Origin of the sequence: Ciceribacter lividus (assembly GCF_003337715.1) — a bacterium.
Taxonomy (GTDB): Bacteria; Pseudomonadota; Alphaproteobacteria; order Rhizobiales; family Rhizobiaceae; genus Allorhizobium; species Allorhizobium lividum.
Genome location: NZ_QPIX01000001.1, coordinates 1 through 111963, shown reverse-complemented (window position 1 = coordinate 111963; position 111963 = coordinate 1). Strand labels below are relative to the sequence as shown.

At 63.8% G+C, this 111963-nt stretch carries 109 protein-coding genes, 2 tRNA genes and 2 pseudogenes (1 of these 113 only partly in view); 57 read left to right on the top strand and 56 right to left on the bottom strand.

Going from position 1 to position 111963, the window contains the following annotated elements:
- Both DFR48_RS00565 and DFR48_RS00560 read right to left on the bottom strand, forming a co-directional pair.
- On the bottom strand, positions 1-2823 hold the 5' portion of the coding sequence (locus DFR48_RS00565) for a PAS-domain containing protein (RefSeq protein WP_114361224.1). 819 nt of this gene lie to the left of the window's left edge; the window shows 2823 of its 3642 coding nt (coding positions 1-2823); it begins with the start codon at positions 2821-2823; its stop codon lies beyond the left edge, outside the window.
- Positions 2824-3050: 227 nt separating this feature from the next.
- The gene (locus DFR48_RS00560) at positions 3051-3731 is read right to left on the bottom strand and encodes a helix-turn-helix transcriptional regulator (protein ID WP_114361223.1); all 681 of its coding nucleotides are present in this window, start codon (positions 3729-3731) and stop codon (positions 3051-3053) included.
- A gap of 106 nt (positions 3732-3837) precedes the next feature.
- Here DFR48_RS00560 and DFR48_RS00555 point away from each other — a divergent pair, with 106 nt between their 5' ends.
- The gene (locus tag DFR48_RS00555; protein WP_114361222.1) at positions 3838-4122 is read left to right on the top strand and encodes a hypothetical protein; all 285 of its coding nucleotides are present in this window, start codon (positions 3838-3840) and stop codon (positions 4120-4122) included.
- A 52-nt stretch (positions 4123-4174) separates the two neighbouring features.
- On the opposite strand, the gene DFR48_RS00550 is transcribed toward DFR48_RS00555, so the two are convergent.
- Together DFR48_RS00550 and DFR48_RS00545 are read right to left on the bottom strand one after the other, a co-directional pair.
- A complete protein-coding gene (locus DFR48_RS00550) occupies positions 4175-4747 on the bottom strand; it encodes a cytochrome b/b6 domain-containing protein (RefSeq protein ID WP_114361221.1) in 573 nt (190 codons plus the stop codon).
- On the bottom strand, positions 4747-5022 hold the full coding sequence (locus DFR48_RS00545) for a PepSY domain-containing protein (RefSeq protein ID WP_112688731.1): 276 nt from the start codon (positions 5020-5022) through the stop codon (positions 4747-4749). The genes DFR48_RS00550 and DFR48_RS00545 overlap by 1 nt, the downstream gene beginning before the upstream one ends.
- Before the next feature lie 134 nt (positions 5023-5156).
- Between DFR48_RS00545 and DFR48_RS21850 the strand changes: the two genes are divergently transcribed.
- The 4 genes from DFR48_RS21850 (at position 5157) to DFR48_RS00520 (ending at position 9319) form a co-directional block, all read left to right on the top strand.
- The gene (locus DFR48_RS21850) at positions 5157-5657 is read left to right on the top strand and encodes a PepSY domain-containing protein (protein ID WP_170141760.1); all 501 of its coding nucleotides are present in this window, start codon (positions 5157-5159) and stop codon (positions 5655-5657) included.
- Positions 5657-6322, top strand: a complete 666-nt coding sequence (locus DFR48_RS00530; RefSeq protein ID WP_114361218.1) for a response regulator transcription factor — start codon at positions 5657-5659, stop codon at positions 6320-6322. Before DFR48_RS21850 ends, DFR48_RS00530 begins: the two co-directional genes overlap by 1 nt.
- Entirely contained in the window at positions 6322-7689 is a 1368-nt protein-coding gene (locus DFR48_RS00525) for a sensor histidine kinase (protein WP_245415482.1), read from the top strand. Before DFR48_RS00530 ends, DFR48_RS00525 begins: the two co-directional genes overlap by 1 nt.
- 229 nt (positions 7690-7918) lie before the next feature.
- Positions 7919-9319: a DEAD/DEAH box helicase gene (locus DFR48_RS00520; protein WP_114361216.1), complete on the top strand. Its 1401-nt coding sequence runs from the start codon at positions 7919-7921 to the stop codon at positions 9317-9319.
- 67 nt (positions 9320-9386) lie between these two features.
- On the opposite strand, the gene DFR48_RS00515 is transcribed toward DFR48_RS00520, so the two are convergent.
- Positions 9387-10271, bottom strand: coding sequence for a DMT family transporter (locus tag DFR48_RS00515; protein ID WP_114361215.1), 885 nt, complete (start codon positions 10269-10271; stop codon positions 9387-9389).
- A gap of 345 nt (positions 10272-10616) precedes the next feature.
- Here DFR48_RS00515 and DFR48_RS00510 point away from each other — a divergent pair, with 345 nt between their 5' ends.
- The 3 genes from DFR48_RS00510 to DFR48_RS00500 are packed head-to-tail and all read left to right on the top strand — an operon-like array spanning position 10617 to position 13812.
- Positions 10617-12026, top strand: coding sequence for a circularly permuted type 2 ATP-grasp protein (locus tag DFR48_RS00510; RefSeq protein ID WP_114361214.1), 1410 nt, complete (start codon positions 10617-10619; stop codon positions 12024-12026).
- A gap of 4 nt (positions 12027-12030) precedes the next feature.
- The gene (locus DFR48_RS00505; RefSeq protein ID WP_114361213.1) at positions 12031-12972 is read left to right on the top strand and encodes an alpha-E domain-containing protein; all 942 of its coding nucleotides are present in this window, start codon (positions 12031-12033) and stop codon (positions 12970-12972) included.
- A 21-nt stretch (positions 12973-12993) separates the two neighbouring features.
- Complete coding sequence (locus DFR48_RS00500; RefSeq protein ID WP_114361212.1) at positions 12994-13812, top strand: transglutaminase family protein; 819 nt, start codon at positions 12994-12996, stop codon at positions 13810-13812.
- Here DFR48_RS00500 and DFR48_RS00495 read toward each other — a convergent pair.
- Positions 13778-14668: a LysR family transcriptional regulator gene (locus tag DFR48_RS00495; RefSeq protein WP_245415481.1), complete on the bottom strand. Its 891-nt coding sequence runs from the start codon at positions 14666-14668 to the stop codon at positions 13778-13780. The genes DFR48_RS00500 and DFR48_RS00495 overlap by 35 nt on opposite strands.
- Before the next feature lie 115 nt (positions 14669-14783).
- On the opposite strand from DFR48_RS00495, the gene DFR48_RS00490 reads away from it, so the two are divergent.
- Both DFR48_RS00490 and DFR48_RS00485 read left to right on the top strand, forming a co-directional pair.
- Positions 14784-15752 (top strand): quinone oxidoreductase family protein, encoded by a 969-nt coding sequence (locus tag DFR48_RS00490; protein ID WP_114361210.1) that lies wholly within the window; start codon positions 14784-14786, stop codon positions 15750-15752.
- A 71-nt stretch (positions 15753-15823) separates the two neighbouring features.
- Positions 15824-16294 (top strand): hypothetical protein, encoded by a 471-nt coding sequence (locus tag DFR48_RS00485; protein WP_114361209.1) that lies wholly within the window; start codon positions 15824-15826, stop codon positions 16292-16294.
- 5 nt (positions 16295-16299) lie between these two features.
- On the opposite strand, the gene DFR48_RS00480 is transcribed toward DFR48_RS00485, so the two are convergent.
- Positions 16300-16764 carry a MarR family winged helix-turn-helix transcriptional regulator gene (locus DFR48_RS00480; protein ID WP_245415480.1) on the bottom strand — a complete coding sequence of 155 codons (465 nt, stop codon included), beginning with the start codon at positions 16762-16764 and terminating at the stop codon, positions 16300-16302.
- A gap of 341 nt (positions 16765-17105) precedes the next feature.
- Between DFR48_RS00480 and DFR48_RS00475 the strand changes: the two genes are divergently transcribed.
- The 3 genes and pseudogenes from DFR48_RS00475 to DFR48_RS00465 all read left to right on the top strand — a co-directional run.
- A tRNA-Arg gene (locus DFR48_RS00475) sits at positions 17106-17182 on the top strand.
- A gap of 149 nt (positions 17183-17331) precedes the next feature.
- Positions 17332-17949 carry a hypothetical protein gene (locus DFR48_RS00470; RefSeq protein ID WP_114361208.1) on the top strand — a complete coding sequence of 206 codons (618 nt, stop codon included), beginning with the start codon at positions 17332-17334 and terminating at the stop codon, positions 17947-17949.
- 219 nt (positions 17950-18168) lie between these two features.
- A pseudogene (locus DFR48_RS00465) lies at positions 18169-18341 on the top strand (IS481 family transposase); the annotation flags it as partial.
- Positions 18342-18404: 63 nt separating this feature from the next.
- Here the strand turns inward: DFR48_RS00465 and DFR48_RS00460 are convergent.
- Together DFR48_RS00460 and DFR48_RS00455 are read right to left on the bottom strand one after the other, a co-directional pair.
- Positions 18405-18707 carry a hypothetical protein gene (locus tag DFR48_RS00460; RefSeq protein WP_147273494.1) on the bottom strand — a complete coding sequence of 101 codons (303 nt, stop codon included), beginning with the start codon at positions 18705-18707 and terminating at the stop codon, positions 18405-18407.
- 201 nt (positions 18708-18908) lie between these two features.
- Complete coding sequence (locus tag DFR48_RS00455; RefSeq protein WP_425359220.1) at positions 18909-19598, bottom strand: recombinase family protein; 690 nt, start codon at positions 19596-19598, stop codon at positions 18909-18911.
- A 315-nt stretch (positions 19599-19913) separates the two neighbouring features.
- Between DFR48_RS00455 and DFR48_RS00450 the strand changes: the two genes are divergently transcribed.
- From DFR48_RS00450 to DFR48_RS00435, 4 genes are all read left to right on the top strand, one after another.
- Positions 19914-20609, top strand: coding sequence for a hypothetical protein (locus DFR48_RS00450; RefSeq protein WP_205687899.1), 696 nt, complete (start codon positions 19914-19916; stop codon positions 20607-20609).
- A gap of 146 nt (positions 20610-20755) precedes the next feature.
- Entirely contained in the window at positions 20756-21706 is a 951-nt protein-coding gene (locus DFR48_RS00445; RefSeq protein ID WP_114361206.1) for a trypsin-like serine peptidase, read from the top strand.
- A gap of 228 nt (positions 21707-21934) precedes the next feature.
- Positions 21935-22324 carry a group II truncated hemoglobin gene (locus DFR48_RS00440; protein ID WP_114361205.1) on the top strand — a complete coding sequence of 130 codons (390 nt, stop codon included), beginning with the start codon at positions 21935-21937 and terminating at the stop codon, positions 22322-22324.
- 8 nt (positions 22325-22332) lie between these two features.
- Positions 22333-22695: a DUF423 domain-containing protein gene (locus DFR48_RS00435; protein WP_114361204.1), complete on the top strand. Its 363-nt coding sequence runs from the start codon at positions 22333-22335 to the stop codon at positions 22693-22695.
- A gap of 33 nt (positions 22696-22728) precedes the next feature.
- On the opposite strand, the gene DFR48_RS00430 is transcribed toward DFR48_RS00435, so the two are convergent.
- From DFR48_RS00430 to pobA, 3 genes are all read right to left on the bottom strand, one after another.
- Positions 22729-23013, bottom strand: coding sequence for a hypothetical protein (locus tag DFR48_RS00430; protein WP_114361203.1), 285 nt, complete (start codon positions 23011-23013; stop codon positions 22729-22731).
- Positions 23010-23408, bottom strand: a complete 399-nt coding sequence (locus DFR48_RS00425; protein ID WP_114361202.1) for a DUF2325 domain-containing protein — start codon at positions 23406-23408, stop codon at positions 23010-23012. Before DFR48_RS00425 ends, DFR48_RS00430 begins: the two co-directional genes overlap by 4 nt.
- Before the next feature lie 182 nt (positions 23409-23590).
- Entirely contained in the window at positions 23591-24760 is a 1170-nt protein-coding gene (gene pobA / locus DFR48_RS00420) for a 4-hydroxybenzoate 3-monooxygenase (protein WP_114361201.1), read from the bottom strand.
- Between the two features lie 108 nt (positions 24761-24868).
- Between pobA and DFR48_RS00415 the strand changes: the two genes are divergently transcribed.
- The 8 genes from DFR48_RS00415 (at position 24869) to DFR48_RS00380 (ending at position 37011) form a co-directional block, all read left to right on the top strand.
- Positions 24869-25750 carry a helix-turn-helix domain-containing protein gene (locus DFR48_RS00415; protein ID WP_114361200.1) on the top strand — a complete coding sequence of 294 codons (882 nt, stop codon included), beginning with the start codon at positions 24869-24871 and terminating at the stop codon, positions 25748-25750.
- 116 nt (positions 25751-25866) lie between these two features.
- On the top strand, positions 25867-27228 hold the full coding sequence (locus DFR48_RS00410; protein ID WP_114361199.1) for an NAD(P)-dependent oxidoreductase: 1362 nt from the start codon (positions 25867-25869) through the stop codon (positions 27226-27228).
- 18 nt (positions 27229-27246) lie between these two features.
- Positions 27247-28560, top strand: a complete 1314-nt coding sequence (gene preA / locus DFR48_RS00405) for an NAD-dependent dihydropyrimidine dehydrogenase subunit PreA (protein ID WP_114361198.1) — start codon at positions 27247-27249, stop codon at positions 28558-28560.
- A gap of 331 nt (positions 28561-28891) precedes the next feature.
- Entirely contained in the window at positions 28892-30949 is a 2058-nt protein-coding gene (locus DFR48_RS00400) for a putative bifunctional diguanylate cyclase/phosphodiesterase (RefSeq protein ID WP_114361197.1), read from the top strand.
- 49 nt (positions 30950-30998) lie between these two features.
- The gene (locus DFR48_RS00395) at positions 30999-32261 is read left to right on the top strand and encodes an ABC transporter substrate-binding protein (protein WP_114361196.1); all 1263 of its coding nucleotides are present in this window, start codon (positions 30999-31001) and stop codon (positions 32259-32261) included.
- Positions 32262-32439: 178 nt separating this feature from the next.
- Positions 32440-35127, top strand: coding sequence for a bifunctional diguanylate cyclase/phosphodiesterase (locus DFR48_RS00390; RefSeq protein ID WP_114361195.1), 2688 nt, complete (start codon positions 32440-32442; stop codon positions 35125-35127).
- A 3-nt stretch (positions 35128-35130) separates the two neighbouring features.
- Positions 35131-35967, top strand: coding sequence for an EamA family transporter (locus DFR48_RS00385; protein WP_114361194.1), 837 nt, complete (start codon positions 35131-35133; stop codon positions 35965-35967).
- A 114-nt stretch (positions 35968-36081) separates the two neighbouring features.
- Entirely contained in the window at positions 36082-37011 is a 930-nt protein-coding gene (locus DFR48_RS00380) for a DMT family transporter (RefSeq protein WP_245415479.1), read from the top strand.
- Here DFR48_RS00380 and DFR48_RS00375 read toward each other — a convergent pair whose 3' ends face one another.
- Positions 37012-37659, bottom strand: a complete 648-nt coding sequence (locus DFR48_RS00375; protein ID WP_114361193.1) for a TetR family transcriptional regulator C-terminal domain-containing protein — start codon at positions 37657-37659, stop codon at positions 37012-37014.
- Positions 37660-37950: 291 nt separating this feature from the next.
- Here DFR48_RS00375 and DFR48_RS00370 point away from each other — a divergent pair, with 291 nt between their 5' ends.
- The 3 genes from DFR48_RS00370 to hydA all read left to right on the top strand — a co-directional run bounded on the left by DFR48_RS00370 (position 37951) and on the right by hydA (position 41641).
- Positions 37951-39204 carry a Zn-dependent hydrolase gene (locus DFR48_RS00370; protein WP_114361192.1) on the top strand — a complete coding sequence of 418 codons (1254 nt, stop codon included), beginning with the start codon at positions 37951-37953 and terminating at the stop codon, positions 39202-39204.
- Positions 39205-39358: 154 nt separating this feature from the next.
- Complete coding sequence (locus DFR48_RS00365) at positions 39359-40132, top strand: endo alpha-1,4 polygalactosaminidase (protein ID WP_210205947.1); 774 nt, start codon at positions 39359-39361, stop codon at positions 40130-40132.
- Positions 40133-40186: 54 nt separating this feature from the next.
- Positions 40187-41641 carry a dihydropyrimidinase gene (gene hydA, locus DFR48_RS00360; protein ID WP_114361191.1) on the top strand — a complete coding sequence of 485 codons (1455 nt, stop codon included), beginning with the start codon at positions 40187-40189 and terminating at the stop codon, positions 41639-41641.
- 398 nt (positions 41642-42039) lie between these two features.
- Here hydA and DFR48_RS00355 read toward each other — a convergent pair whose 3' ends face one another.
- Complete coding sequence (locus tag DFR48_RS00355) at positions 42040-42453, bottom strand: cupin domain-containing protein (RefSeq protein ID WP_114361190.1); 414 nt, start codon at positions 42451-42453, stop codon at positions 42040-42042.
- A 124-nt stretch (positions 42454-42577) separates the two neighbouring features.
- Here DFR48_RS00355 and DFR48_RS00350 point away from each other — a divergent pair, with 124 nt between their 5' ends.
- The 8 genes from DFR48_RS00350 to DFR48_RS00315 all read left to right on the top strand — a co-directional run bounded on the left by DFR48_RS00350 (position 42578) and on the right by DFR48_RS00315 (position 52680).
- Positions 42578-43366 (top strand): ABC transporter ATP-binding protein, encoded by a 789-nt coding sequence (locus DFR48_RS00350; RefSeq protein ID WP_114361189.1) that lies wholly within the window; start codon positions 42578-42580, stop codon positions 43364-43366.
- 187 nt (positions 43367-43553) lie between these two features.
- Positions 43554-43937, top strand: a complete 384-nt coding sequence (locus DFR48_RS00345; RefSeq protein ID WP_114361786.1) for an endonuclease domain-containing protein — start codon at positions 43554-43556, stop codon at positions 43935-43937.
- A complete protein-coding gene (locus tag DFR48_RS00340; RefSeq protein ID WP_114361188.1) occupies positions 43934-44818 on the top strand; it encodes an ABC transporter permease in 885 nt (294 codons plus the stop codon). The genes DFR48_RS00345 and DFR48_RS00340 overlap by 4 nt, the downstream gene beginning before the upstream one ends.
- Positions 44815-45684, top strand: a complete 870-nt coding sequence (locus DFR48_RS00335; protein ID WP_114361187.1) for an ABC transporter permease — start codon at positions 44815-44817, stop codon at positions 45682-45684. Before DFR48_RS00340 ends, DFR48_RS00335 begins: the two co-directional genes overlap by 4 nt.
- A 20-nt stretch (positions 45685-45704) precedes the next feature.
- A complete protein-coding gene (locus tag DFR48_RS00330; RefSeq protein ID WP_114361186.1) occupies positions 45705-46697 on the top strand; it encodes an ABC transporter substrate-binding protein in 993 nt (330 codons plus the stop codon).
- Between the two features lie 369 nt (positions 46698-47066).
- A complete protein-coding gene (locus DFR48_RS00325) occupies positions 47067-48254 on the top strand; it encodes an efflux RND transporter periplasmic adaptor subunit (RefSeq protein ID WP_114361185.1) in 1188 nt (395 codons plus the stop codon).
- Between the two features lie 13 nt (positions 48255-48267).
- Positions 48268-51594 (top strand): efflux RND transporter permease subunit, encoded by a 3327-nt coding sequence (locus tag DFR48_RS00320; RefSeq protein WP_114361184.1) that lies wholly within the window; start codon positions 48268-48270, stop codon positions 51592-51594.
- 396 nt (positions 51595-51990) lie between these two features.
- The gene (locus DFR48_RS00315; protein ID WP_170141787.1) at positions 51991-52680 is read left to right on the top strand and encodes a Crp/Fnr family transcriptional regulator; all 690 of its coding nucleotides are present in this window, start codon (positions 51991-51993) and stop codon (positions 52678-52680) included.
- 31 nt (positions 52681-52711) lie between these two features.
- On the opposite strand, the gene ureG is transcribed toward DFR48_RS00315, so the two are convergent.
- The 20 genes from ureG to DFR48_RS00215 form a co-directional block, all read right to left on the bottom strand.
- Positions 52712-53323 carry an urease accessory protein UreG gene (gene ureG, locus DFR48_RS00310; protein WP_114361182.1) on the bottom strand — a complete coding sequence of 204 codons (612 nt, stop codon included), beginning with the start codon at positions 53321-53323 and terminating at the stop codon, positions 52712-52714.
- Entirely contained in the window at positions 53320-53757 is a 438-nt protein-coding gene (locus DFR48_RS00305; RefSeq protein WP_114361181.1) for a DUF3995 domain-containing protein, read from the bottom strand. The genes ureG and DFR48_RS00305 overlap by 4 nt, the downstream gene beginning before the upstream one ends.
- Positions 53754-54425 carry an urease accessory protein UreF gene (locus DFR48_RS00300; RefSeq protein WP_170141759.1) on the bottom strand — a complete coding sequence of 224 codons (672 nt, stop codon included), beginning with the start codon at positions 54423-54425 and terminating at the stop codon, positions 53754-53756. Before DFR48_RS00300 ends, DFR48_RS00305 begins: the two co-directional genes overlap by 4 nt.
- A 6-nt stretch (positions 54426-54431) precedes the next feature.
- Positions 54432-54902: an urease accessory protein UreE gene (ureE, locus tag DFR48_RS00295; RefSeq protein ID WP_114361180.1), complete on the bottom strand. Its 471-nt coding sequence runs from the start codon at positions 54900-54902 to the stop codon at positions 54432-54434.
- Between the two features lie 161 nt (positions 54903-55063).
- A complete protein-coding gene (locus DFR48_RS00290) occupies positions 55064-55600 on the bottom strand; it encodes a peroxiredoxin (RefSeq protein ID WP_114361784.1) in 537 nt (178 codons plus the stop codon).
- Positions 55601-55804: 204 nt separating this feature from the next.
- Complete coding sequence (gene ureC, locus DFR48_RS00285; RefSeq protein WP_114361179.1) at positions 55805-57517, bottom strand: urease subunit alpha; 1713 nt, start codon at positions 57515-57517, stop codon at positions 55805-55807.
- 4 nt (positions 57518-57521) lie between these two features.
- Positions 57522-58151, bottom strand: coding sequence for a Urease operon accessory protein (locus tag DFR48_RS00280; RefSeq protein ID WP_114361783.1), 630 nt, complete (start codon positions 58149-58151; stop codon positions 57522-57524).
- A gap of 25 nt (positions 58152-58176) precedes the next feature.
- A complete protein-coding gene (locus tag DFR48_RS00275; RefSeq protein ID WP_114361178.1) occupies positions 58177-58626 on the bottom strand; it encodes a lysozyme inhibitor LprI family protein in 450 nt (149 codons plus the stop codon).
- A gap of 19 nt (positions 58627-58645) precedes the next feature.
- Complete coding sequence (locus tag DFR48_RS00270) at positions 58646-59071, bottom strand: lysozyme inhibitor LprI family protein (RefSeq protein ID WP_114361177.1); 426 nt, start codon at positions 59069-59071, stop codon at positions 58646-58648.
- Between the two features lie 30 nt (positions 59072-59101).
- Complete coding sequence (locus DFR48_RS00265; protein WP_114361176.1) at positions 59102-59458, bottom strand: GFA family protein; 357 nt, start codon at positions 59456-59458, stop codon at positions 59102-59104.
- Positions 59458-59763 carry an urease subunit beta gene (locus tag DFR48_RS00260; protein WP_114361175.1) on the bottom strand — a complete coding sequence of 102 codons (306 nt, stop codon included), beginning with the start codon at positions 59761-59763 and terminating at the stop codon, positions 59458-59460. The genes DFR48_RS00265 and DFR48_RS00260 overlap by 1 nt, the downstream gene beginning before the upstream one ends.
- Before the next feature lie 19 nt (positions 59764-59782).
- Positions 59783-60085, bottom strand: a complete 303-nt coding sequence (locus DFR48_RS00255; protein WP_112688637.1) for an urease subunit gamma — start codon at positions 60083-60085, stop codon at positions 59783-59785.
- Positions 60086-60111: 26 nt separating this feature from the next.
- The gene (locus DFR48_RS00250; RefSeq protein WP_114361174.1) at positions 60112-60930 is read right to left on the bottom strand and encodes an urease accessory protein UreD; all 819 of its coding nucleotides are present in this window, start codon (positions 60928-60930) and stop codon (positions 60112-60114) included.
- 220 nt (positions 60931-61150) lie between these two features.
- Entirely contained in the window at positions 61151-61852 is a 702-nt protein-coding gene (gene urtE, locus DFR48_RS00245; protein WP_114361173.1) for an urea ABC transporter ATP-binding subunit UrtE, read from the bottom strand.
- Positions 61849-62910, bottom strand: a complete 1062-nt coding sequence (locus tag DFR48_RS00240) for an alpha/beta fold hydrolase (RefSeq protein WP_147273493.1) — start codon at positions 62908-62910, stop codon at positions 61849-61851. The genes urtE and DFR48_RS00240 overlap by 4 nt, the downstream gene beginning before the upstream one ends.
- Positions 62911-62918: 8 nt before the next feature.
- A complete protein-coding gene (gene urtD, locus DFR48_RS00235; protein WP_114361171.1) occupies positions 62919-63671 on the bottom strand; it encodes an urea ABC transporter ATP-binding protein UrtD in 753 nt (250 codons plus the stop codon).
- A gap of 5 nt (positions 63672-63676) precedes the next feature.
- A complete protein-coding gene (gene urtC, locus DFR48_RS00230; protein WP_114361170.1) occupies positions 63677-64849 on the bottom strand; it encodes an urea ABC transporter permease subunit UrtC in 1173 nt (390 codons plus the stop codon).
- The gene (gene urtB / locus DFR48_RS00225) at positions 64846-66450 is read right to left on the bottom strand and encodes an urea ABC transporter permease subunit UrtB (RefSeq protein WP_114361169.1); all 1605 of its coding nucleotides are present in this window, start codon (positions 66448-66450) and stop codon (positions 64846-64848) included. Before urtB ends, urtC begins: the two co-directional genes overlap by 4 nt.
- A gap of 259 nt (positions 66451-66709) precedes the next feature.
- Entirely contained in the window at positions 66710-67999 is a 1290-nt protein-coding gene (gene urtA, locus DFR48_RS00220) for an urea ABC transporter substrate-binding protein (RefSeq protein WP_114361168.1), read from the bottom strand.
- A 584-nt stretch (positions 68000-68583) separates the two neighbouring features.
- The gene (locus DFR48_RS00215) at positions 68584-69216 is read right to left on the bottom strand and encodes a YjbE family putative metal transport protein (protein WP_114361782.1); all 633 of its coding nucleotides are present in this window, start codon (positions 69214-69216) and stop codon (positions 68584-68586) included.
- Between the two features lie 279 nt (positions 69217-69495).
- On the opposite strand from DFR48_RS00215, the gene DFR48_RS00210 reads away from it, so the two are divergent.
- The 3 genes and pseudogenes from DFR48_RS00210 (at position 69496) to DFR48_RS00200 (ending at position 74445) form a co-directional block, all read left to right on the top strand.
- Complete coding sequence (locus tag DFR48_RS00210) at positions 69496-72885, top strand: hybrid sensor histidine kinase/response regulator (protein WP_114361167.1); 3390 nt, start codon at positions 69496-69498, stop codon at positions 72883-72885.
- Positions 72878-73798 carry a response regulator transcription factor gene (locus DFR48_RS00205; RefSeq protein WP_114361166.1) on the top strand — a complete coding sequence of 307 codons (921 nt, stop codon included), beginning with the start codon at positions 72878-72880 and terminating at the stop codon, positions 73796-73798. The genes DFR48_RS00210 and DFR48_RS00205 overlap by 8 nt, the downstream gene beginning before the upstream one ends.
- Before the next feature lie 107 nt (positions 73799-73905).
- A pseudogene (locus DFR48_RS00200) lies at positions 73906-74445 on the top strand (AAA family ATPase).
- 79 nt (positions 74446-74524) lie between these two features.
- Here DFR48_RS00200 and DFR48_RS00195 read toward each other — a convergent pair.
- From DFR48_RS00195 to DFR48_RS00170, 6 genes are all read right to left on the bottom strand, one after another.
- Positions 74525-75640 (bottom strand): branched-chain amino acid ABC transporter substrate-binding protein, encoded by a 1116-nt coding sequence (locus DFR48_RS00195; protein WP_114361165.1) that lies wholly within the window; start codon positions 75638-75640, stop codon positions 74525-74527.
- Positions 75641-75783: 143 nt separating this feature from the next.
- Positions 75784-76137 (bottom strand): DUF6867 family protein, encoded by a 354-nt coding sequence (locus DFR48_RS00190; protein ID WP_114361164.1) that lies wholly within the window; start codon positions 76135-76137, stop codon positions 75784-75786.
- Positions 76138-76158: 21 nt separating this feature from the next.
- Positions 76159-76887: an ABC transporter ATP-binding protein gene (locus DFR48_RS00185; RefSeq protein WP_114361163.1), complete on the bottom strand. Its 729-nt coding sequence runs from the start codon at positions 76885-76887 to the stop codon at positions 76159-76161.
- Positions 76887-77762, bottom strand: a complete 876-nt coding sequence (locus DFR48_RS00180; protein ID WP_114361162.1) for an ABC transporter ATP-binding protein — start codon at positions 77760-77762, stop codon at positions 76887-76889. The genes DFR48_RS00185 and DFR48_RS00180 overlap by 1 nt, the downstream gene beginning before the upstream one ends.
- Positions 77762-79153, bottom strand: a complete 1392-nt coding sequence (gene livM, locus DFR48_RS00175) for a high-affinity branched-chain amino acid ABC transporter permease LivM (protein WP_114361161.1) — start codon at positions 79151-79153, stop codon at positions 77762-77764. The genes DFR48_RS00180 and livM overlap by 1 nt, the downstream gene beginning before the upstream one ends.
- Positions 79154-79157: 4 nt before the next feature.
- Complete coding sequence (locus DFR48_RS00170; RefSeq protein ID WP_114361160.1) at positions 79158-80060, bottom strand: branched-chain amino acid ABC transporter permease; 903 nt, start codon at positions 80058-80060, stop codon at positions 79158-79160.
- 454 nt (positions 80061-80514) lie between these two features.
- On the opposite strand from DFR48_RS00170, the gene cysQ reads away from it, so the two are divergent.
- Positions 80515-81300: a 3'(2'),5'-bisphosphate nucleotidase CysQ gene (gene cysQ, locus DFR48_RS00165; RefSeq protein WP_114361781.1), complete on the top strand. Its 786-nt coding sequence runs from the start codon at positions 80515-80517 to the stop codon at positions 81298-81300.
- Between the two features lie 171 nt (positions 81301-81471).
- The gene (locus DFR48_RS00160; protein ID WP_114361159.1) at positions 81472-82509 is read left to right on the top strand and encodes a DUF2793 domain-containing protein; all 1038 of its coding nucleotides are present in this window, start codon (positions 81472-81474) and stop codon (positions 82507-82509) included.
- On the opposite strand, the gene DFR48_RS00155 is transcribed toward DFR48_RS00160, so the two are convergent.
- Positions 82506-83186: a helix-turn-helix transcriptional regulator gene (locus tag DFR48_RS00155; RefSeq protein WP_170141758.1), complete on the bottom strand. Its 681-nt coding sequence runs from the start codon at positions 83184-83186 to the stop codon at positions 82506-82508. The two genes, DFR48_RS00160 and DFR48_RS00155, sit on opposite strands and share 4 nt — an antisense overlap.
- A gap of 425 nt (positions 83187-83611) precedes the next feature.
- On the opposite strand from DFR48_RS00155, the gene sciP reads away from it, so the two are divergent.
- Together sciP and DFR48_RS00145 are read left to right on the top strand one after the other, a co-directional pair.
- Complete coding sequence (sciP, locus tag DFR48_RS00150; RefSeq protein ID WP_112688600.1) at positions 83612-83887, top strand: CtrA inhibitor SciP; 276 nt, start codon at positions 83612-83614, stop codon at positions 83885-83887.
- Positions 83888-84060: 173 nt separating this feature from the next.
- On the top strand, positions 84061-84342 hold the full coding sequence (locus DFR48_RS00145) for a GNAT family N-acetyltransferase (RefSeq protein WP_114361157.1): 282 nt from the start codon (positions 84061-84063) through the stop codon (positions 84340-84342).
- Between the two features lie 107 nt (positions 84343-84449).
- Here the strand turns inward: DFR48_RS00145 and DFR48_RS00140 are convergent, their stop codons facing one another.
- Positions 84450-84800, bottom strand: a complete 351-nt coding sequence (locus DFR48_RS00140; protein ID WP_112688590.1) for a flagellar export protein FliJ — start codon at positions 84798-84800, stop codon at positions 84450-84452.
- 446 nt (positions 84801-85246) lie between these two features.
- On the opposite strand from DFR48_RS00140, the gene ctrA reads away from it, so the two are divergent.
- Positions 85247-85948, top strand: a complete 702-nt coding sequence (gene ctrA / locus DFR48_RS00135; RefSeq protein WP_099058674.1) for a response regulator transcription factor CtrA — start codon at positions 85247-85249, stop codon at positions 85946-85948.
- 155 nt (positions 85949-86103) lie between these two features.
- Here the strand turns inward: ctrA and DFR48_RS00130 are convergent, their stop codons facing one another.
- A complete protein-coding gene (locus tag DFR48_RS00130) occupies positions 86104-86466 on the bottom strand; it encodes a response regulator (protein ID WP_114361156.1) in 363 nt (120 codons plus the stop codon).
- Positions 86467-86640: 174 nt separating this feature from the next.
- Entirely contained in the window at positions 86641-87291 is a 651-nt protein-coding gene (gene chpT / locus DFR48_RS00125) for a histidine phosphotransferase ChpT (RefSeq protein WP_114361155.1), read from the bottom strand.
- Positions 87292-87480: 189 nt separating this feature from the next.
- Here chpT and DFR48_RS00120 point away from each other — a divergent pair, with 189 nt between their 5' ends.
- Together DFR48_RS00120 and DFR48_RS00115 are read left to right on the top strand one after the other, a co-directional pair.
- Positions 87481-88071, top strand: a complete 591-nt coding sequence (locus DFR48_RS00120) for a DUF1134 domain-containing protein (RefSeq protein ID WP_114361154.1) — start codon at positions 87481-87483, stop codon at positions 88069-88071.
- A 141-nt stretch (positions 88072-88212) separates the two neighbouring features.
- Positions 88213-89403: a coiled-coil domain-containing protein gene (locus DFR48_RS00115; protein ID WP_114361153.1), complete on the top strand. Its 1191-nt coding sequence runs from the start codon at positions 88213-88215 to the stop codon at positions 89401-89403.
- Between the two features lie 7 nt (positions 89404-89410).
- Here the strand turns inward: DFR48_RS00115 and DFR48_RS00110 are convergent, their stop codons facing one another.
- The gene (locus DFR48_RS00110; RefSeq protein WP_114361152.1) at positions 89411-90244 is read right to left on the bottom strand and encodes a TrmH family RNA methyltransferase; all 834 of its coding nucleotides are present in this window, start codon (positions 90242-90244) and stop codon (positions 89411-89413) included.
- 10 nt (positions 90245-90254) lie between these two features.
- Positions 90255-90638 carry a hypothetical protein gene (locus DFR48_RS00105; protein WP_114361151.1) on the bottom strand — a complete coding sequence of 128 codons (384 nt, stop codon included), beginning with the start codon at positions 90636-90638 and terminating at the stop codon, positions 90255-90257.
- Positions 90639-90731: 93 nt separating this feature from the next.
- Here DFR48_RS00105 and DFR48_RS00100 point away from each other — a divergent pair, with 93 nt between their 5' ends.
- From DFR48_RS00100 to rpoH, 5 genes are all read left to right on the top strand, one after another.
- Positions 90732-91757: an RluA family pseudouridine synthase gene (locus DFR48_RS00100; RefSeq protein ID WP_114361150.1), complete on the top strand. Its 1026-nt coding sequence runs from the start codon at positions 90732-90734 to the stop codon at positions 91755-91757.
- A 107-nt stretch (positions 91758-91864) separates the two neighbouring features.
- Positions 91865-92704 carry a helix-turn-helix transcriptional regulator gene (locus tag DFR48_RS00095; RefSeq protein WP_114361149.1) on the top strand — a complete coding sequence of 280 codons (840 nt, stop codon included), beginning with the start codon at positions 91865-91867 and terminating at the stop codon, positions 92702-92704.
- Positions 92705-92815: 111 nt separating this feature from the next.
- Complete coding sequence (locus DFR48_RS21845; RefSeq protein ID WP_170141757.1) at positions 92816-92983, top strand: hypothetical protein; 168 nt, start codon at positions 92816-92818, stop codon at positions 92981-92983.
- A gap of 69 nt (positions 92984-93052) precedes the next feature.
- Entirely contained in the window at positions 93053-93382 is a 330-nt protein-coding gene (locus DFR48_RS00090; protein ID WP_114361148.1) for a DUF1127 domain-containing protein, read from the top strand.
- A gap of 188 nt (positions 93383-93570) precedes the next feature.
- Entirely contained in the window at positions 93571-94473 is a 903-nt protein-coding gene (gene rpoH, locus DFR48_RS00085) for an RNA polymerase sigma factor RpoH (protein WP_114361147.1), read from the top strand.
- A 144-nt stretch (positions 94474-94617) separates the two neighbouring features.
- Here rpoH and DFR48_RS00080 read toward each other — a convergent pair whose 3' ends face one another.
- Together DFR48_RS00080 and DFR48_RS00075 are read right to left on the bottom strand one after the other, a co-directional pair.
- The gene (locus DFR48_RS00080) at positions 94618-96942 is read right to left on the bottom strand and encodes a hypothetical protein (protein ID WP_114361146.1); all 2325 of its coding nucleotides are present in this window, start codon (positions 96940-96942) and stop codon (positions 94618-94620) included.
- A gap of 60 nt (positions 96943-97002) precedes the next feature.
- A complete protein-coding gene (locus tag DFR48_RS00075; RefSeq protein WP_114361145.1) occupies positions 97003-98301 on the bottom strand; it encodes an adenylosuccinate synthase in 1299 nt (432 codons plus the stop codon).
- A gap of 197 nt (positions 98302-98498) precedes the next feature.
- Here DFR48_RS00075 and DFR48_RS00070 point away from each other — a divergent pair, with 197 nt between their 5' ends.
- On the top strand, positions 98499-99392 hold the full coding sequence (locus DFR48_RS00070; protein WP_114361780.1) for a DMT family transporter: 894 nt from the start codon (positions 98499-98501) through the stop codon (positions 99390-99392).
- Between the two features lie 146 nt (positions 99393-99538).
- Here DFR48_RS00070 and DFR48_RS00065 read toward each other — a convergent pair whose 3' ends face one another.
- Together DFR48_RS00065 and ung are read right to left on the bottom strand one after the other, a co-directional pair.
- Complete coding sequence (locus DFR48_RS00065) at positions 99539-100966, bottom strand: aldehyde dehydrogenase family protein (RefSeq protein WP_114361144.1); 1428 nt, start codon at positions 100964-100966, stop codon at positions 99539-99541.
- 90 nt (positions 100967-101056) lie between these two features.
- The gene (ung, locus tag DFR48_RS00060) at positions 101057-101761 is read right to left on the bottom strand and encodes a uracil-DNA glycosylase (protein WP_114361143.1); all 705 of its coding nucleotides are present in this window, start codon (positions 101759-101761) and stop codon (positions 101057-101059) included.
- Between the two features lie 104 nt (positions 101762-101865).
- Here ung and DFR48_RS00055 point away from each other — a divergent pair, with 104 nt between their 5' ends.
- The 3 genes from DFR48_RS00055 (at position 101866) to DFR48_RS00045 (ending at position 104149) form a co-directional block, all read left to right on the top strand.
- Entirely contained in the window at positions 101866-102222 is a 357-nt protein-coding gene (locus DFR48_RS00055) for a hypothetical protein (protein ID WP_114361142.1), read from the top strand.
- Entirely contained in the window at positions 102219-102824 is a 606-nt protein-coding gene (locus tag DFR48_RS00050) for a DedA family protein (RefSeq protein ID WP_114361141.1), read from the top strand. The genes DFR48_RS00055 and DFR48_RS00050 overlap by 4 nt, the downstream gene beginning before the upstream one ends.
- Positions 102825-102958: 134 nt before the next feature.
- Entirely contained in the window at positions 102959-104149 is a 1191-nt protein-coding gene (locus tag DFR48_RS00045; protein ID WP_114361140.1) for a ceramide glucosyltransferase, read from the top strand.
- A 50-nt stretch (positions 104150-104199) separates the two neighbouring features.
- On the opposite strand, the gene DFR48_RS00040 is transcribed toward DFR48_RS00045, so the two are convergent.
- From DFR48_RS00040 to dgcA, 4 genes are all read right to left on the bottom strand, one after another.
- Positions 104200-104595, bottom strand: coding sequence for a VOC family protein (locus DFR48_RS00040; protein ID WP_114361139.1), 396 nt, complete (start codon positions 104593-104595; stop codon positions 104200-104202).
- A 67-nt stretch (positions 104596-104662) separates the two neighbouring features.
- On the bottom strand, positions 104663-105187 hold the full coding sequence (gene hpaR / locus DFR48_RS00035; RefSeq protein WP_114361138.1) for a homoprotocatechuate degradation operon regulator HpaR: 525 nt from the start codon (positions 105185-105187) through the stop codon (positions 104663-104665).
- Between the two features lie 66 nt (positions 105188-105253).
- Complete coding sequence (locus tag DFR48_RS00030; protein ID WP_114361137.1) at positions 105254-106660, bottom strand: pyridoxal phosphate-dependent decarboxylase family protein; 1407 nt, start codon at positions 106658-106660, stop codon at positions 105254-105256.
- A 44-nt stretch (positions 106661-106704) separates the two neighbouring features.
- Positions 106705-107694 (bottom strand): N-acetyl-D-Glu racemase DgcA, encoded by a 990-nt coding sequence (gene dgcA / locus DFR48_RS00025; protein WP_114361136.1) that lies wholly within the window; start codon positions 107692-107694, stop codon positions 106705-106707.
- Between the two features lie 204 nt (positions 107695-107898).
- Here dgcA and mnmA point away from each other — a divergent pair, with 204 nt between their 5' ends.
- Together mnmA and DFR48_RS00015 are read left to right on the top strand one after the other, a co-directional pair.
- Positions 107899-109095, top strand: coding sequence for a tRNA 2-thiouridine(34) synthase MnmA (gene mnmA, locus DFR48_RS00020; protein ID WP_114361779.1), 1197 nt, complete (start codon positions 107899-107901; stop codon positions 109093-109095).
- Between the two features lie 174 nt (positions 109096-109269).
- Positions 109270-109346, top strand: a tRNA-Met gene (locus DFR48_RS00015).
- On the opposite strand, the gene DFR48_RS00010 is transcribed toward DFR48_RS00015, so the two are convergent.
- On the bottom strand, positions 109303-110922 hold the full coding sequence (locus DFR48_RS00010) for a recombinase family protein (protein ID WP_114361778.1): 1620 nt from the start codon (positions 110920-110922) through the stop codon (positions 109303-109305). The two genes, DFR48_RS00015 and DFR48_RS00010, sit on opposite strands and share 44 nt — an antisense overlap.
- Before the next feature lie 152 nt (positions 110923-111074).
- Positions 111075-111395 (bottom strand): hypothetical protein, encoded by a 321-nt coding sequence (locus tag DFR48_RS00005; protein WP_114361135.1) that lies wholly within the window; start codon positions 111393-111395, stop codon positions 111075-111077.
- Between the last annotated feature and the right edge of the window lie 568 nt (positions 111396-111963).

Here is a 111963-nt window from a genome sequence, read left to right as displayed (position 1 = left end):
GCCATCGAAACCCCAGCCGACGAGCTGCTCGGCAAGAATGTTCCGGTTGAGGGCGTTGTCGTCGACGACGAGCACTCGCGCGCCCTCGACATTCGGAGGCAGTGCGCGATGCTGAAGGCGGTTGCCTGCCGTCTTGAACGGCAGTCGGACCGTGAAAACCGAACCTCGCCCGAGTTCGCTGTCGACCTCGATGCTGCCCCCGAAGAGCCCGACGAGGCCGGCGGTGATCGCCAGTCCGAGCCCGGTCCCTTCGTGCCGGCGGGTCGAGGATGCGTCGGCCTGCGAGAACTTCTCGAAAATCGTCCGTCGCTTGTCTTCCGGAATACCGATGCCGGTGTCCTCGATCCTCACCGTCATCATGACCTCGCCGTCGGCGGCGGGCTCGCTGGAAAGGGCGACGAGCACATGCCCCTTCTCGGTGAACTTGATGGCGTTGCCGACCAGATTGGTGACGATCTGCCGGAACCGCCCGGCATCGCCGATGATCAGATGGCGGGCGGCGGCATCTCCTTCCACGACGAGTTCGATGTCCTTTTCTGCTGCCGCGGTAGAAAGCAGCGTCGCCACGTCTTCGACCGCGTCGATCGGATCGAACGCCATCTTGCGCAATTGCATCTGCCCGGCGTCGATCTTCGAGAAATCGAGAATGTCGTTGATGATGGTCAGCAGGGCCTTGCCGGATTTCACGATGATATCGACGAAGGTCTTCTGGCGGGTGTCGAGATTGGAGCCGGCCAGCAGCTCCGCCATGCCGAGCACCCCGTTCATCGGTGTGCGGATTTCATGACTCATGTTGGCCAGGAATTCCGACTTCGCCCGGTCTGCCGCTTCGCTCCGCGCGAGCAGGACCGTGAGCTCATGCTCGCGCTTCTTCATCTCCGTTATGTCCGAATAGACGAGCATCCAGTGTCCGCGGCTGCTCACCGTCGCATCGACCTGGACCCAGGTCCGGCCGTCGGCGAGGAAGACCTCGGAGAAACCCTTCTGCGCCTCGATCTTCTCCTGCCACTTGCCGAGCTGCTCCATCGGATCGGCGCCGAAATCCCCGCGCCTGGCGCAATAGGCGAAGGAGGCATGCCAGCTCTGGCCCGGCTCCACAAGCCGCGCCGGGACATTCAGGATTCGCGCCAGCGCCTCGTTCGACTGCAGGATCACGCCGTCCTCGACGAAGGCGAGGCCCTGCGACATGACCCGTGTTGCATCGTGCATGAACTGGCCGAGCTGTTCGAGCTCGGCCTTGGCTTCGCCGATCTCGCGCTCCCTTTTCCGCATCTCGGTGAGATCGGCGTAGGTCAGCAGAATACGGTCGTCATTGAGGCGCGTGGCGGTGCTCAGCACATATTTTCCGTCGGCATAGGCCATTTCACGGGTCACGGACCCCCGAAGGGCAGCGAAGACGGCAACGCGCTGCTGGTAGCCCTCTTCGAACTCGACCTCGGGCCAACTCCACCCCTTTTTGCGGTTGAGTTCGCAATAGTGGCGAAACGACATGCCTTCGAGCGGCGTGCCCTCGGGCCAGGCCCAGATCGTCGCGCATTGCTCGTTGGCGAATTCGACATTGAGGTCGCGGTCGAGAATTGCCACGCCGACCGGCATGATTCGGAAGACGCTGAGCAGATCATCGTAGAGCTTTTCGGCCCGCGCCTGAGCCTCGGTCAACTCGCGCTCGCGCGCCTTCAGCGCCGACACATCCGTGATCGAGCCGACCAGATAATGTCTTTGGTCCGGCGTGATGATGCGATTGAGTCGGGTGACGATCGAGGCCGGTCGTCCCCCGGGCAGTTCGACGTCGGCGAAGTGATCGATCAGTTCCCCGGTCCGCAGCACCTCGGCATTGTCGTCACGGAACTTCGCGCCGGTGTCGGGAAACATCTGTGTCTCATCGAGACCGTACACGCTTTCCAGCGTGCCCTGATGCATCTCCTCGTAGGCCTTGTTGGCGAAGATGAAGCGATGGTGTTCGTCGCGGATGAACACCGGAACCGACAATTGCTCGATCGTCGAGCGGTAAAGGGCGCTTTCCTGCTCACGCCTGTGCAACGCCGTCACATCTGAATAGGTGACCAGAATCTTGCCGCTTTCCAGATGCTGGGCCACGACCGACAGCACCAGTCCCCGGGTCGTCTCGAACTGTGCAGTACCGCCATGCCCGTCGTTGTTCAGGATCTGTGCGAGCCGACGGGCATAGAAGGTTTCGAAATCCTCCTCCCCGTGCCGGTAGACACCCCGATCATAGTTCCTGCGGACGAAATCCCTGTAGCTCATGCCGATGAGCCGTTGCGGTCGATTGCTCCCGAGCATGGCTGCGAAGGCATCGTTGAAATATTCGATGACGAGCTCGTTGCTGAGCAACAGGACACCGACCGGCAGGAAGCGCAGCAGGCTCTCGACATGACGATCCAGGGAGACCATGCCTTCTTTCGCCTCCGGCGCGGATGCGGACGCCACGACGGCGACCGCCTGGCCCGAGATATCGCTCGCCTCGGCTCCCTCGGCGAAAAGATAGGAGCGGCCGTCTTCGTTCGAGAATCGCTCGATTGTCAGGCGGTACGGCCGTCCGGCGCAGCCCGAGACCAGCACCATCTCTTCCTCCCCGAAGACGATCGCCCGCCGCTCGCGGTCGTCACGTCCACCGGCGTCCGCACGGTCGAAGAGCTCCTGATCGGTCTTGCCCACAAAACTCTCGGGATGGAGGCCGAAAAGTCGCACATAGGCCTCGTTGACGGCGACGTAGCGAAGCTCGCTGTCCTTGATGCATGCGGGATCGGCCAGATCGGAGATCTTGCTGCACGCCCTTTCCAGCAAATCACTCGCATGCGTCATCGCTCATCCCCCGAAGCGAAGATGCCGATCAATGGTAAAGGGTCCGTCACCAGCCCACCCGAACGGCCGGCACGCACATCGGGATGTGTGCTCATTGTCGACCGGGCGGGGAAAGACGAGGAAAAGGGCAAGAGAATCAGGACCGGAGAACGGGTTCAAAACGAAGTGACATCAAAATACGCCGCAAGACTTGCCCCAGCCTGAAAGCCGCGCGACCGGCCGCCCCTTCAACCGGCGACGCCGTCCAGATAGCGCTCGAAACTCCGTTCCTCGTCGGGCGGAAAGGTTTCATCGAGCAGGATTGCACCTTCGAGACGGTCGAGACGAAAATCCCGGAAGCCGTCACGCAGCTCGCACCAGGCCGTCAACAACCAGAGATTTCCGAAGGCGCTGAGGCCGAGCGGCCGGACGACGCGCCGGGTCACCCCTCCGGAGAGACTGTGATAGCCGATCTCGATCTTGCGACGGGCGGAGATCGCCTTTCGGACGAGATCAAAAGAAGTCGGAACTCCCGCATGGCTGCCGCTGCGGAACGCCCGGAGCGGCGCCCGCCGCAACCTCTCGGCATGCTCCTTCGGCAGCGAGGCCTCGAGCTTTTCCAGCGCCTCGCGCGCCGCGCGGCCGAGCGAATCATTGCCGAGCATCTGTACCGCCCGCACGCCGAAGGCGAGCGCCTCCAGTTGCTCGAAGGTGAAGACCAGCGGCGGCGCGTCGAAATCCTCCCGCAGCAGGTAACCGACGCCGGGTTCGCCGTCGATCGGCGCCCCCGATCCGACGAGATGCTCCATGTCGCGGTAGATCGTGCGCCGGGAGACCTCCATCTTCTCGGCGATCTCGGCGGCGGTCATCGCCCGGCCGGTGGCGCGCATCAGCTGGATGATTCGGAAGAGGCGGTCGGCAGGACGCATGAATCGGTACTCGGCTGAGCGATTGTGGCCACAAGGCTGTCAGCAGCACTGTGCTTAAACCTCGCCATCCGGTCAACCGGCCGGCAGTCAAGACAAGGAGCACGACATGGAAAAGGCATACGAACTGGTGGTCTACGACGTCGCGGACCGGGAGAGCGCGATCGCCGCGCGGGAAAGCATCAAGGCGGTTCTCTCCACCTTTCCCGGCTATCTCGGCTGGACGACGCTCGCCGCCGCCGACGGCAGCGCCAAGCTCGCCGACATGGTGACATGGCGCTCGCTCGAAGAGGCGAAATCGGCGGCAAAGAAGTTCGAGAGCGATCCGGCCTTCGCGCCGTTCATGGCGCACGTCGCCGGAATCAATCTGATGGGGCATTTTTCCGAGGTCTGAACTCCGGAAAAGAACATCCGGCGCCAGGCGAAGGCCTGCCGCCGGTCTTCTTTCATTCGGCTCTTTTCCAGCCGGTGATCATGGCGCGCACGAGGTTTTCCTTGTGCTCCAGACTGGCGAGAACGACGCCGCAGATGTGGAGAGCGACCAGCGCGAGCGTCGCATAGACGAACGTCTCGTGCGCTTCCTCGACCCACTCGACGCCCCAGAAGGTGTCGGTGGTCATCATGTAACCGCTCGTGGCAATCCCCGAGATCATCAGGAGAAGAGCCACCACCATCGCGCCGCCGGCCGGATTGTGGCCGATGTAGCGCTTGGCACGCATGCGGGCGGTATCGAGAAGGAACGACAGGACCGTGAGCGGGCTGTAGACGAAGCTCGAAAACCGGGCATGGTGGCTACCGAAGAGCCCCCACAGCACCCTGAACGCGATCAGTCCGGCGATCACGTAACCGGAAATGATGTGGGCCGATTTCCACTCGTCCCCGGTCAGGTACGAAAAGGCGAAGAAGCCGACCAGCGACCAGTGGAACAACCGCACCAGCGGGTCCCAGACTTTCACAACCCCCGGCCGCGATTCGCGGCCGGAAGCGGTGCCGGGCATTTTCCGCACGGCTTCGTTCATCAGTCGGCTCCGGCAGTGCCGGCCTGCTCGCCGGTTTCCGGATTGTAGAGGGCTTCGACCTTTCCGCCCTTGGCGTCGATGCCGTAGACTTCGTAGCAGCCGTTCTCGACCTTGATCTTGCGGACTTCCATGCCTTCGCCGGTCAGCTTCGCCTTCAGGGCGTCCTCGGCCATCCACTTGTCCTTCGCAACGTCGCAGGAGGTGCTTTCTTCCGCGTGAGCGACAGCGCCGAGGGCGGAAAGAGCGAAGATCGAAGCGATAAAGGTCTTTTTCATGGGAACATCCTTTTGCAACCGGCCGCAGCACCATTGCCGCCGACCGTTGATGCGGAACCTAGTCGACCGATGCTGATCGATAACTGACAGAGATTGTCAGTGAAATGTCAGCTTCACGGTGTTACATCGCTCCCATGAGTAAGAGACTTGGAGACTGGCTGTCGCGACTCTCGCTCGCGGGGCTGGTCGTCACGGTTCTGCTGGCGACGACTCCGCATGTGTATGCGGACGACGACGGTCACGATGATGGGCACGAGAGTTCAGACAGCGATTCTGGCGACGGCGGACACGACGACGGCGGCGGTGATGACGGCGGCGGCGACGGCGGTAGTGGTGGTGGTAGTAGCGGCGGCGGTAGCTCGAGCGGCAGAAGCGGCGGCAGCTCCTCGTCCGGTGACCGCGACGACAGCCGCGACCGTATCCAGAAGGCGGTCGCCCTCGGCAAGATGAAGTCTCTGGCGACGCTCCAGAAGATTCTCCGCCAGCGTGTCAGCGGCGACATCGTATCCGTCGAGCTCCTCCGCCGGGGCCGGCGCCCCGTGTACGAGTTCCGCGTGCTGAAACCGAACGGTCGGGTCGTCGAAGTCAATATAGACGCCGCGACCGGCAGTATCCTGCAGATCGAGAATAACTGATGCGTCTCCTGCTTGTCGAAGATGACCGGCTCATCGCCCGGAACGTGATCGCCCATCTGGAGCGCGAAGGTTTCGTCGTGACCCATGAAACCGACGGCGAATGCGGCTGGTTCACCGGCGATTCGGAGGAGTTCGCCGCCGTGGTGCTCGACCTCGGCCTGCCCGGCATGGACGGGCTTTCGGTCCTCAAGCGCTGGCGAAGCGGTGGACGGGCAATGCCCGTCCTGATCCTCACCGCCCGAGGCAACTGGCAGGAGCGTGTCGAAGGCATCGACGCCGGCGCCGACGACTACCTCACCAAGCCCTTCCAGATCCCGGAGCTTCTTGCACGCCTGCGCGCCATCATTCGCCGCAGTTGCGGTCAGTCGACGCCGGTCATGCTCATCGGCAGCATCGAGATCGATCCGAGGACCAAGTCTGTCAAGCGCGACGGACTGCCGGTGAGCCTGACGCCGCTCGAATATCGCTGTCTGGTCCATCTGGCGCACAACCGCCAGCGCAACGTCTCGCAGGCGGAGCTCACCGAACAGCTCTACGCACAGGACTTCGAACGGGAGAGCAATTCGGTCGAAGTGCTGATCGGCCGCCTGCGCCGCAAGCTCGGACGCGAAATCATCGAGACCAGGCGCGGCTACGGCTATCGCATCGCCGGAGATGACGGCTGATGCATTCCATCCGCAGCCGCTTCTTTCTCGTCTCGGTTGCCAGCGTGCTGCTGGCCCTGACGATGGCGAGCCTCGCCTTCATCGAACTCTTCAGGAGCAATCTGGAGCGACGCGTCGATCAGGAACTGACCAACCACATCAACAACATCGCCGGCGCCCTGCGGGTGACCGGGGAAGGCAATCTGGCGCTGCCCAAGACCCCCACCGACCTCCGCTTCCAGATGCCCTATGGCGGGCTCTACTGGCAGGCGGAGGATGACATTCGCAAACAGACGCTACGCTCGCCTTCGCTGTGGGACTACGTGCTGGCCCTTCCGGTCGATGTCCACGAAAGCGGAGAGATCCACAGGTATCACCTGAGGGGGCCGGATGAATCGGATCTCATTGTCCAGGAGCGCAAGGTGATCCTGACGGCACCGGAAGGAGAACGCGAGATCCGGATTGCCGCCGCGATCGACGCCGCGGTGGTCGCGAAGGCCGGCGGCGAGTTCGCCCGCGACATGCTGCCCTACGCGGCAGCGCTCGCAATCTTCCTGATCGCCGCCTCGCTTGCTCAGTTGACTTACGGCCTGCGTCCGATCTCTTCCGTCAGCGAAGGGTTGAACCGTATCCGGGAGCGCAAGGCCGACCGGCTGACGGGCCGGTTTCCGGAGGAGCTTCGCCCCGTCGTCGAAGCGGTCAACCGGCTGCTCGATTCGCAGTCCGATATCCTCACGCGGGCACGCGCCGCCGCCGGTGATCTCGCGCATGGATTGAAGACCCCGCTCACCATTCTCGCAAACGATGCCGAGACCCTGCGTGAAAAGGGTGAAACCGAGCTCGCCCACGAACTCGCCCATATCGCGACCGTCATGCAGGCCCATGTCGACCGCGAACTGACCCGCAGTCGCCTCGCCGTCAATGCGGAGCTGCATCGTTCCGTCTCCGATCTCCGCAACACCGTCCAGACCATCGTGAGAACGTTGAAACGGACACCGCTCGGCGAGCACCTCGACTGGAGAATCTCGATACCGCCGGACGTCGTGCTCGACGTCGACCCGCATGACCTGCACGAACTGATCGGCAACATCCTCGAGAATGCATCGAAATGGAGCCGCAACTGGGTCTCGATCCGTCACGTCGAGACGGGCGGCAAGCTCATGCTCATCGTGGAGGACGACGGTCCCGGGGCCGACGCAGAAGGCATAAGCCTGATGACGGAACGTGGGATTCGGCTCGACACGCAGAAGCCGGGTACGGGCCTCGGACTGGCCATCGTCCGCGATATCGCGACCGCCTACGAGATCGATTTGCGCATCGAAAACCGTGAGGAAGGCGGGCTGCGGGTGACGCTCGGCTTCGGTCCGGCACGCTGCGCCGCAAAATAACTGCTTGACTTTCCTGACCACAGGCCCCACATCCGGTGTGCTTTCACCTTCCGGCCGCCGCGTGAGCGAGCCCAGCGACATCTGAGACGCGAAGAAGGCAAGGCGCAGAGAGAATGCGGCGATCACCATCGCCGATGCGCTGGAAAGTTCTTCCAACTTACAAGTTCCCAAATCACGCGGGGTTCTTGACGCCAATGCCAACCGGTTCGCAAACCCGCGATCCGGACGAATGGTTTTTGGCGCCCCCCGAAAGGCAAATGCTTTGACCACTTTCGACGACCTTGGCTTGTCCAAGAAAATCGTGAAGACCCTCGGCCATCTCGGCTTCGAGACGCCCACCCCCATCCAGGCCCAGGCCATCCCGATCGTCATGGAAGGCCGCGACCTGATCGGCCTCGCCCAGACCGGCACCGGCAAGACGGCCGCCTTCGGCCTGCCGATCATCGAGGCGCTGATGGCGAGCGAAGCTCGTCCCCAGAGCCGCTCCACCCGCGTTCTCATCCTCGCACCGACCCGCGAACTGGTGAACCAGATCGGCGACAACCTGCGCGCCTTCTGCCAGAAGCTTCCGCTCAAGATCATCCAGGTCGTCGGCGGCGCCTCGATCAACAAGCAGCAGTTCCAGCTGGAGCGCGGCACCGACATCCTCGTCGCCACCCCCGGCCGCCTGCTTGACCTGATCAGCCGCGAAGCCGTGACGCTGCGTCACGTCAGCCACCTCGTGCTCGACGAAGCAGACCAGATGCTCGACCTCGGCTTCATCCACGATCTTCGCAAGATCGCCAAGATGGTTCCGACGAAGCGCCAGACGCTCCTGTTCTCGGCCACCATGCCGAAGACGATCGCCGACCTCTCCGCCCAATTCCTCTCGAACCCGGCCAAGGTCGAAGTGACCCCGCCCGGGAAGGCTGCCGACAAGATCGAACAGCACGTCCATTTCGTCGCCGGGCAGAACGCCAAGACCGAGATGCTGAAGAAGATCCTGACGGAAAATCCGGACGGCCGCTCCATCGTCTTCCTGCGCACCAAGCACGGTGCGGAAAAGCTGATGAAGCACCTCGACATCACCGGCTATTCGGTCGCCTCGATCCACGGCAACAAGAGCCAGGGTCAGCGCGAGCGGGCGCTGAAGGGCTTCCGCGACGGCGAGATCAAGACGCTGATCGCCACCGACGTTGCGGCCCGCGGCATCGACATCCCGGCCGTCAGCCATGTCTTCAACTACGATCTTCCGGAAGTCCCGGACGCCTACGTCCACCGCATCGGCCGTACCGCACGTGCCGGCCGCGACGGCATCGCGATCGCGTTTTGTGGTCCGGATGAAGGCCGCCTGCTGCGCGACATCGAAAAGCTGATGGGCGTCGAGATCGCCGTCGCCTCGGGTGAACCGCCGGCGAACCTTTCCCGCCCCGTCCGTCCGCAGCGCCGTGGCGGCGCCGGCGGCGGTGGCAACAACCGCAACCACCAGGGCGGCCAGGGCCGCGGCAAGTCCGAAGGCGGCGCCAAGGCCGACGGTCGCCCCGCCGGCAAGCCGGGCCACCGCAAGGGCGGCAACCGCCCGGGGAACGGCTTCGGCCAGGGCCGTCCCGCGCGCTCCGGCAATGCCGGCGGACGTCGCCGCGAGGCGTGATGCTCCGCTACGAGCAAGAAAAGTTGAATGGCGTGGCTTCGGCCGCGCCATTTTCGTTTGGGCAGGTTCACGCCCCTTTCGGCACGGCCTTGCGGTTGGTGAGGTAGACGCCGGCGACGGCGAGCGCCGTTCCGGTCATCATCCAGACGGTCAATTGTTCACCGAAGGCGATCGCCGCCTCGACGGCGGCAAGCGGCGGGACGAGATAGATGAGCGAGGCGGCTTTCGACACGTCCCCGCGGCGGATCAGGTAGAGGAGCAGCATCACCGCTCCCATGGAAATTCCGAGCACCGCCCAGCCGAGCGTCGCAAAGAGACCGAGACCCCATTCGACCCGCATGTCCTCGATCAGGTAGGCGGCGGGCAGTGTGACGGCGAGCGCGCCGACATATTGCAGCGTGGCGACCGTGCGGATGTCGCCCTCATGCAGGTAGCGCTTCTGGTAGATCGTGCCACCGCTGACGAAGGCCATGCCGATGATGTTGACCACGACCGCAAAGGCGGGAATGGCAGAGGCGTCGACGGCGAAGACCTTCGGCAGCACGGCGATCGCGATGCCGACGAAGCCGAGCAGCAGCCCCAGACGCTGCGACGGGCTGAGCCGTTCGCCGACCAGGCGGGTCGCCGCGATGCCGGTCATCAGCGGCTGCAGTCCGGCGATGATACCCGAGAGCGCTGCCGGGACGCCCTGCCCGATCGCCCACCACAAAGCGCCGAGATAGAGACCGTGAAGAAGAATGCCGGAAACCAGGGCATGGAAGAATGCCTCCGGCCTCTTCGGCCATGCCGCGCCGGTCGAACGGCAGACGATGTAGAAGAGCGCCGCCGCCACGGCATAGCGCAATGCGAGAAATGTCAGCGGATCGGCAAACCGGTCGGCGAACTTCGCGACCACCCAGCCCGTCGACCAGAGAAACACGAAGAGGATGGGCGCAAGGCGGGCAAGTGTCACGGGTCTCTCCGGATCGGGAGATTACGGGTTAGCGGGCGGGAGGGGCAAGCTCAACGGAGTTTTGTTGATCGCTGTCATCAATTCCGCTGATCGGCAGAGATGCCTAAAAGTTACGCACTCGCCAATGCCCAAATTTCAGGCAGCAGAGAGCATATCCAGCCCGCAACCGTTCGTCGCGCCGCCCGCATCCCGGCGCCTGCCCTGAATATTCGCCGAAAAAGCGCAAGCGATGTCGCGCAGCGAAAGGAGAACGACCACCGAAAAAAGTAGGTATTCCCGATTGTGCACGCTTCTTGCATCGTTGAAGATACTGTTGCGGAACGAAGAACGACAAAGGGGGGCGCATTGACGTTCGATGAAATGCTGACCGCGGACAAGGATCCGCGGACGCCGTACCGGACCTACCACGAGTGGTACTCCGGACAGGATCCCGTAAGGCTGGTGGCGAAGTCCAGGGACGCGGAAAACATCTTCCGCAAGACCGGCATCACCTTCGCCGTCTACGGCCACGCCGATTCCTCGGAGAAACTGATCCCCTTCGACATCATTCCGCGCATCATTTCCGGCCGGGAATGGCGCCGTCTCGCCCAGGGCATCGAGCAGCGCGTGCTGGCGCTCAACGCCTTTCTCGACGACATCTACCACAAGCAGGAGATCGTTCGCGCCGGCCGCATTCCCGCCCGGCTCATCGAGCGGAACGAGGCCTTCCTGCCGGAGATGATTGGTTTCCGCCCGCCGGGCGGCGTCTACACCCACATCGTCGGCACCGACATCGTACGCACCGGCGAGGACCAGTTCTACGTGCTGGAGGACAATGCCCGCACGCCCTCCGGCGTCAGCTACATGCTGGAAAACCGGGAAACCATGATGCAGATGTTCCCCGAGCTCTTCCAGCTCAACAAGGTCCGACGCGTCGAGGACTACCCGCACCTGCTGCGCCAGAGCCTCGCCTCGCTCGCCCCGCCCGGATGCAAGGGCAAGCCGCGCGTCGCCGTCCTCACGCCCGGCATCTACAATTCCGCCTATTACGAGCATTCCTTCCTGGCCGACATGATGGGCGTCGAGCTCGTCGAGAGCTCGGACTTGCGCGTCATTGACGGAAAGGTGAAGATGCGCACCACCCGCGGCTACGAGGCGATCGACGTGCTCTATCGCCGCGTCGACGACGATTTCCTCGATCCTTTGACGTTCCGGCCGGACTCCTGCCTCGGGGTTGCGGGGATCATGGACGTCTACCGCGCCGGCAACATCACGATCGCCAACGCGCCCGGCACGGGGATTGCCGACGACAAGGCTATCTATTCCTACATGCCGGAAATCGTCGAATTCTACACCGGCCGCAAGGCGCTTCTCGAAAACGTGCCGACCTGGCGCTGCTCAGAGCCCGACAGCCTGAAATACGTGCTGGAGCACCTCGAGGAACTGGTCGTCAAGGAAGTGCACGGCTCCGGCGGCTACGGTATGCTGGTCGGGCCCGCCGCCTCCAGGAAGGAGCGGGCCGCCTTCGCCGCCAAGCTCAAGGCTCAGCCCTCGAACTACATCGCCCAGCCGACGCTTTCGCTTTCCACGGTACCGATCTTCGTCAACAAGGGCATGGCGCCGCGCCATGTCGACCTGCGGCCCTACGTGCTCGTCTCCGACAAGGTGCAGATCATCCCCGGCGGATTGACCCGCGTCGCCCTCAAGCAGGGATCGCTCGTGGTCAATTCCAGCCAGGGCGGCGGCACCAAGGACACCTGGGTTCTGGAGGACTGACGGAATGCTCGGAAGAACTGCCAACGGCCTTTACTGGATGTTCCGCTACATCGAGCGGGCGGAAAACGTCGCCCGCCTCGTCGATGCCGGCCTCAGGGTTTCGCTCACCCGCAACAGCGCCTCGGACGAGGACTGGGATGCGGTGTTGCACAGCGCCGGCGTGCGCGACGCCTTCGGCGCCGGGCGCGACAAGCTCACCGCGGCCGACGCGATCGATTTCATGCTGCGCGATCCGGCCAATCCCTCGAGCGTCGCCGCCTCGATCGACGCGGCCCGCAACAATGCCCGCATGGTGCGCACGGCGCTCACCCGCGAGACGTGGGAGGCGACCAACGAGTGCTGGATCAGCCTCAGGCAGACGCTTGCCCGCCGGCTGAAACCCGCCGACCTCCCCGAGGCGATCGACGCGATCAAGAACCGGACCGGCCTGATCCGCGGCGCCTTCCACGGGTCGATGCTGAGGAACGAGATCTACAACTTCGCGCGCATCGGCACCTTCATCGAGCGGGCGGACAATACGAGCCGCATCCTCGACGTGAAGTACTACGTGCTGCTGCCGGCGGTGAGCCATGTCGGCTCCTCGCTCGACAACATGCAGTGGGAATCGATCCTGCGCTCGGTCTCGGCCCACCGGTCCTACCGCTGGGTCTACGACGGCGATCACCGCGCCGCCAACATTGCCGACTTCCTGATCCTCAACGTGCAGATGCCGCGTTCACTCGCCTATTCCTACGAGAAGATCACCAGCAATCTCGACTATATCGCCCGCGACTACGGCGAGCGGCTGCCGGCCCACGACACGGCCGAGGACGTGCGCCGGTGCCTGCGCTCGACCTCTGTCGCCGAGATCATGGATCAGGGACTGCACGAGTTCCTCGGCAATTTCATCGCCCGCAACAGCCAGCTCGGGCGGGAGATATCCGACGGATACCGGTTCTACAGCTAATTCGAACGGATGGAACACGCCATGCGGCTGAAGATCACCCACACGACCGAATACCGCTACGACCAGCCGGTCTCTTACTCGCTGCAAAGGCTGCGGCTCACTCCGCAGACCTCGCCCGGCCAGACGGTCCTCTCCTGGCAGGTCGCCGTCGACGGTGCGGCGGTCGAGGTCGGCTACGACGACCACTTCGGCAACCACGTGCAACTGGTCGCCGGAGAGGGCGGCGACAGCCGTCTCCACATCGTCGCCTCGGGAGAGGTCGATACGGAGGACCGCGCCGGTGTCTTCGGGCCGCATGTCGGCGACGCGCCGCTCTGGCTCTTCAATCGCGAGACACCGCGCACCAAGGCTGGCAGACTGGTGCGCGAGCTGGCCCGCGGCCTGCCGGAGGATGATCCGCTCGCCCGCATGCATGCGCTGATGAACGCCATCCACGACAGTGTCAGCTACCAGCCGGGAATGACCGGCACGGAGACGACCGCCGAAGAGGCGCTGAAGGCCGGCCACGGCGTCTGCCAGGACCATGCCCACATCTTCATCGCCGCGGCGCGGGTTCTCGACATCCCCGCCCGCTACATCTCCGGCTATCTGATGATGGACGGACAGGAGGAGCAGACGGCGACCCACGCCTGGGCGGAAGTGCACCTGCCGGGGCTAGGCTGGGTCGGCTTCGATGCCGCAAACCGCGTCTGCCCGGATTCCCGCTACGTGCGGATCGCCTCCGGCCTCTGCTATGCGGACGCCGCGCCGGTCTCCGGCATGCGGATCGGCCCGGCGGGGGAAAACCTCTCGGTCGCCGTCGTCGTCAGGCGCCAGGAGCAGGCCCAGAGCCAGAACTGACGTTCCCGAAGGCGGGATCGGCGCGGACGAGCTCGACAAGCCAGTCGAGAACGGCCCGGATACGCGGCGTGTGGCGCAGATCCTCGTGCACCACGAGCCACAGCTCCCTCGCGGGCGTCTGCAGGCGGCTCGGCAGGCGGACCAGTGACGTGTGCATGCGCGCGACATACTCCGGCAACAGGGCCACACCCGCCCCGGAGGCCGCCGCGGCGGCCTGGCTTGCCGCATCATTGCTGCGCAGGACGAAGGCGCGGCCGCCGAGCCGGGCCTGCAGCCAGGCTTGCTGCGGCAACGGCTCTTCGCCGTCGTCATAGCCGATGAAATCCCACTCCGCCTCCGGCCGATCGTAGGACGCCGCCGCATAGAAGGAGAACCGCATCTCCCCGAGCTTGCGGACCACAAGTCCCGGCGAGGCCGGACGCGAGAGCCGCAGGGCGATGTCGGCATCCAGGCGGTTCAGGTTCGCAAAGGTCTTTTCCCCGATCAGGCTGAGGACGATGCCGGGATGACGCCCGCGAAACGCTGTCACCTCCGGGGCAAGAACGGCGAGGGTCAGCGACGGTGGCGCCGAAATGCGGACCAGGCCACGGACATCCGCGGCGGCGCCGCTTGCCACCCGCGCGACCCTGGCCAGGGCTTCCTCGACGTCGCTGCCGAGTTCGGCAAGCCGCTCGCCCTCAGCCGTCAGATGTATCGAACGCGGCAGCCGGTGAACGAGCCGGACATTCAGGTCCGCCTCGAGAGCGGCGACGCGGCGACCGACGGTCGTGTGGTCGAGCTTCAAGAGATCGGCGGCGCGCGACAGGCTGCCTGCCCGCGCGAGCACCAGGAAAATGCGGTAATCATCCCAGTTCATTTGTGCAAATTTCCACATACAACATGCATATTTCTGCAATATTGCACATTCATCGACTATCTTAAAACAGCTCCGGACCGTGAGGACACAGACCTTCCGCACATAGGAGCAGACGATGAATTTGGTCATGGAATTTGCACAACCCGGCACCCCCGACGTTCTTCGAAACGCCGAACGGCCGGTCATGCCGCCTGCCGCCGGCGAGGTCCGGATCCGTCAGACGATGGCGGGCGTCAACTTCGTCGACATCTATCATCGTTCCGGCCTCTATCCGCTTCCCTTGCCGGCCGTTCCCGGCGTCGAGGCCACCGGCGTCGTTGAGGCGGTGGCGGAAGACGTCACAGACCTGAAGGTCGGCGACCGGGTTGGCTATGCCGGCCTGCCGGCCGGAAGCTACGCCACGGTCCGCACCCTGCCCCGGGGCCGGGTCCTTCGTCTCGGCGACGACCTGCCGGACGAAAAGGTCGCCGGATCGCTGCTGCGGGGCCTGACCGCCCATATGCTGCTCGTCACCGTCGGTCGCGTGAAGGCCGGCGATACCGTGCTCATTCACGCAGCCGCCGGCGGCCTCGGCCTCATCCTCACACGCTGGGCGAAACGGATCGGCGCGCGCACGATCGGCACCGTCGGTTCGCCAGAAAAGGCGGCGCTCGCCCGCCTCCACGGACTGGATCACGCCATACCCTACAGAGAGACCGACTTCGTCGACGAAACGCTGCGTCTCACCGGCGGGCGTGGCGTCGAGTTCGCGATCGACGGCATCGGGGCGGATACGACGGCGAGGACGCTCAAGGTCCTGCGGCCCTTCGGAACGCTCGCCAATGTCGGTCAGGTTGCGGGTCCGGTGCCGGCCATCGAGCCGGCGGCCCTCAACAACCGCTTCTTCACCCGGCCGAGCATCCTCGCGCTGACGCAGGACCGTGAAGCCTACCATGCCGCGGCGCGCGAATGGTTTGCCCTGTTGCGCGACGGCTTTGAGGTCCCCGCCGGCCACACTTACGCGCTTGCCGAGGCCGCGACGGCCCACCGCGACATGGAGGCCGGGCAGACGACCGGCGCCGTGCGTCTCGCGATCCCCGGCTGACGAGGTCAGTCCGGCACCATGCTCACGGCCTAAAATACCACGCGAAACAGGCTTCTCAGGCGGAGAGCAGGGTGTTCGGACGATCGGTTTTCCAGTCGGTGGTGGAACGGCTCGCGGCGGAACGCGCAGTCGAAGACGACGATGATGTGCCGCGCGCCTACCGCGTTTCGGGGCTCTCGTCCGGCTTCGTTCGCGAGGCCGGCGCCGCACCCGGAACGGCCGGCAGGCAGGCCGAAGACCTCTATCGCGACCTGATGGCGGAGGACGGACAGGCGGAGACCGTTGTGCAGCCGGCGGAACCGGCGCCGCCGGAAGAGCCGCCCGTCATGCCGGCGCACCTTGCCCGGCTCTCGCCGCAGGAGATCGCCGAGGATCTGGCGCTTTTAGCGAGCGACACCGCCGCGACGCTTGCCGAAAAGCGGCGCCGGTTTGCCCGCGCCAATCACCCGGACGGCGTTCATGAGGCTTTCCGTGATGCCGCCAACATGCGGATGAAGATCGCCAACCTGCTGATCGACGAGGCGCTTGCCCGGCTCGCCTGAACCTCTCAGTCGCAGAGGCGCTTCAGCAGATCAATAAGCTGGTCCCGCTCTTTCGTGCCGCCGAGCCGCGCGATCAGGCGCTCCTCGTGCGCCGCCCAGATCGGCATCAGTTCCTCCAGATAGTCGCAGCCGGCCCTGGTCGTGTAGAGCGCCTGCACGCGCCGGTCCGTCTCCGACTTCCGGCGTTCGACCAGCCCCTTTCCCTCGAGGCCGTCGACGATCGCGACGAAATTCGCCCGCTGGATGCCGAGCGCTTCGGCGACCTCGCTCTGCTTCAGACCCTGGTTGCCGCTCAAAAGCAGGAGAACGGCAAAGTCCGTCGGGCGCAGGTCCTTGGCGGCGAATGCCTCGTTGAATTGCTGGAAGACGGCCAGTTGCGCCCGGCGCAAACGGTATCCGACCGCGTCTTCCATCATCGAAAAATCGATTGCCGACGATGGATGTGTTTCCCCGGTTTTTGTTTTCGGCATGCTTGCGCCATTCCCCCCACTCCGCTCCGCGGGAGGATGCCGCACGCATTCCCGACGAAGCCTTGCGTCATAGTACAAGAACACCTGAGCGGCACAAGCCTCACCGCCCAAGTGACTAAGAAACAAATATATTCTGAAAAAGTATGTCTTTTTCGCAAATACCTTCGGCCGATCGCAGGACGAAGTGCGACGCCCCCCCTGCCCGCAGCGATCCCGGCGCGGGAGGACAGACGGGCGAAGGCGCGGGGCAAAGACCCGTTCCATTCATTTTCGCGATTGCAGGCGAACCGAGTCTGGGGTATGACCGCTTCGTCAGCGCTTCGGCCGCACAGGCCGACGGAGCACCCGTAGCTCAGCTGGATAGAGTGTTGGATTCCGATTCCAAAGGTCACAGGTTCGAATCCTGTCGGGTGCGCCATTTTTTCCAATTGTCTAGCCCAGAGACATAGGCAACAGTCTGTCCCTAGGACATGGGTGACAGCCTCTGACTGTGGCGCGTCGGCGACCTTTCCGGACAATGAAATCCCGCGGTAGCTATCGAATATCACCCTGTCTCGGGCTGCAACGATGAATGATATGCTCAGTCTCGTCCTCAACTCTGTCAACTTGGACGGCTATGGCAGCTCTCCGGGTTTTGTGGGGTATTTCGAAAAGGCGGCGAAATACAAACCCGGCATGGCGGAAGTCGTTGCCGACTTCTTCTGCGAGTTCTTTGCCGAATGGTTGCATGACGTCGCCATGGTATCGTCGTTGCACATAAATGCCGATCAAGTTGGCCACAGCGGGGACGTTCTGGACGACGAGCGGAATCTGGCTCTCGTGAAATCTCCAATGTCGGCCGGGCTGATCCGAAGGCTGAGCTACAATGACGAATTCGGCCATGACTACGGATCAGCGCTGTATGAAGCTGCGATCGAAGGGATTTGGACGAATTTCAAGGTTTTTCGTATCGGCAAGTATCAGCCGGTGGTCTTCCGTAACCTGCTTATCTGCCGGCTGCTGGTTTACGGCGTGCATGGGCACTGCTTCTTGGTTGTGGAGAAGCTTGGCCTAGCATGTTATCCCACCGACGACGTAGGCTTTGGAGTCGTTGCTCTGGGAGACGATGCAGACATTCCTGCAGCCCGTGAATTCCTGAGAAGAGCAGGTGCGCTCGAAGGCTTCCGCGCTGCCATTGAAAAATAGCCGATGTTGAAGAAGAGCCGAAATGGACGATCGCCACCGGCCCGGGACGTCCAAGGTGATGTCGCCTAGAGAAGGAAGAATCTGGAGTGGTCGAGATGTCGGGAAAAGGGGTGGTTGCAGGCACTTGATCCCAGATTTTGATGGCGCAATTTTCTCACATGAAGGGAGGGATGCACTGCGCGACAGACTCTACACAGGAGCGCCACGACGAATGAGGCGATCCGTCGAGCAATACAGAATAGTCAAGAGAACCTAAGGGCGCCTTCTAAGCGTTACGGGATCGACCAGAAGATAGTCGCCAAATGGAAAGACCGACGTCAACAGCTGACCTGCCGACCGGACCAAAGGAGCCGTGTTCAACGGTTTTGAGCATGGAAGACGAAGCGATCATTCGCAATCGTGTAATTGCAAAGGTCACCGCGCTTAGGGACTAATCCTCTCCCGCCCCTCCCCCCTCACTCACATTTCCCCGGAACCTCGACCCGATAAGTCGTCTTGCCCGGTCCTTCGGGCAGGATGGGCACGAGGTAGACGATGAGGTCGCATTCCTGCGTCCGCACCTGCCATTCGCTCGCTCCGTCCTTGCGCGTGCCGGTGTTGGAGATCGCGCCGACCGGCGCCTGGCGGACGGCGTTCGCCACCTCCGGGCTCGCGAGGATCGTGTTGATCCGCTCGGCGCTGTCGTAAAATCCGGAAAGCGCAGCGGCGGCCGGCGTTGCGAGTGCCGTTGCGATGACGGCGGCGATCATGCGTCTCATGTGTTCCCCCTGACGAAATTCGTGCAAAGCGTCCCATGACGCGCGCAATCCGCGCAAGGCCCGGCCGGCGACCGAGGCGGAAAAAACGGGAGAAAGCCCCAAAAAGGCCGGAGACGGTTCGCGTCAGGGAAGCGAGGCACACGGAGGGCAAGGGATAGCCGTACGGGCGCTCTCGCCTACGATCGCGAGCCGCCCGGCCGGTCAGGCGAGCACCTCGCCCAGCAGGTCCAGCGCACCGCACTCGCCCTTGCGGCGCTTGCGTCCCATCGCCCGGTAGAGCGTGGCACGGCTGACCCCGAGCTCGCGGGCGGCATCGGTGGCCGAGAGTTCGCCGGCCCCGATCGCCTGCATCGCGTCGGCGACGCTGTCGGGCCGAAGTTTCACCGGCCGGCCGATCTGTCGGCCGCGGGCGCGTGCCGCCGACATGCCGGCCTTGGTCCGCTCCGAGATCAGCGTCCGCTCGAATTCCGCAAGCGCCCCCATGATGTGGAAGATCAGGATGCCGCCGGCGGACGCCGTGTTGATCGCCTCGGTGATCGAGTAGAGGCCGATGTTACGACGCCCGAGCTCGCTCACCACCTCGATGAGATGCGAGAGCGACCGCCCCAGCCGGTCGAGCCGCCAGATGACGAGCGTGTCGCCCGGTTTCAGCCGGCGCATGGACTGCACCAGGCCCGGGCGGTTGCGCGAGGCGCCGGAATGGCCCTGGTCGGTGAAGACATGGTCGCATCCGGCCTCCGAGAGCGCCTGCAGCTGCAGGTCTATGTTCTGGTCAGACGTCGATACACGCGCATAGCCTATCCGCATCGTCGAAAGCGCATCCGTTTCTAGGTCGCCCGCCGGCATCGAAGCCTCCGAAAACACCCGGGCCTCGAAGGCGATATGTATCATAAACGTTCCCTTTTGAGCACATCCTTAAGTACAGGTCAACAAGAAAATACATCTATAAGTATACATATCATGACGCCGAGAGGACCGGCGAATTTGTTGCCATCCGTCTCGCATAGATACTACACAATTGAAAAACAAAGACAATTTCGCCATATCGGCGACAACACCCGTCTCCCGCCCGGGAAAGGCTCGCAACCTCAGCAAAATCACGAGTTGCAAACTGGATTTCGGCGATTGCGCAAATAGGAACGCTTTCGAGACGCAGACGGCGCCTTCCGAAGCGCATCGTTCACCCCGAGAAAAAGGATATGGGAAATGCCCAACTATAGCTTGACCCTGAACATCGCACCGGACGACCTGAAGAACATCAAGGCCGCCCAACAGCGCATCACGCTCGCAAAGCCGGTCGGCAGCGGCGACCCGAACGTCATCTGGCTGTCGATCGACCCGTTCCAGTCGACCACGGTCGAATGGACGGAAGACTACTGGGTCTTCGCCTCCACCACCGCGGTCGCCCAGGGGGCGAGCATCACCAAGCTCTCCGAGGTGACGCCCGGCCCCGCACTTGACGCCGGCTACTATCCGTTCACCTCGGCGGCCGTCTTCAACCCCTTCCAGAAGGACGCCTCGATCCCCGGTGGCACCTTTGCCGCCAACAACGACATGCCGAACTCGCAGTACCCCTATCTCACCTTCGGCCTGTCGCAGTCGGCGCTCATCAACAAGAAGCCGGCGGAGCGCAAGCCGATCTCCGCCCAGACGGTGCTCGCCACCCAGCAGATCCAGATGACGCCGTTCACCACCATCTACATCTGGCTGCAGAGCCAGTTCTCCAGCGAGACGATCATCACCAAGATCATCGGCCATACGGCGGTCGCCAAGTTCGGCGGCGGTGTCAATTCCATGACGCTGAAATACGATCCGGACCGCGGCGTCTTCGTCCCCGAAGCCTCGTCGAAGGGCCTGCTCGAGCAGGGGCTCATCGAGCTGCGGACGCCGCTGCTGCTCTGATCGCCCCCGCCCCGGCGGCCGGTTCCATCCGGGCCGGCCGCTGGGCACCCGAGAGGTCACGCTTTCCACGACACCGAAGGTCAAAGGCGCCGTCTCCTCCCTCTGCGAGGAGCGGAACGCCTTGCCGGAAGAGAAAGGCCAAGGTCATGAAACGCATATCCATTCGCTTTGCCGGGGCGAGCCTGGCGGCCACCGCCCTCCTTGTCGTCGCGCCAGCCGCCGCGGCGAACGGGCTGAAGATCGAGAACCTGAAGAACACCGGCGCCGACATGCTCACCGCGGAGGACGTCGAGACCGCCGTTCCCTTGCCTGAGAGGACCGTGAGCCCGGAAGCGCTCGAGGAAATGAAAGAGCGCTTCCGCGAACTGAGCCCCGGCGCCCCGGAGATCGAAAGAAAATCAAACCTCAGGCAGCAGGGCGTGCCGGAGCGGGTCGACAACCCCAATGCCGCCAATCCCTACTGGAGTACGGGGCGGCTCATCTTCCGCAAGGCCGACGGCAATCTCTACGCCTGCACGGCGCAGTTCACCGAGGATTTCAAGGTGGTGCTGACCGCGGCGCATTGCGTCTACGACACCGACGACGCCCACGACTGGAACAGCGACTTCCTCTTCCAGCGTGGCTACACGAACGGCGTCTCCACGCAGGACGTCGGCTGGAAATGCATGTCGCTCTTCACGTCCTATCACACGCCGTCGGAGAACTTCGCCTACGACTACGCCTTCATCCTGACAGATGTCGACGACGGGCGCCCGCCGCTCGCCCTTCGCACCGGCGAGCCCGAGGACGATGCGATCACCGCCGTCGGCTATCCGAACAACTACGACCAGGGGCGCTATCTCTACAAGGTTGACGGCCAGTGGTCGTCGATCTCCGGCGGCATCGTCACCATGAAGGGCAATCCGATGCGCAGCGGCAACAGCGGCGGCGCCTGGTTTGCCAGCTTCAAGGTCGACGGCGGCGTCGATGACAACCTCGTCGTCAGCCTCAACTCGCACCATCTCGAGGGCGTCGACGACGAGGAAAACGGCCCCCTCTTTACCGCCGACACCGAGCGGCTGATGGAGCACGTGCGCCAGGCCAAATGCGACAACTGATCCGGCCACGCCGGATACTCCGACCCGGCGCCACCCCGGGGTCGGCGTCGATCGCCTGCCACCGCCCTCGTCTCCGTGCCGCCGGGCATCCGCAGACGAAGGCAGGCGATCGACGACGTTTACCCTGCGCGCCGGACATGTGCCCGATCGCCGCATGGCCGCCCGCACGGTTGCGCTACCGCTTCAAACCCGCCATGTAGAGCATGGCGGCTCCTTGAGGTTCTATCGGTGACTGAAGACGTAATCACGCTCTACGAAGCGATCGGCGGCGACACCACTGTCCGCGCGCTGGTCCGGCATTTCTACCATCTCATGGACACGCTGCCGGAAGCGGCCCACTGCCGCGCCGTCCACCCGAAGGATCTGAGCGGCAGCGAAGAGAAGTTCTACGAATATCTGACCGGCTATCTCGGTGGCCCGCCCATTTACATGGAGAAGCGCGGCCATCCGATGCTGCGCCGGCGGCACATGTTTGCAGAAATCGGCCCGGTCGAGCGCGACGAATGGCTCCTCTGCTTCCGGCAGGCTCTCGACGAGACCATCGAGAGTGAAATGCTGCGGAACATCATCTGGGATCCGGTCGAACGGCTCGCCCATCACATGCAGAACAAGGAATAGCGATCCGGATGAACCGCATTCGCCCCCTCCTCCTGCTGCTCGCGGGATTGATCGGCGCCGCCGGCGTCGGGCTCGCCGCTGCCGCCACCCATCTCGATTCGGAGGGCCTGCTGCGTCCTGCCTCGATGATGTGCCTCGCCCATGCCCCGGCGCTGCTCGCGCTCTATGCGGGCTACCGGCAGATCCGCACGGCGACCGCCGCCGGGCTGGTGCTCGCCATCGGCACGCTGCTCTTTGCCGGAGATCTCTCGATGAAACAGTTCGCCGGTGCCAGCCTCTTTCCGATGGCCGCCCCGACAGGCGGCATCCTGATGATGCTCGGTTGGCTCATTGCCGGGTTCGGTGCGTTCTTCCGTACGCGGGCGGAATAGGCTTACGCCACCGCCGTCGTCCGCGACGACGGATCAGTTCCGCCGCCGCTTCTCGTTGCGCTTCCAGCGCGGCAGCGGAAACGGGATGACGTTTGCCGCGCCGCGTCCGTTTTCGCCGCCGCTATAGGCGCCGTGCGGCAGGCGGGTGACCGGCCGCTGGTGCAGCCCCGGAATGGCGACCACCTCGGCACCCGCCTCGTTCCTTTCGGCCTGCTCGGCCAGCCGCTCGCCGGGTTCCGTGGCGAGGCCGTCGCCATGTCGTCCGGCGCGTTTCTGGAGACCGATCAGCAGAGCGGGATCGAAACCATCATGGTTCATGAGACATCATTCCTTTCGCTCATCGTCTGGAGCGCTCGCTCCAGGCTGGACTTCGAGCCATTGCGCAGAGGAATGAATGTCTTGCCGAACTTCTTGCAGCCGGTCTTCACCCTCAGACATGCGTCATGGCTGATACAGTCGATCGGGCAGAACACGCAGTCGACCGAGGGGAGCACCGTATCGATGCGCGACACAGCCTCCCGCAAACCGCCGTCATGGTGGATAAGTTCCGCGCCGTAGCTGCTGGCGATCTGGCGAAGATGGGCGACCTGGCAATCGCGCCCACCGACATAGAGAAAGCTGCGCACCTCGCCTGCGGACCGGCCGCCGGCTTCCGGCACGGCGGCCGTCTCGGAGGTGTTTCGAGAGCTGCTCTTCCTGTTCTTCTTCGCCATGCTCGACCTTCTGTCGGTTGCGTTTACCCCGGCAGCGACCGGAATTCAGCCGCTGCGACAAGCAACATACAAAACTTGAGTTTCGCAGTAAAGAATAAACTTGAGCCTTATTCTCATCTTTGTTTTCGAAATGAAGGCGGCGGGGTTTTGCCCCGCCGCCGTTCCTCGCCCTGCCCTCAACCTCAGTAGGGAAGGCCGATATAGTTCTCCGCCATCGCAGTCTGTGCGGCTTGCGAGGAGGAGAGGTAGTCGAGCTCCGCCTCCTGCACCCGGCTTCCGAAGTCGCCGTCCTCGGGAAAGCGATGGAGCAGCATGGTCATCGACCAGGAGAAGCGCTCCGCCTTCCAGATGCGCGACAGTGCCCGGCCGGAATAGGCGTCGAGCCCGGCGGCGTTCCTGTCGGCGTAATATTCCCGAAGCCCCTCGAAAAGGTAGTGAACGTCGGAGGCGGCGAGGTTGAGGCCCTTGGCGCCGGTCGGCGGCACGATGTGGCCGGCGTCGCCGACGAGAAAGAGCCGCCCGAACCGCAGGGGCTCGGCCACGAAGGACCGCAGCGGCGCGATCGACTTTTCGATCGACGGTCCGGTCACCATCGCCTCGGCCACGTCCTGCGGCAGCCGCCGGCGGATTTCGTCCCAGAACGCATCGTCCGACCAGTCCTCCACCTTGTCCGTCAGCGGCACCTGCACATAGTAGCGGCTGCGCGTATGGGAACGCTGCGAACACAGGGCAAAACCGCGCGCATGGTTGGCGTAGATGAGTTCGTGGTGGACGGGCGGAACGTCCGCGAGAAGGCCGAGCCAGCCGAAGGGATAGACCTTCTCGAAGGTGCGGAGGCCCTTTCCCTCGACCGATGCGCGGCAGACCCCGTGAAAGCCGTCGCAGCCGGCGATGTAGTCGCAGTCGATACGGTGCGTGACCCCGTCCTGCTCGTAGGTGACATAGGGTGAGGCACCGTCGAAATCGTGTGGCGTGACGTTGGCGGCATTGTAGATCGTCGTTCCGCCGGTCACGGCACGATGGTCCATCAGATCGCGGGTGAGTTCCGTCTGGCCGTAGACCATGACCGACGTACCGGTCAGGCCTTTCAGGTGAATGCGGTGGCGACGTCCCGCGAAGGAAAGCTCGAAGCCGTCGTGAACGAGACCTTCCTTGTGCATCCGATCGCCGCAGCCGGCACGGTCGAGCAGGTCGACGGCGCCGACCTCCAGTACCCCGGCACGGATACGTCCGAGAATGTAGTCGCGGTCGACGCGGTCGAGGATGATATTGTCTATGCCCGCATTGGCGAGCAATTGGCCGAGCAGCAGCCCGGACGGACCGGAGCCGACGATGACGACTTGAGTGCGCATGGAAATCCTCCCTGATTTCTTGCCAAATGATAAGCGCGCGTCGCTTGCCCACAATGGAAAATTCCGGCAAATACTTGGACGTTTCGAACATCACGCCGGCGGCCCATAATGAATACGCACGTTCCGACCTATGCCCTCTACGGCGAAGACACCGCCGAAATCCCGGAATTTTGGGTTCATGCGGAATCAATCGCCAGCCGAAGCCGCCTCCATGGCTGGGAGATCAAACGGCACCGCCACGCATGCCTTTTTCAAATTTTGCACATCCGCCACGGCAAGGGCGAGGCACTGATCGGAGGTGAATGGTACCCCTTCACGGCACCGACGGCGATCGTTGTGCCGGAGCGGCATGAGCACGGCTTTCGCTTCTCGATCGACGTCGACGGCGCCGTCATCACCCTGATGTCGAAACGGCTTCCCGCCCGGCTGCCGGCACACAAGGGGATCGCGGAATGGCTGTCCCACCCTCGCCTGACGCAGATGCCGGCGGATCATCCGGATACTCCCTACATCGGAGAAACCCTGAACCACATCGAGCGCGAGATCATCCAGGCGGGCGCCAGTCCCTCGCCGCTTCTGGAGGCGATGCTCGTCTCGGCGCTCCTCCTCGTCTTCCGGATGGGCGGAACGACCGAAGCAATCGAGGCCGGCCGGGATCAGGTGCGCTTCGAGCAACTGAACGCCCTCATCAACGACGGCTTTCGCGCGCACCGGCCGGTGACGTTCTATGCACGCGAACTCGGCGTCTCGGTCACCCACCTCAACCGCATCGCGCGCGCAATCGCCGGAAAGCCGGTGAGCCGTCTCATCGCCGAGCGGATCATCTCGGAAGCGAAGCGAGACCTCGTCTTCGCGGGCATCACCATCCAGCAGGTCGCCGACGGCTTGGGTTTCGAGGACCAGGCCTATTTCAGCCGATTCTTCTCCCGCCATGCGGGCCTCTCCCCTGCCCGTTACCGGGACCGCGAACGCGCCCTCCTCGGCGGCTGAAACCCTTGCATCGCCGGCATTGCACGATACGTCGACGAAGAACTTTTACCGTTTGATAAATTTTTTGTCTTGAGTTACCGTCATGGCAATCGCGCCATAAAAAAGAGGGAACTGCGATGCGAAGACTGGAACCGGGCCTGAAGGCCGGGCGGCTCGACGCTGCCGAATATGCGAAGAATTTCTCCGACCTGCACCCGCGCCTGGGCGACCACGAAGCACTGGTTGCCTCCGACCGCTGCTATTTCTGTCACGACGCGCCGTGCATGACGGCCTGTCCCACCTCGATCGACATCCCGATGTTCATCCGTCAGATCGCGACCGGCAATGCGACCGGCGCGGCGAAGACGATCTTCGACCAGAACATCCTCGGCGGCATGTGCGCCCGCGTCTGCCCCACCGAAACGCTCTGCGAAGAGGCCTGCGTGCGCAATACGGCCGAGGAGCGGCCGGTCGAGATCGGACGCCTGCAGCGCTACGCCACCGATCTCGCGATCGATGAGGGCCGCCAGTTCTACAAGCCGGCAGCCACCACCGGCAAAAGCGTCGCCGTCGTCGGCGCCGGTCCGGCAGGCCTCGCCTGCGCCCACCGGCTTGCGATGCACGGCCACCGCGTGACCATCTACGACCACCGCGAGAAGGCTGGCGGCCTCAACGAATACGGTATCGCCGCCTACAAGGCGACCAACGACTTCGCCCAGGCGGAAGTCGATTACGTGCTCTCCATCGGCAATATCGACGTCATCAACGGCGAGATGCTCGGCCGCGACTTCACGCTGGCCGATCTCCAGGCGAAGTACGACGCCGTCTTCCTCGGCACCGGTCTCGGCAACATCAACATGCTCGGCATTCCGGGCGCCGACATCAACGGCGTGGCGGACGCGGTCGAGTTCATCTCCAACCTGCGCGAAGCGACGAACAAGGCCGACGTCCCCGTCGGCCGCGACGTGGTCGTGATCGGCGGCGGCATGACTGCGATCGATGCCGGCGTGCAGGCCAAGGCGCTCGGCGCCGAAAATGTCACGATCTGCTACCGCCGCGGCAAGGAGCACATGAACGCCTCGGAGTTCGAGCAGGATCTCGCCGCGTCGAAGGGCGTCACCATCCGCCACTGGCTGCAGCCGAAGGAAGTCGCCCACCATCACGGGCACGTCTCCGCCATCACCTTCGAATACACCCACGTCGAAAACGGCATGATGAAGGGCACCGGCCACACCGCCGAGATCAAGGCCGATCAGGTCCTGGTGGCGATCGGCCAGAAGCTCGATCCGCTCGGGCTCGACGGGCTGAAGCTCGAGGGCGGCAAGATCGCCATCGATGGCGAGGGCCGCACCTCCGTTCCGGGCGTCTGGGCCGGCGGTGACTGCGCGACCGGCGGCAAGGACCTGACGGTTTCCGCCGTCGCCATGGGCCGCGACGCGGCCGAAAGCATCAACCGGTCTCTCGCCGCCGCTGCGGCGGGCGTCACTGCTGTCGCTTAAAGGATCGGGAGAGGTATCATGGCTGATCTTCGCAACAACTTCGTCGGCATCAAGTCTCCGAATCCGTTCTGGCTGGCTTCCGCACCGCCGACCGACAAGGCCTACAACGTCGAGCGCGCCTTCAAGGCCGGCTGGGGTGGCGTCGTATGGAAGACGCTGGGCTCGGAAGGCCCTCCGGTCGTCAACGTCAACGGCCCGCGCTACGGCGCAATCTGGGGTGCCGACCGCCGCCTGCTCGGCCTCAACAACATCGAACTCATCACCGACCGTCCGCTGCAGGTGAACCTGCAGGAGATGAAGATGGTCAAGAAGAATTGGCCCGACCGCGCACTGATCGCCTCGATCATGGTCCCCTGCGTCGAGGAGGAGTGGAAGGCGATCCTACCGCTCGTGGAAGAGACCGGTGCCGACGGCATCGAGCTCAATTTCGGTTGCCCGCACGGCATGTCCGAGCGCGGCATGGGTGCAGCGGTCGGCCAGGTGCCGGAATATATCGAAATGGTGGTGCGCTGGTGCAAGCAATACACCCGCATGCCGGTGATCACCAAGCTGACACCGAACATCACCGACATCCGCAAGCCCGCGCGCGCCGCAAAGGCCGGCGGTACCGACGCCGTATCGCTGATCAACACCATCAACTCGATCGTGTCGGTCGACCTCGACAGCTTCGCGCCGAACCCGACCGTCGGCGGCAAGGGGACGCACGGCGGCTATTGCGGTCCGGCGGTGAAGCCGATTGCGCTCAACATGGTGGCCGAAATCGCCCGCGATCCGGAGACCTACGGCCTGCCGATCTCCGGCATCGGCGGCGTCACCACCTGGCGCGACGCGGCGGAATTCCTGGCGCTCGGTGCCGGTAACGTGCAGGTCTGCACCGCGGCGATGACCTACGGCTTCAAGATCGTGCAGGAGATGATCACCGGGCTCTCCGACTGGATGGACGCCAAGGGACATCGGACCCTCGACGACATCTGCGGTCGTGCGGTGCCGAACGTCACCGACTGGAAATACCTGAACCTCAACTATATCGCCAAGGCGCATATCGATCAGGACGCCTGCATCAAGTGCGGCCGCTGTCACATCGCCTGCGAGGACACCTCGCACCAAGCGATCACGAACATGGTCGACGGCGTTCGCCACTTCGAAGTCAAGGAAGAGGAATGCGTCGGCTGCAATCTCTGCGTCAACGTCTGTCCGGTCGAGAACTGCATCACCATGGTCGGCCTCGAGCCCGGCACGATCGACCAGCGCACCGGCAAGCCGGTCGATCCGAACTACGCGAACTGGACGACCCATCCGAACAACCCGATGGCGGTGCAGGCGGCGGAATAATCGTCAACGCTTCCCGTCCCTCGGAAATCTGATCGTCTTGCAGGGCCGCGCGAACCGCGGCCCTCTTTTTTCGCGTCGTGACATCGGGCGCGAAGGAGTGCCGCCGCGCGTCTCCCCATATCCGCCGCAAAGCGCATGCGGCCGGGCAAAGCGCCCACTGTTCGAGTTCTCGTCAGCTTTTAGTATGTCTTAAGTAGATCGCCCGTAGAATTGGCGAATTACATGACTTTAGAAAATACGAAATAATTGAACTTTTTATTCTGTTAGAAAACGTCGGATTTTATCCAGGGCTCCTGATCGTCTCAGGCGCGGGAAGAGGAATTCTTTTGGAATGACCAGGGCACCGTCGCTCTCGGTTGAACGCTATATCAGTTCGATCGCACGACTTTACATGAATGCGGCCATCGTCATGACGCTCCTCATCGGCGCGGGCTATGTCACCGTCAAGGTCGCTCTCGATCGCCATGCGCTGCAGCAAAGCGTCAGCTTCGCGACGAGCAGCCAGTTCATCAGCTTTCAGCAGCTCGCCAATCAGACGCGGGCGTTGATGCGGGCATCCGGCGACCGGGATCTGCCGGACAGCCTCTTGCAGCCGATGATCAAGGAGATCCGGCGCAACATCGCCCATATCAGGGCGCTCGGCGGGGAGCTTCGGCAGCTCAATCAGGCTCTCGGCGACAACGCTCTCGAACGGCTGAGGCCGCGGGACACGGAGTACGAGAGGCTCCGCGAGGAACTCAACGAGCGCCTCGAGGACTTTCTGTCGCGTGCCGAACGGGTGACAGGCACGTCGAGCAAAGAGCGCAGGCTGCGCTACAGCTTCTGGGGACCGATCGATTTCGCAACGTCGTCGGACGGTGCACTCATGCAGCAGTTCGGTGATCTGATTTCGAGAGTGCACGATCGGAGCGACATCAGCATCAACAATGCGGCCACGCTCTATACGCTTCTGGCGCTGCTCCTCGAAGCCACCCTCCTTTTCGCGAGCTTCTTCCTCTTCAAGCCGCTGCTGAAGAAACTGAAGCAGGAGCACGGGCAATCGAAGGAATACGAAGCGCAACTCGCGCATCAGGCACATACGGATGCACTGACCGGATTGAACAATCGCGCGGCTTTCCACGAGGAGCTGGAAGAAACGCTTGCCCTCCTGCCGGCAAACGGCGGCGGCTTCTCCCTGCTGCTGCTTGATCTCGACCGCTTCAAGGACATCAACGACAGCTATGGGCACCCGGCCGGCGATGCCGTTCTCTGCCACGTCGCGAAGGCCATAAGGGGAGCGGTCCGCGCGCAGGACGTCGCTGCGCGCCTCGGCGGCGACGAATTTGCCATCCTGGTACACGGCATCACCGACCCCGTCGTCCTTCAGGGCATCGCGGCGAGAATCCTTGAAGGAATTCGTGCCGACGTCTCGGTCGACGGGCATTTGGTGCACGTCTCAGCCAGCATCGGCGGGGCGATTGCCCCGGTGCATGCGGCGAGCAAGCAGGATCTGATCCGCATCGCCGACATTGCCCTTTACGCATCGAAGGGCCTGCGCGGCAAGGCCGTCATCTTCGACGAGGCATCCTGGGCGGAGAGGATGAAGCAGAATCAGCTCATGCTTGAACTCGTGACAGCGCCGGAGCGCGGCGAGTTCGTGGTGCACTACCAGCCGAAAGTGGATCTCGTGTCCGGGACGCCGCTCGGCTTCGAGGCGGTCGTTCGATGGCAACACCCCCAGCGCGGTTTGCTGCCTCCGATACAATTCCTGCCTCTCGTGGAGGGGGCCGGCGTCATGCGCCAGATGACGAGGGCAGTGATCGACGCCACCTGCAAGGACATCCGCAAGTGGAAGGACGCACGGATCGCACCGGGACCGGTCTCGATCAACCTGCCGGAATCGCTGCTCGTCTGCGACGACGGGTTTCAGATGTTTGCCGACGCCATCCAGGCTAACGGCATCTGCTGGAGCGACCTTACCGTCGAAGTCACCGAGAACGTCTTCTTCGACCAGGGTTCGGACCGGATCTACAGGTCCGCCGATCGCTTCCGCGAGCACGGCGCATCGGTCTCGCTCGACGACTTCGGCACGGGCTTTGCCTCGCTCCTGCATCTGCGCGACTTCCCGTTCGACGAGATGAAGATAGACCGCAGTTTTGTCTCCGGCATCGGTCACGACCCGCGTTCGGAACAGATCACCCGTTCCATGCTCGATCTTTCCCGTAGCCTCGGCAAGAACTGCGTCGCCGAAGGCGTGGAGACCGAAGTTCAGCGTACCTTCCTGGCAGCACATGGGTGCTCCGTCGCACAGGGCTATCTGTTCGCCAAACCGATGCCCGTCAACGAGGCGACTTCCTATCTCGAAACGTTCATTACGCGTGTTCCGCTGCGGCGAGAAGCCCGGCGCTGAAAGCGCGGCCATCCAGGCAAAAACAACACACGAGGGAACTGAAAGATACATGACAGAACTACGTAACACGGTGCGAAAGGCCACCCTTTCCCTAGCCCTCCTCGCCGGAGCCGCGTGGCCGGCGCAAACCGCCAAGGCCGACCCGATGACGATCGACGTCGTGCATTTCTGGATATCGCAGAGCGAGAGCAAGGCACTCGACGTATTTCGCACGGCGTGGCGTAAGGACGGCCACGAGTGGATCGACCTTCCTGCTGAAAACAAGGTCGCCGTGCAACGCGTCGTGGCCGAACGCATCGCGTCGAGTTATCCCCCCGCTGTCATGCAGTGGAATGCGAACGAAGGCTCGCGGGAACTGCCGGAAATGGGCATCGCGCTCTCGATCGACAAGGTTGCTGAAGAAGAGAACTGGCGCGAGGTCCTTCCCAAATCCGTGCTTGAGCGAATTTCCTACAAGAAGCATGTCTACTTCGCACCGACCAACATTCATGCGGAAAACTGGCTGTGGACCAGCCGCAAGGCTTTCGCCAAAGCCGGCATCGCCGCGCCCGAGACCTGGGGCGACGTGTTCGAGGCGGCCGACAAGCTGAAGGCGCAGGGCATACTTCCGATCGCGATTGGTGGCGGATCCTGGGAAATCTCCCTGATCTTCAACAATCTCGTGTATTACGCGCTGGGTGCGGAGGGATATGCAAGGGCCCTGCGAGCCGATGCCGCGGTCATGGACGAGCCCGGGATGACGGAAGCCTTACAGATGCTTCGCCGCATCTCGCAGCATGTCGAGCCCGAAGAGACTCGCAAGAGCAAGACGTGGGCCGATGCCTCCGACATGGTCGGCAGCGGCGAGGCCGGCATGCAGTTCATGGGAGACTGGGCGAAGGGAGAATTGTACGCACGCGGGTACGATGCCGAGGCCGACTTCGATTGCAAGCTGGCGCCCGGTACATCCATCGCCTATTTCATGGTCATCGACGCTTTCGCCTTCCCCCTGACCAATCGGGAGGAGACCGCCGCGGCACAGTACGCCTTCGCAAAGATGGTGCTCGATCCCCTCAACCAGTTGGAGTTCAGCAAGCTGAAGGGCTCGCTTCCGGTGCGCATGGACGTGAATCCGGAAGGTCTGGATCGCTGCGGCAAGCTCGGACTCCGGATGATCTCCGAACAGAACAAGGTCGTCAGCGCCCAGTCCATGGCCATGCCATCACAGATGTCGGAAGGCTGGATCAGCGTGCTCGCAGACTTTTTCAACGACGAAAGCATATCGGTAGAGGAGGCACGAAAACGGCTGCGTCGGATCCTGGAACAGAAATAGGCGCTCGTTGCGGCGGCCCGTCGGGCGCCCGTTCGCGCCATCCACCCAAGGTAAGGCGTCCGGGCGTACACAACTCGATTCAGAAATTCTTCAAGGGTTTCCTTTATTCTGCGGACTGCAAGGGGAGAACTGCTCAGCTTTTGTCGCCATTCAATCCGTTTCTTGATCCGTTTCGAATATGAACCCCATCGACGATACACGTCCGAACTGGAAATACTTGCGTTCGGTTCTTCCATATTATTTGCCGGCGATCATCGTCGTTGCCGGGCTCGCGGTGTCGATGATTTATGCGGAAAAGCAGCGCCAGCGTATCGGATTGGACAACCTCCGGGCCGAAGTGACGGAAAATCTCGGTCTCGTCAGGGCGAAGCTCGAAGGCAACATGAGCGGCAACATCCAGCTGCTCAAGGGTTTCGTCGCGGCGCTCGAGACGCAACCGACAATCGACGAGGCGCGGTTCTCGGCCCTTTCTGAGAGAATCCTGAGTGCCAAGTCGCAACTGCGTAATGTGGTTGGCGCGCCCGACCTGAAGGTCGCCTACGTCTACCCTTACGAAGCCAACAAGGCGGTCATCGGCCTCGATTACCGCACCAACCCTGCCCAGCGCGACGGTGCCCTGAAGGCCGCGGACACCGGCAACTTCGTCGTCACCGGACCGATCAATCTCGTCCAGGGTGGACGCGGGCTCGTGGTGCGTTATCCGGTCAAGATCGAGAGGGAGGGCTCCTCTCCCGTGCTGTGGGGCATCGTCTCGGGGGTCGTGGACGTCGAGAAGCTGTTCGCCGACAGCGGCCTATTCGGCAAGCCCACGAACATCGACGTGGCCATTGCAACGACCGAAGGCGGGCGGCTGATCGAGACGTTCTACGGCGACTCCGCGATATTCGCGAAAACGCCGGTCAGCATGCTCATCAATTTCGGCCATGAAAGCTGGAAGATCGCCGCGATCCCGAAAGGCGGCTGGGACCAGCCTCAGGAGGGCATGTGGCTCTCGCGTCTGCTGATGCTGGCGGTGGGCGTCATGATCCTGGCACCCGTTCTCTGGGTCGCGCGCCTTTTGGCGGAACGGCAAAGGAACATTGCCGTGCTGTCCCGCCACCAGGAAGAGCTCCACGCGCTCTCGCACCGGCTCGACATCGCGCTCGAAGCCTCCAAGATCGGGGTATGGGAGCTCGACCTGACGACCGGCGCACTCAACTGGGACGGTCGCATGGCACAACTCTACGGCGTCGAAATATCCGCCTTCGGCAGCACCTACGAAACGTGGAGGAATGCGCTCCATCCCGACGATCTGGAAGAGGCCGAGAGGGTCTTTCGTGGCTGCATCGCCGAAGGCACGGACTACGCGACCGAGTTCCGCATCATCACGCCGTCGGGTCAGGTTCGCCATATCCGCGCACTCGGCACCACGTATCGTGACTCCTTCCTTCACCGCAAGATGGTGGGGGTCAACTGGAACGTGACGGCAGACATCACCCTGCAACAGGAGCTGCGCGAAGCAAAGGCACGCGCGGAGTTGCAGAACCGCGAGCTCGAGCTTGCCCGCCAGCATATGGAGCACAACTCGCTCCACGATGCGCTGACCAGCCTGCCGAACAGGCGTTATCTCGATCAGTATCTCGCCAAGCTGAGTGAGAAGGCGGGAGAAGCGGAACACTTCACGCTGCTTCACATCGATCTCGACCGCTTCAAGGATATCAACGACACGCTCGGACATGCCGCTGGCGACCACATCCTGCGGCAAGCGGCACTTCGGTTGCGCGCAAGCATCCGCGCGGACGATTTTGTCGCCCGCATCGGCGGGGACGAGTTCGTCGTCGTCTGCGCAGGTGTGTTCAACGAGCAGGAACACCTCGATCTCGCCAAGCGGCTCATCGATGCGATCAATCTACCCCTCACCTATGCCGGACACGAATGCCGCATCGGAGCCAGCATCGGGCTCGCGTCGCGTGCCGACTCTGGCATGCAGATCGAACAGTTGCTCGTCAACGCCGACATCGCCCTCTACGAGGCGAAGCGGCATGGCCGCAATCGCGTCGAACGCTACAACGACGACCTGAAGTCGCTGACCATCCATACCAAGAAGACCGCGGACGCCATCCTCCGTTCGCTCGAACAGAACGGCTTCGTCTCTTACTTCCAGCCCCAATTCTGCGCCCATACACTGGAGATCACCGGCGTGGAGGCGCTCGCCCGCTGGGATCACCCCGAGCACGGCATCCTCGGACCCGATACATTCCTGAAGGTCGCCGAGAACCTCAATGTGGTCTCGCAGATCGACGCGACGATCCTCGATCAGGCGCTGTTCCAGCTCGCACGCTGGCGTGCCAACGATCTCGACATCCGCAAGGTGTCGGTCAACATCTCGGCGCAGCGTCTCTTCGACGAAAGCCTGTTCCAGCACCTCGACCGGCTGGAGCTTCTGCCCGGAAGCCTGTCCTTCGAGCTCCTCGAGTCGATCTCCTTCGATGACAAGGGTTCGGCGGTCGTCGAAAGCATCGAGCGGATAAGGCGCCACGGCATCGACATCGAGATCGACGATTTCGGGACCGGCTATGCTTCGATCCTGTCGCTGCTGAAGATTTCTCCGCGTCGCTTGAAGATCGATCGCCAGCTGGTCTATCCGATCATCGAGGCGCCGGCACAGCGCCGCCTGATCAGCTCGATCGTCGAAATCGGCCGCTCGCTCGGCATCGAGATCGTCGCCGAAGGTGTGGAAACGATGGAGCACGCGGCGATCCTCCGCGACCTCGGTTGCCAATCCCTGCAGGGCTATGCCCTCGCCCGTCCGATGGACGGGGCGACCTTCCTGCGCTTTGCGAAGGAACGGGCTTGCGTGGCGGCAGAAAACAACCGATCGGCATAGCCCTTGGCCCTTTCCGTCTTCGCGATCGTTCTCTTCGCAGCCGCGCTGCACGCGACGTGGAACGCGCTCGTCAAGGGCGCCGGAGACAAGCTTTTGACGACGGTGCTCGTCGCAGCCTCCGCCTCGCTGATCGCCGCCGTGGTCCTCCCCTTCCTCCCTCAGCCCGCACCGGCGAGCTGGCCCTTCATCGCCACGTCGACCGTCCTGCAGGTCGGGTATTTCGTGCTGGTCGCCCGTGCCTATCACGCTGCCGACATGAGCCAGACCTATCCGCTGATGCGTGGAACGGCACCCCTGCTGGTGGCCCTCGCGAGCGTTGCCTGGATCGGTGAGCCCCTTTCGGCAAACGGCTGGATCGGCATCGCCGTCATCTGCGCCGGCATCCTCAGCATGATGGGCGGAATTCCCGGACGCGACAGCAGGACGGGCGTCCTGCTCGCCCTCATGAACGCCGTCGTCATCGCCGGCTACACACTGGTGGACGGTGTCGGCGTCCGGCTCTCCGGATCGCCGGCCGCCTACACGCTCTGGCTTTCGCTCCTCACCGGCCCGCCGCTGGTGCTCTGGGCTCTCCTCACCCGCCGCGAGGTCTTCCGGCGCTACACCGCCGGCAACTGGCATCTCGGCCTGATCGGCGGTGTCGGAACGGTATCCTCCTACGGCATCGCGCTCTGGGCGATGACGCTCGCGCCCGTTGCGGTCGTCGCAGCACTCCGGGAGACGTCGATCCTGTTCGGCGCGGCAATTTCGGGTCTCGTGCTCAAGGAACGGGTCGGCGGCACGCGGATTATAGCCGCACTCGTCATCGCCGCCGGCGCGATGATCCTGCGCATGCGCTGACCGGCGTTCGCCAGCCGCCAGGACGAGCCTCGCCCCGAAATCGGTTCTTCCGGCCACCGTCGCACCATGCTACGGCAGTGCCGCGACATCGGTCGCAGTGGGCAAGGAACAATCATGACGAACGAGCGAACGTCCGCAAATAGGCACAATGTCCATGCCACGGGACGGCAGAAGCTGCTGGCCCATCTCGCCATGCTGCTCTTTGCCATGCTGATCGCCTCGTCCTTCTCGATCGGCGGTCTTGCCACCCGTTCCATGCCGCCAATCGCGCTGCAGGCGGTTCGCTATGCGGCAACGGTCGCCGTCATCAGCGTCTTGTGTTTCGGCGTATTCCGCCACCGGTTCCGCGCCCCCTCCGAGCCGGCGCGCTTCCTCGTCCTCGGCCTGCTGATGGCCGTCTACATGGTCACCATGTTCATCGCGCTGCAATTCACCGCGCCAGTGGCGACCGGCGCGGTGTTCACGCTGATGCCGCTCGCGAGCGCCGTCTTTGCCTGGATGCTCATGCGTCAGCGCACCCGGCCCGACGTGCTGCTCAGTCTCCTGCTTGCCGCCGTCGGCGCCATCTGGGTGATCTTTCGCGGCGACCTCGCGGCACTCCTCGCCTTCGACGTCGGTCGCGGCGAACTCATCTATTTCGTCGGCGTGCTCTGCCACGCCGCTTATGTGCCGCTGCTCCGCCGCTTCAATCGCGGCGAACCGGCGATCGTCTTCGTCTTCTGGGCGACCGTCTGCACGCTCTTCTTCATTCTGATCCCGGCGACGCCGCAGCTCCTCAGTATCGATTACGCCGCCCTGCCCGGCTTTGTCTGGTTTGCCGCGATCTATCTCGCGGTCGTCACCACCGGCATCACCTTCTTCCTGCTGCAGTTCGCCTCGATGCGCCTGCCCGCGCCGAAGGTGCTCGGCTACGGTTACCTGACGCCGACCTTCATCATCATTCTGGAAGGCCTGATCGGCCACGGCTGGGCCTCCGCGCCCGTCTTTGCCGGGGCGCTGGTGACGGCGGGCGGTCTCCTCCTGATGGCGCGGCTACCGGACTGATCAGCGGCTCGCTGCAGGAATCAACCCGCGCGTGAAAAAGGCTTCGAGGAAGCGAGCCGCATCCTCGAGGCGGTCGTCGCAGGGACGACCTTCGCCGAGAACGGCCCGGACCTGGACGTCGAAGTCGGCATAGTGCTGGGTCGTCGACCAGATCGAGAAAATCAGGTGATAGGGATCGCAGTCGTAGACCTTGCCGGCCCTTATCCAGGAGCGGATGACCTCGACCTTCTCGTCGACCAGCGCCTTCAGCGAGCCCTTGAGCACGTCCTCGATGTTCGGGGCGCCCTGCAGTATCTCGTTGGCGAAGAGACGGCTCTCGCGCGGAAAATCGCGCGCCATTTCGAGCTTCCGCCGGATATAAGAGCGCACCTCCTCCTCCGGGTCCCCGTCTGCGTCGAAGGCGCGAAGTGGTTCGAGCCAGGTGTCGAGCACCCGGTCGATCAGCGTGCGGTGCATCGCCTCCTTGGTGCGGAAATAGTAGAGCAGGTTCGGCTTCGACATGCCGGCGACCTCGGCGATCTGGTCGATGGTCGCACCGCGGAACCCCCGGCGCGAAAACACGTCGAGAGCAGCTTCGAGGATGATCTCCTCCTTCTCCTCCTGGATGCGCGTCCGGCGCTGGGTCTGTGCTGCCCTCGGTATCGCCATGCCGTCCCTCCTGTCGCCTGTCGGCCGTCGCTTTTTCTGCCTTTTTCCGCCGCACATCGTTTTGGCAATTGCCCACCAAATTGTGGTGTCTTTTTTTGTTTTTTCCGGCTTGAGTGCGGCGACGGAAGTAGTAATGTTTACCAATCGGTCAAATTATCTGCCAGTTGTCTGACAAAGGCAACCGGCATGTGACACCGGACAAGGCACGAAGAGGCCGCCGGGGACCACGGGAACAAGAAAGAGGGCATGCGCCTTGCATGGCCCTGTCGAAAAACTGGTGAGGACTTTGCAATGACGGCTGCACCCGGCGAGAATCTGCGCATTAACGGCGATCGCCTGTGGGATTCACTCATGGAAATGGCGAAGATCGGCCCCGGCGTTGCCGGCGGCAACAATCGCCAGACGCTGACGGACGCTGACGGCGAAGGCCGCCATCTCTTCAAGAAGTGGTGCGACGACGCCGGGCTCACCATGGGTGTCGACAAGATGGGCACCATGTTCATGACCCGCCCCGGCACCGATCCGGATGCGCTTCCCGTCTATGTCGGTTCGCATCTTGACACACAGCCGACCGGCGGCAAGTTCGACGGCGTGCTCGGCGTGCTCTCCGCTCTCGAAGTCGTCCGCTCGATGAACGACTTGGGCATCAAGACCAAGCATCCGATCGTCGTCACCAACTGGGCCAACGAGGAAGGCGCGCGCTTTGCGCCGGCCATGCTCGCCTCCGGCGTCTTCGCCGGCGTCCACACCCTGGACTACGCCTATGACCGCAAGGACCCCGAGGGCAAGACCTACGGCGAGGAGCTGAAGCGCATCGGCTGGCAGGGCGACGAGGAGGTCGGGGCGCGCAAGATGCACGCCTATTTCGAGTATCACATCGAGCAGGGGCCGATCCTCGAAGCCGAGGACAAGCAGATCGGTGTCGTCACCCACTGTCAGGGTCTCTGGTGGCTGGAATTCACGCTCACCGGCCGCGAAGCCCATACCGGATCGACGCCGATGGCGATGCGCGTCAATGCCGGGCTTGCCATGTCCCGCATCATGGAAATGGTGCAGACGGTCGCCATGGAAAACCAGCCGGGCGCCGTCGGCGGCGTCGGGCAGGTCTTCTTCTCTCCCAATTCCCGCAATGTGCTGCCGGGCAAGGTCGTCTTCACCGTCGACATCCGCACCCCCGACCTCGCCAAGCTCAACGCCATGCGCGCGCGGATCGAGAAGGAGGCGGCCGTGATCTGCGAAGGACTGGGCGTCGGCTGCTCGGTCGAGGCGGTCGGGCATTTCGATCCCGTCACCTTCGACCCGGTGCTGGTGGAGCGTGTCCGCAAGGCCGCGGAGCGGCTCGGCTACAGCCACATGAACATCATCTCCGGCGCCGGCCATGATGCCTGCTGGGCGGCCAAGGTCGCCCCCGCAACCATGGTCATGTGCCCCTGCGTCGGCGGCCTCAGCCACAACGAGGCCGAGGACATCTCCAGGGAATGGGCCGCCGCCGGCGCCGACGTGCTCTTCCACGCAGTGCTGGAAACCGCGGAGATTGTGGGGTGACGGCTTTCGTCCCATACTTGCGGAGATTGGCTGGCCCGGAGAAACAACCGTCCCGCTCGCAACGAAGAAACTCGTTCTCGACTATCTGCGAGCTGTGGGGGACCGGCTTTTCCGGAAGGAGAAGCGACCGGCCGAGTGAGGTAGCACCATGCCGTTGACGCGCCTGCTCGTCCTCTGCCTGCTTATGGCTGCACACGGTTCCCTGGCCGAAGCCAGAACCCGTTTTTCGGCCGGAGAGCCTTGGGACTGGCAGTTGACCGCGCCGCTTGATCTGACCCGCAAGGTGAATGTGTACGACCTCCACCCGGGACTCGTGACGCAGAAAGCCATCGACCGGCTCAGGGCGCGCGGCGTCAAGACGATCTGCTACGTCAGTGTCGGCACGCTGGAGAAAACCGCCCCGGATCGGAAGGCATTTCCGGCGAAGGTCATCGGCAAGGTCTATGGCGACTGGCCCGACGAGAAGTTTCTGGACATCCGCCAGCGCGACATCCTCCTGCCGCTGATGAAGAAGCGCTTCGAGGTCTGCAAGGCCAAGGGATTCCAGGCGATCGAGCCGGACAATATGGACGTCCACTACGCCGATTCAGGGTTTCCCATCACCAAAGCGCACACCAAATCCTATGTGCTGGCATTGGCGAAGATCGCCCATGGCCTCGGCCTCGCCATAGGCCAGAAAAACGTGCCGGACATGACCGGCCATTTCGTGAACGTCCTGGATTTCGCCATCACGGAAAGCTGCCATCAGGACGGCTGGTGTGGTGATGTGGCCGTCTATTCGAAGAAGGGCAAGGCAATCTTTGACGCCGAATACACCGACCGCAAGATCAACTTTTCCGCCGCCTGCCGCGCGGCGAAATCCATGCGCATCTCTATGATCCTAAGAAACAGGGACCTGACAAAGGACGTAAAATTCTGCCCGAACTGAAAGCGGACGGGCGGTCCGACGCCCCGGCAACGAAAACGACAGAGGGAAACAAAAATGAGCACAGTCATCAAGGGCGGCACGGTCGTTACCGCCGATCTCACCTACAAGGCTGACGTCAGGATCGAGGGTGGCGTGATCGTCGAGATCGGCCCGAACCTTGCCGGCGACGAGGTGCTGGACGCCTCCGGCTGCTACGTCATGCCGGGCGGCATCGATCCGCACGTCCACCTCGAAATGCCGTTCATGGGCACCTATTCCTCCGACGATTTCGAGAGCGGCACGCGCGCGGGCCTTGCCGGCGGCACGACCATGGTCGTCGATTTCTGTCTGCCGGCCCCCGACCAGTCGCTCCTCGACGCGCTGCAGATGTGGCATAATAAGACAAGCCGCGCCAACGCCGACTACTCCTTCCACATGGCGATCACCGGCTGGAACAAGCGCGTGTTCGACGAGATGGAAACCGTCGTCAAGGACAAGGGCATCAACACCTTCAAGCACTTCATGGCCTACAAGGGCGCCCTGATGGTGAACGACGACGAGATGTTCGCCTCCTTCTCGCGCTGCGCCGAACTCGGCGCGCTGCCGCTCGTCCACGCGGAAAACGGCGACGTGGTGGCCGCCATGTGCGCCAAGCTCCTGGCGGAGGGCAACAACGGACCGGAGGCGCACGCCTATTCGAGACCTGCCGAGGTCGAGGGCGAGGCGACCAACCGTGCGATCATGCTGGCCGACATGGCGGGCGTTCCGCTCTACGTCGTGCACACCTCCTGCGAACAGGCCCATGAAGCAATCCGCCGCGCCCGCCAGAAGGGAATGCGCGTCTATGGCGAACCGCTGATCCAGCATCTGACGCTCGACGAGAGCGAGTACTTCAACAAGGACTGGGACCATGCCGCACGCCGCGTCATGAGCCCGCCCTTCCGCAACAAGCAGCATCAGGACAGTCTCTGGGCCGGCCTGCAGTCGGGCTCGCTCTCCTGCGTCGCCACCGACCACTGCGCCTTCACCACCGACCAAAAACGCTTCGGCGTCGGCGACTTTACCAAGATCCCGAACGGCACCGGCGGGCTCGAAGACCGCATGCCGATGCTCTGGACCTACGGTGTTGCGACCGGCCGCCTTACCATGAACGAGTTCGTTGCCGTCACCTCGACCAGCATCGCCAAGATCCTCAACATGTATCCGAAGAAGGGCGCGATCCTCGTCGGCGCCGACGCCGATATCGTGGTCTGGGATCCGAAGCGCTCGAAGACGATCTCGGCCGGTACCCAGCAGTCGGCGATCGACTACAACGTCTTCGAGGGCAAGCAGGTGACCGGTCTGCCGCGCTTCACGCTCACCCGCGGCATGGTCGCGATCGAGGAATCGACGGTCAAGACGCGCGAGGGCCATGGCGAATTCGTCCGGCGCGAGCCGTTCCAGGCGGTCAACAAGGCGCTCTCCACCTGGAAGGAGCTGGTCGCCCCCCGCAAGGTCGAGCGCACCGGCATTCCGGCGACGGGGGTGTAAGGCGAAGGATGGCGTTCCCGGTGCGATCCACCCCCCTCTGCCCTGCCGGGCATCTCCCCCTCAAGGGGGGAGATCGGGAGCGGCTGGCCGCTTGCCCTGCGACAGACGTTGGAAACGGTACTGGTACAAGAGGCAGACTCGATCTGCCTGCGCACGTCACCGCGAATTCCACAGGCACACAAGAATACGCGCATGAGCGCATTGACATTGACCGTCGGGCAAAAGGTGCAATGGGTCCGATCTCCCCCCTTGTGGGGGAGATGTCCGGCAGGACAGAGGGGGGTACCCCGCCCACCGACGTCAGCGCAAAAACGAACGCGACAGAACAGCCCACTCGCTCCGCCCCCCCTCATCCCGCGCTACGCGCCACCTTCTCCCCGCCGGGGAGAAGGGCATCCTCAGACCCCCACCAGCGCATCCAGCTCCGGCAGGAGAATGACGCTTTCCTGCTCGTTGGGATCGGTACGGGCGATGATTGCCGTGCATGGCGTGCTGGAAAGGTTCGCCGGCAGATGCGGCACGCCGGCCGGGATGTACATCATCTCGCCCGCGTGCAGGATAACGTGATTTTCCAGCCGGTCGCCGTACCAGGTATGCGCCTGGCCGGAGAGGCAATAGATCGCGGTTTCGTGGCTTTCGTGCAGGTGCGCCTTGGCACGCGCGCCGGGCGGCATGGTGAGAAGATGCATGCAGATGCCCTTCGAGCCGACCGTCTCCGCCGAGATCCCCTCGAAATAGCTGAGCCCCTGCTTACCGTCATAGGTGTTGCCGGGCTTGACGATGCGGCAGGTGAGTTTCGATGATGCCTCCATGGTCACGACCTCTTCTCCCTGGCGGCGGGACCGCCGTTTTCCTTCCGCCGCGGCTTCGCGGCGCCTCATTGACAGAATGCAAGAGGCCTGATGCCTTTGCAAGAAAGCCGATTGGTTCCAACGAATGAATGCACCCTCCTCCGTCGTCTCCGCCAAGGACCTCAGTCTGGTCTTCCAGACCAATGACGGCCCCGTCCATGCCCTGTCGAACGTCGATCTCGAGGTCGAGAAGGGCGATTTCGTCTCCTTCATCGGCCCGTCCGGCTGCGGCAAGACGACCTTTCTGAGGGTGATCGCCGACCTCGAAAAGCACACCTCCGGCGCAATCACCGTCAACGGCATGACGCCGGAGAACGCCCGCAAGGACCGCTCCTACGGCTACGTCTTCCAGGCGGCCGCCCTCTATCCCTGGCGGACGATTGAGAAGAACATCGCCCTGCCGCTCGAGATCATGGGATACGGCAAGCAAGAACAGCAGCGACGCATCGAGGAGACGCTGAAGCTCGTCAACCTGACCGGCTTCGGCAAGAAGTTCCCCTGGCAGCTCTCCGGCGGCATGCAGCAACGCGCCTCGATCGCCCGCGCGCTCGCCTTCGACGCCGACCTCCTGCTGATGGACGAGCCCTTCGGGGCGCTGGACGAAATCGTCCGCGATCACCTCAATGAACAACTGCTGAAGCTCTGGGCGGCGACCAACAAGACCATCTGTTTCGTCACCCACTCGATCCCTGAAGCCGTCTATCTCTCGACCAAGATCGTCGTCATGAGCCCGCGGCCCGGCCGCGTCACCGACATCATTCACTCGACGCTGCCGAAGGAGCGCCCGCTCGACATTCGCGAGACGCCGGAGTTCCTCGAAATCGCCCACCGCGTCCGCGAGGGCTTGAAGGCGGGGCACAGCTATGAGGAATAGTATTAATTTAAGAGTAAAGACCCCTCCCCAACCCCTCCCCACAAAGGGGAGGGGCTTGATCGCCCACCTCCCGCACTTCGATCGGGGCAGGACGGCGCCCCGGGTCTTCTCCCCCCTTGTGGGGGAGATGGCCGGCAGGCCAGAGGGGGTTCGCGTTCTGGAACAATCCTTCTTCGTGGAGTGTCCCATGCCGCATTCCAATATCGATCCGAAGACCAGAGATCGTGCAAAGACCTTGCGTCGGGAACTCACAAGGGCGGAACAGGAGATGTGGAACCTGCTACGGGACTTCCGACTCCGTGGCGCTCGTTTCCGCCGGGAAACACCAATTGGGCCATACATCGCTGACTTTGCGTGGCTTTCCGCCCGCGTGATCGTCGAGGTCAATGGCGACAGTCACGAAACGGATCAAGGGCGCGCACATGATCTGCGGCGTGATGCATTTCTCCGCGGTCAGGGTTTTAAGGTGATCCGCTTCGACAATCATCAAGTCATCGACAATCCCGACTATGTATTCGTGACCTTGGAGACGAGCCTAAAGCGGTTCCTGGCCCCGGAGCCGCGCCCATGACCGCCCCCTCCCTCTTCCGCGATCGCGTCCTGCCCATCCTCACCGTCCTCTTCGCGATCCTCGTCATCTGGCACCTTTTCGTCGTCTACCTGAACGCGCCCTTCGTGCGCGATCAGGCCGCACGCGCCGGCGAGACGGTGACCTTCGAACAGGTGGTGGAGCGCACGTTCAACCAGGAGCGGCCGGTCCTCCCCGCGCCGCACCAGATCGCCGTCGAGCTTTGGGACACCACAGTCGGCAAGGCGATCACCTCCAAGCGCAGCCTCGTCTATCACGCCTGGATCACGCTCTCGGCGACGCTGGCCGGCTTCGGCATCGGCACGCTGCTCGGCGTCGTGCTTGCGGTCGCCATCGTGCACAACCGCGCCATGGACCGCTCCTTCATGCCGTGGGTCATCGCCAGCCAGACGATCCCGATCCTCGCGGTGGCGCCGATGATCATCGTCGTTTTGAACTCGATCGGCGTTTCCGGCCTGCTGCCGAAGGCGCTGATTTCGACCTACCTCTCCTTCTTCCCGATCGTCGTCGGCATGGTGAAGGGGTTGAGAAGCCCGGATACGATCCTGCTCGATCTGATGCACACCTACAATGCCAGCCGTTCGCAGATCTTCTGGAAGCTGCGCTGGCCGGCCTCGATGCCCTATCTCTTCACCTCGCTGAAGGTGGCGATCGCCATCTCGCTCGTCGGCGCCATCGTCGGCGAGCTGCCGACCGGGGCGGTAGCCGGGCTCGGTGCCCGCCTGCTCTCCGGTTCCTATTACGGGCAGACGATCCAGATCTGGGCCGCCCTCTTCATGGCCTCCGGCCTTGCCGCCGTCCTCGTCACCATCGTCGGCATGGCTCATTCCGCCGTCCTGAAGCGCATGGGGGAAAAGCCGTGAACAGCGCCTACCTGATCTTCGCCGTCCTGTTCTGGCTCGGTGCCTGGGGCCTCAACGAATGGCTGGTGCGCCAGCATTTTGCCGCACCGGCAGCAAGACGGGCGACCCGCATCGCCGTTCCGCTGATCTTCGGCATCACGCTCGTGGTCGTCTGGGAATGTGTCGTGCGCGGCTTTGCGATCCCCTCGATCCTGCTGCCGGCGCCCTCGGCGATCTGGACGCGGCTCGTCGGCTCCGTGCCGACCCTCTGGGCCGACTTCCGCCAGACATTCCTGAAATCGGTACTGACCGGCTACGTCTTCGGCTGCAGCCTCGGCTTTGCGGTGGCGATCCTCATCGATCGTTCGCCCTTCCTTCAGAAGGGCCTGCTGCCGATCGGCAATTTCGTGTCGGCCCTGCCGATCGTCGGCGTCGCACCGATCATGGTGATGTGGTTCGGCTTCGACTGGCAGTCGAAGGTCGCCGTCGTCGTCATCATGACCTTCTTCCCGATGCTGGTGAACACGGTTCAGGGTCTCGCCTCGGCAAGCCACATGGAGCGCGACCTGATGCGCACCTATGCCGCGAGCTGGTGGCAGACGCTGGTGAAACTCAGGCTGCCCGCCGCCTGGCCGTTCATCTTCACCGCCTTGAAGATCAATTCCACGCTGGCGCTCATCGGGGCGATCGTGGCAGAATTTTTCGGCACCCCGATCGTCGGCATGGGGTTCCGGATTTCCACGGAAGTGGGGCGCAGCAATGTCGACATGGTCTGGGCCGAGATCGCGGTCGCCGCGATCGCCGGTTCGGTCTTCTACGGGGTGGTGGCGCTGGCAGAGCGCGCCGTCACCTTCTGGCATCCGTCTGTCCGCGGTGGACAGGCCTGAACAAAAAAGAGGGAACAGGAATGAAAACGAAAATCGCATCTCTGCTGCTGGCCGGCGCCGTCTCGCTGATGGCGATGCAGGCCGCGGCCGCCGACAAGGTGACCCTGCAGCTCAAGTGGGTGACGCAGGCGCAGTTCGCCGGCTACTACGTCGCCAAGGACAAGGGCTTCTACGAAGAGGAAGGCCTCGACGTCGAGATCAAGCCGGGCGGCCCGGACATCGCCCCGCCGCAAGTGCTGGTCGGCGGCGGCGCCGACGTGATCGTCGACTGGATGCCCTCGGCACTCGCCACCCGCGAGAAGGGCGTGGCGCTCGTCAACATCGCCCAGCCGTTCAAGTCCTCCGGCATGATGCTGACCTGTCTCAAGGAAACCGGCATCACCAAGCCGGAAGACTTCAAGGGCAAGACGCTCGGCGTCTGGTTCTTCGGCAACGAATATCCGTTCCTCTCCTGGATGGCCCATCTCGGCATCAAGACCGACGGATCGCCGGACGGCGTGACCGTGCTCAAGCAGGGCTTCAACGTCGACCCGCTCCTGCAGAAGCAGGCCGCCTGCATCTCCACCATGACCTACAACGAGTACTGGCAGGTCATCGACGCCGGCATCAAGGCGGAAGACCTCGTCACCTTCAAGTATGAGGACGAAGGCGTGGCAACCCTCGAGGACGGCCTCTACGTGCTCGAGGACAAGCTGAAGGACCCGGCCTTCAAGGACAAGATGGTCAAGTTCGTCCGCGCTTCGATGAAGGGCTGGAAATGGGCCGAGGAGAACCCGGATGACGCAGCCGGGATCGTTCTCGACAACGACGCCTCCGGTGCTCAGACGGAAAGCCACCAGAAGCGCATGATGGGCGAAGTCGCCAAGCTCACCGCCGGCTCGAACGGCGCCCTCGACGAGGCCGACTACAAACGCACGGTTGCAACCCTGCTCGGCGGCGGTTCGGATCCGGTCATCACCAAGGAGCCGGAAGGCGCCTTCACTCACGAGATCACCGACGCCGCACTGAAGTAGTCTTCGGCCCCACGCAAACGACGAGGACGCACGGGTCACCGCCCGTGCGTCTTTCTGTTGCCGGACGGGCACATTCCGGCCGTTCCTCCGCAAAAACCGGAAATCGCTGCGGCAGCAGGCGCACCAAGCGTTGATTTACCAGGACGGCCAGCCTAATATTTTGCGCGTAAAGCGCTTTGGAGGGCCTTGCAAGCAGTCTTTACCAAACCCACGTAAGCCGCTTGAAGTGCCTTCGGGAAGAATTGTCGGTCGCGTTCAGAGAAGATATACGGCTTCCGTACAGAGTTACGGAACTCCCGCCGGACTTTTACGGCCATTCTTCAATTTTAGAACAGTGAATTTCTTGAAGTTAAACCTCGGAAGGGACAGATGAGTCGATACCCGAACACGATGGCCGCGCTTCTGGCTCTGGGCACCATTCTCGCGCCGCTGACCGCAACCGCCGAGGAAGCACCGGCGGCCAAGACCGAGCAGATCCTGCCCTCCATCGTCGTCACAGAAGCGACGGTCAGAAAGCTCGTGGATCGCGTTGTGGCGACGGGCACCATCAAGCCGGTCGAAGAGATCTACGTCCAGCCGCAGGTCGAGGGGCTCTCGATCCGCTCGCTCGAGGCAGATGTCGGGGATCGGGTCGAGGCCGGCGGTGTGCTGGCACGTCTCTCCGACGACAGCCTGCTTCTCCAGAAGAGCCAGCTCGTCGCGACCAGGGCCAAGGCGGAAGCAGCGCTCGCCCAGTACAAGGCTCAACTGACGGATGCCGAAGCGAACGCCGCCGAAGCCGAACGGCAGTACAAGCGCGCGACGACGCTCGGCAAGTCCGGCACCGTCTCGACCTCACAGATCGAACAGGCGGAAACCGCCGCAACCAGCGCAAGGGCCAAGGTCAACAGCACCGAACAGGCGATCGCGATTGCCGACGCCGACATCAAGGTCGTCGATAGCCAGATCGCCGATATCGACCTGAAGCTCGCCCGCACCGACATCAAGACGCCGGCAGCAGGCCTCGTCGCCTCGCGCACCGCCAAGGTCGGCGCTATCGCGAGCGGTGCCGGCCAGCCGCTCTTCACGGTGATCCGCGACGGCCAGATCGAACTGGTCGCCGACGTTTCGGAAACCGACATCCTGAAGATGCAGGTCGGCCAGAAGGCCAACATCACCGTCGCCGGCGGCGCTTCCAGGCTCGCCGGCACCATCCGCCTGATTTCGCCCGTCGTCGACCAGCAGACCCGTCTCGGGGCCGTCCATATCGCAATCGACGACGACGACAAGGCGCTTGCGGGCATGTTTGCGACCGCCGAGATCGTGATCGCCGAGGCCGAAGCCGTAGCGCTGCCCGTTTCCGCCATCACTACCGGCAAAGAAGGCTCGACAACCCGTCTCGTCGCCGATGGCGTGGTGAAGCAGGTCGGCATCGAAACCGGCATCCAGGACGGCGCCTTCATCGCAATCACCAAGGGCCTGAAGGCCGGAGACGCCGTGGTCGCCAAGGCAGGGGCCTTCGTCCGTGACGGCGACCACATCAGGCCCGTGCAGGAACAATCGGCATTGTCGAATTGAGAAGGTCGGCGTCATGAATTTCTCTGCCTGGTCCATCCGCAATCCGATCGCACCTTTGCTCGGCTTCTTCCTGCTGATGGTGGTCGGCCTGCAGTCGTTCAATGCGCTGCCGGTCACACGCTTCCCCAACATCGACGTGCCTCTGGTGGCAATCACGGTCACGCAGAGCGGCGCCTCCCCCGCCGAACTCGAAGCGCAGGTGACGAAGGAGATCGAGGACGCCGTCGCCAGCATCACCGGCGTCGACGAGCTCACATCGACCGTCACCGACGGGCAGTCTCAGACAGTCGTCATGTTCCGCATGGAGGTCCAGACCGAGCAGGCGGTCCAGGATGTCAAGGATGCCATCGATCGCATCCGCGGCGATCTGCCGGCAACCGTCGACGAGCCGATCGTCTCGAAGATCGATGTCGAAGGTCAGGCGATCCAGACGTTTGCGGTCTCCGCGCCCAACATGACGCTGGAGGAGCTTTCCTGGTTCGTCGACGATACGATCAAGCGCGCGCTGCAGGGACAGAGCGGCATCGGCCGCGTGGACCGTTACGGCGGCGCCGACCGGGAAATCCGGGTCGAACTCAATCCGGACCGCCTGAACGCCTACGGCATCACCGCCGCCGACGTGAACCGGCAACTGCGCGGCACCAACCTCGATCTCGGCTCCGGCCGCGGACAGGTCGCGGGTGCGGAACAGACGATCCGCACGCTTGGCGACAGCCGCAATGTCGAGACGCTTTCCAACCGTATGATCGCGCTTTCGGGCGGCCGTTTCGTGCGCCTCGCCGACCTCGGCAAGATCGAGGACACCTACGAGGAACAAAAGTCGTTCTCCCGCTTCAACGGCACGCCGGTCGTCACCTTCGCGGTTTTCCGTGCCAAGGGTGCGAGCGAGGTGACGGTCGCGGAGACGGTTGCCAAGAGCCTCGACCAGGTCCGGGCGGAAAACCCGGATGTGCAGATCGAACTCATCAACGATTCCGTTTACTTCACCTACGGCAACTACGAAGCGGCAATGCACACGCTGCTTGAAGGCGCCATCCTCGCCGTCATCGTCGTCTTCCTGTTCCTGAGAAACTGGCGCGCGACGCTCATCTCGGCGATCGCGCTGCCGCTTTCGGCGATCCCGACCTTCTGGATCATGGATATGATGGGGTTCTCGCTGAACCTTGTCAGCTTCCTGGCGCTTACGCTTGCGACCGGCATCCTCGTCGATGACGCGATCGTCGAGATCGAGAATATCGCCCGCCACATCAAGCTCGGCAAGACGCCCTACCGGGCGGCGATCGAGGCGGCGGACGAGATCGGGCTTGCGGTCATCGCCACGACCTTCACCATCATCGCCGTCTTCGTGCCGGTGTCGTTCATGCCGGGCATTCCCGGCCAGTACTTCATCCAGTTCGGCCTCACCGTCGCCTTCTCGGTCTTCTTCTCGCTGATGGTTGCCCGCCTCATTACGCCGCTGATGGCGGCGTACCTGATGCGGGCCGAAGACGCGATGGACGACCATGCCGACAACGACAGCGCCTTCATGAAAGGCTACACCCGGCTGGTTCGCGGCACGACCACCCATTGGTACTCGCGCTATGCGACGCTGCTCGGAGCCATCCTGTTTCTCATTGCCTCGATGGCGCTGCTGTTTCAGGTCCCCGGCAGTTTCCTGCCACCGGAGGACGCCGGACGGATCGTGCTTTCGGTGGAGCTGCCGCCGAATGCCACGCTTGCCGAAACCGAGCGCAAGAGCGATGCGATCTACGAGGCCGTGAAGGACCTCGACGGGGTCGAGAGCGTCTTCGTGCTCGGTGGCGCCTCGCCGAAGGGCGAACTCGAACTGCGCCGCGCCACGGTGACCCTCAATCTGGTAAAGATCGAGCATTCGCTGCTGAAGACCCTCGTGAACAAGGGCATCGGCAACATTCCGCTCATCGGTTCCTATCTTCCCAAGATGTCCGTCGAAGGCCGCACACGCCCGCAATGGGACATCGAGCAGGAGGTCTTCGAGAAGGTGCGGCCGATCGCCGACGTGCGCGTTCTGAAGCTCAATGACCGCGGCGAGCGCGACATCTCGTTCAATTTCCTCTCCAAGGACGAGGAGGAATTGAACGCCGCCACCGGGCTGTTGGAGGCGAAGCTCCGGACTGTACCGCAACTCGCCAATGTCAGCGCGGAAGGCGCCCTGCCCCGCCCGGAACTGCAGATTCGGCCGCTCAACGACGAAGCCGCCCGCCTCGGCATCACGCCGCAACAGATTTCTGAGACGGTGCGTGTCGCAACGATCGGCGATACCGCCGCGGCGCTGTCGAAGATCTCGCTCGACAGCCGTCTGATCCCGATCCGCGTTCAGGCCTCTCTCGATCTACGCAGCGACCTTGCAGCCATCCGCGCGATGAAGATCCAGACCGCGACCGGCGCCTCCGTGCCGCTCTCGACGGTCGCCGACATCGACTACTCGGAAGGCGTGAGCTCGATCAAGCGCAGCGATCGCCGGCGCGTGGTCACCATTGGTGCCGACCTGCCCCGCAGCGTGGCGCTCGACACGGCCTCCGCCGCCTTCCGCGAGGCGGTCGCGGAGACGAAAGTCCCCCCGACGGTGCGGCTTGCCGAAAGCGGCGACACCAAGGTGCAGAATGAGATGCAGCAGAGCTTCCTGAATGCCATGCTGCTCGGCCTATTGCTGGTGCTGACCGTGCTGATCTTGCTGTTCAAGGATGTCATCCAGCCCTTCACCATCCTGTTCTCGCTGCCGCTTGCGATCGGCGGCGTGGCGGTGGCGCTGATCATAACCGGCAATGCGCTTTCCATGCCCGTACTGATCGGCATTCTGATGCTGATGGGTATCGTCACGAAGAACGCGATCCTGCTCGTGGACTTCGCGATCGAAATGCGCAACCGCGGCATGAACCGCGTCGAGGCCATGGTGGAAGCCGGGCGCAAGCGCGCCCGGCCGATCATCATGACGTCGATCGCCATGTCCGCCGGCATGTTGCCGTCCGCCATGGGCGTCGGCGAGGGCGGTTCGTTCCGCGCCCCGATGGCGACCGCGGTGATCGGCGGCATCATCGTCTCCACCGCCCTCAGCCTGCTGGTCGTACCCGCCTTCTTCCTGATCATGGACGACCTGTCCCGCCTGCTCGGCTGGATCTTCGGCCGCCTCGTCGGCAGGAAGGAAGAGGAAAGCGAGACGTTGAGTCGCGAAGAGCTCAGCGAGCGCACCCGCAAGAACGACGAGGCTTTGGCTGCGATCGAACAACGCCTCTCCAGCATAGAGAAGCGCTCGTCCGGCGGCACGCCGGCGCCTGCGGATTCAAACAAGCTGGTGCCGATCCGCCCGCTTGCCGCCGAGTGAGGGTCGAGGCGCAACCGCAAACGGGAAGAGAGCCGGGAAACCGGCTCTTTTTCGTTGAGAAGCAGGGCGCAACCGCCGCATTTTCGCAATTGCCTGCAGGACGATTGATCGAAATCAAATCGTCATTTCCCGCCCTTGCTTATCTTGGCTCGTACTGGGGAATGAGTGCAGCGTAGGTCGTTTCCCGGGTTTTGGGAGTGAGCGTGGTCGGCCGCGCGCCGCGGGTATTCCGTGGCCACGGAACGGCGGAGCGGACGGGAAAGACCAGGGCCGAAGGCCGCCGATGGCGTGTGCCGTTCGGATCGAGACGACTCCCAGCAAAGCCGGATCAACGACCATCTCCCAAGAACCGGCAACGGGCCCTGCGTCTGCCACGCAAGGTCGGCAGGAATGGTGATACCTGTGAACAAGACATTGAAGCTGAACACACGCGACAAGAACATTTTGCTGAAGAGTTCCTTCATGGAGCCACTCGGCCCTGCATCGATGGCGCGGATGCTCGACCTTGCGACCGTCACCAGTTTCGAGGCCCGCGACATCCTCTTCCGCGAAGGTGAGGTGGCGGAATACTTCTACTGCGTCCTCACCGGCTATATTCGCCTCTACCGCCTGAACAGGGACGGTCGGGAGGCCGACATCCGCATCTGCGGACCGGGAGACACCTTCGCCGAATGCCTGCTCTCCTGCGGTGATCGCTACCTCTACAACGCCCAGGCGGCGGAAAACGTCATGGTGGCGCGTTTCGAGCTGCAGAAGGTGCGGCAACTCGCCGAGCAGGAAAAGGACGTGGCGAAGGCCGTGATCCAATGCCTGTCAGCGCATCTGCGCAGCAGCATGGACTGCATCGCCAACGACCGGCTGCAGACGGCGCCGCAGCGCGTCGCCCACTACCTGCTCGACAACTGCCCGGAGGACGGCAGCTCCGCCTCGATCCGCCTGCCATTCCAGAAGAGCCTGCTCGCCGGCAAGCTCGGGCTGGCTCCCGAGGCCCTGTCGCGTGCCTTCTCGTCGCTCCGCCGGGCGGGCGTGACGGTCCGCGGGCGCATCATCCAGATCAACGATATCGGCGCGCTGAAACAGATCTGAACCGGGACCTGTCGGGCACGACAGCCGGCGATCAGAGGCCGCCGGTTTGTTTGATGAACTGCACGATATCCTCGACGCCCGCTCCTCGCTTCATGTCGGAGAAGACATAAGGCTTGGCGTTGCGCATCCGGTGTGCGTCACGATCCATCACGTCCAGATCGACCTCGACGTAAGGGGCGAGATCCTTCTTGTTGATCACCAGGAGGTCCGAGCGGGTAATGCCCGGTCCGCCCTTGCGCGGGATTTCCTCGCCCTGGCAGACCGAGATCACATAGATCGTCAGGTCGGCGAGATCGGGCGAGAATGTCGCCGCCAGATTGTCGCCGCCCGATTCGATGAAGACGACATCGAGATCGGGAAAGCGGCGATTGAGGTCGGCGATCGCCTGCAGGTTGATCGTCGCATCCTCGCGGATCGCGGTATGCGGACAGCCACCGGTCTCGACGCCGACCACGCGGTCGGAGGAGAGCGCCTGCATGCGCACGAGCGCATCGGCATCCTCGCGCGTATAGATGTCGTTGGTGACGACCGCGACGGAATAGTCTCCCCTCAGCGCCTTGCAGAGCTTTTCGGTGAGCGCGGTCTTGCCGGAGCCCACAGGGCCGCCGATACCGATGCGCAAGGGTCCGTTTGCCGATTTCATCCCGTGTATCCCGTTGCAAGAAGAGTGAAGCCCGCGCCGATCACGAGACAGAGCGGCCCATAGTAGCGCCGGTCGAGCCTCGCGAAAGGCTGCTGCGGAACCCGCATCCGCCACGCGGGCAGATAGGCGGCGACACCGCGGGCAAGAAAGACGAAAGCAAGGACCATGCCAGCGGATGTGAGCGACCAGCCCCCGAGCGGCCAGACGCACAGGGAGGCAAGGGCCAGCGCAACATAGGCGGCGAAGGCGAGCGCGACCGCAACCAGCACGGCGGCCGCCGGCGGCGGCATGTGTTCCTGTCCCTTGAAGCCGACCACCATCCGCACGAGCTCCCGCTCGCTCGCGGCCGGAAAGGTAGAGCCCGCGGCCCAGGCAAGATGCAGCGCCGCGATCGCCAGAAGCACGACGGCGAGGAGAAGGGCGAGCGCGGTCATGACAGGAACAGCCTCGAATGTTGGGTCTCATGCCTGAGGCTCATCTGATCGGCGATCAGCGTTGCGCTGCCGAGATCGTCGAGGCTGGATGAAGCAGCCCTCCCGGCCTCGTCGGCGATGACGTCCTCGATCCGCGAGAGCAGCGTGACGCCCCGGCTCTGCCCGAGGACGCCGAGACGGATCGCCGCCGAAACGAGTTGCGAGACGGCGGCGTGAAGAAAGGCGGAAAGCGTCTCTGCAAGGCCGACGCCGTTCGATGCGGCGACGGCACCGATGGCGACGCTATAGGCCGTCCCGTCGCCGAGCACTTCCGGAACCGCACCGGGCCAGGCGCTCGCGGCCGCAAGAAAGGCGCCGCCCTGCCGGGAGATTTCGAGATGCCGTTCGGCCGATCCGGCGAGCGCCGCCGCTAGCTCCGTCACCGCCCGCAGGCGCTCATCGTCCTCGACGGAACGGTAGGCCTCGGCGAGCAGGACCGCGTCGTTACGCAGGCTGCCACAGCGAAGCAGAGTGACGAGCCAGTCCTCCAGCGCCTCGGCCGACGACACGTGTCCCGACTGGACCGCGGCCTCGAGCCCACCGGAATAGGCAAAGCCGCCCACCGGGAAGGCCGGAGAAAGCCAGGCCATGAGCCGCAACAGGGCCTGCACTGCGGAGGTCTCACGCATCGGCGCTCATTCGCGGCCGCCATGGGCATGGCCGTGATTGTCACCGTGGGTGTGATAGGCGCCTCGCATCGGCTGGAACGCCTCGACGATCTCCACCACCCTCGCCCCGAGCAGCTCGATCATCTCCCGGATCACCCGGTCGCGCAGGATGAGGATGCGATCCGCCTCAATCTGCGCCGACATGTGCCGGTTGCCGAGATGCCAGGCGAGTTCCGCCAGATGCAGCGGGTCGCGCGGAACGATCTCGTAGAGAGGCTCCTTCGCCGCCCGGATTTCCACCTGGTCGCCATTGTCGAGGACCAGCCGGTCGCCGTCGCCGAAGACGACCGGTTCCTTGAGGTCGAGCATGACCATGTCGCCGTCGGTGAGATGAAGAAGCTTCCGCCTCAGGTGCCGCTCGTCATGGGCAAGCACCACCGTGCCGATGGGAAGAGCGGCCGATGTGCCGGCCGAGAGATAGGTCGTGATACGCTGCATGGCTAATCCGAACTGACTATCCCGGGAAAATGCAGAATTTGAGCGTCAACGGCAACACCGAAGTTGTAATCACAATTAGTGATAGCACATCTTGTCGACACACACCAAAAAGGGCGCCGACCAGCCGGACGACGCCCTCGAAACGAGAGAACGCGAAAGCCTTACGCGGCCTTCTTCTCCTGGAGTTTCGCCAGAATGTTCTGCGGCGAGGAAACGCCGTAGGGATCGCTCTCGCAATTGTCCGAATAGCCTTCTTCCTCGAACCACTGCTCGACCAGGCCATCATTGATGATGGCGGCGTAGCGCCAGGAGCGCATGCCGAAGCCGAGATTATCCTTGCGGACCAGCATGCCCATCTTGCGGGTGAACTCGCCGGAACCGTCGGGGATCAGCTTGACGTTTTCGAGGTTCTGCGACTTGCCCCAGGCGTTCATCACGAAGGCGTCGTTGACGGAGATGCAGTAGATCTCGTCGATGCCTTCGGCCTTGAACTCGTTGTACATCTTCTCGAAGTCGGGAAGCTGGTAGGTCGAGCAGGTCGGGGTGAAGGCACCCGGCAGGGAGAACAGGATGACCCGCTTGCCCTTGAAGTAGTCGTCCGAGGTGACGTCCTGCCAACGATAGGGGTTCGGACCGCCAACGGACTCGTCACGGACGCGGGTACGGAAGGTGACCTGGGGCACTTTCTTGCCGATCAGCATAGCAATCTCCTTGCATGGGAAACACGGTAGCCGGTTCCATACGGGATGGAGCACCGGACTTGCGAATTAGAACTAGCCTAAAACCGGTTGCGACGCAGCATGAAACATCGCCGCAGGGCGGATGCATGGCTGGATTGCAAAAAACGCATAGCAAAAACGCCGCCGATCGGCACTTCTGCACAACGCTTGGTCAGGCAGCCGTCAGAACAGGAAATACCGCTGCGCCATCGGCAGTTTCGTCGCCGGCTCGCAGGTGAGCAGCTCGCCGTCGGCGCGCACTTCGTAGGTTTCCGGGTCGACCTCGATCTCCGGCGTCAGGTCGTTATGGATCATCGACGCCTTGGAAATGCCGCCGCGCGTGTTCTTGACAGCCACCAACTGCTTGGCGACGCCGAGCCTGTTCGCAAGCCCGGCATCGAGCGAGGCCTGGGAAACGAAGGTGACGGAGGAGTTGGTCCGCGCCTTGCCGTAGGCGCCGAACATCGGCCGGTAATGCACCGGCTGCGGCGTCGGGATCGAGGCGTTCGGGTCGCCCATCGGGGCGGCGACGATCGTCCCGCCCATCAGCACCATGTCCGGCTTGACGCCGAAGAAGGCCGGGTTCCAGAGGACGAGGTCGGCCCGCTTGCCGATTTCGACGGACCCGATCTCGTGGCTGACGCCGTGGGCGATCGCCGGATTGATCGTATACTTGGCGATGTAGCGCTTCACCCGGGCGTTGTCGTTGTCGCCGGTCTCCTGCGGCAGCCGCCCGCGCTGGCGCTTCATCTTGTCGGCGGTCTGCCACGTGCGGATCGCCACCTCTCCGACGCGGCCCATGGCCTGGCTGTCGGAGGAAATGATCGAGAAGGCACCGATATCGTGCAGGATGTCTTCCGCGGCGATCGTCTCCTTGCGGATGCGGCTTTCGGCAAAGGCGATGTCTTCCGGGATCGACGCCGAGAGGTGATGGCACACCATCAGCATGTCGAGGTGCTCGGCGATCGTGTTGACGGTATAGGGCCGCGTCGGGTTCGTCGAAGACGGGATGACGTTCGCCTGCCCGCAGATGCGGATGATGTCGGGCGCGTGCCCGCCGCCTGCCCCTTCGGTATGGAAGGCATGGATGGTCCGACCCTTGATGGCACCGATCGAATCCTCGACGAAGCCCGACTCGTTCAGCGTGTCGGTGTGGATCATCACCTGCACGTCGTACTGGTCGGCGACCGAGAGGCAGCAATCGATCGCCGCCGGCGTCGTTCCCCAGTCCTCATGCAGTTTCAGCGACGAGGCCCCGCCCAGCACCATCTCTTCGAGCGCCCCCGGCAGCGAGGCATTGCCCTTGCCGGCGAAGGCGAGGTTCATCGGGAAGGCATCTGCCGCCTCGATCATCCGCGCGATGTGCCAGGGCCCGGGCGTGCAGGTGGTGGCGAGCGTCCCGTGGGCCGGTCCGGTGCCGCCGCCGAGCATGCAGGTAATGCCGGACATCAGCGCCTCCTCGATCTGCTGCGGGCAGATGAAGTGGATGTGGCTGTCCATGCCGCCGGCGGTGACGATCTTGCCCTCGCCGGCGATCGCCTCGGTCCCCGGCCCGACGATAATCGTGACGCCCGGCTGGGTATCCGGGTTGCCGGCCTTGCCGATCGCGACGATACGCCCGTCTTTCAGCCCGATGTCCGCCTTGACGATGCCCCAGTGGTCGACGATCAGCGCATTGGTGATGACCGTGTCGACGGCACCCGCCGCGCGCGTCACCTGGCTCTGGCCCATGCCGTCGCGGATAACCTTGCCGCCGCCGAATTTCACCTCGTCGCCGTAGGTCGTGTAGTCCTTCTCGACCTCGACGAAGAGCTCGGTATCGGCGAGCCGCACCTTGTCGCCGGTCGTCGGACCGAACATCGAGGCGTAGGCGGCGCGGGACATCTTGTAGGACATCGGATCAGGCTCCTTCCGGGGGAGAGATGAAATTGGTCTGCGGCAGGCGGCTGAGCCTGCCCGCTGCAATGTAGGAATCCACGAGACGCCGCTCGGCGGCGAAGGGATGGCCATCCCAGCCTTCATGCGAAAAACCGGTCAGGGCGACGGCATCGCCGGCCTCTTCGGCCTGCGCAAGGATGCTAGCGACGACGACCATGCCGCTGCTCGGAACGACATAGTCGCCCGGATCGAACGGCACGAGCGCAGCGTCGACGGCTTCGTGCACAGACCGGTCGATGACCGCGTGGGTCTTGCCGGCGTCATTCGCGAAGGCCGCAAGCGCATCGGTATAATCGTCGCAAAAGTCCGCAAGCTCCGGATGGGTCGCCATCAACGCTGGACGAAGCTCCCGGAACTTCTCCGGATCGCGGACCGACCAGATTTCCCGGCAGTCGTTCACCGGCTGGCTCGCTCGCCATTCGGGCGAGGAGAGCATCATGAGCGGCGGCCTGCCGGTATTGCAGACGGCGACCACATCCGTGCGCGTGCCTCCGGCTCCGAAGGAGCGACACTCGTTGAAGCGGATAACGAGGTCGGCCGCGTCGATGACCGGGGCAAGCCCGGGTTCGATCTCGCCATTGCCGACAATCACGATCTGCTGTGCTCTCGCCACGACGTCAATTCTCCGGAGGTTCGCCGAGCGCGTCGAGCTCGCCGCGCCGCACGCGGGTCATCTCGAGCCGGCAGGAAATGTCGTGCAGCGCCGCCTGCGAGCCGCCGCGCCAGCTCCAGCTGTCGACTTCGCATTTGCGGTCGCGATAGGCGATCCAGGCGCGCTGCGCCTCCGTCAGCGCCTCCAGATAGCCGGTGGCATAGCCCTCGACCTTGCCCTCCCGCTCACCGATCACCCTGCGCGCCTGCTGATAGGCGGCGTTCAACCTGGCATCCTCGCGAGCGAGTTCGCTCTCGGCACATTCCGCAAGCTCCACCGTGTCGAGGATCTCGTCGCACGCCTCGGATACATCCACCTGCGCGAAGGCGGCAGTCGGCGCAAGGCAGAGGAGCGCCAACACCACCGCGACCTGCAGCGAGGAAGACGTCAACCAGAAGAGGAAAAGAGCGCGCATAGGGCCAGTTACACTCCTGCTAATTCTCGACCATGCTTTTCAGCTCTTCGGTCCGCTTGCGGGTAAGGTCGGCAAGACAGGAAGAAACGATCATCGGATACATGCTTCCGCCCCAGACGCTGTAGCCGACGGCGTCGCACTGATTGTCGCGGTACTGTATCCATGCGCGCTGCGCACCGACCAGCGACTCGACCGCGCCCTTGTTCTCGGCATCGAGCTCGGCATCCCAGTCGGCCATCACCTTCTTGGTCTTGGCCCACTGGGCATTCAGCTCCTTGTCGGCCTTCTCGTAATCCTGCTGCGAGCAGACATTCATGTCGAACTGGGTCATCGCGTTTTCGCAATCGACCTCAGGCTCATCCTCGGCCGCCGCCGGCGCGGCGAAAGCGAGGCCGGAGAGAAGGACCGCTGCAACACCGCGGCAGGAAAATATCGAAAAACTCATGACTGTTGAAAACCCCGGCTGAAAATGCAGTTAGACCGACGCGCCGTCAAAAGCCTGCGACGGAAGCGAGCGGGCATCGACACCGTCGAGCGTATTGACGTTCACCGCCACCATCTCCTCGCCGTCGGGCGTCGTCCCGAAAGAGAAACTCTGAATGCCGCAGGTCTTGCAGAACAGGTGATGGATCAGGTGCTTGTTGAACTGGTATTCGGTGAGATTGCCTTCGCCGGAGTTCAGCGTGAAGGCCTCTCGCGGAACAAAGGCCAATACCGATCCGAGACGCCGGCAGCGCGAGCAATTGCACACGACCGTGTGCCCGAGATCGACGTCGACGTCGAAATCCACCGCGCCGCACTGGCAGCTTCCGTGATAATGCAAAACCGCCATCAGAGTGCTCCCATGACCTTCTGGCGAAAACCGTAGACCTCTCGCTTGCCCGAAAGCGGGATCAGCGTGACCTGCCGGGTCTGGCCCGGCTCGAAGCGCACAGCCGTTCCGGCCGGAATATCGAGCCGCATGCCCCTTGCCTTCTCGCGATCGAAGGAAAGGCCGGCATTGGCCTCGAAGAAGTGGTAGTGGCTGCCGACCTGCACCGGCCGGTCACCTGTGTTGGACACCTCGACCGTCACGGTCGGAAGGCCGGCATTCAGCTCGATTTCGCCTTTTGCGGCAATGATTTCACCGGGGATCATGAATCAGTCCTCCAACGACTTAACGTATCGGTTCATGCACGGTCACGAGCTTCGTGCCGTCCGGGAAAGTCGCCTCGACCTGGACGTCGTGGATCATCTCGGCGATGCCCTCCATCACCTGGTCGCGGGTGATCACGTGCGCCCCCGCCTCCATGAGGTCGGCGACCGAACGTCCGTCGCGCGCGCCTTCCACCACGAAGTCGGTGATGAGCGCGATCGCTTCCGGATAGTTGAGCTTCACCCCCCGTTCGAGCCGGCGGCGCGCCACCATGGCGGCCATGGCGATCAGGAGTTTGTCTTTTTCTCTCGGCGTGAGGTTCATGCCCGCTCCACTCTTCTTGACGACTGTCAGAGATTCCAGACTTTCGGCATAGTTGCGCTTCCGCGCAAGGCCGAAACGACTGGAACCAGTTTTTGTCTGAGCTGGAAGCCGTCGGCAGCGGTCATCCGCACGACGAGCTTGCCGTCCCACTGGCTCGCACCACCCGAGCCGTCACCGAGGATCGCGCGCACCTGCGGTAGCAGCGCCTCCGCGAGCGGCCCGACATAGAGCACGGTGGCAAAGGCGAGAGCACCACCGAGAACCGCGTTCGAGGCGGTCAATCCCGCGATGTCGTCGTCGAGCCGCAGTTCCTCGGCATGGAGAAGCTGCCCGCCGCGGCGGATGCGCCAGCGGTCCCGCAGGAGGCCGCGGGAAACGGCCTCCCCCATCGCCTTGCGCCCGAGCAGCACTGCCTCGACGGCGATGAACTCAGTGTCCTCGTCGAGATCGACATCCAGTCGCCGGGTCAGCGACGCATTGTCGAAAAGGATCGTCTCCTGCGGCAGCCAGTGGACCTTGGCACCGGCGGCGACGGTGATCCGCGTCTCGACGGCGGCAGTTCCGAACGAGGCCTTGTAGATCTTTTCACAAGCCTGCGTCGTTGCTGTCACGAAAGTGCCGGGGCCGGCGGCGACCGACCAGTCCATACGGTCGCCGCCCGTCAGGCCGCCGCCGGTGTTGATGAATACGGCCTCCATCTCGGCGGAAAAGGTCTCGGGCAGCCGGATCTTGGCCGCCCCTTCCTGGTAGAGCTCGGCGAGGCGCGTGCGGCCGCCGAGGAGCTTCGCTGCGATATGCCCGCGGCCCCACGCCCTTTGCTGTCGGTCCTGCACCAATGCCGTCAAGCTTCCCTCGTCTCCGCTGTCCTGCCGCCGTCCCGGAGCCTTCTCGGCCCGGCGACGGCAAGGAAAGCAAGTTCCGTGCCTTCCCGACCGAGCCGCTGAAGCATCTGCAGACACACCGCCCGCGGGATGCGCCGCGGACAGGAAACCCGTCCTGCCCTCCTGGCGGGCAATATCACTGCCCAATTTCTGGGCAGCCGTGCATCCCCTCACCTGACCTCCGTCAGACCGTCAGGTGCCGGCGGACATCGGCCGAGTCGAGCGTCTCGGCCGCGCCCTCGTGTACGATCTCACCGCGATCCATGATGTAGACGTAGTCGGCAAGCTCCCGGCAGAAATCAAGATACTGTTCGACGAGCAGGATCGCCATGCCGGTCGAGTCCCTGAGATAGCGGATGGCACGGCCGATATCCTTGATGATCGACGGCTGGATGCCCTCTGTCGGCTCGTCGAGCACGAGAAGGCGCGGCCGCATGACGAGGGCCCGCCCGATCGCCAGCTGCTGCTGCTGCCCGCCGGAAAGATCGCCGCCACGCCGTCCGAGCATGGATTGCAGCACGGGAAACAGGCTGAAGATGTCATCCGGAATGAAGCGGTCCTTGCGGACGAGCGGCGCATAACCGGTTTCGAGGTTTTCCTTCACCGTCAGCAGCGGAAAAATTTCCCGCCCCTGCGGTACGTAGCCGACGCCGAGCTTGGCGCGCTGATAGGGCGCCATGCCGTTCATCGTTTTTTCGGCGAACCGGATCTCGCCCGCCGACGCCGGATGCTGGCCGGTGATCGCCCGCAACAGCGAGGACTTGCCCACCCCGTTGCGGCCGAGCACGCAGGTGATCTTGCCCATCGGTGCAACGAGACTGACGCCGCGAAGAGCCTGCGCGGCACCGTAGTGGAGGTTGATGTTGTCGACGACGAGTTCGCTCACCGTGCTGTCTCCTCGATGAAACCCTGGATGGCGGAGAAGAGCTCCGCATTGTGGCCGATCCAGACGTGGCCGCCGGTCGGGTAGAGGATCAGCCTTGCGCCCGCTACGCGGTCGGCGATGTAGCGCGCAGCGTCGGCGGTCAGGTAGCGGTCGTCTTCGACCGAGATGGCGAGCGTCGGTGCCGTGATCGCTTCCAGCGGCATCGGCTGGGGATCGCCAGCCAGCCGCATGTCGTTCAGCAATCCCTGCGCCCGCTCGCTGACCGGCAGGATCGCATCGAGGATCGCCTGCACGCGGCTGCGCTCGTCCGGCGCGGCAGCGGCGAACAGAGCCGGATCCGTCGCCAGGACCGAGCCGATCATCAGGTCGGGCATAGCCGACATGGCCGCCCAGAACAGGAAGTCCGATCCGAGCGCCGCCTCGACCAGGTGTTCCTGACCCGGCGACCATGGGCGTGCCGGCGGCCGGTTGGGGGCATAGGCCGCCGGCACGACCGCGATCAGCGCAGCACAACGATCCGGGTGGCGGATGGCGAAAGCGATGGCAGATAACGCCCCGGCCGAGCCGCCGATGACCGGTATCCTGTCGATGCCGAGCGCATCGAGCAGATCGACAAACGCGTCCGCCTGGTTTTCCGAAGAAGGATCGGTCGGAAAGGCCGAGCCGAGATAACCGAACCGCGATGGCGAAATCACCCGCATGCCGTTTTCGACCAGCGGCGCGGCAAACAGCAAGCCCTGATCGCATCCGCCGCCGCTGCCATGGATCATCAGCACGGGCTTGCCTGTGCCGGCTTCGGCATATTCTAGCGGGCCGAAGCGGCCTTCGATCGTCGTGGCGCGATAGCCCGCGATGTGCGCCCGCGCGGCGCCGAGGGCTACCGCGTAGCGACGGTGCAGCCAACCGGCCCCGACCGCGACCGCTGTACCGCCCGCAGCCAAAGCGAAAAGCGTTCTGCGCGTCAACATCATCCCGATCTCCGCAGCCACGTCCACGACGCCGGGCGTCGGGGAGAGTGAGATCAGACTACCAGCGGAGCGGGCGGCAACATTGACCATGATCAAGTTCACCGCCCCAGATAGTTCTCGATGACCTTCTGGTCGTTCGAGACGAAATCGATCGAGCCCTCGGCCAGCACCGAGCCTTCCGCCAGACACGTCACCTTGACGCCGAGGTCGCGGATGAAGCCCATGTCGTGCTCGACGACGACGACCGAACGGGTCTTGGCGATCTGCTTGAGCAGGATCGCCGTTTCCGCCGTCTCCGCGTCGGTCATGCCGGCCACCGGTTCGTCGACAAGCAGAAGCTTGGGCTCCTGCGCCAGCAGCATGCCGATTTCGAGCCACTGCTTCTGGCCATGGCTGAGATTGGCGGCGACGTCGTCCTTGCGACCGGTGAGGCGGATCGTTTCGAGGATCTCCTCGATGCGTGCCTTGTCTTCCACGCTCAGCCGGTAGAACAGCGTCGCGAAGACGCCCCGTTTGCGGTTGAGCGCGAGTTCGAGATTGTCCCAGACCGTATGGCTCTCGAAGACGGTCGGCTTCTGGAACTTGCGGCCGATGCCGAGCTCCGCGATCTCCGCCTCGTCCTTCTTCGTCAAGTCCACCTCGCCGTTGAAGAAGACCTCGCCCTCGTCGGGTCTGGTCTTGCCCGTGATGATGTCCATCATCGTCGTCTTGCCGGCGCCGTTCGGACCGATGATCGCCCTGAGCTCCCCGGGCTCGACGACGAAGGACAGAGAGTTCAGCGCCTTGAAGCCGTCGAAGGAGACGGATACGCCGTCGAGATAGAGAATGCTCGTCGGTTTCTTCTCGTTCATGGCGCTCACTCCGCGGCCTGTTCGAGCGGCAACGCCGCGTCGGATACCTTGTCATGGTTGGTGGCATCATCCGCCGCCTTGCGGTCCCGGCGCGCCGCATGGCGCTGCTGGATCGTGCCGACGATTCCCTTGGGCAGGAACAACGTGACGCCGATGAAGAGGCCGCCGAGTGCGAAGAGCCAGAGGTCCGGGAAGGCGCCGGTGAAGTAGCTCTTGCCCACGTTGACCAGGATCGCTCCGATGATCGGCCCGATCAGCGTGCCGCGCCCGCCGACTGCGGTCCACACAACCACTTCGATCGAGTTGGCGGGTGCGAACTCGCCCGGATTGATGATGCCGACCTGCGGCACGAAGAGCGCGCCGGCAATGCCCGCCATCATCGCCGAGACGGTGAAGGTGAAGAGCTTGATGTTCTCCACCCGGTAGCCGAGGAAGCGCACGCGGCTTTCCGCGTCCCGCACGCCGACCAGTACCTTGCCGAACTTCGAGCGGGTGATGGCCGAAGCAATGACAAGGCAGACGGCGAGGAACAACGCCGAAAGCGAAAACAGCACCGCGCGCGTTCCGTCCGCCTGAACGGAAAAGCCGAGGATCTCCTTGTAGTCGGTCAGGCCGTTATTGCCGCCGAAGCCCATGTCGTTGCGGAAGAAGGCGAGCATCAGCGCATAGGTCATCGCCTGGGTGATGATCGAGAGATAGACGCCGTTGACGCGGGAGCGGAAGGCGAACCAGCCGAAGACGAAGGCGAGCAGGCCCGGCACGATGAGCACCATCGCCATGGCGACCGGGAACACGTCCATGCCGTACCAGAACCACGGCAGTTCCTTCCAGTTGAGGAAGACCATGAAGTCCGGCAGGATCGGGTCGCCGTAGACGCCCCGGCTGCCGATCTGGCGCATCAGATACATGCCCATGGCATAGCCGCCGAGCGCGAAGAAGGCCCCATGACCGAGCGAGAGGATGCCGCAATAGCCCCAGACGAGGTCGAGCGCGAGCGCCAGCAGCGCATAGCAGAGATACTTGCCGAGCAGCGACATGATGTAGGTCGGTACATGCAGCGGATTGCCCGGCGCCGTCAGCAAATTGAGCGCCGGAATGAGCAGGGCGAAGGCGACGAGAATGCCGACGGCAATGACGATCTTGCCTTCGAGTGCGCGCAGGATGAAGCCGGCAATCATGCTTCCACCGCCCTTCCCTTGAGCGCAAACAGGCCGCGCGGACGTTTCTGGATGAAGAGGATGATGAGAACCAGCACGAGGATCTTGCCGAGAACCGCACCGACCGAAGGTTCGAGGAACTTGTTCAAGACGCCGAGCGAGAGCGCCCCGACCAGCGTGCCCCAGAGATTGCCCACCCCGCCGAAGACCACGACCATGAAGCTGTCGATGATGTAGGATTGGCCGAGGTTCGGGCTCACATTGTCGATCTGGCTGAGCGCCACACCGGCGATGCCGGCGATCCCCGAACCGAGCGCGAAGGTGAAGGCATCGACGAGAGGGGTGCGGATGCCCATGGAGGAGGCCATGCGGCGGTTCTGGGTCACAGCGCGCATCTGCAGGCCGAAGGACGAGCGCTTCATGAGCGTCAACAGCGCGAAGAAGATCGTCAGCGAGAACAAGACGATCCACAGGCGGTTCCAGGTGATGGTCATGCCGCCGAGCGCAAAGGAACCGGACATCCAGGACGGATTGCCGACCTCCTGGTTGGTCGGGCCGAAGATGGTGCGGATCGCCTGCTGCAGGATGAGCGAAATGCCCCAGGTGGCGAGCAGGGTCTCGAGCGGGCGGCCGTAGAGGAAGCGGATGACGCCGCGCTCGATGACGAGGCCGACCGCGGCAGTGATCAGGAAGGCGACGGGCAGCGCGATCGCCAGCGACCAGTCGAACAGTCCCGGATAATTCGTGCGGATCACCTGCTGCACCACGAAGGTGGAATAGGCGCCGATCATCACCATCTCGCCATGCGCCATGTTGATGATGCCCATGACGCCGAACGTGATGGCGAGCCCGATCGCCGCGAGCAGCAGTACAGAGCCGAGCGAGATCCCGTACCAGACGTTCTGGCCGGCATCCCAGAGCAGCAACTGGCCCTCGATGCCGGAGATGGCAGAGTCGAGGTCGGGCCTGAGGCTCCCGTCGATGGTCGAGGACACCGACATCAGGATGCCGATCGCCTCGCGCCCGCCGAGCGAGGCGACGGTTTTGATCGCGGCCCGCTTTTCATCGGCGCTGCGGTCGGAGGCCAGGACCGACACGGCGCGGGCCTCTTCCATGCGCGTCTTGACCTCGGCGTCTGTTTCCTTGGCGAGCGCCGCCTCGACCAGTTCGAGGTTTTCCGCGCTCGGCGACTGCAGGACCGCCTGCGCTGCCGCAAGGCGCACGGCACGATCGGGGCTGAGCAGCGTCAGCCCGCCGAGCGCTGAACGGATGGCGCGACGGAGATTGTTGTTGACCTTGATCTTGGTGAAGGCGCTCTTCGGCGCCTCGCCGGCCGTCTCGCCGGTCAGCGGATCGATCAGCGCAAAATTGGCCCCCGCCGCCTTGGTGATGAAGACCGCGCCATCGGACTTGCGGGCATAGAGATCGCCTTCGCCAAACGCGTTGAGCGCCGGCACGACCCGTGGGTCGCCCGTCGCCGCTATCTGGCCGATCAGCTCTTCCGCCTGCTTGAAGCTGGCCTTGCCGAGCTGGTCGATCAACGCCTTCGGATCGGACTGGGCAAGGGAGGGTGTGGTGATGGATAGAAGGAGAAAAATCAGTGTGATGAAACGGATAAGCATTCTCTTGTCCCCCGGTTGGCGGGCGGCCGTGCCTGAGGCCCCCCTCAGCCGCCTGCCAGCACCTTTTCCTGACGGAACCGGCGTTGCGACGAGGCAGGAAAAGCACTACCCCCTCTGGCCTGCCGGCCATCTCCCCCACAAGGGGGGAGACACTTTGCGGCACCCACCTGGGCTTCAATCGGCTTCGGCGGGTCGGCTGGGTTAAAGCCCTCCCCCTTGTGGGGAGGGTTGGGAGGGGTTCTTGGACCCGAATGAGCGATCAGCTGCCCTTGCCGCCGCACTTGCCGGAAGCAACGTTGAAGTTGCCGCAGGACATCGGCTTGCGCCAGTCGGAGATCAGGTCCTTGGAGTCCGGCAGGTAGTCGGACCATTCGTCGCCGACGACGGCCGGAGTTTCCTGCACGACTTCGAACTGGCCGTCGGCCTGGATTTCACCGATCAGCACCGGCTTGGTGATGTGGTGGTTCGGCATGACGGTCGAGGTGCCGCCCGAGAGGTTCGGAACGGAGACGCCGATGATCGAGTCGAGAACCGCATCGGTGTCGGTGGTGCCGGCGGCTTCGACGGCCTTCACCCAGGCGTTGAAGCCGATATAGGCGGCTTCCATCGGGTCGTTGGTCACGCGCTTGTCGTTCTTGGTGAAGGCATGCCAGGTCTTGATGAACTCGGCATTGACGTCGGCGTCGACGGACTGGAAGTAGTTCCAGGCGGCGAGATGACCGACGAGCGGCGCGGTGTCGAGACCGGCGAGTTCTTCTTCACCGACCGAGAAGGCGACGACCGGGATGTCTTCGGCCTTGATGCCCTGGTTGGCGAGTTCCTTGTAGAAGGGAACGTTGGCGTCACCGTTGATGGTCGAGACGACGGCGGTCTTCTTGCCGGCCGAACCGAACTTCTTGATGTCCGAGACGATCGTCTGCCAGTCGGAATGAGCGAACGGCGTGTAGTTGATCATGATGTCCTCTTCCTTGACGCCCTTCGACATCAGGTAGGCCTTCAGGATCTTGTTGGTCGTCTGCGGATAGACGTAGTCGGTGCCGGCGAGCACCCAGCGCTCGACGCCTTCCTCGTTGGCGAGGTAGTCGACGGCCGGGATCGCCTGCTGGTTCGGGGCGGCACCGGTGTAGAAGATGTTGCGCGAGGATTCCTCACCCTCGTACTGAACGGGGTAGAAGAGGATCGAGTTCAGCTCTTCGAAGACCGGCAGGACCGACTTGCGCGACGACGAGGTCCAGCAACCGAAGACGGCGGCGACTTTGTCCTTCTCGATCAGCTCGCGGGCCTTTTCGGCAAACAGTGGCCAGTCGGAGGCCGGGTCGACGACCACGGCTTCGAGCTTCTTGCCGAGAACGCCGCCCTTCTTGTTCTGCTCTTCGACGAGCATCAGCATGGCGTCCTTGAGCGTCGTTTCCGAGATCGCCATCGTGCCGGACAGCGAGTGCAAGACGCCGACCTTGATTGTATCGTCGGCCGCAAAGGCGCCGGTGAACGCCGTCGTCGACAGCATGGCGCCGAGCAGGGCGCCTGAAAGATGTGCCTTCAGTCTCATCTGATTTTTCCCCTCTTCGTGAGTTCAGCAACCGCGCCTTCCGGCGCTCGCTGTTGCTTGGGGAACTATCGGCTGCTGCAATGCAAAACGGCATACGTCGTTTGACGTATGCCGAGGGGGAAAGCGCGCGCCGCATGATCGCGGTCGTGTTCTGCAACAAAGGTGAGGCCGTCACATTTCAGGGAATGTGACGGCCTCTTGCTCGCCCGAATCCTGCATCGACGGAGCGCAATGGGGGTGTCGCTCCTGGCGGCAGACTGAGCGAGACATTCCCTTGGCGATGGCGCGGCGATCGGACGGCGGGCGGCAACTTCAGCGGAAAGGATGACCCTCGTTTCCGGCGCGCAGGACGGGGTACCTCCTCCGGCTTTCGACCCCGATCCCTTTCATCGCTCTCTCCTCCCGGCTCTCGTGAAGCGTGGTCGCTTCGTTTCGATGGAAAGAGTTCTAGCAGGACGACACTGACAGAAAGCTGACCGGAAACGGCGCGATCACCATCCGGAGCCGGGGACCGGGAAACGGAAAACGCCGGCCACCTTTCGGCGACCGGCGCGTACTGACGCCAAGAATGCGCAAGCGGGCGATTAGCCGAGATAGCCGAGAGCGACCGGCCAGACCTCCAGGAACCCGTGATAGATCATGCTGACCGTCACGTAGCTGATGACGCCGAGGCCGACATAGGCGATCCAGCGGTGGCGATGCAGCAGGGTCGCGACGAGGTTGGCGGCAAGCCCCATCAGCGTGATCGAGAGGATGAGCCCGAAGGCGAGGATGATCATGTGCTCCTTGGCCGCACCGGCGACCGCGAGCACGTTGTCGAGCGACATCGAGACATCAGCGACGACGATTTCCACTGCCGCCACGAGGAAGGTCTTCTCCTTGATGGTGAGCTCGGTGTCGTCGGTCTCCCCCAGCTTGTGCGGTTGGTGCGCGACGCTGCGCAGCTCGGACCACATCTTCCAGCAGACCCAGGCGAGCATCAGCCCGCCGAGAAGCTGCAGACCGACGACCGTCAGGAGGAAGGCGGTTACGGTCGCGAAACTGATGCGCAGGACGGTGGCGGCGAGAATGCCGACGAGAATTGCGTTTCGCCGCTGCGCCGCCGGCAGGCCTGCGGCAGCAAGCCCGATCACGATCGCATTGTCGCCCGCCAGCACGAGATCGATGGCCACGACCTCGAAAAACGCCGCCAATCCGGCTGCGGTGAAAAGCTCCATCATCTCGGCCGACCCATTCCGCTGAGTTTCCCTGCCACCTCGCTTAGCGGACGGGCTGACAACTCGAAAGGAGAATCTCGCTGGCCGAGCCGTTTCGCGCAGAAGAATCGGAAGGCGAGCGGAAATTCCCGCGCGCCCGCAGACATCCGGGCGATGATCCTGGCCGGGGACAGACATCCAAGGCGAAACGCTTGCGCTCAAATCGCCCTTGCCATTCGCGCAATTCCCATGAAAATGCCTAGGCAATAGTCATTTCAAAGAAGGCGCCAGTTTTTAGGCATGGCCGCACGCCAACGCATCATCCCCGTCCGCCGCGAATACAACCGCTGGGTCGCCGACCAGACGCTCGAGGACTATGCGCTCCGCTTCACGGCCAAGGGTGCCCGGCGCTTTTCGTCGTCGCGGATATCGCAGACGGCGATCGGCGCCATCTCCTTCCTGGCGCTCGAGGCCATCGGCGGCACGATCACCCTTTCCTACGGCACCACCAACGCTTCTCTCGCGATCCTCGCGGCGGCGCTGGTCATGCTGCTCGTCGGCGTGCCGATCACCCGCTACGCCATCCGCCACGGCGTCGACATCGACCTTCTGACCCGCGGCGCCGGATTCGGCTACATCGGCTCGACGATCACCTCGCTGATCTATGCGAGCTTCACCTTCATGCTCTTCGCCATCGAGGCGTCGATCATGACCGGGGCGCTCGACCTCGCCTTCGGCGTGCCGCCCTGGATCGGCTACATCGTCTCCGCGGCGGTCGTCATTCCGCTCGTCACCTATGGCGTCCGGTTGATCTCCAAATTCCAGCTGGTCACGCAGCCGTTCTGGATCGTGCTCAACATCCTGCCCTTCGTCTTCATCGCCGTCATGGACTGGGAGAAGATCGACCTCTGGCGGGCCTTTGCTGGCATCGGTCATCCGGCCGCGGCCATGGGCGAGAGCGCGCCCTTCGATCTCGTCGATTTCGGTGCTGCCTCCGCCGTCATCCTGGCGCTGATGCCGCAGATCGGTGAGCAGGTCGACTTCCTGCGCTTTCTGCCGCCGGAGGGCGGGCGCCGGTGGCATCACCGCATCGCCGTCTTCCTCGCCGGCGCCGGCTGGGTCGTGCTCGGCGTGCCGAAACTGCTGGCGGGCTCCTTCCTCGCCGTGCTGACGCTCTCGACCGGCGTGCCCGTGGGCGAAGCCGCCGATCCGGCGCGGATGTATGTGACGGCCTTCGGCTACATGATCCCGAACCACACCGCCGCCCTGCTGCTGATGGCCGGCTTCGTGGTGATCTCGCAACTGAAGATCAACGTGATGAACGCCTATGCCGGGTCGCTCGCCTGGTCGAATTTCTTCTCGCGGCTCACCCACAGCCATCCCGGCCGCGTCGTCTGGCTGGTGTTCAACGTGGCGATCGCGCTGCTGCTGATGGAGCTCGGAATCTACAGGCTGCTCGAGGAGACGCTCGGCATCTTCTCGATCGTCGCCATGTCCTGGCTCTGCACCGTCTCCGCCGACCTCTTCGTCAACAAGCCGCTCGGTCTCGCGCCGCCCGGCATCGAGTTCAAGCGCGCCCATCTCCACGACGTCAACCCGGTCGGCCTCGGGACCCTCGTCGCCTCCGGCGGTTTGGCTCTTGCGGCGCATTTCGGGCTGTTCGGTCCACTGATGGCCTCGCTCGCCACCTACGTGACGCTCGTCGCCTTCGTGATCGCGCCGCTGATCGCCTGGGCGACGGGCGGCCGCTACTATCTCGCCCGCAAGCCGCGGCAAAGCTGGAAGAAGCTTGCCGCGATCACCTGCTCGATCTGCGAACACCCCTTCGAGCCGGAGGACATGGCATGGTGCCCGGCCTATGCCGCCCCCATCTGCTCGCTTTGCTGCTCGCTCGACAGCCGTTGCCACGACATGTGCAAGCCGCATGCACGGCTCGACGCGCAGACCGCGGCCGTCGCCCGCTCGTTTCTGCCGGAAAGCGTCATCGCCAGGTTGTCGACGCGGCTCGGACGATACGGCCTCACGGCCATCGTGGCGATCACCGGCATCGGCGCCATCCTGACGCTCATCGCCCACCAGGTCGGCGCGGCCTCGCCGGAGACCGCGGCAGTGGTCGACCGCACGGCACTGATCGTCTTCTTCGTCTTCTCGGTGATTGCCGGCGTCGCAAGCTGGTTCTACGTGCTCGCCCATGACAGCCGGGTTGTGGCAGAAGAGGAATCCTCCCGCCAGAACACGCTGCTCCTGAAGGAAATCGCCGCCCACCGGAAGACCGACGCCGCCCTGCAGACGGCCAAGGAGACGGCGGAGGCCGCCAACCGCGCCAAGAGCCGCTATGTCGTCGGCCTCTCCCACGAGCTGCGCACGCCGCTCAACGCGGTGCTCGGCTACGCACAAATCCTGGAGCGTGACGAAACGATCCCGCCGAAGCGGCAGTCGGCGATCAAGGTCATCCGCCGTTCCGCCGATCACCTCTCCGGCCTCATCGACGGTCTCCTCGACATCTCCAAGATCGAGGCCGGTCGCCTGCAGGTCTATTCGAACGAGCTCGACATCCAGGATTTTCTCGACCAGATCACCGACATGTTCCGCCCGCAGGCGGAGGCCAAGGGGCTCGCCTTCGTGCACGAGCGCGCCCGCGGGCTGCCGCAATATGTCCGCACCGACGAGAAACGGCTGCGCCAGATCCTCGTCAACCTGCTCTCGAACGCGATCAAGTTCACCGACCGCGGAAGCGTCACCTTCAAGGTCGATTATCGCAGCCAGGTGGCGACCTTCACGGTCTCCGACACCGGGCGGGGCATCGCCGAAAAGGAGCTCACGCGGATCTTCGAACCCTTCCAACGCGGCGAGGCCGACAACGTCCGCCCCCTGCCCGGCCTCGGCCTCGGCCTGACGATCACAAAGCTCCTCACCAATACGCTCGGCGGTGAGATCGGCGTCTCGAGCGAGCGCGACAGGGGATCGACCTTCCGCGTGCGGCTGATGCTCTCGGCCGTCGACCGGCCGAACACCGCGCCGGCGCCCGAGCGAAAGATCGTCTCCTACACCGGCCCACGCCGGACCATCGTCGTCGTCGACGACAACGAGGACCACCGCGACCTGATGCGCGAGGTGCTGGCCCCGCTCGACTTCGTGGTGCTGACCGCCGCCGGCGGGCCGGAATGCCTGACGCTGACCGAGGGGGTGAAGGCCGACCTCTTCCTCGTCGACATTTCCATGCCCGGCATGAACGGCTGGCAACTCGTGGAGCGGTTACGCGAGGCCGGTCAGACCGCCCCCATCCTGATGCTGTCCGCCAATATCGGCGACGGATCGATCTCGAACGGCGGCAGCGACGCCCACAACGACACCATCGCCAAGCCGGTCGACGTGCGCCGACTGCGCGACAAGCTCGCGAAATATCTCGGCCTCGACTGGACCTACGCCGACGAGCAGGTGGCGACGAAAAGGGCCGAAGCGCCGGCACGACCGAAGCCGCCCGCGGCCGGACACGTCGACGAACTCGTGCGGCTCGGAGAAATCGGCTATATCCGGGGGATAGAGGCCAAGCTCGCCGAGATCGGCGCCAATCCGGACCATCTCGCCTTCACCGAGGCGCTGCGCGTTCATGTGCAGTCCTTCGACATTCCGGGCTACCTCGCTCTCCTGAAGACCTACGAGACGGAAAGGGCCGAAATCCGTGGCTGACGCACTCGAACCCCGCGACATCGTGCTGCTCGTCGACGACAGCCCGGACGCGCTCGGCTTCCTCACCGAAGCGCTCGAACAGTCGGGTTTCTCCGTGCTGATCGCGACCTCCGGGCAGGCGGCACTCGCGATCGTCGGGCGCATCAGCCCCGACCTGATCCTTCTCGATGCGGTGATGCCCACGATGGACGGTTTCGAGACCTGCCGCCGGCTGAAGGCCGACCCGGCCGTAGCGCAGGTGCCGGTGATCTTCATGACGGGCCTCACCGAAACCGAGCACGTCGTGCATGCGCTGGAATCGGGCGGCGTCGACTACCTGACGAAGCCGATCAACATCGACGAGCTGCGCGCCCGCATCCGGGTGCATCTCGCCAATGCCCGCTCGGCCCGCAGCGCCCGCGTGGCGCTCGACGCCACCGGTCGCCATCTCGTGGCCTTCCGCGCCGACGGCGGCATCCGCTGGTCGACACCACAAGCCTCGCGGCTGATCCGCGAGGCGACCGGCCGCGACGATGGTGCTGATCTCGTGGCACCCGCCGTCGCCGCATGGATGACAGTCCGCGGGAAGCAGGGTCACGGCGGGGAAGCCGCCTTTTCGTATCCGCCGTCCGGCGACGCCTTGCTGCACTTTGCGTTTCTCGGCGTGATCGGACCCGACGAATATCTCTTCCGCCTGACGGCCGGCACGAAGAACAGCGACGAGGCCCTGCGCCGCACCTTCGGCCTGACCGCACGCGAATCCGAGGTTCTCGCCTGGATCGCCAAGGGCAAGTCCAACCGCGACATCGGCGAAATCCTCGGCCTGTCCGCCCGCACCGTCAACAAGCACCTGGAGCAAATCTACGTGAAGCTCGGCGTCGAAAACCGCGCCTCCGCCGCCGTCAAGGCAGCGAACGTGCTGCATGAGGCGTGAGGGAACGTCCAGCTCCGCAGACATCTTCAGTCTCGGAAGCGACCGAGCAGGAGCTCCCGCTCGGTATCGTCGCAGCGGATACATGCCCAATTGAAACAGGAGGAAACATGGACAACTTCGTCGTCATCTCCGGTTGCTCGGGCGGCGGCAAGTCGACGCTTCTAGAAGTGTTCGCCGAACGCGGTCATGCTGTGGTGGATGAGCCGGGTCGCAGGATCGTCGCCGATCAGCTGAGGAGCGGCGGCTCCGCCTTGCCATGGGTCGATCTCGAAGCCTTTGCACGAGAAGCGATCTCTTTGGCCGAGCGGGATCGCGCGCTGGCCAAAAGCAGCAACAGCCCCTGGATATTCTTCGACAGGGGGCTGGTCGACGCCTACGCCGCTCTCGCCCATGCGACGGGCGATGCGGCGGCAACGCGTCACCTCGCGTGGCAGCACCGATACCACTCCACCGTTTTCATGACGCCTCCCTAGCGTGAGATCTATCACCCGGACGCAGAAAGACAGCACCTCTTTCCGGCGGCCGAAGAAGAATATGAACGTCTGCTCGCACTCTATCCGCAGTTGGGCTACCGCACGGTCGTCTTGCCCAAGGTCTCGCCCCAAGCCCGTGCCGACTTCCTCCTGCAGCGACTGCAGGAGCGTTAGGGCCGATCCGCTCCCGGACTTGAAACGCAGAAAGCCCGGCACGAGGCCGGGCTTTCCGTCAATCCGGTGATGGATCGAATTAGTCCTGGAAGTACGAGTACTTGCCGTCCTCGCCCTTCTTCCAGGTGTACATGACGTAGTCCGGACGCGTGATGTCGCCCTTCTCGTTCCAGCCGAGTTCGCCGATAACGGTCGTGTACGGACCCTTTTCCTTGAGCGCGGCAGCGACAGCTTCCGGATCGTTCGTGCCGGCCTTATTGGCAGCCTCTGCGATTACCTGCAGGGCAGCGTAGGAATAGAGGGTGTAGGCTTCCGGTTCGAAGCCGGCGTCGCGGAACTTCTTGACGGCGTCAGCTGCGTTCGGGTTCTTGCGCGGATCCGGCGGGAAGGTCATCAGGGTGCCGTTGACGGCGTCGCCGGCGATCGAAGCCAGTTCGTTCGAGGTAATGCCATCGCCCGACATCAGGGTCGCCTTGAGGCCACCATCGGCCATCTGGCGCATGATCAGGCCGGCTTCGGTGTGCAGACCGCCGAAGTAGACGACGCCGACGCCGGCTTCCTTCATCTTGGAGATCAGGGCCGAGTAGTCCTTGTCGCCGGCGGTGATGCCTTCGTACATGACTTCGGTGATGCCAAGGCTGTTCATTGCCTTCTTGGTTTCGTCCGCGAGACCCTGGCCATACGGGGTCTTGTCGTGAACGACGGCGACCTTGGTATCCTTGAACTTCTCGGCGATATAGGCGCCAGCTACCGCGCCCTGCTGGTCGTCACGGCCGCAGGTACGGAAGGTGTTCCACATGCCCCGTTCGGTGAACTGCGGGTTGGTGGAGGCCGGGGTGATCTGCAGGATGCCGTTTTCGGCGTAGACTTCAGAAGCCGGGATCGAAACGCCGGAGTTGAAGTGACCGACCACGAACTTCACGCCGTCAGCGACGAACTTGTTGGCAACCGAAACGCCCTGCTTGGCGTCGGAAACGTCGTCGCCGAGAACGATCTTGATCTGTTCGCCGTTGATGCCGCCGGCAGCGTTGATGTCGGCTGCAGCCTGTTCAGCACCCTTCTGGAGCTGAGCGCCGAAAGCGGCGTTCGGACCCGTCAGCGGACCGCCGACGCCGACGAGCACTTCGGCCCAGGCACTGCCGCCGTAGGCCACCATGGCCGTCAGCGCAACAGCAGAAAGAAGAAGCTTCTTCATATTGTTACTCCCAATTTTTTAGGCAGGTTAGGTTTCTGAAACCGTGCGCAATACCCACCATCACTGCGCCGGAAATCTGTTCCACTCTGTATTGAGAGCCAGGCCCTTCTTGTCGGCAATCTGTGACAAGAAAAACGTGGCTGTCAATCTTTCTTCTTCCACGAGAAGGCCGAGGTCTTCTCGTAAAGCCAGTAGTAATTATCGACCATCTGACGGGTCCGTCGGACCCGGTATCCGGCCGTTGCAAAGATCAACAGCAGAACGACGTCGATGACATAATAGAAGGGGCTGATGAACGGCCCCTGAAAGAGCGCGTAATGCAGAAAGCGCATCACCACTCCCAGCAGCAGCGTATAGACGATCACCGTCGGATAGTGCTGCCAGCCTTCGGCGACGGCCTTGCCCGTCCGCCACGCGGTCCAGAAACCGAGCAGCAGGACCAGGAACCGCAGGACGTAGCGGACGCCGGTGTCGGTCTCGAAAAACAATCCTTGCATGTCAAATTCCCCCTAACCCGATCAGTGATGGCCGCCTTCAAGGTAGGCCGCGCGAACCTGCGGGTCCGCGAGGAGTTCCTTGCCGGTGCCGCTCATGGTGACCTGGCCGTTGACCATCACATAGGCGCGGTCGGACAGCTTGAGCGCCGCGAATGCGTTCTGCTCGACGAGGAAGACGGTAAGCCCGTCTTCCTTGTTGAGCTTCTTGATCGCCTCGAAGATGCCCTTGACGATCAGCGGAGCGAGGCCGAGCGAGGGTTCGTCGAGGAGGAGGAGCTTCGGACGCGCCATCAGGGCGCGGCCGATCGACAGCATCTGCTGCTCGCCGCCCGAAAGTGTGCCGCCGCGCTGGTGCTGGCGTTCCTTCAGGCGCGGGAAGAGCGTGAAGATCTTCTCGACGTCCTCGTTGAAATACTTGAGGTTGTCGAGCCCGGCGCCCATCTGCAGGTTTTCGAAGACGGTCATGCGCGGGAAGATGCGGCGACCTTCCGGCGACTGGGCGATGCGGCGGCGCGCGATCAGGTGCGTCGGCATCCGGGTGATGTCCGTGCCGTCGAAGATGACCTGGCCGGCACGCGCCTGCGGGCTGCCGCAGATCGTCATCATCAGCGTCGACTTGCCGGCACCGTTGGCACCGATCAGCGACACGATCTCGCCCTGCCGGACCTCGACATTCACCCCGCCGAGCGCGCGGATGTTGCCGTAGTAGGTCTCGACGTCTGTTACCTTGAGAAGCGGTTCAGTGGACATCAGTTCTGCCCTCCCGATACGGCTTCGACCTCAGAAATCGCTTCATCCAACTCTTCATCCTCGACACCCAGATAGGCCGCGATGACCTTCGGGTCGTTCTTCACGTGATCCGGCGTGCCGTCCGAGATCTTCTGACCGTATTCGAGCACCACGATGTGGTCGGAAATCTCCATGACCACGGACATGTCGTGCTCGATCAGCAGGATCGAGGTCCCGGTATCGCCCCGGATGCTGTGAAGAAGAGTGTTGAGAGCCGCCGATTCACGCGGGTTGAGACCGGCTGCGGGTTCGTCGAGGCAGAGGAGTTCCGGATCGGTGCACATGGCACGGGCAATCTCGAGACGCCGCTGGGCACCGTAGGGCAGATCGCCCGCCGGATCGTCGGCGCGATCGACGAGATCGGCCTTTTCGAGCCAGTGCGCAGCCTTCTCGACCGACTCCTTGGCCGCCCGCTTGTAGGCCGGCAGACCGAGCAGGCCGAGAACGGTGTAGCCCGACGCCCGCATGAGGGCGTTGTGCTGTGCGACCAGCAGGTTTTCGAGCACCGTCAGCCCCGAGAAGAGGCGGATGTTCTGGAAGGTACGCGCCACTTTGGCGTGCTTGGTGATCTCGAAGTCCGGCAGGCGCTCGAGCAGGTACTGCTTGCCCGAACGCTGGGTCAGCGTGAGCATCCCCATCGTCGGCTTGTAGAAGCCGGTGATGCAGTTGAACACGGTCGTCTTGCCGGCGCCGTTCGGTCCGATCAGGGCGGTGATGTCACCCCGCCGGACGTCGAAGGAGAGATCGTTGATGGCCATCAGTCCGCCGAATTTCATCGACAGATGTTCCACCTTCAGGATGTTGTCATTCGTCATGTGTTCGGTTCCGGAGGTCATCAGCCGTGACCCTCCTTGGTAAAGCTTCCGGATACCGCCTTGCGCTCCTTGAGGAAGGCGGTGGGTTCACGCGAGCCTACGAAGCCACGGGGCTTGAAGAGCATAACGATGATCATCGCAAGGCCGAAGAGCAGCATGCGATAGAGCTCGGGCGTGAAGTCCGGTCCGAAGATCTGCTTCAGGAACTCCATTTCGCGCAGCAGTTCGGTACCGCCGACCATGACGATCGCGGCGACCGCGATACCCGTCAGCGAACCCATGCCGCCGAGAACGACGATCGCCAGGATCACCGCCGATTCGAGGAACACGAAGGATTCCGGAGAGACGAAGCCCTGACGGGCGGCGAAGAAGGAGCCGGCGAAGCCGCCGAACATCGCACCGATGGCGAAGGCGGTCAGCTTGGTCGTCACCGTGTTGATGCCGAGCGAACGGCAGGCGGTTTCGTCTTCGCGCAGCGCTTCCCAGGCCCGACCGATCGGCATGCGGCGCAGGCGGATGGTCACATAGGCCGTCAGCAGGCAGAGCGCGAGGATCAGGTAGAAGAGGAAGATCTTGTAGTAGGCCGAGGACATCGGCAGACCGAAGAGCTTGGCGAAACCGTCGGGCGAAGCGTCGAACTTGATGCCGAACAGTGTCGCCTTCGGGATGCCCGAGACGCCGAAGGTGCCCCTGGTGACGTCGGTCCAGTTGATCAGCACCAGACGGATGATTTCACCGAAGGCGAGCGTCACGATCGCGAGGTAGTCGCCGCGAAGCCTGAGGACAGGGAAGCCCAGCATGATGCCCCAGAAGGCCGCCAGGATGCCGGAGATCGGCAGCAGGACCCAGAAGGAGAGCCCGAACTGCTGCGACAGCAGCGCATAGGAATAGGCGCCGACCGCATAGAAGGCGACATAGCCGAGGTCGAGCAGGCCGGCGAGGCCCACCACAATGTTGAGGCCCCAGGCGAGCATCACGTAGATGAGGATCTGGATGCCGAAGTTGTCGACGAACTTCAGCGAGCCCTGGACCCCGAAGGTCGACACGATGACCGGCGGATAGAGAACCAGCGCCAGCAGGGCGATCTTCAGGAAGTGCCGGTGGAAGAAGGACGCTTTCGCCTCGACCTCGTGGACAGGAACCTGCGAACGGCTCGCCTTGCGCTGGGCGACCCAGGGCGAGAAGAAGCCGACGATCAGGAAGCGGCCGACTGCGGCGATCGCGACGAAGATGGCGAGCAGGCCCCAGCGCGGATACCAGATCAGCGTGTTGGAAATGTCCTGGTCGGTCTTGATGCCGATATAGAGGATGAACATGCCGAGCGCGATCACGCCGGCGAAGATGCCTTCCTTGAAGGCCTTCACGAGGTGACCCGACTGGGCGGTGTTGTGCACGGTTGCAGTATTCGCCATCGGATCACACCTTCTCGACTTCAGGACGGCCCAGAATGCCGGTCGGCTTGAAGATCAGCACGAAAGCCAGGATCGCGAAGGTCGCGACATCCTTGTAGGCGATCGTAAAGTAGGCCGACCAGAGCGACTCGATGAGGCCGATCAGCAACCCGCCGAGAACCGCGCCGGGAAGCGAACCGATACCGCCGAGAACCGCGGCCGTGAAGGCCTTGACGCCGGGAGTGAAGCCGTCGGCGAACGAGGCGACACCGTAATACATCAGGTACATGGTGCCGGCGACCGCTGCCAGCGCCGCCCCCATGACGAAGGTGATCGAGATGGTGCGGTCGACGTCCACGCCGAGGAGCGCCGCCATCTTGCGGTCCTGCTCGGTCGCTCTTTGCGCACGGCCGAGCGGCGTCTTGTTGACGATGTACCAGAAGATCGACAGAAGCACCGCCGTGACGACGACGATGATGATCTGTTTCAGGGAAACGGTGACCGCGCCCAGATGATAGACGTCGTTGACGAGCGACGGAATGGGCTTGTTGCGGGGACCCTGCGCGACCTGGATGAAGTTCGACAGCACGATCGACATGCCGATTGCGGTGATGAGCGGTGCAAGCCGGAAGGAACCGCGCAACGGGCGGTATGCTACGCGCTCGATCACCCAGTTCCAGAGACCCGTCATCAGCATCGCGATGATCAGCATCACCAGCAGCGCGAGCGCAACCGGAATGCCTGCGAAGAACGACGTCAGGATGAGGAAGACGATCAGGGCGGCGAAGCCGCCGAGCATGAAAATGTCACCATGGGCAAAGTTGATCATGCCGATGATGCCGTAAACCATGGTGTAGCCGATGGCCACCAGGCCATAGATAGACCCGAGAGTCAGCCCGTTTATGAGCTGCTGGACGAAATACTCCATATGTTATCCCCCAGACGCGGTCGTCAACGCGTCCCTTTTTCGTTTCCCCGTTCAGGGTTTTTTGGCGTGACGGGATTTGATAGCGTTTTCGCTGAAAATGTGAAGCGCAAAAGCTTTCTCGCGCACATTTTGTTGGTTTCCCCCACAGATTTGGTGATTTCCGCGGCAAACTACCCAAAAAAGCGACGTAAATTGCTTCGGAAATAGTCATCGCCGGGAATCTCGCGGAATTGCCGGAGAGGAAATGTCGCCATGCGGCCAGTCCGCGGCGGTGGCGATGACCGCGCGTGGCGCCCGGAGGAAGCGGTGGACCACCGGTTCCGATGAAAACGGCAGCCGAGAACACCCATCGGCTTTTCATCAATCCTGCCATAGCTTAACGCTGACGGCCAGCCGCATTCTCGCACTGCGGCTTGTCCCGGAGCGCGGCGGAGAAGGAGAACGCGGGATGCAGATACTGGACACCTTCGAAAAGGCGGCGATCACCGCCGGTCGGGCGATCATGGAAGTCTTCGAAGCCGGGGCGACCATCAGGCTGAAGAGTGACGCCTCGCCGGTGACCGAGGCCGACGAGCGCGCCGAGCGGATCATTCTGGCGGCACTCCGCGAGGCCTTGCCGGACGTGCCGGTCGTCGCGGAGGAATCCGTCTCCGCGGGAGAGGTGCCGCAGATCGCGGGCAGGACGTTCATCCTCGTCGACCCGCTCGACGGGACGAAGGAATTCGTCAACGGCCGCGAGGACTTCACCGTCAACATCGCCCTCGTCGTCGAGGGCGCACCGGTTGCGGGCGTGGTCTACGCTCCGGCCAAGGGGATCGCCTACAGCGGATCGTCGACAGGCGCGGAGAAGCTCGTCGTCGGGCCCGACTTCACCATATCCGCCCGCAAGGTCATCCGCGCCCGCCCGGTCGCGGATGACATGCTCGCCGTCGCCAGCCGTTCCCACAGCACCCCGGAGACCGAAGCCTTCCTCGACCGGCACCGGGTCTCGTCGCGCACGTCCGTCGGCTCGTCCCTCAAGTTCTGCCTGTTGGCGGAAGGGGTCGCCGACGTCTATCCGCGCTTCGGCCGCACGATGGAGTGGGACACCGCCGCAGGCGACGCTGTTCTGAGAGCCGCCGGCGGCGCGACGCTCGACCTCGACGGCCTGCCGCTCCGCTACGGCAAGGTGGCACAGGCGGCCGATAGCGATTTCGCCAATCCCTCCTTCGTCGCCTGGGGCAAACGCCAGCCGGTATAATTGCGCGATCCCTGTGGTGGTACGGGGCGAAAAGTCCTTTTCTTTCAAAGAAGGGAACCCGTTTTCGTTCACCCTCCCACAGGCCATAGGACAATGCTCCGAACCTGCGTCGCGGCCCGTGCCGGCATCAGCCCGTCATCGGCCCGGCGCATCAACCGGAGAAGCACGACCATGACCGACGCCACAGCCAATCTCGCCCTGCCCTACCTCCTCGCCGCGCAAGCCCAGAAGCACGTCACCCACAACGAGGCGCTGCAGCGGCTCGACGCGCTCGTCCAGCTGGTGATCGCAGGCACGCCATCGTCGCCGCCGGCGGATGCTGCCGAAGGGGAATGCTACTGGCCGACGGCACCTGCGGCCGGCGAGTGGACCGGCCAGGAAGGCAGGCTTGCCTTTCGCCAGGACGGCGCATGGATCTTCATTGCGCCCCGCGCCGGCTGGCGTGCCTTCGACCTTCAGCGTGGGCGACTGGCCGTTTTTTCCGGGAGCGCCTGGATCGACCTGCCGCTGCCGCCGGATGCCGTAGTCGAGACGCTCGGCGTCAATACGGCGGCCGACGGCTACAACAGGCTCGCCGTCGCGGCCGATGCCAGCCTCTTCAGCCATGCCGGCCACGGCCATCAGGTAAAGATCAACAAGGCCGCCACCGCCGATACAGCCTCGCTGCTCTTCCAGTCCGGCTGGCAGGGACGTGCCGAGATGGGACTTACGGGCTCCGACGCCTTCGCAGTCAAGGTGAGCCCCGATGGCGACACCTGGACAACAGCTCTCGCGATCTCCCCGAGCGGCGTCGTCGAAATGACCGGACGTCCGGCCGTGCGCGCCTCGCTCGCCGCCGCGACGTTCACACCGGCCGACGGAAGCCATACGGGCTTCGACAACCTTCACGTCGTCCAGGGCGGGTTCGCTCTCGGCCCGGCCCTCGGCTCCGGTCCCGGCCACGCGCTTACCGTTCCGGCGACCGGCATCTATCAGGTGAGTGTCAGTGCCGACCTGCTGTCTTCGTCCGGACATGAGATCGCGCTCAGCGTCAACGGAACCACCAACGTCGCTACGATCCGGGGCCCTGCCCTCTCGGCCGAGACGCTCCAGTCCGTCACCGCCCTGACCTGGTTCTCGGCGGGAGACGAACTCTCGCTCCGGCACGGGGGCAGCGCTGAGCTACAGTTCGGCTACGGCTGGACGGAGCTTTCGGCGGTGATGATCTAGATCAGTCCGAGACGGCAGGCGCGGGCGATCGCCTGCATGCGGTTGACCGCGTCGAGCTTGCGCAGGGCGTTCTTGAGATAGCTGACGACCGTGTGGGCGGAAATGTCGAGGATGACGGCGATCTCATCGCTGCTCTTGCCCTCGGCCGCCCACCGCAGGCAGTCGAGTTCGCGCCCGCTCAGCGGCTCCGTCGGCAGCGACGGCCGGCGCAAGCGGCCGAGGCCGTCGTCGATGAGTGTGAGACAGGAAAGATAGAGCGTGGCGATCTCGTTTTCGTCGAGGGGGCGCCGCCTTCCGGAAAAGGCAAAGATCAGCCGCTGGTGATCATGGTCCCGGATAGCGAAGGCGAGTGTTCTTTCGAAGCCGTCCGACACGTCGATCACCGCTGCCTTGCCGGGCGGATGCCGGTCGGCAAACGGCCACTCCGAAAAGGAAACCGGCCGCATTGTCTCTCCGAGCCGCCGAACGAGTTCGCTCTCCTTATAAAATCCGCTCAGGTCGTAGGCCTCGATCAGGCTGGCAGGCCAGTTCGAGATGACAACACCCGCGGCGAACGTCGGGACGAGCGAGCCGGGAAACGCGGAAACGAGATAGAAGTCCAGCCCGAAGCGCCGCGACATGCCGGAAAGCTTTTCCTCGACGGAATGCTCTTTCTCGACGGGCGTCTCGTCTGACATGCGGTATGCGTGATTGTGGCTTCTGAACATGATGTCCTTATGCCCTCGCGGGCATTTTTTGAAAATGGCTGTCGATGACGAAATTCAGTTGGCCCGCGCGACCGAGGCTCAAGAACGATCCGTCTGCATGGACGGATGAAGGAGCACGCGTCGAAACGAAGGTCTCGCGGCGAAGAAAATGCACTTCCTTCCGCGTTGTTGTAGGCCTTGTACACGATTTAGCGAGAACGAATACTGTTCTTTAGGAATGACTCCTATGCATTCCGCTCAAATTTACGCAACGGCAGTCGCGGAAACACGCAGCGAATGCCGCAGTCGGAGGAATGGTAGAATTCTTATCAAATCGTAACTGCCTGCTTAGGCAATTTTTAAAGATGCCCGGCTAGCATGCGCTCGTGTGGTCTTGAGTATGTGTAGAGAGTCCAATGACCGATATGATCCGCCCGCGAGTAAAATACGTCATCGGCCCCGATGGCAGTCCACTGACCATCGCCGATCTACCCCCGGCCAATACGCGCCGCTGGGTCATACGGCGGAAGGCGGAAGTCGTCGCCGCGGTACGTGGTGGCCTTTTGAGCCTCGAGGAAGCTTGTGAGCGCTATACGCTGACGGTCGAGGAGTTCCTTTCCTGGCAGTCTTCGATCAACGACCACGGCCTGCCGGGCCTTCGCACCACCCGCATCCAGCAGTACCGCCACTGAGCGGCACCAGGCGGCCCCTCCGGGCCGAAGCACTCCTCCCGCGATCCGGCGTTCGACCACATCGAGCGCCTTTTCGTTTTACAATCCACCTCCCATATTGAAACGCGGGCGGCCGGTCAAAGTGCCAGCGCGGCGCCGTCATACGGCACCGTCACGCGGCGAGGAGCAGGAAGATGGATTTCAGCCACGAAGAAAGTGGATCAGGTGGTCGCTACCGCGCGACGCTGGACGGTGCCGATGCCGTCATGACCTATTCGCGGACCTCCCCTCGCCTCATCATCGTCGATCACACCGAGGTCGCGGACGCTCTTCGCGGCAAGGGCGTCGGTCAGGCGCTGGCGGCCCACGTGGTCGAGGCGGCCCGGAAGGGAGGCTGGAAGATCATCCCGCTCTGCCCCTTCTTCCGCGCCCAGGCGAACCGCCATCCGGAATGGAAGGACGCCATTCAGTTCTGATCTGCCGACAGGCGGCTTCAGCCGATATCCCGATCCGAAAAAGAAAATGCCGCGACCAGAAGTCGCGGCACTGCGAACTCGTTCAGGAACGCCCCGAAGGCGAATGCCTACGCCCGGGCGCGCATCTGGCTGTCGCGCTCTCCGAGCGCGGCGGCCTTCGCCATTTCGGCCTCGGCCTCCTCCAGCGCCAGTTCGGCTGCGTCCTGCTGGACCTTCAGCTCCCGGATCGAGATCTGGAGATTGTCCGCCCGCTGGCGTGCCGCCTTGGCAAAGGTCGGGTAGGCGAAATGGTTCGGATCGGAAATGCCGGACTTCTTTTCCTCGACGATGATCTGGTTCTCGAGTTCCTTCGCCATGCGATCGAATTCGGACATCATAGTCTGCAGCTGTTGCAATTGCCGACGCTTCTCGGCGACCTGAAATTCCTTCAGGCGCAATAGGCTCTCACGCGACTTCATACGCAATACTCCCGTGATGCGAGACCCCCCGCCACACATGCTCAAAACGAACTGCCCATGCCGATCAGACGAATCAGTGTCTGCAAAAGTCCGCCGGGGTTAACAAAAAACTACCGCTGGTAACCTTTCGTTTACGGGCATCGTTAATGATAGGGACGATCATTTAAGGGTCGGTAAATGCCAGGGTCTGAAAATGACCTGCGACAATGATGAGTCAAATGAATCGGTTAGCGCGTTTTCCTCGCAAGTTGATTCACTTATGGCGATGCCCGAAATCTGTGAAAAAACAGGAGACTGGTATCTTTGCTTAATAAATTCGATACTCCTTGCCAGAGGGAATCAGAATTTGTTAACCATTTGGTGGCAGCCTTCAAATCAGGCAACGACTGGATCCGTATCGCGTAGGGGGCCAACTCGACCTTTCGGCGGCGGTAAAGGGGATAATTATGCGGGTTCTACTCATTGAAGACGACAGCGCCACAGCGCAGAGCATCGAGTTGATGCTCAAATCCGAAAGCTTCAACGTCTATACCACCGACCTCGGTGAAGAAGGCGTCGATCTCGGCAAGCTCTACGATTACGACATCATTCTGCTCGACCTGAACCTGCCCGACATGTCCGGCTACGAGGTCCTGCGCACACTGCGTCTTTCAAAGGTCAAGACCCCGATCCTCATTCTCTCCGGCATGGCCGGCATCGAAGACAAGGTCCGCGGCTTGGGCTTCGGCGCCGACGACTACATGACCAAGCCGTTCCACAAGGACGAGCTCGTCGCCCGCATTCATGCCATCGTTCGCCGCTCCAAGGGCCACGCCCAGTCGATCATCATCACCGGCGAACTGATCGTGAACCTGGACGCCAAGACCGTCGAAGTCGGCGGCCAGCGCGTGCACCTCACCGGCAAGGAATACCAGATGCTGGAGCTTCTCTCGCTCCGCAAGGGTACGACGCTCACCAAGGAAATGTTCCTGAACCATCTCTATGGCGGCATGGATGAGCCGGAACTGAAGATCATCGACGTCTTCATCTGCAAGCTTCGCAAGAAGCTCGCCAACGCCGCCGGCGGCGCCAACTACATCGAAACGGTCTGGGGCCGCGGCTACGTCCTGCGCGAGCCGGACGGTTCGGAATACATGGAAACGGCCTGACAAAGCCCTCCCCTTCCCGCATTCCTGGAACCTGCCCTTCGGGGCAGGTTTTTTTGTTGCCTGCAATTGCCGCGACTCCCCCACGCTCGAAAGAATTCGTCCGCCGCGGCGGGACCGGGCGGACGGGCAGATGCGCGAATATGTTCCGGGTCAGATCAGGCGGCGATCGCCTTGCCGGTGAAGATCTGCGTCAGGATCTGGCGGTCGAACGGCTTCAGCAGGAATTCGTTGGCTCCGGCGCGTTTGCCGGCCATCATCGTCTTCAGGTCGGCCTCGATCACGCAGTAGTAGATGAGCACGCTCTTGCCGTCCGGCAATGCACGGATGTTGGTGATGAGATCGAGCGCCCCGTCGAGGCCCGCATCGACGATGATGATATTGGGAAGCTCGGTCTCGCAGCGCAGCAACGCATCGCGGGCGGAGGCGGCCTCGAGAACGAGGAAGCCGATCTCCGAAAGGATACGCTTGCCGACCTTGCGGACGATATCCGAACTGTCTGCGATCATCAGACGTTGCATCAGAGACTCCCGTTTTTCCACCCCGAATTGCAGCACTGGGCCAATAGGTAGTCTAACGCGAGACCGCTAAGGAAAGGTTACCGTCCTTTGTCCCGCTGTGGAGCAGGTTCGTCGACATCCGGCCGAGGCAAGTTGTCCCCGGCGCGACCACCGATTTGGCAGCGTACTGGCCAATCAGGCTACCGGCACGAGCTCGGCCGTAAAGACGACTTCCTCGTCCGTCTGGTAGTACTTGATCTCCATGCCGCATTCCTCGGCAAGCAGTACCGTGTAGTAGGGCTGGATCGAATGGGCGTCGATCGCCTCCTCGATGGTGCCGGAGCAAATTTCCGCGAACTTCGCGGGAATGCGCATCATCCGCCCCTTGGCGACAATGCGGAACTTCACCTCGAATTCGGGGTCTTCGAGCGTCACATCGATCGAGCCGCCGCGCGGAATGGCGCCGTAGGCGACGAGGAAGAGGTTGAGGAGAAGCTTGACGCGGTTCTTGGCGATGATCGCCCGCGGGCCGTTCCAGGTGAGTTCGGTCTTCTTCTCTGCGGCAACGAAGTCGCGCGCGGCCTTTTCCGCCTCGCCGGTATCGATCGAGGCGCCCACCGAGCCGGAAGCGCCGAAGGCAAGCCGGGCGAACTTGAGACGCACCGAGGCGTTGAGCGCACTGGTGCGGATGAGTTCCATCGCGTCTTCGTCGGCGCCGCCCTCGTCGAGGAGTTCCAACCCGTTGTTGATCGCTCCGACCGGCGAGATGACATCATGGCAGACGCGGCTGCACAGCAGCGCTGCCAGATCGGGGCCGGCGAGAGTGAGGTTGGCGTTCTTCGGCATCGGTATCTCCTGGAGGCGCGGTCGCCCGTTCAGAACCAGGGCGCCATGAGCATGCGGCCTTCCCGTTCGCACGGGAATCCTCGCGCCATAATGACACCATATTTGGTAAACCGATTATTAAGACGATCACGACTAAATAGTTTTACTCGGCATAGTGATGCACGCGCATCGAAAAGTTTGGAGGAACCCATGCGCCTTGACTTCATCCGCGAGATCGCAGGCCTTCGTGCGCTGATGGCGGCGATCGTCCTTCTTGTCGGCGTGGGCTACCAGGCCGGTTCGGCCGCGGCTGCAGGCGACGAGTACACCGCCCAGGAAATCGTCGACGCCGGCCACAGCTTCTTCGGTGAAACCAGCGGTGCGCTCGCCAAGGTTATCGAGAAGGCCTTTTCCCAATACGGACTGCCGAACGGATATATCCTCGGCCAGGAGGGTTCCGGCGCCTTCATCGCCGGCCTGACCTACGGCGAGGGCATGCTCTACACGAAGAATGCCGGCCAGCACGACGTCTTCTGGCAGGGACCGTCTCTGGGCCTCGACTATGGCGGCAACGGCACGCGCGCGATGATGCTGGTCTACGACCTGCCGAGCATCGACAGCCTCTATGCCCGCTATGGCGGCGTCAGCGGCTCGGCCTACGTCGTCGCCGGCCTCGGCATGACCGTCCTGAAGAACCAGAATATTGTCCTCGTCCCGATCCGCACCGGCATCGGCGCCCGCCTCGGGGTCAACGTCGGCTATTTGAAGCTCACCCGCCAGCCCACCTGGAACCCCTTCTGAGCAGCCAGGCGCGTGGTGCCGGAGCGGCGCCCTCCGGTGACTTTCTCGGGCCACTGCCTCCCCGCCGGCTTGTTCTGCGTGGAGCCCCATGTTTAATGACAGACTTGGTGTCCGCAATACCTCAGTCGAGATGGCGCGATCGTGATTGAATATGCACTGCTATTCGGATTGGGCTTCCTCTCGGCAGTTCTCCTGGTGATGCTGATCGCTCCTGCGGTTCACAAGCGGATCGTGCGCTACACAGAGAAGCGGATGAAAGCGACGACACCGCTCAGCCCGCGGGAAGTACGCGCCCAGAAGGACATGGCGCGCGCCGTTTACGCGGCCGAAAATGCGCGGATGTCGCAGGACTTGAAGCGCGAGCGCGACAAGTCGGTCGATCTGAAGCTCAGGAACGAGGCACTCGCCGCCGAGGCCAGCCGGCTGTCCGCGGAAACCCAGGACCTTCGCACCCAGATCGACGAGATGAGCATCGAGGCCGCAAATTTCCGCGCGGAGATCCGCCGCGCCGAAAGCGAGGCGCTGCATCTCCACGCCACGCTGAAGCGCACCGAGGAGACCGCCGTCGCCAAGGACCTCGAAATCGAACGCCTCGTCGTGCGCATCTCCAGGATGAACCGGGAAGTCGACGACCTGAAGATCGAGAAAAGCGCGCGCGACACCGAAATCGAGAACCTCAAGATGCGGGTGCAGACGCTGCGGGCCGAGCGCGACGAGCTGGCGCAGGAGACGAAACTGGCCACCCGCCGCGCCAAGGACGCGGAGATGCGGCTGGCGCAGGAGGAAGACAAGCTCCTGCGGCTCGACGACCGGCTGGCGCGGCTGATGGCCGAGGCGGTCGACAAGGACGCCGTCATCGAACGCCGCACGAAGGAAATCGCGACGCTGCGGGAGAACCTGAAGGCCGGCAATCGCCAGGTGCGCGCGGCGCTCCGCGCGCTGCGTGCCGCCAATATTTCCGCGCCGGACATCAAGGAGATCGACATTCCCGAGCAAGCCACAGAAGACCCGCTGGTGCTGATGCAGCCGGCGGCCGCGATCGACACCGATCTGCTCGCCGACGAACTGCGCCACCGTCACACGGCGCTGACCGAACGGCTGATGAAGGCGACCTCGCCTGCGAACGACGAGGCGCTGCGGGAAGAGATTGCCGAGATCGCCGCCAAGATGATCGCCCTCACCGCTCGCAAGGAAGGCGCCGGTTCGCCCATCCGCGCGCTCATGTCCAAGGTTTCCGTCCGCAGCCCCGAGGCTCGCAAGTCGCTTGCCGAACGAGCCGTGGCGTTCGATCCGTCGCTGCCGGCGACGGTCACGCCCACGACGTCCGAATAACGACTTTTCAGAGGATGCGCTTGGCCATCGCCGCGCTGTAGAGGGCAATCCCGCTCGCCGTCCCGACATTCAGGCTGTCGAGGTCCGGGGACTGGGCGATGCGGGCGGTGTGGAACCGCGACAGCACGGCGGGCGGCAGCCCCTCGCCTTCCGTTCCCATGACCAGCGCCAGGCGCGGCGATGGTGCGATGTCGCGGATTTCTGTCTCGCCCTTCGGCGAGAGCGCCCAGATCGCAAAGCCTGCTTCGGCAAGTGCCCCGAGCATGTCGAGGATCGAGCCCTCCCGCGCGTAGGGCATTGTGAGCACCGATCCGACCGATACCCGGAGCGCCTTGCGGTAGAGCGGATCGCAACAGGTCTCGTCGAGGATCACCGCACGCGCGCCGAAGGCGGCGGCATTGCGGAACATCGCGCCGATATTGTCGTGATTGGAAATGCCGCAGGCGGCAAGCACCAGCGCCTCCTCCGGCAGTGCCCGCAGCAGTTCCTTCAGCGGAGGTGCAGTGTCGCGAACGCCGAGCGCCAGCACGCCGCGATGCAGGTGGAAGCCGGCGATCGCGTCGATCACCGGGGCCTCCGCCTCGTAGACGGGGACGTTGTCCGGGAAGAGCGAAAGGACGTCCGAAAGGCCGGCGGCACGGTTGCGCAGGAGCAGGATCTTCTCCACCCGGATGCCGCGGCCCGCCCGGTGCGCGGCCGCCAGCATGCGCAGTACGACCGTGCCTTCTGCGACGAACCGGCCTTCCCGCCCCGTGAGATCGCGCTCCCGGATGTGCCGGAACTCCGCGATGCGCGGATCGTCCGGATCGGTGATCTCCGTTCTTTCGCGCGCCTGCGTCATGCGGCTGGGATCACTGCCCGGCGACCGTCACGTCCGCGACGACGCGGCCGATCGCGATATCGAAGACGAGCGCCTTGCGCGTGCCGTCGGCCATCTGGCCGAAGAACAGGATCTGGCTGCCCGAAAGCGCGGTCGACTGGACGGTGAAGCCTTGCGGCAGGCTGGCCGTCGCCGTCACCGGCTGGTCGGCCGGAATCGCAAGCGTCGCAGACGCCTGCGGCTCGCGGGTCTCGCTCTTGGTCGCCTTGTAGACAACGGCGCCCAACACGGCCATAAGGCTGACGAACATGATGCCCGCGGAGACGAGTTGCAGACGCACCATCTTTCGGCGGACATTCTCCAGCGCCGGATCGAGCGGTTTTTCTTCCTGTTCTTCTGGCTCGAAATTCGTCATATACGCTTGCCTTTCCTTCGGAGCGACCGGCCATGGCCCGTTCTGATCGAGAGCGAACCGGGCGGAAAACCGCCGTTACGCAGGATCGCAGGGATGAACGACCCCTTTAACCAACCCGAAAGCGCAAGGAAAGAGCTGATTGCCGGCGACGATGCCGAGGGCCGCATTGACGCCTGGCTTGCGGCGCATCTCGAAGGCAGTCTCTCGCGCAGCCGCGTCAAGGCGCTGATCGAGCAGGGCGCGGTCACGCTGAATGGCAATCCGACCACCGAACCGAAACGCAAGATCCACCCCGGTGACCGCCTGGCGATCGTAATGCCGGAGCCGGAAGATCCGGAGCCGAAGGGTGAGGATATCCCCCTCGATGTCGTCTACGAGGACAAGGACCTGATCGTCATCGTCAAGCCGCCGGGCCTCGTCGTCCATCCGGCGGCGGGGAACTGGACCGGCACGCTGGTCAACGCACTGATCCACCATTGCGGCGACAGCCTTTCGGGAATCGGCGGCGTCAAGCGGCCGGGCATTGTCCACCGGCTCGACAAGGATACGTCCGGCGTCATGGTCGTCGCCAAGAACGACCTTTCCCACCGCCGCCTCGCCGACCAGTTCGCCGACCACGGCCGCACCGGCCCACTGGAACGCGCCTACCAGGCGATCGTCTGGGGCCGGCCGCGGAGCCTGCACGGAACGATCGACGCGCCGCTCGGCCGCGCCGGCGACCGCACCAAGCGCGCCGTCAAGCGCGAGGAAAGCGACGACGCGCGCGAGGCTATCACCCATTACGAAGTGCTTGAGCGCTACGGCGAGAAGCCGGACGCCACCTGCATCGCCTCGCTCGTCGAGTGCCGACTGGAGACCGGACGCACCCACCAGATCCGCGTCCACATGGCCCATATCGGACATCCGCTGGTCGGCGACGTCGACTACGGCGCCGCCTTCCGCACCAAGGCAAACCTGCTGCCCGAACCGGCCCGGACCATCGTCAACCGCTTCCCCCGCCAGGCATTGCACGCCTATCTCCTGCAGTTCGAGCATCCGTCGACCGGCGAGGTCATGCGCTTCGAAGTGCCGTTGCCGAAAGACATGGTCAGGGTGATTGAGGCCCTGCGCGCGATCTGAGCGCTGGTTCCGGACGGCGATTAGGTATCGGTCGATTTTCTCAAGAATCGGGTGGCGGAACGCGAATGTTCGCGTTACGTTCCGATTCCTGAACTGGAGAACCGGCCATGGCCTTCGTGGTAAACCTGCTGCTCGAGACGGATAGCGTCGCCGTTCGCGACGTGATCTGCGACGGCGCATGTCGCGAGATGGGTGAAGAAGAACGAGCGTCGCAGACCTGTCTCGTCTTTCCCTACCGGGGTGTATTCGTTCGGCGCATCGGGGACGAGGATGTCGTCGCCGAGCCGAACCAGGTGCTCCTCTTCAACCGCGACGAGGCCTATCGGGTCAGCCATCCTGTGGCCGGCGGCGATGCCTGCCTGAGCGTGGCGATGCCGGAAGCCCTGCTCGCCGAACTCGTTCCCGACACCCACTGCACGAAGGTGCCGGCCTTCGCCTTTGACAGGCAGAAGCTGCAGATCGACGCGCGCGCCCAAGCCCTCGTCGCCCTGCTGCGCCACGGCCTCGCCACCCGCGCCGCCGAGATGCTGGAGGGCGAGACGCTGGCGCTCACGCTCGTGCGCCGCGCCGTCGGGCGGCGCAGCGTAGGTGTCTCGTCGTCGAGCTACTCGTCGAGTTACGGCCGCAGGAAGCTCGCGGACCGGGCGAAGCTCGTGCTCTCCTCGGACCTCGCCCGCCGCTGGACGCTCGGCGAGATCGCCGCGGAAACGGGCGTCTCCCCCGTCTACCTCACCCAGGTGTTCCAGCAGGTCGAGGGCGTGCCGCTCTATCGCTATCAGTTGCGCCTCCGGCTCGCCAAGGCGCTCGACCTTCTGGGGGACTACGACGACCTGACGGCGCTCGGCCTCGAACTCGGCTTTTCCAGCCACAGCCACTTCAGCGCGGCCTTCCGCCAGGCTTATGGCCGCACCCCGGCGGAGTTCCAGCGGTTCGTCGGCCTGCGCTGAACCATCGCGACATTCGGAGCGGAGGCAAATCGCTAAAGAATCTGACAGCGGCGGACCGGCGAAAGAGGCATTTTGAGACCGTGGACAACAGCCGATGCAAAGGAGCGGATGATGAAGAACGACACATGTGCTGCCTGTGACTGCAAGCTCGACGATGGCCGTATTGCCGTGCGGATCGGCGGCAAGACCGTGGAGGTCTGCTGCCAGGAATGTGCGGACGCCCTGCGGGAAGCCTATCAGGCGATCGGCCGCCAGCCTGCGGCACACATGCAGAACTGAGGCAAACCGAACGACCACTGCTTGACGGCCGGCTCTGACGAGCCGGCCTTTTCTGACAGGAGAACAGTGATGGACAATTTTGATCCGGGGCGGACACGCCCGCGGCAGGATGTGCTCGCCCTTTTACCGCCCGGGCGTGACGCCTCGACCGACACGGCGACCGACGGCACGGCAGCGGAATGTCCGCTGGACGGTTCCGCGCGAGCAGGATCGTGGCTCGCCGGCGTGGTGGCCTTCTTTCTGCGGATGCGGAAGAAGCAACGCACCAGGAGGGCACTTTACGGCCTTTCCGACCAGACGCTGAAGGACATCGGCGTATCGCGCGGCCAGATCGACGGCGATTTCGACCGCTATCGCAGGAGCCGGTCTTACGGGCTGGAACGCCTCACGCGCTTGTGACCCGCGGACCGGTCGAGGTTACCGAATTGTAATGATATAACGCAGTAACGATAGCTTGAATCACTGTTTTGCCGTACTTATCTGGGATATGGCTTGGATGGGCTTCGTCCAGAAGCCATGCCGGCGGTTTGCCTATGGGCTGGGGTTACTCAAGGGGACCGTCGCGACACAAGAAAAGGGGGTGCTTGATGGCCCGCAATACTTTGCCTACCATCGCCGCCGGCGAGGCCGGCCTGAGCCGGTATCTCGACGAAATCCGTAAATTTCCGATGCTTGAGCCGCAGGAAGAGTACATGCTGGCCAAGCGTTATGCCGAGCATGGCGACCGTGATGCGGCCCACAAGCTCGTGACGAGCCACCTGCGTCTCGTCGCCAAGATCGCCATGGGCTATCGCGGCTACGGCCTGCCGATCGGCGAAGTCGTCTCCGAGGGCAATGTCGGCCTGATGCAGGCGGTCAAGAAGTTCGATCCGGAGCGCGGCTTCCGCCTGGCGACCTACGCCATGTGGTGGATCAAGGCCGCGATACAGGAATACATCCTGCGCTCGTGGTCGCTGGTGAAGATGGGCACGACCGCCAACCAGAAGCGGCTGTTCTTCAACCTTCGCCGCCTCAAGGGCAAGATCCAGGCGATCGAGGAAGGCGACCTGAAACCCGAGCAGGTGACGGAGATCGCCACCAAGCTGAACGTCTCCGAGGACGAGGTCATCTCGATGAACCGCCGCCTCTCCGGTGACGCGTCGCTGAACGCCCCGATCCGTGCCGCCGAGGGCGAATCCGGCCAGTGGCAGGATTGGCTGGTCGACGAGCACGACAGCCAGGAAGATGTGCTCATCGAACAGGACGAGCTCGAAACGCGCCGGCGCATGCTGGCCCGCGCCATGAGCGTCCTCAACGACCGCGAACGGCGAATCTTCGAGGCCCGCCGTCTGGCGGAAGATCCGGTGACGCTGGAAGACCTGTCGGCGGAGTTCGACATCAGCCGCGAGCGCGTCCGCCAGATCGAGGTCCGGGCCTTCGAGAAGGTCCAGGAAGCCGTCCAGAAGGAGGCGCTCGAGCGCGCCTCCGCTCTCCGCGTGGTCGAAGCCTGATCCTCGGAATTTCCGGAGCGTGGCCGCAATCTGAGCCCTGACGGGCGGGCGGCGTGACAGTCATCTTCGCGGCGGCGTGGTCGCCTCTCCGCCTTTTACGATACTGGGTTTCGGGCTATCGCCCGAAACCCTTTTTCTTTGTCGTCAGCCGCCGCCGTTGCCGTTGTCGAGCGCGGCCCACTGCTTCATGACCTCGTCGAAGACCGCCACGCCGGCCGTGCCCTTGTCGAGGGTCAGCAGCGCCCGGCGACCGTTGCGATAGGTGACCGGGATATCGATCCAGTTGCGGGTGCGCAGCAGGTCGAGGTTACGGGCGACCACGTCCTGGAAGTCGTTGAGCGCGATCAGGTAGCTGTCGTCCGTGATCTTCGCCGAAACGGCCACCAGCGGATCGCCGCGGTCCTGTTCCGTCCGCTTCATCGCGATGCGCTGGACATTGTCGATCGCTCCGCCTTCGAAATCCGCCGGCACCGAGAACACCACCTCGATCAGGTGGCTCGCGGGCAGCGAATTGTCGGCGTTCCGCCTGATGGTGATCAGCGCCGACAGGCCGCGATCAGGTATCGAGAGCTTGCCCTGGATCGCCGGATTGGGACGCCCGTTCTCGCTCGTGTCGTTGAGCGCCGTCCACTCGACGGCGCCGGTGATCGCCGTCGGCGAGGTCTGGCCGAGCTTTTCCTCGTAGAGGAAGGCCTTCTCGCCTGCGATCGGCTTGCTCATGTCGACCGGCGGCGTCGTGGTCGCGCCCGGCGAGGTTCCTCCGGCCGTCGCCCCCGCCTCGCCGTCCGGCTGCGTGCCGGCGACGTTCTGTTCGGAGACCGAGCGCCCTTCGCCGCCGGTGTTTGCGCCGGCAGTACCGGCGCCTTCATCGACTTCCGTCCCGTCCGCCGTCAGGCGCTGGGTGAACTTCTGCCCTGTCACGGCGCCCTCTTCCGGAGGCGTCGGCGCCTTGGCATCGGGAGCCTTGGTCTCTGCACCTGCCTCGGGCTTTGTGTCCGTGGCGGGCGGCGTTCCGTTCGCAGCGTTTTCGGCGGGCGGCGTCGTCGGCTCCGTGCCGTCGCCGGCAACCATCGCCGTCAGCGAATTGACGGTGTCACTGACGAAGGTGCTCACCGCGTCGCGGTTCGCCCAGAGTTCGTAGCCGCCGCCGGCAAGCGCCGCCACGACGAGCACGCCGACCGCGATCGGGGCATAGTTGCGCCGCTTGGTCTGTTCGATACGGTACGGCTTGCCTGCGGTCTTCGCCGCCGGAGGAACCGTCCCGGCCGCCTTCGACGCGGTTTCGGACGCCGTCTGGTCGGCCTTCCGGCCTTCGCCGGCCTCGACCGCCGCGCCCGCCGCCGGTGTCGCGACCGCCGCGTACCAGTCGGCAAAATCGTCGAAGTTCTGCGCCTCGCCGCCCTTGCTTCCGTCGACGCCGGCCGGCGGCTGATAGGCCGTGGTGTCCCAGTCGAGCAGATCGATGTCGTGCGACGGCGCCTTGCCGGCAGGCGCTTCCGCCGCCGGCGGCTCCACCGGTTCAGGCTGCTCGGCGGCCGGCCAGGACCCGACGGTCACCTCGGGCATGGCCGAAGCCGGCATTGCAGCAGCAGCCGTTTCCGGCGCTTCGTATTCGTGCGGCTTTTCTTCCTCGCGCGCGGTTTCCGCCCAGTCACCGTAAGTGCGGTCGTATTCCGGAATGCTCTCCGACCAGACGGCCGGCGCGACGGCCGGCGGCTCTTCGGCTACCGGTTCCTCGACCTCGGGCTCCGCGGTCGTGACGGGATGCCGGCTTTCCAGCTCGGCAGGGACGGCCGGCTCAGACACGGGTTCCGCCGGCGTCTCCTCGCCTGCATGCAGCCACGGCTCGCCATGATCCGCTTCCTCCGCCGCAGGCTCGGCGGCGGCGTGTTCGCCTTCCGCGCCCCAGGCGACATGCTCCGGCTCAGCTTCCTCGTAGTGATAGGCGGGCTCAGCGGGCTCCTCGGCCGGATGCTCTACCTCTTCCTCCCGCGCAGCCTCGACCGGATATACCGGATAGCTCGGCGCGACAGGTTCTTCGTAGGCTTCTTCCTCTGCCTGCTCCTCTACCGGTTCCTCATGGACCGCGTAGACATCATGGACCTCTTCGGTGGCAGGCTCCTGATAGGCCTCCGGCTCCTCTTCAGGCTCCGGCTCCGGCTCCGGTTCGGGTTCAGGCTCCGGTTCCGCATGGGCGGCAACCGGGGCGATCCCCAGCTCCTCCTCCAGCAAGGCGGCTTCCGGTTCTTCCGGCAAAGCTTCGATATGCTCGGCTTCGACTTCCTGGATGGCGGCTTCCAGCTTGTCCATCTGGCGGCGCAGCATCTCTTCCGGCGGACGCGGCGACATGTTCTCCAGCTGCCGCGCCACCGCGCTCCGGGCCTTTTCATAGACCTTCGCACGCATCTCCGGTGTGTTGTTCGACAGGCCGTCGACGGCACGCCGGATAACCGAAATGAAATCAGCCATGGGCACTTTCTCTTGGGCGCCGGCCCGGGCCGGCGGACAATTCGTTAAAGAATTCCGACATTAATCCTCAAACGGGTCGGTCACAAGTATGGTATCGTCACGTTCAGGACTGGTCGAAAGCAGCGCCACCGGCGCGCCGATCAGCTCTTCGACCTGGCGCACATATTTGATCGCCTGCGCCGGCAGGTCGGCCCACCGGCGCGCGCCGACGGTCGAATCCTTCCAGCCTTCGAGCGTGATGTAGACGGGCTCGACACGGGCCTGGTCGCCCTGGCTTGCCGGCAGATGGTCGATTTCCTTGCCGTCGAGCGTGTAGCCGACGCAGATCTTGATCTCGTCGAGACCGTCGAGAACATCGAGCTTCGTCAAGGCGATGCCGGAGATGCCGTTGGTGGCGACCGACTGGCGCACGAGGGCTGCATCGAACCAGCCGCAACGGCGCTTGCGGCCCGTGACGGTGCCGAATTCATGGCCCTTTTCGCCAAGGAACTGGCCAATCTCGTCGTGAAGTTCGGTCGGGAACGGTCCCTCGCCGACACGCGTCGTGTAGGCTTTGGTGATGCCGAGAATATAGCCGAGCGCGCCCGGCCCCATGCCCGAGCCTGCGGCCGCCTGGCCGGCGACGGTGTTGGAGGAGGTCACGAAGGGATAGGTGCCGTGGTCGATGTCGAGCAGCGACCCTTGCGCGCCTTCGAAGAGGATGCGCGAACCCTTGCGGCGTTCCTTGTCGAGGTAGCTCCAGACAGTATCCATGAAAGGCAGGATGCGGTCGGCCACATCCGTTAGTTCCTTCATGATCGTCTCGTGGCTGATTTCCGGAACGCCGAAACCGCGACGCAACGCGTTGTGGTGAGTGAGGATGCGGTCGACCTTGCCCGACAACGCTTCGGTGTTCGCGAGATCCATGACGCGGATCGCACGACGACCGACCTTGTCTTCATAGGCCGGGCCGATGCCACGGCGGGTGGTGCCGATCTTGGTGCCGGAGTTGGAGGCCGCATCTTCGCGCATGCCGTCGAGCTCCCGGTGCAGCGAGAGAATCAGCGTCGCGTTGTCGGCGATCTTCAGGTTCTCCGGCGTGACCTTGACGCCCTGCGCCTCCAGCCTGCCGATTTCGGCGATGAGCGCATGCGGGTCGACGACGACGCCGTTGCCGATGACGGCCATCTTGCCGGGCCGGACGACGCCGGAGGGCAGAAGCGAAAGCTTGTAGCTGACGCCATCGATCACCAGCGTATGGCCGGCATTGTGTCCGCCCTGGTAACGCACCACGACATCGGCGCGCTCGGAGAGCCAGTCGACAATCTTGCCCTTGCCCTCGTCACCCCATTGCGACCCGACCACCACGACGTTCGTCATCTCAAAATCCTGCCTATCTGCGCTGGCTGCGCCCTATCCAAACCCGCGCATCTATACTGTGTTGCTTTTTTAAAATCGACCTGTTTGTGAAAGGCGATTTGGCTTTTTGCGTGACAATGCCCGTTGGCTCGCCTATCCCGAGGGCCAAATCGATGCACAGCACCACCCATTCCCGTCCCAATCCGAAGGTAAGCCGCTTGCCTTTTCGATCCTATATTCTGCTCACCGTCTGCACACTTTTCTGGGGCGGCAACACCATCGTCGGCAAGCTCGCGATCGGCCACATAAGCCCGATGGCGCTCAATCTTTCCCGCTGGGCGATCGCCGCCATCCTGATCTCGGCGATCTCCGTGCCGCAGCTCAGGACCGACTGGCCGGTGCTCCGGCGCAACTGGCTGCTCCTCCTCGCCTACGGCGCCATCGGCTATACCGCGTTCAACGGCTTCCTCTACACCGCCCTGCAATATACGAGCGCGGTCAACGGCGCGATCGAGCAGGGCGGCATCCCTGTTCTGATCTTCGTGCTGAACTTCGCCTTCTTTCGCATACCGGTCTCCTTCGTCCAGATCGTCGGCTTCCTCATCAGCTTCATCGGCGTCGCGCTGACGGCCGGACACGGTGATCTTGCGGCTCTTCTCGCGCTGACCCTCAACTACGGCGACGCCCTGCTGCTGCTGGCGGTGGTCGCCTATGCGATCTACACGGTCGGCCTGCGGTGGAAGCCGCCCGTACACTGGAAGAGCATGATGGCGGGCGCCGCCCTCGGCGCGACCCTGACCGCCTTGCCTCTCGTCTTATGGGAAGCGTCGTCCGGAAACCTGGTCGTGCCCGACCTCACCGGCTGGGCGCTGATCGCCTATGCGGCGCTCTTTCCGTCCCTCATCTCGCAGATCTTCTATATCAAGGGCGTCGAGGGCATCGGCGCCAACCGTGCCGGGCTCTTCATCAACCTCGTACCGGTTTTCGGCACCCTGCTCTCCGTCACCCTCATCTCCGAGCCGGTACAGCTCTTCCACGTCATCGCCCTCGTCCTCGTGCTCGGCGGGATCGCGATTGCCGAGTGGGGCAAGCCGGCGACGGCAGGCAAGTAAAGATCAGGAAACGAGGGATGCAGCGGTTGCGGCCTTGGCCGGTGCCGGCTGCTGATCGACATCGGTGACGACGGAGCGCCGGCCGTCCCGACGAGCGCCGGAAGCCGCCGAAACGGCAAAAGGACGGCAATCTCTGGAAGGGGCGCCTATTCCCCGTAGCCGATGACCGCCTTGACCTCGAGGAAGTCGTGAAGGCCCCATTCGCCGTATTCGCGGCCGTTGCCCGACTGCTTGTAGCCGCCGAACGGCGCGTAAGGGTCCCACGCCGGATAGTTGATGTGGACGCAACCGGCTCTCAGCCGCGCGGCCACCTTGCGGGCGTGGCCGATATCCCCCGACTGGACATAGGCGGCGAGCCCGTAGACGGTGTCGTTGGCGATCGCGATCGCCTCTTCCTCGTCCCTGTAGGGCAGGATCGACAGGACCGGCCCGAAGACTTCTTCCCGCGCGATGGTCATGTCGTTGGTGACGTTGCCGAACACCGTCGGGCGCACATAGTAGCCGCGGTTGAGGTTCTCCGGCCGCCCCGGCCCGCCCGCGACGAGTGTCGCCCCCTCGCGAATGCCCGCTTCGATCAGCTGCTGGATCTTGTCGAACTGCATGCCACTGACCACCGGACCGAGCCGGGTGTCGGGCGAGCGAGGGTCGCCGACGACGAAGGTACCCGCCGCCGTCTTGGCGATCGCCAGAGCCTCGTCATGCCGTTCGGCCGGCACCAGCATGCGGGTCGGCGCATTGCAGGACTGACCGGAATTGCCGAAGCAGCCGGCGACGCCCTTGCTCACTGCAATCTCCAGATCGGCATCCGGCAGGATGATGTTGGCGGACTTTCCGCCGAGTTCCTGCGCCACCCGCTTCACCGTGTCAGCCGCAGCCTTGGCGACGGCGACGCCGGCGCGGGTCGATCCGGTGAAGGAAACCATGTCGACATCCGGGTGGCTCGCCATCGGCTGGCCAACGTCCGGACCGGTTCCGTGCACGAGATTGAAGACGCCCTTCGGCGTGCCCGCAGCCTCCATGATTTCGGCGAAAATGACGCCGGTGATCGGCGCGATCTCGGACGGCTTCAGCACCATGGTGCAGCCGGCGGCGATCGCCGGCGCCACCTTGCAGGCGATCTGGTTGAGCGGCCAGTTCCACGGCGTGATGAGGGCACAGACACCGACCGGCTCGCGCACGATCATCGTCGTGCCGCGCTTCTCGCTGAAGGCGAAGGTCTTCAGCGCCTCGATCGTCGTTTCGAGATGTGCCGAACCGGAGGTCGCCTGCGAATCGCGGGCGAAGGGAAGCGGCGCGCCCATCTCCCGGCTGGCCGCCTCGGCGATGTCGTCGATGCGCTCGTTGTAGGCGGCGAGGATACGCTCGAGAAGCGCCAGCCGCTCCTCCCGCGACGAGATCGAAAAGGCCGGGAACGCCGCCTTTGCCGCCGCTACCGCCCGGTCGACGTCGGCCGCCGATCCGATGGCAATCTGCGTGAACGCCTCTTCGGTCGAAGGATCGATGACGTCGAGCAGTGCCGGCCGGACAGGATCGACCCACTGGCCGTCAATGAAGAATTTCAGGCGATTGCTCATGTGTGGGCTCCCCGGACCTGGACAACAGGGCCGCACTATCCAACAGGCCGGCGGCAGCCGCAAGCGCCGCGGAGGACAACCGGCGGCAGTTTATTGCGCCAGCATGGGCTCGGTCGGAAGCTGCCAGTCGATCGGCTCCAGCCCGCGTGAACGCAGAAACTCGTTCGCTTTGGAGAAGTGCCGGCAGCCGAAGAAGCCGTTATGCGCCGAAAGCGGCGAGGGATGCGGCGCCCTCAGCACCAGATGGCGCTCCCGATCGACGAAGGCCGCCTTCTTCTGGGCATAGGAGCCCCAGAGCATGAAGACGACCGAGGAACATTCGTCGTTGACGGCGCGGATCACCGCGTCGGTGAAGCGTTCCCAGCCGCGACCCTGATGCGAGGCGGCGCGGGCCTCCTCGACGGTCAGAACGCTGTTCAAGAGCAGCACCCCCTGTTTCGCCCAGTTTTCGAGGAAGCCGTGGCGGACCGGGTGAATGCCGAGGTCGGTTTCCAGTTCCTTGTAGATGTTGACGAGCGACGGCGGCACACGCACGCCCGGCTGCACACTGAAGCAGAGCCCGTGCGCCTGGCCGGCGCCGTGATAGGGGTCTTGGCCGAGGATCACCACCCGAACCTTGCCGAGCGGCGTCAGGTCGAGCGCCCGGAAATACTCCGCGCCCTTCGGGAAGATGCGCTTGCCGTTCGCTCTTTCGGCAACCAGAAATTCCCGCAATTGCTGCATGTAAGGACTGGAAAACTCCGGCCCGAGGACCCGTTTCCAGCTCTCCTCCAGTCTGACCTCTGCTGCGCTCATTGTCGGCCATCGCCTTTTGCGGTTAACTCGCCCTTGAATGAAAGAGGACGACGGACCGAGTCAAGTGCGGCGATCCTCGCAGACGGGATGAGGCACGACCGGACATGAAGAGAGCGGCAATCCTCTGGCGCGAACACCGCTTGCTGCTTCTCGCCTTCCTCGCGACCTCGGCGCTTGCGCTTTTCTTTGCCGCACGCTTCGCCTTCTACGTCGTTTACTGGAACGCGCCGGAACACCGCAACCAGCCGATCGAGACCTGGATGACGATCGGCTATATCGCCCGCTCCTACGACTTGCCGCGCGAGGCACTGGCGGATGCGCTGGGGGTTGGGCCGCTCGGCACCGGCCGGCGCCCGACGGTGGAACAGCTCGCCCGCGACCGCGGCATGAGCCCGGAGGAATTCCGCGCCGAGATCGAGCGGGCGATCGCAAAGCTCCGGGAAGGCGGCCCCGTTCGATGAGCGACGCCATCCTCGCTCTCGTTCCGGTTTACGGGCTACCCCTGCTTGCGGCAGTGGCGGGCCTGAGCTGCCTCGGGCTACCGCTTCCCGCCTCTCTGGTGATGATGCTGATGGGCTCCTTTGCCGCCGCCGGCGATTTCGGTCTGGTCCCGGTCTTCGTAACCGCGTTTGCCGCGGCCGTCGGCGGCGACCAGATCGGCTACTTCGTCGGGCGCTTCGCAGGCCAGGCAGTCACCACCCGCATCGCGAGGAAGCCGGCCGGCAAGGCCGCACTCGACCGTGCAACGCAGGAGATCGCCCGCCATGCGACGATCGGCATCTTTCTCACCCGCTGGCTGTTCAGCCCGCTCGGCCCCTACATGAACCTGGTGACCGGAGCGACCGGCTTTTCCTGGGCGCACTTCACCGCCGCCGGCGTCGCCGGCGAGGCGGTGTGGGTCATCCTGCATGTCGGCCTCGGAATCCTCTTCAGCGACAATGTGCTCGCCATTGCCGAGATCGTCGGCGACGCGAGCGGCTTTCTCGCCGCCGGGATCGTGGCGCTTTTCCTCGGCTGGCGGCTCGTCACCGTCCTTGGTCGCGGCAAATCCGGCCGCACCTGACCGGCAGGCCTCTCAGGCACAAGACCCCGGCATTCGCGCCGGTCCCCATCTTTCGTCGCAGAACGGCAATTCCCTTTTGCAGAATTGTCATGAGGCGATAGTATCAGGCAGCGGATGGTACAAGGATCGTGACCATGTTGATCATGACGTTCTGCGCGACTGCCCTGCTTATCCACCTCGTCAGCCTCGGCTGGATCTACCGCCGGAAGACAAGAACAAGACCGAAGGCCCACCCGGCGCAGACCGCCCGGCCCGCCGTCAGCATCCTGCGGCCCTTCTGCGGCATCGAGAACAATCTCGAAGCGACGCTGCGCTCGACCTTTCTTCTCGACTGGCCGGTCTACGAAGTCGTCTTCTGCGTCGAAGATGCCGATGATCCGGCCGTTCCGCTGGTCCGGCGGCTTATGGCGGAACACCCGGACGTTCCCTCGACACTTCTCGTCGGCAACGGCCAGGTCAGCATCAATCCGAAGCTCAACAACCTCGTCAAGGGTTGGGACGCCGCGCGCTACCCGTGGATCGTGATCGCCGACAGCAACGTGCTTGCGCCTGAGGACTATCTCTCGCAGCTCTTCGCCCGCTGGGAGCCCGACACCGGTATGGTGTGCTCGCCGCCGGCCGGCACGGAACCCGTCGGTTTCGCAGCCGAAATCGAGGCCGCCTGGCTCGACAGCTTCCAGGCGCGCTGGCAGATGCTCGCCGACGAAATCGGTCTCGGCTTCGCCCAGGGCAAGACCATGCTCTTCCATCGTGGCCTGATCGACCGCGCCGGCGGATTTGCCCGTCTCGCCGACGAGGTCGCCGAGGACGCAGCCTCCACCAAGATCGTGCGCGAGGCCGGGCTTTCGGTCCGCCTCGTCGACATTCCCTTCCCGCAGCCGCTCGGACGCCGCACATGGCAGGGCATCTGGCGGCGGCAGCTCCGCTGGGCGCGTCTGCGACGGGTGTCGTTCCCGCTGTTTTTCGTGCCGGAAATCCTGGTCGGCGGCGCCTTTCCGCTCGCCGCCGCGATTGCCGGCAGCATGGCCGGCCTCGGGTCGCCCGCGGCCGTGCTCGCTTATGCCGCCGTCTGGTACGGTTGCGAGCTTCTCGTCATCCGCGCCTTCGGCTGGCCGCTCGGCCGCAACACGCCGCTCGCGCTCGTGCTGCGTGACCTCGCGCTGCCGGTTCTCTGGGTCTCCGCATGGTTCGGCAATGGTTTCGTCTGGCGCGGCCATGCGATGGCCGTGCAGCACCACCTGTCTCCACGCAACGCCTACCGCCTGCGCCATGCGATCGACCGGACCAAGGCCAAGGCGCGTGCTCTGAGATCGGCCTGGCACTGAGGGCAGGAACCGAAGCCGCGACGCATCGCCCCGGCGCCGGTCCCCGCATCTTACTTGAAGCGCCCGTGACGCTGCAGGACCTCGACCTTGTAGCCGTCCGGATCGGTCACGAAGAAGAACCGGGCGAAGAGCGCGCCGTCGCGGTTGAACTCGACGACTTTGCCGGGGTTCAGCCCGAGACCGGTGAAGCGCGCGTGTTCTGCGCCGAGATCGTCGACCGACACGGCGAGATGACCGTAACCATCCCCGAGGGCGTAGCCCTCCTCGCGCCCCTTGTTGACGGTCAGTTCGAGCTCGAATTCGCTCTCCGGATTGCTGAGATAGACGAGCGTGAAGCTGTCGAAGTCGAGCCGTTCGGCGACTTCGAGCCCGAACGCCTTGCGGTAGAATTCCGTTGCCCGCGCCTCGTCGAGCACGCGGATCATCGAGTGTATCACCTTTGCCAAGATCAACTCCTGTGTGGCTGAGAACTGTTGTGCGGGCACCCGTGGGGCTGGAGCGGACGGCGCCCGCTCACATCTCGCCTTTCTCGTCGGGAATCCGGCGATCTTCAAGACCGTTCACGACGACCTCGAGTTCCTCGAGAAGCCTTTGCAGCTCGCGCATCCGCTCGGAGCCGAAGGCATGCGTGATCTCGGCATAGATCTCTTCGGATTGCGGTGAGACCTTTTCGATGAGTGCCAGACCCGTCTTGCTGATGACGATCCGGGAGCGCCGGAGATCGTTCTCGTCCTGACGACGTTCAATGAGTTGCCGCGCCTCCAGATCCTTCAGGATCCGCGACAGGCTCGGCCCGAGCAGGAACGTCGCCCGGGCGAGTTCCGTCACCTCGATGTCCGGCATCGTCACCAGCGCGCGAAGGATGCGCCACTGCTGCTCGGTAATGTCGTGCATGCGGAGCGAATTGCGGAAGTGCCGCATCATCGCTTCCCGCGCGCGAAGCAGCAACATCGGCAGCGAACGGGAGAAATGCCGCAGGCGGACGCGCTGCTGCCCGCCATCCTTCGCCCTGTCCCGCGCAACCGTTTCGTCCGCCATTCTCTTACCGCCCCGGAACCTTTCGAACCCACCGCGCCGCGCCCCGCAATCGTGCGCGGCAGCACATCATTTCAGACTGCGGGCAACCTCGGTGATCGTCGCGAACGCCACGTCCATGTCGTCGCGGGTCATGTCGAACTGTCCGGCCTGGAAGCGGATGGCGATCGCCCCTCCGACGCGCGTCTGCGTGAGATAGATGCGGCCGTCGTCGTTGATCGCCTGCACCAGCGCGAGATTGTGCCGGTCCGCATCCTTACCGCCCCTGTGGCGGAAGGAAAAGAGCGACAGCACCGGCTCCGTGACGATCTCGAAGTCCGGCTCGGCCGCGAGCCGGCCGGCGAGTTCGACCGACCACGCGACGTGGTTGCGGATCATCGTTCTCAGGCCTTCGAGGCCGTGGTGGCGCATGAGGAACCAGAGTTTCAGCGCCCGGAAGCGGCGCCCGAGCGGCACTGACCATTCCGAATAGTTGATGATGCCGTCATGGCCGTGCGTCTTCAGGTATTCCGGATGGATGGCGAGCGTGCGGACCTGCTCCTCGGGATATTTGAGGAACTGGACCGAGCAATCGAACTGGGCGCCGAGCCACTTATGCGGATTGAAGACGATGGAATCGGCCTCGCCGATCCCCTGCCACAGCGTGCGAAATTCCGGGCAGATCATCGCCGAGCCGGCCCAGGCCGCATCCACATGCAGGTAGAGGCCGTGCGCATGGGCGACCTCCGCCACCCGGTCGATCGGATCGCAGGCGCCGATCGAGGTGCCGCCGGTGCAGGCAACGACGCCCACGGGCAGAAGGCCGCTCGCGAGATCGGCGCGGATTGCCGCATCGAGCGCCTCCGGGTCCATGCCGTGAAGCGCCCCCTTGGTCGGGATGCGGACGAGATTGTCCGCGCCGATGCCGGAAATCCAAATTGCCCTGTCGACCGAGGTATGGACCTGCTCCGAGGCGTAGACGCGCACCGCCGGGTGCGCGGACAATCCCTCGCGATTGCCTGCCCATTTCAGCGCACGCTCGCGCATCACCAGGACAGCGGCAAGCGTGGCGGTCGAGGCGGAATCCTGAATGACGCCCGCAAAACCCGCCGGCAGGCCGAGCGCCTGGCGCAGCCAGTCGACCACCCGCGTCTCCATCTCGGTCGCCGCCGGCGAGGTCTGCCAGAGCATGCATTGCGCGGCGATCGCCGTCACCAGATAATCGGCAACGACGGAGGCCGGCGCCGCATTGGCCGGGAAATAGGCGAAAAAGCGCGGATGCTGCCAGTGCGTCAGCCCGTCCGGGACGATCCGCTCGAAATCAGCGAAGATCGCCTCCATCGGCTCGCCCGTCTCCGGCGCTGCTTCGGTGATCTGCCGGGCGATGTCGCCGGGCTTCGTTCTGGCGCGCACCGGCCGCTCGCGCAGGCTCTCGCGGTAGTCGACGCCCCAGTCCGCCACCCGCCGCGACCACATGCGGAATTCGTCGCTGTCCATGTTCCTGTCCTCGTTTCCTTGTCGTCGATGCCCGCACGCGCCCCTCAGCCCCAGAGCGCCGGATCTGGCGCCTGCATCAGCGAACCCTCGTAGCGGATCGGGTCGTCGCGGTCGGCGGCGAGCAGCAGCGGCCCGTCGAGATCGACGTAGGGCGCGCCCTGCGCCACGAGGAAGGCCGGCGCCATGGCGAGCGAGGTGCCGAGCATGCAGCCGACCATGATGTCGAACCCCTGCCGGATCGCCTCCTCCCGGAGCGCCAGCGCCTCGGTGAGGCCGCCGGTCTTGTCGAGCTTGATGTTCACCGCGTCGTACTTGCCAGCAAGATGCGAAAGCGAGGCCCGGTCGTGGCAGCTCTCGTCGGCGCAGACCGGCAACACCCGCTCGATCTCGGCAAGCGCATCGTCCTTTCCCGCGGCAAGCGGCTGTTCGACCAGCGCGACGCCGAGCCGGACAAGGGTCGGTGCGAGCCCGAGATACTGCTCGACCGTCCAGCCCTCGTTGGCGTCGACGATGATCTTCGACCGCGGCGCGCCCTGCCGCACCGCCTCGATGCGTTCCAGATCGCCCTCGCCCCCGAGCTTCACCTTGAGGAGTGGCCGGCCGGCATTGCGCGCGGCGGCTTCGGCCATCTTCTGCGGCGCGTCGAGCGAGAGCGTATAGGCGGTCACGACGGGCAGAGGTGCGGCAAGCCCGGCGCATTGCCAGACGGGCCGGCCCGCACGCTTGGCTTCCAGATCCCAGAAGGCGCAGTCGAGCCCGTTTCGTGCGGCCCCCGCCGGCAGGCGCGATTGCAGGGCGGAACGATCGAGCCCCCGGCGGAGGTCGGTCTCGAGCGAGCGGATCACTTCGATGACACCCTCCACCGTCTCGCCGTAGCGGGCATAGGGCACGCATTCGCCACGCCCGCGGAAGGTACCGTCGGAAAGCTCGACGGTGACGACACGGATCTCGGTGCGCGAGCCGCGCGAGATGGTGAAGGCGCCGGCGACGGGAAAACGCTCCTCCGTCACGGCGAGGGAAAGGGCCGGCTTCATCGCGTTGCATGTCTCCGAACAGCTGTCGCGGAAGGACCGCGAATCACCGCCCCCTTGCGTGCGGGGGCATTCCTTTCTATATCCCTGCGACGATCGGGTTAAGATCCCGGACTTGCCGAACGAGCGCGATTGCGCGCCCCGGCGGCGGGCGACAAAGGCCTGCCAGAGACACCCGTTACCGATTTCGAGACTGGCGGAACGCCCGTGAACACACTGGATTTTGACAAAAGGCCCGAAGATACGCGCGTCGTCGTCGCCATGTCGGGCGGAGTCGACAGCTCCGTCGTCGCCGGCATCCTGAAGCGCGAGGGCTACGACGTTCTCGGCATCACGCTGCAGCTCTACGACCACGGCGCCGCCGTCCACCGCGCCGGCTCGTGCTGCGCCGGACAGGACATCGACGACGCCCGCCGCGTCTGCGAGACGCTGGGCATTCCGCATTACGTGCTCGACTACGAACAGCGTTTCCGCGACACGGTGATCAACCCGTTCATGGAAAGCTACGTCGCCGGCGAGACGCCGATCCCCTGTGTGGCCTGCAACCAGACGGTCAAGTTCGCCGACCTGCTCGCGACCGCCAGGGAACTCGGCGCCGATGCACTGGCGACCGGCCATTACATCCGCTCGCGGGCGATGCCGCTGCCGAACGATCCCGGCCACCGGGCGCTCTTCCGTCCGGTCGACAGCGAACGCGACCAGAGCTACTTCCTGTTCGCGACGACGCAGGAGCAGATCGACTACCTGCGCTTTCCGCTCGGCGGCCTCTCCAAGGCAGAGACGCGCGCGCTCGCCGAGGAGATGGGGCTCGTCGTCGCCAAGAAGGCCGACAGCCAGGACATCTGCTTCGTGCCGCAGGGCAAGTACGCCGACATCATCACCAGGCTCAGGCCGGATTCGGCGCTCGGCGGCGACATCGTGCACATGGACGGCCGCGTGCTCGGCCATCACGAGGGCATCCTCCACTACACGATCGGACAGCGGAAGGGTCTGGGGGTCGCGACCGGCGAGCCGCTCTACGTCGTCTATCTCGACGCCCGCTCTCGGCGCGTGATCGTCGGTCCGAAGGAGGCGCTCGACACCCGCCGGGTGTATCTGCGCGACATCAACTGGCTCGGCGACCGGACGCTTCAGGAGGAGGCAGCCGACGGCTTCGCCTGCTTCGCCAAGGTCCGCTCGACCCGCCCGCCGACGCCGGCGGTGCTGCACGCCGACGACAGGGGTGTCTATGTCGACCTCGAAATCGGCGAGGCCGGCGTCGCCCCGGGACAGGCCTGCGTGCTCTATTCGGCCCCCGGCCCCGACGCCCGCGTCTACGGCGGCGGCTTCATCGAGCGCTCCGAACGTTCGGCTCCGGCCGAGGCCTCGCTGAAGGCGCTGCTTTCCAATCCGGTCGCCGCCTGAGGGGGTAAGGGTCGGGGAAAGCCGCACCGGATGGCCGAAAAAGGCCGCCGGTGGGCGAGATTGCAAAAGCGCTTCAAAAAGATGATCGGGCGCTTGACACCAACGGGAGCGGCACCTTATAAGCCGCTCATCCTGACGCCGGGGTGGTCGAAACGACCGCTTCACGGTGCCTGTGGCGGGGTAGCTCAGGTGGTTAGAGCAGCGGAATCATAATCCGCGTGTCGGGGGTTCAAGTCCCTCTCCCGCTACCATCACTACAGTGTTAAGCGCTACGTTTGACTTCTTCTTCGGAAGGTTCAGCAGGTCCGCTAACGCTCCCTTCACGAAAAGCTCGACCTGACCTCGTTCTTCGCACGGGTGAACCTCGATTGAGGTCACCAGGGAGCGGATTTCGCAAGCCATCTGCATCGAGTCGTTCGATTGCAGCCCGAGTTGCAGCTCCTCGATCTTGGTACGATAGGAGTCGATTGATGCGGGCCGAAGCTCGACTACCTTTGTCGACGCGCGCAGGAAGTCGAGACTGGCGACCAGCCGTGCCTTCTCCGCTTCCAGTTCGCGCAACTTTGCCTTCAGCGAGATCGTCGCTGCTCCGTCGGCGATAGCATCGACAATATTCCGGATCTGCTTGTCCAGCTTGGCGAGTTGCCTCTCGCCTTCGCGCAGCTCGCGATCAGCGCCGGCATTCAACCGCTTCTGCTCCGCCTGGTATTCGCTCAGGAACTCCGCGATCGCCTCCGGCGCCAGCAATCGGCGCTTTATCCCCCCGAGAACACGCTGCTCCAGGTCCGGCATGCGAATGGTGCGGTTGTTATCGCAGGTCCCTTTCTCGCGATGAGCTGCACAGGACAACCGATCCTGAAACTTGACGGTGTAAGCCGCTCCACAACATCCGCACCGGATCAGCCCGGAGAATATTCGTTTGGGGCGTCTGCGCTCATGGACGCGCGTTCCGCCATACGCCCTCTTCCGAAGCTGTACCGCGTCCCAGACATCGTCGGCGACGATACGCAAATGCGGCGCGTCGACGACCTGCCACTGATCTGGAGGATTGGGCCGCGAAATCCTCTTTCCGGTATCCGGATCCTTCATCATTTGAAGACGATTGAACACCAGCAATCCGACGTAGGCTTCGTTGTAGAGCATTCCACTGCGGCGCTTCAGATTTCCGTTGATGGTCGATGCGGCCCACTCGCCGCCGAAAGGCGACGGAATGCCGTCGCGGTTGAGGGCGGCAGCAATCGTGCGCCCGGAACGCCCCGACGCGAACTCACTAAATATCCGGCGCACCACCTCCGCCTGTTCGGGATCGATCTCGCGAAGCCCCCTGATCGGTTCGCCCCGCTCGTCGAATTTGCGCACCACACGGTAGCCGTATGACAAGCCACCGGCGGAAAAGCCTTTCGTCACGCGGCCGATCTGGCCACGGCGTATTTTTGCAGCCAGATCTCGGAGAAAGAGCGCGTTCATCGTGCCCTTCAGCCCGACATGCAGCTCATCGATTTGTCCCTCGCTCAACGTCACGATTGTCACACCGGCGAACCGCAGTCGTTTGAACAAGCCCGCTATGTCTTCCTGATCCCTGGACAGTCGGTCGAGCGCCTCCGCGACGACGACCTCGAACTGTCCCGATTGGGCATCCGCAAGAAGTTGCCTGACTCCCGGGCGGAGGAGCATGCTCGCCCCGGATATTGCGGCGTCTGAATATGTCTCTGCGAAGTCCCATCCTTCCCTCAGAACCCTCTCACGGCACAATCGCAATTGGTCCTCGATCGAGGCCTCCCTCTGGTTATCCGAGGAATAGCGGGCATAGAGGGCAGCACGAGTCATCGGCATGTCTCCTTTTCGATCGAAACGTTGACGCCGCCTTCCGCCGCTTCGGCGCCGCTCTGAATTCGTGTTTGTCTCGGAACACAACGCCCTTCCGGCGGAACCAGGCAAAGGCCTCAGTCGGTTCCGCCGCCTCAGGCGAACGGGCCGCCCTACCCTGTTCGCACCTGCGGCTCGGTGATCACCTCGACGACTGCCCGCAAGCGGATGAAGTCGCCGAGCTTGCCGTCAAGGTCGTTGAACAGCGAGACCAGTGCCTGCGGCGTCACGGGCACCGTCTCCATGCGGACGATCTTCATGTCCGGCAGCGGCTCATAGCGGCCATTCTCTGCGAGCAATTCCCTGCGAAAGGTGACGATATCCCGCCGCGCCCTGTCCTGCGTGTCATAGAAGCGGCGGCTGGTCCTCGTGAGGTCGTCGCCGTAGACATAGGTATAGAAACTGCAACTCGATGCCTGCTGTGTATCCGACATGACGGGTTCCCCTTGTTGCAATGGCGAGGGTCGCGGACGCAGATCGGATAAGGAAACGGGCTTGTCTGCCCTCGTGTCGTTCGATCGGCTTCCTGGGAGCATCCGCGGTTCGCCCCCGCGTCCATGCTCATTGACCCCTGGTGATCGGGGAGTTGGAAAACCGTGTACACACGATCCCCACGGCCTTTAGTTCGGGTGAACCTGTTGCATACGCCGCAGGCTCCCCGACCATAAAGATCAAGGAGAAGTGCCGTTGCAGGTCGACACTAATACCTGTGTACACGGGGTTTCCACGCCCCAAGGCAGCGCGTATCTGCCTCAAGCGGAATCCTAGTCGCAAACGGGACGACGGTGCAAGGCGTCTGCTGCGTGATCCGACAGTTTGGATCGCTCTCGCGTCAGTCATCGTCTACATTTGGATCACAGTTGTCGCTGACCGGAGCTCGGCGTTCATAATCATCGCGTGCCATTTGTGTCAATGCCGCGTGAATTTTCCCCAGAAGTGCCGCAGTAAAATTCCCCAGTTATGCCGACGTCGACGACATGGCGAATTGAGGATTTTTCGGCG

What these genes read in the sequence shown, in the direction of transcription:
- DFR48_RS00560 (WP_114361223.1), bottom strand. Translation starts at nt 3,731, where the DNA reads ATGCGTCCTGCCGACCGCCTCTTCCGAATCATCCAGCTGATGCGCGCC.
- DFR48_RS00555 (WP_114361222.1), top strand. Translation starts at nt 3,838, where the DNA reads ATGGAAAAGGCATACGAACTGGTGGTCTACGACGTCGCGGACCGGGAG.
- DFR48_RS00550 (WP_114361221.1), bottom strand. Translation starts at nt 4,747, where the DNA reads ATGAACGAAGCCGTGCGGAAAATGCCCGGCACCGCTTCCGGCCGCGAA.
- DFR48_RS00545 (WP_112688731.1), bottom strand. Translation starts at nt 5,022, where the DNA reads ATGAAAAAGACCTTTATCGCTTCGATCTTCGCTCTTTCCGCCCTCGGC.
- DFR48_RS21850 (WP_170141760.1), top strand. Translation starts at nt 5,157, where the DNA reads ATGAGTAAGAGACTTGGAGACTGGCTGTCGCGACTCTCGCTCGCGGGG.
- DFR48_RS00530 (WP_114361218.1), top strand. Translation starts at nt 5,657, where the DNA reads ATGCGTCTCCTGCTTGTCGAAGATGACCGGCTCATCGCCCGGAACGTG.
- DFR48_RS00525 (WP_245415482.1), top strand. Translation starts at nt 6,322, where the DNA reads ATGCATTCCATCCGCAGCCGCTTCTTTCTCGTCTCGGTTGCCAGCGTG.
- DFR48_RS00520 (WP_114361216.1), top strand. Translation starts at nt 7,919, where the DNA reads ATGGTTTTTGGCGCCCCCCGAAAGGCAAATGCTTTGACCACTTTCGAC.
- DFR48_RS00505 (WP_114361213.1), top strand. Translation starts at nt 12,031, where the DNA reads ATGCTCGGAAGAACTGCCAACGGCCTTTACTGGATGTTCCGCTACATC.
- DFR48_RS00500 (WP_114361212.1), top strand. Translation starts at nt 12,994, where the DNA reads ATGCGGCTGAAGATCACCCACACGACCGAATACCGCTACGACCAGCCG.
- DFR48_RS00495 (WP_245415481.1), bottom strand. Translation starts at nt 14,668, where the DNA reads ATGAACTGGGATGATTACCGCATTTTCCTGGTGCTCGCGCGGGCAGGC.
- DFR48_RS00490 (WP_114361210.1), top strand. Translation starts at nt 14,784, where the DNA reads ATGAATTTGGTCATGGAATTTGCACAACCCGGCACCCCCGACGTTCTT.
- DFR48_RS00480 (WP_245415480.1), bottom strand. Translation starts at nt 16,764, where the DNA reads ATGCCGAAAACAAAAACCGGGGAAACACATCCATCGTCGGCAATCGAT.
- DFR48_RS00470 (WP_114361208.1), top strand. Translation starts at nt 17,332, where the DNA reads ATGAATGATATGCTCAGTCTCGTCCTCAACTCTGTCAACTTGGACGGC.
- DFR48_RS00460 (WP_147273494.1), bottom strand. Translation starts at nt 18,707, where the DNA reads ATGAGACGCATGATCGCCGCCGTCATCGCAACGGCACTCGCAACGCCG.
- DFR48_RS00455 (WP_425359220.1), bottom strand. Translation starts at nt 19,598, where the DNA reads ATGATACATATCGCCTTCGAGGCCCGGGTGTTTTCGGAGGCTTCGATG.
- DFR48_RS00450 (WP_205687899.1), top strand. Translation starts at nt 19,914, where the DNA reads ATGCCCAACTATAGCTTGACCCTGAACATCGCACCGGACGACCTGAAG.
- DFR48_RS00445 (WP_114361206.1), top strand. Translation starts at nt 20,756, where the DNA reads ATGAAACGCATATCCATTCGCTTTGCCGGGGCGAGCCTGGCGGCCACC.
- DFR48_RS00435 (WP_114361204.1), top strand. Translation starts at nt 22,333, where the DNA reads ATGAACCGCATTCGCCCCCTCCTCCTGCTGCTCGCGGGATTGATCGGC.
- DFR48_RS00430 (WP_114361203.1), bottom strand. Translation starts at nt 23,013, where the DNA reads ATGAACCATGATGGTTTCGATCCCGCTCTGCTGATCGGTCTCCAGAAA.
- DFR48_RS00425 (WP_114361202.1), bottom strand. Translation starts at nt 23,408, where the DNA reads ATGGCGAAGAAGAACAGGAAGAGCAGCTCTCGAAACACCTCCGAGACG.
- pobA (WP_114361201.1), bottom strand. Translation starts at nt 24,760, where the DNA reads ATGCGCACTCAAGTCGTCATCGTCGGCTCCGGTCCGTCCGGGCTGCTG.
- DFR48_RS00415 (WP_114361200.1), top strand. Translation starts at nt 24,869, where the DNA reads ATGAATACGCACGTTCCGACCTATGCCCTCTACGGCGAAGACACCGCC.
- DFR48_RS00410 (WP_114361199.1), top strand. Translation starts at nt 25,867, where the DNA reads ATGCGAAGACTGGAACCGGGCCTGAAGGCCGGGCGGCTCGACGCTGCC.
- preA (WP_114361198.1), top strand. Translation starts at nt 27,247, where the DNA reads ATGGCTGATCTTCGCAACAACTTCGTCGGCATCAAGTCTCCGAATCCG.
- DFR48_RS00400 (WP_114361197.1), top strand. Translation starts at nt 28,892, where the DNA reads ATGACCAGGGCACCGTCGCTCTCGGTTGAACGCTATATCAGTTCGATC.
- DFR48_RS00395 (WP_114361196.1), top strand. Translation starts at nt 30,999, where the DNA reads ATGACAGAACTACGTAACACGGTGCGAAAGGCCACCCTTTCCCTAGCC.
- DFR48_RS00390 (WP_114361195.1), top strand. Translation starts at nt 32,440, where the DNA reads ATGAACCCCATCGACGATACACGTCCGAACTGGAAATACTTGCGTTCG.
- DFR48_RS00380 (WP_245415479.1), top strand. Translation starts at nt 36,082, where the DNA reads ATGACGAACGAGCGAACGTCCGCAAATAGGCACAATGTCCATGCCACG.
- DFR48_RS00375 (WP_114361193.1), bottom strand. Translation starts at nt 37,659, where the DNA reads ATGGCGATACCGAGGGCAGCACAGACCCAGCGCCGGACGCGCATCCAG.
- DFR48_RS00370 (WP_114361192.1), top strand. Translation starts at nt 37,951, where the DNA reads ATGACGGCTGCACCCGGCGAGAATCTGCGCATTAACGGCGATCGCCTG.
- hydA (WP_114361191.1), top strand. Translation starts at nt 40,187, where the DNA reads ATGAGCACAGTCATCAAGGGCGGCACGGTCGTTACCGCCGATCTCACC.
- DFR48_RS00355 (WP_114361190.1), bottom strand. Translation starts at nt 42,453, where the DNA reads ATGGAGGCATCATCGAAACTCACCTGCCGCATCGTCAAGCCCGGCAAC.
- DFR48_RS00350 (WP_114361189.1), top strand. Translation starts at nt 42,578, where the DNA reads ATGAATGCACCCTCCTCCGTCGTCTCCGCCAAGGACCTCAGTCTGGTC.
- DFR48_RS00345 (WP_114361786.1), top strand. Translation starts at nt 43,554, where the DNA reads ATGCCGCATTCCAATATCGATCCGAAGACCAGAGATCGTGCAAAGACC.
- DFR48_RS00340 (WP_114361188.1), top strand. Translation starts at nt 43,934, where the DNA reads ATGACCGCCCCCTCCCTCTTCCGCGATCGCGTCCTGCCCATCCTCACC.
- DFR48_RS00330 (WP_114361186.1), top strand. Translation starts at nt 45,705, where the DNA reads ATGAAAACGAAAATCGCATCTCTGCTGCTGGCCGGCGCCGTCTCGCTG.
- DFR48_RS00325 (WP_114361185.1), top strand. Translation starts at nt 47,067, where the DNA reads ATGAGTCGATACCCGAACACGATGGCCGCGCTTCTGGCTCTGGGCACC.
- DFR48_RS00320 (WP_114361184.1), top strand. Translation starts at nt 48,268, where the DNA reads ATGAATTTCTCTGCCTGGTCCATCCGCAATCCGATCGCACCTTTGCTC.
- ureG (WP_114361182.1), bottom strand. Translation starts at nt 53,323, where the DNA reads ATGAAATCGGCAAACGGACCCTTGCGCATCGGTATCGGCGGCCCTGTG.
- DFR48_RS00305 (WP_114361181.1), bottom strand. Translation starts at nt 53,757, where the DNA reads ATGACCGCGCTCGCCCTTCTCCTCGCCGTCGTGCTTCTGGCGATCGCG.
- DFR48_RS00300 (WP_170141759.1), bottom strand. Translation starts at nt 54,425, where the DNA reads ATGCGTGAGACCTCCGCAGTGCAGGCCCTGTTGCGGCTCATGGCCTGG.
- ureE (WP_114361180.1), bottom strand. Translation starts at nt 54,902, where the DNA reads ATGCAGCGTATCACGACCTATCTCTCGGCCGGCACATCGGCCGCTCTT.
- ureC (WP_114361179.1), bottom strand. Translation starts at nt 57,517, where the DNA reads ATGTCCTACAAGATGTCCCGCGCCGCCTACGCCTCGATGTTCGGTCCG.
- DFR48_RS00275 (WP_114361178.1), bottom strand. Translation starts at nt 58,626, where the DNA reads ATGCGCGCTCTTTTCCTCTTCTGGTTGACGTCTTCCTCGCTGCAGGTC.
- DFR48_RS00270 (WP_114361177.1), bottom strand. Translation starts at nt 59,071, where the DNA reads ATGAGTTTTTCGATATTTTCCTGCCGCGGTGTTGCAGCGGTCCTTCTC.
- DFR48_RS00265 (WP_114361176.1), bottom strand. Translation starts at nt 59,458, where the DNA reads ATGGCGGTTTTGCATTATCACGGAAGCTGCCAGTGCGGCGCGGTGGAT.
- DFR48_RS00260 (WP_114361175.1), bottom strand. Translation starts at nt 59,763, where the DNA reads ATGATCCCCGGTGAAATCATTGCCGCAAAAGGCGAAATCGAGCTGAAT.
- DFR48_RS00255 (WP_112688637.1), bottom strand. Translation starts at nt 60,085, where the DNA reads ATGAACCTCACGCCGAGAGAAAAAGACAAACTCCTGATCGCCATGGCC.
- DFR48_RS00240 (WP_147273493.1), bottom strand. Translation starts at nt 62,910, where the DNA reads ATGGTCAATGTTGCCGCCCGCTCCGCTGGTAGTCTGATCTCACTCTCC.
- urtD (WP_114361171.1), bottom strand. Translation starts at nt 63,671, where the DNA reads ATGAACGAGAAGAAACCGACGAGCATTCTCTATCTCGACGGCGTATCC.
- urtC (WP_114361170.1), bottom strand. Translation starts at nt 64,849, where the DNA reads ATGATTGCCGGCTTCATCCTGCGCGCACTCGAAGGCAAGATCGTCATT.
- urtB (WP_114361169.1), bottom strand. Translation starts at nt 66,450, where the DNA reads ATGCTTATCCGTTTCATCACACTGATTTTTCTCCTTCTATCCATCACC.
- urtA (WP_114361168.1), bottom strand. Translation starts at nt 67,999, where the DNA reads ATGAGACTGAAGGCACATCTTTCAGGCGCCCTGCTCGGCGCCATGCTG.
- DFR48_RS00215 (WP_114361782.1), bottom strand. Translation starts at nt 69,216, where the DNA reads ATGGAGCTTTTCACCGCAGCCGGATTGGCGGCGTTTTTCGAGGTCGTG.
- DFR48_RS00210 (WP_114361167.1), top strand. Translation starts at nt 69,496, where the DNA reads ATGGCCGCACGCCAACGCATCATCCCCGTCCGCCGCGAATACAACCGC.
- DFR48_RS00195 (WP_114361165.1), bottom strand. Translation starts at nt 75,640, where the DNA reads ATGAAGAAGCTTCTTCTTTCTGCTGTTGCGCTGACGGCCATGGTGGCC.
- DFR48_RS00190 (WP_114361164.1), bottom strand. Translation starts at nt 76,137, where the DNA reads ATGCAAGGATTGTTTTTCGAGACCGACACCGGCGTCCGCTACGTCCTG.
- DFR48_RS00185 (WP_114361163.1), bottom strand. Translation starts at nt 76,887, where the DNA reads ATGTCCACTGAACCGCTTCTCAAGGTAACAGACGTCGAGACCTACTAC.
- DFR48_RS00180 (WP_114361162.1), bottom strand. Translation starts at nt 77,762, where the DNA reads ATGACCTCCGGAACCGAACACATGACGAATGACAACATCCTGAAGGTG.
- livM (WP_114361161.1), bottom strand. Translation starts at nt 79,153, where the DNA reads ATGGCGAATACTGCAACCGTGCACAACACCGCCCAGTCGGGTCACCTC.
- DFR48_RS00170 (WP_114361160.1), bottom strand. Translation starts at nt 80,060, where the DNA reads ATGGAGTATTTCGTCCAGCAGCTCATAAACGGGCTGACTCTCGGGTCT.
- DFR48_RS00160 (WP_114361159.1), top strand. Translation starts at nt 81,472, where the DNA reads ATGACCGACGCCACAGCCAATCTCGCCCTGCCCTACCTCCTCGCCGCG.
- DFR48_RS00155 (WP_170141758.1), bottom strand. Translation starts at nt 83,186, where the DNA reads ATGTCAGACGAGACGCCCGTCGAGAAAGAGCATTCCGTCGAGGAAAAG.
- sciP (WP_112688600.1), top strand. Translation starts at nt 83,612, where the DNA reads ATGACCGATATGATCCGCCCGCGAGTAAAATACGTCATCGGCCCCGAT.
- DFR48_RS00145 (WP_114361157.1), top strand. Translation starts at nt 84,061, where the DNA reads ATGGATTTCAGCCACGAAGAAAGTGGATCAGGTGGTCGCTACCGCGCG.
- DFR48_RS00140 (WP_112688590.1), bottom strand. Translation starts at nt 84,800, where the DNA reads ATGAAGTCGCGTGAGAGCCTATTGCGCCTGAAGGAATTTCAGGTCGCC.
- ctrA (WP_099058674.1), top strand. Translation starts at nt 85,247, where the DNA reads ATGCGGGTTCTACTCATTGAAGACGACAGCGCCACAGCGCAGAGCATC.
- DFR48_RS00130 (WP_114361156.1), bottom strand. Translation starts at nt 86,466, where the DNA reads ATGCAACGTCTGATGATCGCAGACAGTTCGGATATCGTCCGCAAGGTC.
- chpT (WP_114361155.1), bottom strand. Translation starts at nt 87,291, where the DNA reads ATGCCGAAGAACGCCAACCTCACTCTCGCCGGCCCCGATCTGGCAGCG.
- DFR48_RS00120 (WP_114361154.1), top strand. Translation starts at nt 87,481, where the DNA reads ATGCGCCTTGACTTCATCCGCGAGATCGCAGGCCTTCGTGCGCTGATG.
- DFR48_RS00110 (WP_114361152.1), bottom strand. Translation starts at nt 90,244, where the DNA reads ATGACGCAGGCGCGCGAAAGAACGGAGATCACCGATCCGGACGATCCG.
- DFR48_RS00105 (WP_114361151.1), bottom strand. Translation starts at nt 90,638, where the DNA reads ATGACGAATTTCGAGCCAGAAGAACAGGAAGAAAAACCGCTCGATCCG.
- DFR48_RS00100 (WP_114361150.1), top strand. Translation starts at nt 90,732, where the DNA reads ATGAACGACCCCTTTAACCAACCCGAAAGCGCAAGGAAAGAGCTGATT.
- DFR48_RS00095 (WP_114361149.1), top strand. Translation starts at nt 91,865, where the DNA reads ATGGCCTTCGTGGTAAACCTGCTGCTCGAGACGGATAGCGTCGCCGTT.
- DFR48_RS21845 (WP_170141757.1), top strand. Translation starts at nt 92,816, where the DNA reads ATGAAGAACGACACATGTGCTGCCTGTGACTGCAAGCTCGACGATGGC.
- DFR48_RS00090 (WP_114361148.1), top strand. Translation starts at nt 93,053, where the DNA reads ATGGACAATTTTGATCCGGGGCGGACACGCCCGCGGCAGGATGTGCTC.
- rpoH (WP_114361147.1), top strand. Translation starts at nt 93,571, where the DNA reads ATGGCCCGCAATACTTTGCCTACCATCGCCGCCGGCGAGGCCGGCCTG.
- DFR48_RS00080 (WP_114361146.1), bottom strand. Translation starts at nt 96,942, where the DNA reads ATGGCTGATTTCATTTCGGTTATCCGGCGTGCCGTCGACGGCCTGTCG.
- DFR48_RS00075 (WP_114361145.1), bottom strand. Translation starts at nt 98,301, where the DNA reads ATGACGAACGTCGTGGTGGTCGGGTCGCAATGGGGTGACGAGGGCAAG.
- DFR48_RS00065 (WP_114361144.1), bottom strand. Translation starts at nt 100,966, where the DNA reads ATGAGCAATCGCCTGAAATTCTTCATTGACGGCCAGTGGGTCGATCCT.
- ung (WP_114361143.1), bottom strand. Translation starts at nt 101,761, where the DNA reads ATGAGCGCAGCAGAGGTCAGACTGGAGGAGAGCTGGAAACGGGTCCTC.
- DFR48_RS00055 (WP_114361142.1), top strand. Translation starts at nt 101,866, where the DNA reads ATGAAGAGAGCGGCAATCCTCTGGCGCGAACACCGCTTGCTGCTTCTC.
- DFR48_RS00050 (WP_114361141.1), top strand. Translation starts at nt 102,219, where the DNA reads ATGAGCGACGCCATCCTCGCTCTCGTTCCGGTTTACGGGCTACCCCTG.
- DFR48_RS00045 (WP_114361140.1), top strand. Translation starts at nt 102,959, where the DNA reads ATGTTGATCATGACGTTCTGCGCGACTGCCCTGCTTATCCACCTCGTC.
- hpaR (WP_114361138.1), bottom strand. Translation starts at nt 105,187, where the DNA reads ATGGCGGACGAAACGGTTGCGCGGGACAGGGCGAAGGATGGCGGGCAG.
- DFR48_RS00030 (WP_114361137.1), bottom strand. Translation starts at nt 106,660, where the DNA reads ATGGACAGCGACGAATTCCGCATGTGGTCGCGGCGGGTGGCGGACTGG.
- dgcA (WP_114361136.1), bottom strand. Translation starts at nt 107,694, where the DNA reads ATGAAGCCGGCCCTTTCCCTCGCCGTGACGGAGGAGCGTTTTCCCGTC.
- DFR48_RS00010 (WP_114361778.1), bottom strand. Translation starts at nt 110,922, where the DNA reads ATGACTCGTGCTGCCCTCTATGCCCGCTATTCCTCGGATAACCAGAGG.
- DFR48_RS00005 (WP_114361135.1), bottom strand. Translation starts at nt 111,395, where the DNA reads ATGTCGGATACACAGCAGGCATCGAGTTGCAGTTTCTATACCTATGTC.